General features: G+C 70.8%; 104 protein-coding genes and 4 pseudogenes (2 of these 108 cut by a window edge). 56 read left to right on the top strand and 52 right to left on the bottom strand.

The window, feature by feature from the left end:
• Both QFZ75_RS02225 and QFZ75_RS02220 read left to right on the top strand, forming a co-directional pair.
• Positions 1-1095: the 3' portion of an alpha-amylase family protein gene (locus QFZ75_RS02225; RefSeq protein ID WP_307533538.1), read on the top strand. 621 nt of this gene lie to the left of the window's left edge; the window shows 1095 of its 1716 coding nt (coding positions 622-1716); the start codon falls outside the window, past its left edge; its stop codon occupies positions 1093-1095.
• 247 nt (positions 1096-1342) lie between these two features.
• Positions 1343-2497, top strand: a complete 1155-nt coding sequence (locus QFZ75_RS02220; RefSeq protein ID WP_307533537.1) for a DUF475 domain-containing protein — start codon at positions 1343-1345, stop codon at positions 2495-2497.
• Between the two features lie 125 nt (positions 2498-2622).
• Here QFZ75_RS02220 and QFZ75_RS02215 read toward each other — a convergent pair whose 3' ends face one another.
• The 3 genes from QFZ75_RS02215 to QFZ75_RS02205 form a co-directional block, all read right to left on the bottom strand.
• Entirely contained in the window at positions 2623-2958 is a 336-nt protein-coding gene (locus QFZ75_RS02215) for a YnfA family protein (RefSeq protein WP_307533536.1), read from the bottom strand.
• Between the two features lie 147 nt (positions 2959-3105).
• A complete protein-coding gene (locus QFZ75_RS02210; protein ID WP_373465798.1) occupies positions 3106-3510 on the bottom strand; it encodes a TraR/DksA family transcriptional regulator in 405 nt (134 codons plus the stop codon).
• Positions 3511-3591: 81 nt separating this feature from the next.
• Positions 3592-3918 carry a TraR/DksA C4-type zinc finger protein gene (locus QFZ75_RS02205; protein ID WP_307533535.1) on the bottom strand — a complete coding sequence of 109 codons (327 nt, stop codon included), beginning with the start codon at positions 3916-3918 and terminating at the stop codon, positions 3592-3594.
• A 346-nt stretch (positions 3919-4264) separates the two neighbouring features.
• Between QFZ75_RS02205 and QFZ75_RS02200 the strand changes: the two genes are divergently transcribed.
• The gene (locus QFZ75_RS02200) at positions 4265-5218 is read left to right on the top strand and encodes a HAMP domain-containing sensor histidine kinase (RefSeq protein ID WP_307533534.1); all 954 of its coding nucleotides are present in this window, start codon (positions 4265-4267) and stop codon (positions 5216-5218) included.
• Positions 5215-5961 (top strand): response regulator transcription factor, encoded by a 747-nt coding sequence (locus tag QFZ75_RS02195; protein WP_307533533.1) that lies wholly within the window; start codon positions 5215-5217, stop codon positions 5959-5961. Before QFZ75_RS02200 ends, QFZ75_RS02195 begins: the two co-directional genes overlap by 4 nt.
• A gap of 301 nt (positions 5962-6262) precedes the next feature.
• On the opposite strand, the gene QFZ75_RS02190 is transcribed toward QFZ75_RS02195, so the two are convergent.
• Positions 6263-6628: an STAS domain-containing protein gene (locus QFZ75_RS02190; protein WP_307533532.1), complete on the bottom strand. Its 366-nt coding sequence runs from the start codon at positions 6626-6628 to the stop codon at positions 6263-6265.
• Between the two features lie 235 nt (positions 6629-6863).
• On the opposite strand from QFZ75_RS02190, the gene QFZ75_RS02185 reads away from it, so the two are divergent.
• Complete coding sequence (locus tag QFZ75_RS02185) at positions 6864-7277, top strand: ATP-binding protein (RefSeq protein WP_307533531.1); 414 nt, start codon at positions 6864-6866, stop codon at positions 7275-7277.
• 62 nt (positions 7278-7339) lie between these two features.
• Here the strand turns inward: QFZ75_RS02185 and QFZ75_RS02180 are convergent, their stop codons facing one another.
• Positions 7340-8017 (bottom strand): TetR/AcrR family transcriptional regulator, encoded by a 678-nt coding sequence (locus tag QFZ75_RS02180; RefSeq protein ID WP_307533530.1) that lies wholly within the window; start codon positions 8015-8017, stop codon positions 7340-7342.
• A gap of 106 nt (positions 8018-8123) precedes the next feature.
• Between QFZ75_RS02180 and QFZ75_RS02175 the strand changes: the two genes are divergently transcribed.
• Positions 8124-9143 carry a zinc-binding dehydrogenase gene (locus QFZ75_RS02175; protein WP_307533529.1) on the top strand — a complete coding sequence of 340 codons (1020 nt, stop codon included), beginning with the start codon at positions 8124-8126 and terminating at the stop codon, positions 9141-9143.
• Positions 9144-9195: 52 nt separating this feature from the next.
• Here QFZ75_RS02175 and QFZ75_RS02170 read toward each other — a convergent pair whose 3' ends face one another.
• From QFZ75_RS02170 to QFZ75_RS02140, 7 genes are all read right to left on the bottom strand, one after another.
• Positions 9196-9456: a trans-aconitate 2-methyltransferase gene (locus QFZ75_RS02170; protein WP_373465797.1), complete on the bottom strand. Its 261-nt coding sequence runs from the start codon at positions 9454-9456 to the stop codon at positions 9196-9198.
• 101 nt (positions 9457-9557) lie between these two features.
• Positions 9558-10151, bottom strand: coding sequence for an XRE family transcriptional regulator (locus QFZ75_RS02165; protein WP_307533528.1), 594 nt, complete (start codon positions 10149-10151; stop codon positions 9558-9560).
• A 229-nt stretch (positions 10152-10380) separates the two neighbouring features.
• Positions 10381-11394 carry a MerR family transcriptional regulator gene (locus QFZ75_RS02160; RefSeq protein ID WP_307533527.1) on the bottom strand — a complete coding sequence of 338 codons (1014 nt, stop codon included), beginning with the start codon at positions 11392-11394 and terminating at the stop codon, positions 10381-10383.
• A gap of 239 nt (positions 11395-11633) precedes the next feature.
• Positions 11634-12704, bottom strand: a complete 1071-nt coding sequence (locus tag QFZ75_RS02155; protein WP_307533526.1) for a DUF5914 domain-containing protein — start codon at positions 12702-12704, stop codon at positions 11634-11636.
• The gene (locus tag QFZ75_RS02150; protein ID WP_307533525.1) at positions 12701-13750 is read right to left on the bottom strand and encodes a phytoene/squalene synthase family protein; all 1050 of its coding nucleotides are present in this window, start codon (positions 13748-13750) and stop codon (positions 12701-12703) included. The genes QFZ75_RS02155 and QFZ75_RS02150 overlap by 4 nt, the downstream gene beginning before the upstream one ends.
• The gene (gene crtI / locus QFZ75_RS02145) at positions 13747-15360 is read right to left on the bottom strand and encodes a phytoene desaturase family protein (RefSeq protein WP_307533524.1); all 1614 of its coding nucleotides are present in this window, start codon (positions 15358-15360) and stop codon (positions 13747-13749) included. The genes QFZ75_RS02150 and crtI overlap by 4 nt, the downstream gene beginning before the upstream one ends.
• Complete coding sequence (locus tag QFZ75_RS02140) at positions 15357-16784, bottom strand: polyprenyl synthetase family protein (protein WP_373465796.1); 1428 nt, start codon at positions 16782-16784, stop codon at positions 15357-15359. Before QFZ75_RS02140 ends, crtI begins: the two co-directional genes overlap by 4 nt.
• 280 nt (positions 16785-17064) lie before the next feature.
• Here QFZ75_RS02140 and QFZ75_RS02135 point away from each other — a divergent pair, with 280 nt between their 5' ends.
• The 6 genes from QFZ75_RS02135 (at position 17065) to QFZ75_RS02110 (ending at position 23038) form a co-directional block, all read left to right on the top strand.
• Complete coding sequence (locus QFZ75_RS02135) at positions 17065-17688, top strand: sigma-70 family RNA polymerase sigma factor (protein WP_307533523.1); 624 nt, start codon at positions 17065-17067, stop codon at positions 17686-17688.
• A gap of 313 nt (positions 17689-18001) precedes the next feature.
• Positions 18002-18388: a hypothetical protein gene (locus tag QFZ75_RS02130; protein WP_307533522.1), complete on the top strand. Its 387-nt coding sequence runs from the start codon at positions 18002-18004 to the stop codon at positions 18386-18388.
• A 145-nt stretch (positions 18389-18533) separates the two neighbouring features.
• The gene (locus QFZ75_RS02125) at positions 18534-19727 is read left to right on the top strand and encodes a lycopene cyclase family protein (protein WP_307533521.1); all 1194 of its coding nucleotides are present in this window, start codon (positions 18534-18536) and stop codon (positions 19725-19727) included.
• 101 nt (positions 19728-19828) lie between these two features.
• On the top strand, positions 19829-20560 hold the full coding sequence (locus tag QFZ75_RS02120; protein ID WP_307533520.1) for a methyltransferase: 732 nt from the start codon (positions 19829-19831) through the stop codon (positions 20558-20560).
• A gap of 17 nt (positions 20561-20577) precedes the next feature.
• The gene (locus QFZ75_RS02115) at positions 20578-22152 is read left to right on the top strand and encodes an FAD-dependent oxidoreductase (protein ID WP_307544182.1); all 1575 of its coding nucleotides are present in this window, start codon (positions 20578-20580) and stop codon (positions 22150-22152) included.
• 91 nt (positions 22153-22243) lie between these two features.
• Positions 22244-23038 (top strand): SDR family NAD(P)-dependent oxidoreductase, encoded by a 795-nt coding sequence (locus tag QFZ75_RS02110; protein WP_307533519.1) that lies wholly within the window; start codon positions 22244-22246, stop codon positions 23036-23038.
• Positions 23039-23122: 84 nt separating this feature from the next.
• Here QFZ75_RS02110 and QFZ75_RS02105 read toward each other — a convergent pair whose 3' ends face one another.
• The 5 genes from QFZ75_RS02105 to QFZ75_RS02085 form a co-directional block, all read right to left on the bottom strand.
• Positions 23123-25690, bottom strand: coding sequence for a glycoside hydrolase family 3 protein (locus QFZ75_RS02105; protein ID WP_307533518.1), 2568 nt, complete (start codon positions 25688-25690; stop codon positions 23123-23125).
• Between the two features lie 79 nt (positions 25691-25769).
• On the bottom strand, positions 25770-28385 hold the full coding sequence (locus tag QFZ75_RS02100) for an alpha-L-rhamnosidase (protein ID WP_307533517.1): 2616 nt from the start codon (positions 28383-28385) through the stop codon (positions 25770-25772).
• Positions 28386-28461: 76 nt separating this feature from the next.
• On the bottom strand, positions 28462-29376 hold the full coding sequence (locus QFZ75_RS02095; protein ID WP_307533516.1) for a carbohydrate ABC transporter permease: 915 nt from the start codon (positions 29374-29376) through the stop codon (positions 28462-28464).
• A 4-nt stretch (positions 29377-29380) separates the two neighbouring features.
• On the bottom strand, positions 29381-30265 hold the full coding sequence (locus QFZ75_RS02090) for a carbohydrate ABC transporter permease (protein ID WP_307533515.1): 885 nt from the start codon (positions 30263-30265) through the stop codon (positions 29381-29383).
• A gap of 66 nt (positions 30266-30331) precedes the next feature.
• The gene (locus QFZ75_RS02085) at positions 30332-31648 is read right to left on the bottom strand and encodes an ABC transporter substrate-binding protein (protein WP_307533514.1); all 1317 of its coding nucleotides are present in this window, start codon (positions 31646-31648) and stop codon (positions 30332-30334) included.
• Between the two features lie 270 nt (positions 31649-31918).
• On the opposite strand from QFZ75_RS02085, the gene QFZ75_RS02080 reads away from it, so the two are divergent.
• Genes QFZ75_RS02080 through QFZ75_RS02070 form a run of 3 tightly spaced genes read left to right on the top strand, consistent with a single transcriptional unit; the run spans position 31919 to position 35086 of the window.
• On the top strand, positions 31919-32932 hold the full coding sequence (locus tag QFZ75_RS02080) for a LacI family DNA-binding transcriptional regulator (RefSeq protein ID WP_307533513.1): 1014 nt from the start codon (positions 31919-31921) through the stop codon (positions 32930-32932).
• Between the two features lie 55 nt (positions 32933-32987).
• A complete protein-coding gene (locus QFZ75_RS02075; protein WP_307533512.1) occupies positions 32988-34349 on the top strand; it encodes a sensor histidine kinase in 1362 nt (453 codons plus the stop codon).
• On the top strand, positions 34346-35086 hold the full coding sequence (locus QFZ75_RS02070) for a response regulator transcription factor (protein ID WP_307533511.1): 741 nt from the start codon (positions 34346-34348) through the stop codon (positions 35084-35086). Before QFZ75_RS02075 ends, QFZ75_RS02070 begins: the two co-directional genes overlap by 4 nt.
• 32 nt (positions 35087-35118) lie before the next feature.
• Here QFZ75_RS02070 and QFZ75_RS02065 read toward each other — a convergent pair whose 3' ends face one another.
• Entirely contained in the window at positions 35119-35742 is a 624-nt protein-coding gene (locus QFZ75_RS02065) for a flavodoxin family protein (RefSeq protein WP_307533510.1), read from the bottom strand.
• A gap of 353 nt (positions 35743-36095) precedes the next feature.
• Here QFZ75_RS02065 and QFZ75_RS02060 point away from each other — a divergent pair, with 353 nt between their 5' ends.
• On the top strand, positions 36096-37142 hold the full coding sequence (locus QFZ75_RS02060; protein ID WP_307533509.1) for an enoyl-CoA hydratase/isomerase family protein: 1047 nt from the start codon (positions 36096-36098) through the stop codon (positions 37140-37142).
• Positions 37143-37164: 22 nt separating this feature from the next.
• Here QFZ75_RS02060 and QFZ75_RS02055 read toward each other — a convergent pair whose 3' ends face one another.
• Positions 37165-37950, bottom strand: a complete 786-nt coding sequence (locus tag QFZ75_RS02055; protein ID WP_307533508.1) for an SDR family oxidoreductase — start codon at positions 37948-37950, stop codon at positions 37165-37167.
• Positions 37951-38186: 236 nt separating this feature from the next.
• Here QFZ75_RS02055 and QFZ75_RS02050 point away from each other — a divergent pair, with 236 nt between their 5' ends.
• The 10 genes from QFZ75_RS02050 to QFZ75_RS02005 all read left to right on the top strand — a co-directional run bounded on the left by QFZ75_RS02050 (position 38187) and on the right by QFZ75_RS02005 (position 47496).
• Entirely contained in the window at positions 38187-38783 is a 597-nt protein-coding gene (locus tag QFZ75_RS02050) for a TetR/AcrR family transcriptional regulator (RefSeq protein ID WP_307533507.1), read from the top strand.
• Positions 38784-38912: 129 nt separating this feature from the next.
• Positions 38913-39293 carry a MarR family transcriptional regulator gene (locus QFZ75_RS02045; protein WP_307533506.1) on the top strand — a complete coding sequence of 127 codons (381 nt, stop codon included), beginning with the start codon at positions 38913-38915 and terminating at the stop codon, positions 39291-39293.
• 441 nt (positions 39294-39734) lie between these two features.
• Positions 39735-40496, top strand: coding sequence for a GAF and ANTAR domain-containing protein (locus QFZ75_RS02040; protein ID WP_307544181.1), 762 nt, complete (start codon positions 39735-39737; stop codon positions 40494-40496).
• Positions 40489-41274, top strand: a complete 786-nt coding sequence (locus tag QFZ75_RS02035) for a GAF domain-containing protein (RefSeq protein WP_307533505.1) — start codon at positions 40489-40491, stop codon at positions 41272-41274. The genes QFZ75_RS02040 and QFZ75_RS02035 overlap by 8 nt, the downstream gene beginning before the upstream one ends.
• A 93-nt stretch (positions 41275-41367) precedes the next feature.
• Complete coding sequence (locus QFZ75_RS02030) at positions 41368-41712, top strand: ANTAR domain-containing protein (protein ID WP_307533504.1); 345 nt, start codon at positions 41368-41370, stop codon at positions 41710-41712.
• A 147-nt stretch (positions 41713-41859) separates the two neighbouring features.
• Positions 41860-42993: a LacI family DNA-binding transcriptional regulator gene (locus QFZ75_RS02025; RefSeq protein ID WP_307544180.1), complete on the top strand. Its 1134-nt coding sequence runs from the start codon at positions 41860-41862 to the stop codon at positions 42991-42993.
• Positions 42994-43059: 66 nt separating this feature from the next.
• On the top strand, positions 43060-43305 hold the full coding sequence (locus tag QFZ75_RS02020) for a VOC family protein (protein WP_307544179.1): 246 nt from the start codon (positions 43060-43062) through the stop codon (positions 43303-43305).
• 526 nt (positions 43306-43831) lie between these two features.
• On the top strand, positions 43832-45316 hold the full coding sequence (locus QFZ75_RS02015; RefSeq protein WP_307533503.1) for a carboxylesterase/lipase family protein: 1485 nt from the start codon (positions 43832-43834) through the stop codon (positions 45314-45316).
• A gap of 103 nt (positions 45317-45419) precedes the next feature.
• Positions 45420-46247 carry a helix-turn-helix transcriptional regulator gene (locus QFZ75_RS02010; RefSeq protein ID WP_307533502.1) on the top strand — a complete coding sequence of 276 codons (828 nt, stop codon included), beginning with the start codon at positions 45420-45422 and terminating at the stop codon, positions 46245-46247.
• Between the two features lie 910 nt (positions 46248-47157).
• Entirely contained in the window at positions 47158-47496 is a 339-nt protein-coding gene (locus QFZ75_RS02005; protein ID WP_307533501.1) for a MerR family transcriptional regulator, read from the top strand.
• A 224-nt stretch (positions 47497-47720) separates the two neighbouring features.
• Here the strand turns inward: QFZ75_RS02005 and QFZ75_RS02000 are convergent, their stop codons facing one another.
• The 5 genes from QFZ75_RS02000 to QFZ75_RS01980 all read right to left on the bottom strand — a co-directional run bounded on the left by QFZ75_RS02000 (position 47721) and on the right by QFZ75_RS01980 (position 53334).
• Positions 47721-48923, bottom strand: coding sequence for a PP2C family protein-serine/threonine phosphatase (locus QFZ75_RS02000; protein ID WP_307533500.1), 1203 nt, complete (start codon positions 48921-48923; stop codon positions 47721-47723).
• A 276-nt stretch (positions 48924-49199) separates the two neighbouring features.
• Positions 49200-49643, bottom strand: coding sequence for a phosphatase PAP2 family protein (locus QFZ75_RS01995; RefSeq protein ID WP_307544178.1), 444 nt, complete (start codon positions 49641-49643; stop codon positions 49200-49202).
• A gap of 285 nt (positions 49644-49928) precedes the next feature.
• Positions 49929-50285 carry an STAS domain-containing protein gene (locus QFZ75_RS01990; protein WP_307533499.1) on the bottom strand — a complete coding sequence of 119 codons (357 nt, stop codon included), beginning with the start codon at positions 50283-50285 and terminating at the stop codon, positions 49929-49931.
• A gap of 936 nt (positions 50286-51221) precedes the next feature.
• Complete coding sequence (locus tag QFZ75_RS01985) at positions 51222-52211, bottom strand: NADPH:quinone reductase (protein WP_307533498.1); 990 nt, start codon at positions 52209-52211, stop codon at positions 51222-51224.
• Between the two features lie 247 nt (positions 52212-52458).
• On the bottom strand, positions 52459-53334 hold the full coding sequence (locus QFZ75_RS01980) for an enoyl-CoA hydratase/isomerase family protein (RefSeq protein WP_307533497.1): 876 nt from the start codon (positions 53332-53334) through the stop codon (positions 52459-52461).
• A 68-nt stretch (positions 53335-53402) separates the two neighbouring features.
• Between QFZ75_RS01980 and QFZ75_RS01975 the strand changes: the two genes are divergently transcribed.
• The 3 genes from QFZ75_RS01975 to QFZ75_RS01965 all read left to right on the top strand — a co-directional run bounded on the left by QFZ75_RS01975 (position 53403) and on the right by QFZ75_RS01965 (position 57712).
• Positions 53403-53795, top strand: a complete 393-nt coding sequence (locus tag QFZ75_RS01975; protein WP_307544177.1) for a helix-turn-helix domain-containing protein — start codon at positions 53403-53405, stop codon at positions 53793-53795.
• An 888-nt stretch (positions 53796-54683) separates the two neighbouring features.
• Positions 54684-56642 carry an SMI1/KNR4 family protein gene (locus QFZ75_RS01970; RefSeq protein ID WP_307533496.1) on the top strand — a complete coding sequence of 653 codons (1959 nt, stop codon included), beginning with the start codon at positions 54684-54686 and terminating at the stop codon, positions 56640-56642.
• Between the two features lie 506 nt (positions 56643-57148).
• Positions 57149-57712, top strand: coding sequence for a cysteine hydrolase family protein (locus tag QFZ75_RS01965; RefSeq protein ID WP_307533495.1), 564 nt, complete (start codon positions 57149-57151; stop codon positions 57710-57712).
• 236 nt (positions 57713-57948) lie between these two features.
• Here the strand turns inward: QFZ75_RS01965 and QFZ75_RS01960 are convergent, their stop codons facing one another.
• Together QFZ75_RS01960 and QFZ75_RS01955 are read right to left on the bottom strand one after the other, a co-directional pair.
• Positions 57949-58617: a hypothetical protein gene (locus QFZ75_RS01960; RefSeq protein WP_307533494.1), complete on the bottom strand. Its 669-nt coding sequence runs from the start codon at positions 58615-58617 to the stop codon at positions 57949-57951.
• A 213-nt stretch (positions 58618-58830) separates the two neighbouring features.
• Positions 58831-59724 carry an acetylxylan esterase gene (locus tag QFZ75_RS01955; protein WP_307533493.1) on the bottom strand — a complete coding sequence of 298 codons (894 nt, stop codon included), beginning with the start codon at positions 59722-59724 and terminating at the stop codon, positions 58831-58833.
• A 480-nt stretch (positions 59725-60204) separates the two neighbouring features.
• Here QFZ75_RS01955 and QFZ75_RS01950 point away from each other — a divergent pair, with 480 nt between their 5' ends.
• From QFZ75_RS01950 to QFZ75_RS01925, 6 genes are all read left to right on the top strand, one after another.
• Positions 60205-61449: a sugar ABC transporter substrate-binding protein gene (locus tag QFZ75_RS01950; RefSeq protein ID WP_307533492.1), complete on the top strand. Its 1245-nt coding sequence runs from the start codon at positions 60205-60207 to the stop codon at positions 61447-61449.
• Positions 61450-61474: 25 nt separating this feature from the next.
• On the top strand, positions 61475-62452 hold the full coding sequence (locus QFZ75_RS01945; RefSeq protein ID WP_307533491.1) for a carbohydrate ABC transporter permease: 978 nt from the start codon (positions 61475-61477) through the stop codon (positions 62450-62452).
• Positions 62449-63318, top strand: a complete 870-nt coding sequence (locus QFZ75_RS01940; protein WP_307533490.1) for a carbohydrate ABC transporter permease — start codon at positions 62449-62451, stop codon at positions 63316-63318. The genes QFZ75_RS01945 and QFZ75_RS01940 overlap by 4 nt, the downstream gene beginning before the upstream one ends.
• A 142-nt stretch (positions 63319-63460) precedes the next feature.
• A complete protein-coding gene (locus QFZ75_RS01935; RefSeq protein WP_307533489.1) occupies positions 63461-64663 on the top strand; it encodes a glycoside hydrolase family 1 protein in 1203 nt (400 codons plus the stop codon).
• A gap of 200 nt (positions 64664-64863) precedes the next feature.
• Complete coding sequence (locus QFZ75_RS01930) at positions 64864-66294, top strand: glucoamylase family protein (protein ID WP_307533488.1); 1431 nt, start codon at positions 64864-64866, stop codon at positions 66292-66294.
• 65 nt (positions 66295-66359) lie between these two features.
• Positions 66360-67112 (top strand): maleylpyruvate isomerase family mycothiol-dependent enzyme, encoded by a 753-nt coding sequence (locus tag QFZ75_RS01925; protein WP_307533487.1) that lies wholly within the window; start codon positions 66360-66362, stop codon positions 67110-67112.
• Between the two features lie 65 nt (positions 67113-67177).
• Here QFZ75_RS01925 and QFZ75_RS01920 read toward each other — a convergent pair whose 3' ends face one another.
• Positions 67178-67354: a hypothetical protein gene (locus QFZ75_RS01920; RefSeq protein WP_307533486.1), complete on the bottom strand. Its 177-nt coding sequence runs from the start codon at positions 67352-67354 to the stop codon at positions 67178-67180.
• Positions 67355-68116: 762 nt separating this feature from the next.
• Here QFZ75_RS01920 and QFZ75_RS01915 point away from each other — a divergent pair.
• The gene (locus QFZ75_RS01915; RefSeq protein WP_307533485.1) at positions 68117-68566 is read left to right on the top strand and encodes a DoxX family protein; all 450 of its coding nucleotides are present in this window, start codon (positions 68117-68119) and stop codon (positions 68564-68566) included.
• A gap of 128 nt (positions 68567-68694) precedes the next feature.
• On the opposite strand, the gene QFZ75_RS01910 is transcribed toward QFZ75_RS01915, so the two are convergent.
• Positions 68695-69360 carry a TetR/AcrR family transcriptional regulator gene (locus tag QFZ75_RS01910; protein WP_307533484.1) on the bottom strand — a complete coding sequence of 222 codons (666 nt, stop codon included), beginning with the start codon at positions 69358-69360 and terminating at the stop codon, positions 68695-68697.
• A 254-nt stretch (positions 69361-69614) separates the two neighbouring features.
• On the opposite strand from QFZ75_RS01910, the gene QFZ75_RS01905 reads away from it, so the two are divergent.
• From QFZ75_RS01905 to QFZ75_RS01895, 3 genes are read left to right on the top strand one after another with little or no spacing between them, the layout of a single operon-like run.
• Entirely contained in the window at positions 69615-71141 is a 1527-nt protein-coding gene (locus tag QFZ75_RS01905; protein WP_307533483.1) for an APC family permease, read from the top strand.
• Positions 71141-72241, top strand: a complete 1101-nt coding sequence (locus QFZ75_RS01900; RefSeq protein WP_307533482.1) for an alcohol dehydrogenase catalytic domain-containing protein — start codon at positions 71141-71143, stop codon at positions 72239-72241. Before QFZ75_RS01905 ends, QFZ75_RS01900 begins: the two co-directional genes overlap by 1 nt.
• A gap of 44 nt (positions 72242-72285) precedes the next feature.
• Positions 72286-73638 (top strand): aldehyde dehydrogenase family protein, encoded by a 1353-nt coding sequence (locus tag QFZ75_RS01895; protein ID WP_307533481.1) that lies wholly within the window; start codon positions 72286-72288, stop codon positions 73636-73638.
• 123 nt (positions 73639-73761) lie between these two features.
• Here QFZ75_RS01895 and QFZ75_RS01890 read toward each other — a convergent pair whose 3' ends face one another.
• From QFZ75_RS01890 to QFZ75_RS01870, 5 genes are all read right to left on the bottom strand, one after another.
• Entirely contained in the window at positions 73762-75180 is a 1419-nt protein-coding gene (locus tag QFZ75_RS01890; protein ID WP_307533480.1) for an erythromycin esterase family protein, read from the bottom strand.
• A gap of 169 nt (positions 75181-75349) precedes the next feature.
• Entirely contained in the window at positions 75350-78349 is a 3000-nt protein-coding gene (locus QFZ75_RS01885; protein WP_307533479.1) for a family 16 glycoside hydrolase, read from the bottom strand.
• Positions 78350-78653: 304 nt separating this feature from the next.
• Entirely contained in the window at positions 78654-79070 is a 417-nt protein-coding gene (locus QFZ75_RS01880; RefSeq protein ID WP_307533478.1) for a hypothetical protein, read from the bottom strand.
• 28 nt (positions 79071-79098) lie between these two features.
• Positions 79099-79824, bottom strand: a complete 726-nt coding sequence (locus QFZ75_RS01875; protein ID WP_307533477.1) for an SDR family NAD(P)-dependent oxidoreductase — start codon at positions 79822-79824, stop codon at positions 79099-79101.
• Positions 79825-80009: 185 nt separating this feature from the next.
• Positions 80010-80930 (bottom strand): LysR family transcriptional regulator, encoded by a 921-nt coding sequence (locus QFZ75_RS01870; protein WP_307533476.1) that lies wholly within the window; start codon positions 80928-80930, stop codon positions 80010-80012.
• A 143-nt stretch (positions 80931-81073) separates the two neighbouring features.
• On the opposite strand from QFZ75_RS01870, the gene QFZ75_RS01865 reads away from it, so the two are divergent.
• Together QFZ75_RS01865 and QFZ75_RS01860 are read left to right on the top strand one after the other, a co-directional pair.
• Positions 81074-81448 carry a muconolactone Delta-isomerase family protein gene (locus QFZ75_RS01865; protein WP_307544176.1) on the top strand — a complete coding sequence of 125 codons (375 nt, stop codon included), beginning with the start codon at positions 81074-81076 and terminating at the stop codon, positions 81446-81448.
• A 175-nt stretch (positions 81449-81623) separates the two neighbouring features.
• Positions 81624-82235, top strand: a complete 612-nt coding sequence (locus tag QFZ75_RS01860; protein ID WP_307533475.1) for a GPP34 family phosphoprotein — start codon at positions 81624-81626, stop codon at positions 82233-82235.
• Positions 82236-82493: 258 nt separating this feature from the next.
• Here the strand turns inward: QFZ75_RS01860 and QFZ75_RS01855 are convergent.
• Positions 82494-82949 (bottom strand): annotated as a pseudogene (locus tag QFZ75_RS01855) (winged helix-turn-helix transcriptional regulator); the annotation flags it as partial.
• Between the two features lie 90 nt (positions 82950-83039).
• Between QFZ75_RS01855 and QFZ75_RS01850 the strand changes: the two are divergent.
• From QFZ75_RS01850 to QFZ75_RS01840, 3 genes are read left to right on the top strand one after another with little or no spacing between them, the layout of a single operon-like run.
• Positions 83040-83537 (top strand): PaaI family thioesterase, encoded by a 498-nt coding sequence (locus QFZ75_RS01850; RefSeq protein WP_307533474.1) that lies wholly within the window; start codon positions 83040-83042, stop codon positions 83535-83537.
• Positions 83538-83578: 41 nt separating this feature from the next.
• On the top strand, positions 83579-83899 hold the full coding sequence (locus tag QFZ75_RS01845; protein WP_307533473.1) for a hypothetical protein: 321 nt from the start codon (positions 83579-83581) through the stop codon (positions 83897-83899).
• A gap of 45 nt (positions 83900-83944) precedes the next feature.
• Entirely contained in the window at positions 83945-84238 is a 294-nt protein-coding gene (locus QFZ75_RS01840; RefSeq protein WP_307533472.1) for a hypothetical protein, read from the top strand.
• Positions 84239-84341: 103 nt separating this feature from the next.
• On the opposite strand, the gene QFZ75_RS01835 is transcribed toward QFZ75_RS01840, so the two are convergent.
• The 4 genes from QFZ75_RS01835 to QFZ75_RS01820 form a co-directional block, all read right to left on the bottom strand.
• Complete coding sequence (locus QFZ75_RS01835; protein WP_307533471.1) at positions 84342-84824, bottom strand: hypothetical protein; 483 nt, start codon at positions 84822-84824, stop codon at positions 84342-84344.
• 132 nt (positions 84825-84956) lie between these two features.
• On the bottom strand, positions 84957-86357 hold the full coding sequence (locus QFZ75_RS01830; RefSeq protein WP_307533470.1) for an NtaA/DmoA family FMN-dependent monooxygenase: 1401 nt from the start codon (positions 86355-86357) through the stop codon (positions 84957-84959).
• Entirely contained in the window at positions 86354-87643 is a 1290-nt protein-coding gene (locus QFZ75_RS01825) for an LLM class flavin-dependent oxidoreductase (RefSeq protein WP_307533469.1), read from the bottom strand. The genes QFZ75_RS01830 and QFZ75_RS01825 overlap by 4 nt, the downstream gene beginning before the upstream one ends.
• Before the next feature lie 641 nt (positions 87644-88284).
• Positions 88285-91038, bottom strand: a complete 2754-nt coding sequence (locus QFZ75_RS01820) for a LuxR family transcriptional regulator (protein WP_307533468.1) — start codon at positions 91036-91038, stop codon at positions 88285-88287.
• Between the two features lie 128 nt (positions 91039-91166).
• Between QFZ75_RS01820 and QFZ75_RS01815 the strand changes: the two genes are divergently transcribed.
• Genes QFZ75_RS01815 through QFZ75_RS01800 form a run of 4 tightly spaced genes read left to right on the top strand, consistent with a single transcriptional unit; the run spans position 91167 to position 94734 of the window.
• Positions 91167-92081, top strand: a complete 915-nt coding sequence (locus QFZ75_RS01815; protein WP_307544175.1) for an MBL fold metallo-hydrolase — start codon at positions 91167-91169, stop codon at positions 92079-92081.
• 21 nt (positions 92082-92102) lie between these two features.
• Positions 92103-93596, top strand: a complete 1494-nt coding sequence (locus QFZ75_RS01810) for a carboxylesterase/lipase family protein (RefSeq protein ID WP_307533467.1) — start codon at positions 92103-92105, stop codon at positions 93594-93596.
• Entirely contained in the window at positions 93545-94039 is a 495-nt protein-coding gene (locus QFZ75_RS01805; protein ID WP_307533466.1) for a RidA family protein, read from the top strand. Before QFZ75_RS01810 ends, QFZ75_RS01805 begins: the two co-directional genes overlap by 52 nt.
• Entirely contained in the window at positions 94036-94734 is a 699-nt protein-coding gene (locus QFZ75_RS01800) for an SDR family NAD(P)-dependent oxidoreductase (RefSeq protein WP_307533465.1), read from the top strand. The genes QFZ75_RS01805 and QFZ75_RS01800 overlap by 4 nt, the downstream gene beginning before the upstream one ends.
• A gap of 526 nt (positions 94735-95260) precedes the next feature.
• Here the strand turns inward: QFZ75_RS01800 and QFZ75_RS41030 are convergent.
• Positions 95261-95362 (bottom strand): annotated as a pseudogene (locus tag QFZ75_RS41030) (transposase); the annotation flags it as partial.
• A gap of 145 nt (positions 95363-95507) precedes the next feature.
• On the opposite strand from QFZ75_RS41030, the gene QFZ75_RS01790 reads away from it, so the two are divergent.
• Positions 95508-95864 (top strand): VOC family protein, encoded by a 357-nt coding sequence (locus QFZ75_RS01790; RefSeq protein WP_307533464.1) that lies wholly within the window; start codon positions 95508-95510, stop codon positions 95862-95864.
• A 22-nt stretch (positions 95865-95886) separates the two neighbouring features.
• Positions 95887-96210 (top strand): hypothetical protein, encoded by a 324-nt coding sequence (locus QFZ75_RS01785; protein WP_307533463.1) that lies wholly within the window; start codon positions 95887-95889, stop codon positions 96208-96210.
• 231 nt (positions 96211-96441) lie between these two features.
• Here the strand turns inward: QFZ75_RS01785 and QFZ75_RS01780 are convergent.
• The 6 genes and pseudogenes from QFZ75_RS01780 to QFZ75_RS01755 form a co-directional block, all read right to left on the bottom strand.
• Positions 96442-96954 (bottom strand): annotated as a pseudogene (locus QFZ75_RS01780) (IS1380 family transposase); the annotation flags it as partial.
• A complete protein-coding gene (locus tag QFZ75_RS01775) occupies positions 96900-97430 on the bottom strand; it encodes a hypothetical protein (protein WP_307533462.1) in 531 nt (176 codons plus the stop codon). The gene QFZ75_RS01775 and the pseudogene QFZ75_RS01780, both read right to left, overlap by 55 nt.
• Positions 97427-98878, bottom strand: a complete 1452-nt coding sequence (locus QFZ75_RS01770) for a HAMP domain-containing sensor histidine kinase (protein WP_307533461.1) — start codon at positions 98876-98878, stop codon at positions 97427-97429. Before QFZ75_RS01770 ends, QFZ75_RS01775 begins: the two co-directional genes overlap by 4 nt.
• Positions 98875-99573, bottom strand: a complete 699-nt coding sequence (locus QFZ75_RS01765) for a response regulator transcription factor (RefSeq protein ID WP_307533460.1) — start codon at positions 99571-99573, stop codon at positions 98875-98877. The genes QFZ75_RS01770 and QFZ75_RS01765 overlap by 4 nt, the downstream gene beginning before the upstream one ends.
• Before the next feature lie 81 nt (positions 99574-99654).
• The gene (locus QFZ75_RS01760; protein ID WP_307533459.1) at positions 99655-100833 is read right to left on the bottom strand and encodes an acyltransferase; all 1179 of its coding nucleotides are present in this window, start codon (positions 100831-100833) and stop codon (positions 99655-99657) included.
• A 16-nt stretch (positions 100834-100849) separates the two neighbouring features.
• Complete coding sequence (locus QFZ75_RS01755) at positions 100850-101689, bottom strand: SGNH/GDSL hydrolase family protein (protein WP_307533458.1); 840 nt, start codon at positions 101687-101689, stop codon at positions 100850-100852.
• A gap of 229 nt (positions 101690-101918) precedes the next feature.
• Here QFZ75_RS01755 and QFZ75_RS01750 point away from each other — a divergent pair.
• Both QFZ75_RS01750 and QFZ75_RS01745 read left to right on the top strand, forming a co-directional pair.
• Positions 101919-102208 (top strand): annotated as a pseudogene (locus tag QFZ75_RS01750) (ISAzo13 family transposase); the annotation flags it as partial.
• Positions 102139-102384: a hypothetical protein gene (locus tag QFZ75_RS01745; RefSeq protein WP_307533457.1), complete on the top strand. Its 246-nt coding sequence runs from the start codon at positions 102139-102141 to the stop codon at positions 102382-102384. The pseudogene QFZ75_RS01750 and the gene QFZ75_RS01745, both read left to right, overlap by 70 nt.
• Before the next feature lie 473 nt (positions 102385-102857).
• Here the strand turns inward: QFZ75_RS01745 and QFZ75_RS01735 are convergent, their stop codons facing one another.
• The 5 genes from QFZ75_RS01735 to QFZ75_RS01715 all read right to left on the bottom strand — a co-directional run bounded on the left by QFZ75_RS01735 (position 102858) and on the right by QFZ75_RS01715 (position 109153).
• Positions 102858-104213 (bottom strand): cytochrome P450, encoded by a 1356-nt coding sequence (locus QFZ75_RS01735; RefSeq protein ID WP_307533456.1) that lies wholly within the window; start codon positions 104211-104213, stop codon positions 102858-102860.
• The gene (locus QFZ75_RS01730) at positions 104210-105214 is read right to left on the bottom strand and encodes a pentalenene synthase (protein ID WP_307533455.1); all 1005 of its coding nucleotides are present in this window, start codon (positions 105212-105214) and stop codon (positions 104210-104212) included. Before QFZ75_RS01730 ends, QFZ75_RS01735 begins: the two co-directional genes overlap by 4 nt.
• Positions 105215-105310: 96 nt before the next feature.
• Positions 105311-106570, bottom strand: a complete 1260-nt coding sequence (locus QFZ75_RS01725) for a cytochrome P450 (RefSeq protein ID WP_307533454.1) — start codon at positions 106568-106570, stop codon at positions 105311-105313.
• A gap of 183 nt (positions 106571-106753) precedes the next feature.
• A complete protein-coding gene (locus QFZ75_RS01720; protein WP_307533453.1) occupies positions 106754-107305 on the bottom strand; it encodes an EF-hand domain-containing protein in 552 nt (183 codons plus the stop codon).
• Between the two features lie 963 nt (positions 107306-108268).
• Positions 108269-109153 (bottom strand): oxidoreductase, encoded by an 885-nt coding sequence (locus tag QFZ75_RS01715; protein ID WP_307533452.1) that lies wholly within the window; start codon positions 109151-109153, stop codon positions 108269-108271.
• A gap of 102 nt (positions 109154-109255) precedes the next feature.
• Between QFZ75_RS01715 and QFZ75_RS01710 the strand changes: the two genes are divergently transcribed.
• Positions 109256-110098, top strand: a complete 843-nt coding sequence (locus tag QFZ75_RS01710) for a helix-turn-helix transcriptional regulator (protein WP_307533451.1) — start codon at positions 109256-109258, stop codon at positions 110096-110098.
• Positions 110099-110718: 620 nt separating this feature from the next.
• Here the strand turns inward: QFZ75_RS01710 and QFZ75_RS01705 are convergent.
• On the bottom strand, positions 110719-111171 hold the full coding sequence (locus tag QFZ75_RS01705; RefSeq protein WP_307533450.1) for an ATP-binding protein: 453 nt from the start codon (positions 111169-111171) through the stop codon (positions 110719-110721).
• A gap of 289 nt (positions 111172-111460) precedes the next feature.
• Between QFZ75_RS01705 and QFZ75_RS01700 the strand changes: the two genes are divergently transcribed.
• Positions 111461-111646 (top strand): STAS domain-containing protein, encoded by a 186-nt coding sequence (locus QFZ75_RS01700; protein WP_307533449.1) that lies wholly within the window; start codon positions 111461-111463, stop codon positions 111644-111646.
• A gap of 296 nt (positions 111647-111942) precedes the next feature.
• Here QFZ75_RS01700 and QFZ75_RS01695 read toward each other — a convergent pair whose 3' ends face one another.
• Positions 111943-112404: a hypothetical protein gene (locus QFZ75_RS01695; protein ID WP_307533448.1), complete on the bottom strand. Its 462-nt coding sequence runs from the start codon at positions 112402-112404 to the stop codon at positions 111943-111945.
• A gap of 546 nt (positions 112405-112950) precedes the next feature.
• Between QFZ75_RS01695 and QFZ75_RS01690 the strand changes: the two genes are divergently transcribed.
• Positions 112951-113706 (top strand): (5-formylfuran-3-yl)methyl phosphate synthase, encoded by a 756-nt coding sequence (locus QFZ75_RS01690; protein ID WP_307533447.1) that lies wholly within the window; start codon positions 112951-112953, stop codon positions 113704-113706.
• Positions 113707-113714: 8 nt separating this feature from the next.
• A protein-coding gene (locus QFZ75_RS01685; RefSeq protein WP_307533446.1) for an aldehyde dehydrogenase family protein crosses the window boundary here: on the top strand, positions 113715-113884 show its start. It continues 1246 nt past the right edge of the window; 170 of the gene's 1416 nt are visible here — the first part of the coding sequence; its start codon is at positions 113715-113717; its stop codon lies beyond the right edge, outside the window.

Below are 113884 nucleotides of genomic sequence, written 5' to 3'. Positions count from 1 at the left end.
CCCTTCCTGCTGGAGACCGACGGCCAGGACGACGCCGGCGCACTGCCCGACCCGCACGAGTACCTCGCCGACCTGCGCGCCTTCCTCGGCCGCCGCAACGGCGAGTCGGTGCTGCTCGGCGAGGTCAACCTGCCCTACGACGGCCTCGCCCGGTTCTTCGGCGACCCCGCCTCGGACCGCGGCGACGAACTCACCCTGTGCTTCGACTTCGTCGGGATGCAGCAGATGTACCTGTCGATGGCCCGCGAGGACGCCGGGCCGCTGGCCGCCGCGCTGCGCGAGCGCCCGCCCGCCCCGCGCGACGCCCACTGGGCCACGTTCGTCCGCAACCACGACGAGCTGACCCTCGACAAGCTGAGCGACGACGAACGCGCCGAGGTGTTCGCGGCCTTCGGCCCGAAGGAGGACATGCAGCTCTACGACCGGGGGCTGCGCCGCAGGCTGCCGCCGATGGTCGACGGCGACCGGCGCCGCGTCGAACTGGCCTACAGCCTGCTGTTCACACTGCCCGGCACGCCCGTGCTCTTCTACGGCGAGGAGATCGGCATGGGGGAGAACCTGGCCGCCGAGGGACGCCAGGCCGTACGTACGCCCATGCAGTGGACCCCGGAGAGCGGTGCCGGGTTCTCCACCGCGGAGCCGGACACGTTCCCCAACCCGCTGGTGGACGGCGCGTTCGGCTGCGAGAAGGTCAACGTGTACGAGCAGAGCCGCGATCCGGGCTCGCTGCTGAGCCGCATACGGCTGTTCGCCGAGCGCTACCGGGAGGCCCCCGAACTGGCCTGGGGCGACTACCGGCTGGTGGAGACGGGGGAGCGGGCGGTCCTCGCCCATGTCGGCCGCACCACCGGGATCGGCGGCGCCGGCGGAGCGGTCCTGGCGGTGCACAACTTCGCGGGCGAGCCGGCCACCGTACGGCTGCGGCTGTCCGGGGCGGGGCCCGGCGCACGGCTGACGGACCTGCTCGACGAGGGACACGCGGGGCTCACCGTGTCGGACGACGGCAGCGTCCCCCTCGAACTGCCCGCCTACGGATACCGCTGGCTGCGCGTCGGCACCCCGGCCGACGACCCCGACCGGGTGGTCGCGCACTGACGCCGGCGGTCCGTCGGCGCGGCCGGGGAACCGGTGGGTTCCCGGGCACGATTCCCCGCGGGAGAGGTGGGAGGTCCGTGGGTACCATCGACGTGCCTGTCATCATCCGGCATCACCTTTCACTCCGGTGACCTGCCGCGGCGGACGACGACGGCATCGCCGTCCTGCCGCACACCACAGGAAAACCGCCCACCAATACGACTGCACAACGGGGGCCCGCCGCCCCCACCACACGATGGGGTAACCAGTGCTTCTCAAAACCTTCGGCTGGTCGTTCGCGGTCACCGCGCTCGCCCTGGTCGCAGCGGTCTTCTACGGGGGGTGGAAGGCCTTCGGTCTCGTGGCGATCCTCGCCGTCCTCGAAATCTCCCTGTCGTTCGACAACGCGGTGGTCAACGCCGGGATCCTGAAGAAGATGAACGCCTTCTGGCAGAAGATCTTCCTCACCGTCGGCGTGCTCATCGCCGTGTTCGGGATGCGGCTCGTCTTCCCGGTCGTCATCGTGGCGGTCAGTGCCTCCATGGGGCCGATCAAGGCCGTCGACCTGGCCCTCACCGACAAGGACCGCTACCAGCAGCTGGTCACCGACGCCCACCCGTCGATCGCCGCCTTCGGCGGCATCTTCCTGCTGATGATCTTCCTCGACTTCATTTTCGAGGACCGCGACATCAAGTGGCTGGGCTGGCTGGAGCGCCCGCTCGCCAAGCTCGGCAAGGTCGACATGCTGTCGGTCTGCATCGCCCTGATCGTGCTGCTGCTCTCCTCGCTGACCTTCGCCGCCCACGCCCACCAGCACGGCGGGGTGCACGCCGACAAGACGGAGACGGTGCTCCTCTCCGGCATCGCGGGTCTCGTCACGTACATGCTCGTCGGCGGTCTCTCCGGGCACTTCGAGAACAAGCTCGAAGAGGACGAGGAACGCGAGCAGGAGGAACAGGGCAAGGCCGAACGCACCGGCAAACCCCGCTCCGCGGTCGCCCTGGCCGGCAAGGCCGCGTTCTTCATGTTCCTCTACCTGGAAGTCCTGGACGCGTCCTTCTCCTTCGACGGCGTGATCGGCGCCTTCGCCATCACCAACGACATCGTCGTGATGGCGCTGGGCCTCGGCACCGGCGCGATGTACGTCCGTTCGCTGACCGTCTACCTGGTCCGCCAGGGCACCCTCGACGACTACGTCTACCTGGAGCACGGCGCCCACTACGCCATCGGCGCCCTCTCCGTCATCCTTCTGGTCACCATCCAGTACGAGATCAACGAGGTGATCACCGGCCTCATCGGGGTGGTCCTGATCGGCGCCTCCTTCCTGTCCTCCGTACGCCGCAACCGGGCACTCGCCAAGGAGGGTCCGGGAGAGCCGGCCGGCCCGGACCAGGAGAGGACCGGCGCCTCGACCCGGTCCTGAACCCCGGCCGGACCCGTCGCGCCGGCGTCCGGCGGGTTCGGCATCGGCCTGACCGGATTCCCCGGATTCGGTATCGGCCTGCCCGGGTTCCTGGTAGTGGGACGGCTGCCGCAGGGGGCAGGGGGTCAGCCGGAGCGGGGGGCGTACATGATCACGGCCATGCCGGCCAGGCAGACCAGGGCGCCGACGACGTCGTAGCGGTCGGGGCGGTAGCCGTCGGCGACCATGCCCCAGGCGATCGATCCCGCGACGAAGATCCCGCCGTAGGCGGCGAGAATGCGCCCGAAGTCGTCGTCGGACTGGAAAGTGGCCACCACCCCGTAGAGGCCGAGCGCGATGACGCCGGCGCCGACCCAGATCCAGCCCTTGTGTTCGCGCACGCCCTGCCACACCAGCCAGGCACCGCCGATCTCGAAGAGAGCGGCGACGGCGAACAGGGCGACGGAACGAGCGACGGTCATACCGGCCGACCTTACCCGTGGATCATCGGAGCGCCGGCTTCGTGAGTACGGGCGTGGTACAGGCGCTGCCGGAGCGCCGCCGGCACCCGGGCCAGGAGCTGTGGCGGCCGGGCAGGGTCCGTGAGGCGCGGGACATGCGTGAGGTGGTCACCGGCCGGCCTCCCTGTCCTGCTGGCAGCGTGTGCAGTGGCGGGCCTGCGGCACGATCAGCAGACGTTCGCGGGTGAGGGGCTCGTGGCACAGGTGGCAGGTGCCGTACCTGCCCCGATCCATACGGGTGAGGGCGTCCTCGACGTCTGCGAGGACCATGCGGGCGGAGGCGGCGAGCTGGACGCGGACCTCGATCTGTGCGGTGGCCCGGCGGTCGGGCAGCGCGTCGGCGCGTGTCGTGGCCGCGGCTGCGGCCGACAGTTGTCGCAACTGCTCCTGCCGGAACAGCCGTTGCTCGTGCAGGTCCGCACGCAGTGCGGCCAGCTCCACGGCCGACAGCGGCAGGCCGCGGTCCTCGGCCGGCGTACGGGTGCCGTGGTCGTCGATGATCTGGTCGTTCACCGTTTCACCCCTCGTTCGGCGCGGGACACGGGGACAGGGCGGGTGGTGGCCGGGTGCGGTCGGGGGACGGTCGGGCGGGCGTCAGGCGCCGGCGCGTCGGCAGGAGACACAGAACCGCGTATAGGGCAGGATCTCCAGACGTTCGACGGGGATGGGCCGGGAACACCCCTGGCACAGGCCGTAACCGCCCTCCTGCACGCGGGCGACAGCCTCCTCGACCTGCCCGAGGACCGACCGGACGGTGTCTTCCTGCGCGGACATCACCTGCTCGTCCGCGTCCGGTCCGGCCTCGCCGATGGCCCGTAGCTGGGTGAGACGTGCGTTGCGTTCGTGTGCGAGGCGCTGCAGGGCCTCGTGCGCCGCCATCCGCTCAGGGCGGACCTCGGGCCGGGGCGTGTCGAGGGACATGACGGGACCTCTTTCTCCACTCCCCACGGCGCCGGGCGGCGTCGTACCGTGCCGTGCGGTGTTCCGCTGTGCCGTGAGGACCTTCCGGGTACGTCCCCACCGTGGCCGATCCGCCGCGTGAAACCCATCGGGCGCGGTACCCATCCTGGGCACGGTCCGGGCCCCATCGCGGCGTGGGCAGGGCAGACCCGGAGAATGGGCACCGGTACCCATCGACGGCGGGGCGCGCGGCGGGCAGGCTGGACGCAAGGCCCGGCGACACACCGGCCGCAGTTCACACCCGGGGTGCGCGGTGACCGACGGCAGGGGGACCGGACCGTGGCACACAGAGAAAGGCGTCACCCCGTTGTCCCTGTTCTGGCGGATCTTCGCGCTCAACGCGGTCGTGCTGGGCAGCGCCACCGCGTTGCTGCTGTGGGCCCCGGTGACGGTCTCCGTGCCCGTGGTGCTGACCGAGGCGGTCGTCCTCGTGGTCGGCCTGGCCGTGATGCTGGTCGCGAACGCGGCGCTGCTGCGGATCGGCCTGGCCCCGCTGGGCCGGCTCACCCGGCTGATGACCACTGTCGACCTGCTGCGCCCCGGGCAACGGCTGCCGGAGCACGGCCGCGGTGAGACCGCCGAACTGATCCGTACCTTCAACGCGATGCTCGAACGCCTCGAACACGAACGGGCCACCAGCAGTGCCCGCGTGCTGACGGGGCAGGAGGCGGAGCGACGGCGCATCGCCCAGGAACTGCACGACGAGGTGGGCCAGAGCATGACCGCGGTCCTGCTGGCGCTGAAACGCGCGGCGGACGCGGCCGACGAGCCCCTGCGCGGGGAGCTCCAGCAGGCGCAGGAGATCACCCGGGGGAGCCTGGACGAGGTACGCCGCCTGGTGCGGCGCCTGCGCCCGGGCGTGCTGGAGGATCTCGGCCTGATCAGCGCGCTGACCTCGCTGACCACCGAGTTCGCCACCCATTCCACCCTGCGCGTGGTGCGCCGCCTGGACCCCGGCCTGCCCGCGCTGGACCAGCGGACGGAGCTGGTGCTGTACCGCGTCGCCCAGGAGGCCCTGACCAACGCGGCCCGCCACGCCGAGGCCGACCGGGTCGAGGTGAACCTGCGCCACACCGGCCGGGAGGTCGCGCTGACCGTCGTCGACGACGGCCGCGGCACCGGCGGCGCCGCTGAAGGGGCGGGCATCCGCGGCATGCGCGAGCGGGCCCTGCTGATCGGGGCCACGCTGGACGTGACCTCGCAGCCCCGCGCCGGAACGCAGGTCCGGCTGACCGTGCCCGTCCTCAGGAAGCAGCCATGACGACGCCCGACACACCCGACACACCCGGCACACGCGCCGAACCCTCCAGGTCCGCCGAGCCCACCACGTCCGCCGAGCCCACCACGTCCGCCGAGCCCGTGATCCGTATCCTCCTCGCCGACGACCACGCGCTGGTACGCCGTGGAGTCCGCCTCATCCTCGACGGGGAGCCGGACCTCACGGTCGTCGCCGAGGCCGGGGACGGCGCCGAAGCCGTCGACCTGGCCCGCACCCACGAGGTCGACCTGGTGGTCCTCGACATCGCCATGCCCCGGATGACCGGGCTGCAGGCGGCCCGCGAACTCGCCGCGCTGAAGCCGGGCGTACGGGTGCTGATGCTGACCATGCACGACAACGAGCAGTACTTCTTCCAGGCGCTCAAGGCGGGCGCCAGCGGATACGTGCTCAAGTCCGTGGCCGACCGCGACCTGGTCGCCGCCTGCCGGGCCGCCATGCGCGACGAACCCTTTCTCTACCCGGGCGCGGTCACCGCGCTGATCCGCAACTACCTCGACCGGGTCCGGCACGGCGAGGAACCGCCCGACCAGGTGCTGAGCGCCCGCGAGGAAGAGGTCCTGAAGCTGGTGGCCGAGGGCCACTCCTCCAAGGAGATCGCGGAGATCCTGTTCATCAGCATCAAGACCGTCCACCGGCACCGGGCGAACATGCTGCACAAGCTCGGTCTGCGCGACCGGCTCGAACTCACCCGCTACGCGATCCGGGTCGGCCTCATCGAGGCGTGACGGTACGGCCGGAAGAACACGCGCAGCTCCTCCGCGTAGAGCTCAGGCTCCTCGAAGGGCGCGAAGGGCCGCCGCAGTCGCTCCACGCCCGGAGCTTCCCGACGATCCGGGCGGACCGGTGAGCGTCGTCTCCCGCGTCGGCCGGTCGAACGTGCCGGCCCAGTACGCGACGAGTTCACGGCGGTGGGCGACGTCGGTCCCGAGCCCCCGCCCGGCGTCCTCGGGCGCGTCCGGCCACCGGGTCGCACGCAGCCGCACGCAGCCGCGCGCAGCTCATCGAGCGCCGCCGGGCCGGCGGCGCTCAGGCGGCCAGCGCCTGCTCGACGCTGGGATGGCAGTCGATCAGCGTGTCCATCCCGACGATCTGCAGGATCCGCAGCACGGACTCCTGCGCACCGGCGATGCGCAGCCACCCCGCACCACCGGCCGTGGCCTGGTAAGCGCCGATGAAGACGCTGATCCCGCTGGAGTCCATGAAGGTCACACCGCTGAGGTCGACCACCGTCCGCGCCGCCGCCGCACCGTCCGGGACGAGCAGGGCGTCGCTGAGCACGTCCTTGACCGTGTGGTCGATCTCGCCGCGCACGGTCACGACACGGACGCCGTCGATCGCGGAATGCTCGACGGAGAGCCGGCCGGGCTGGTCCACGCTTTGGGAAAGGGTCACCGTCTCCTCGACTGCGGTCGTGTGTCCGGGCTCGCCCCGGTCGCCTGGTTTGCCCGGTCATTGTGCCCGAACGCAGCACCCGATGCACCCGGACGACTGTGCCGCAGAGCACACTTGTACGATGCATGAATGAGGGAACCGGGGGTATCGGAGCGCTCGTGAACGGGGAATGAGGGCGATGCCGGTGGAATCCCAGGGCGACGGCGAGGCCGGTGCGGGGACAGATGAAGACTTGATGCAGACCAGCTACGCCACACAGGGGGACGGCGGGAGCATCGCCGACGCCCGCCACCACGCCACCGCCTTCCTGGAGCGGGCCCGCACCGGTCGCGGCCCGACGATCACCGCCCGCGCGATGGACCTGACCCAGCTGGTGGTCAGCGAGCTGGTGACCAACGCCGGCAAGTACGCACCCGGCCCCGTCCTGCTCCAGCTGCGCCTCACCCGCGAGACGGTGGAGGTCACCGTGTGGGACAGCGACCCCACGGTCCCCGAAGCCCGGGTCGCCGATCCCGGCAGGATCGGCCAGCACGGCCTGGAGATCGTCAAGGCCGTCGCCCGGGACCTGGAGATCCGGAGGGAGCCGGTCGGCAAGCGGATCACGGCCCGCATCGCCCTGGCGGACCCCGCCCCCGCCACCACGCCCTGAAGCCCGTCGCCATCCGCCGCCACCCGTCGGCATCGCCGAAGCCGTCGACGGGACCGGCGGTTTCAGGGCCCGGCGCCGTCCGGTACCGCGGATGCCGGCCGTGCCGGTGGCGGGAGCGGCGGCAGCGGCGTGTGCCCGGGACGGGCGGCGAACGCCTGGATCACGAACCCCGCGAACCGCCGGGAGGCCGCAATCTGGCCGGCGCTCGACGCGGTGCGGATCCCCTTGTGGGCCATCAGTACGAGGACGAGGTCGTCCATGACGAAGTCGGGGCGCAGGTGCCCCGCCTCCTGGGCCCGCCGGGCCAGTCCGGCGACGGCCCGCACCGTGTACTCACGACTCTCGGCGGCATCCTCCGTCCCCGGGAACATCGACATGAAGACCTCGGTGAAGCCGCGGTCGTGCGCGTGCAGTTCGCAGATCCGCTCGATGACCAGGCAGAAGCCCCGCCACGGATCCGGATCGGCGCACCCCTCGTCGACGATGGCCCGGCACGCGCGCACCTGGTCCGCGAAGACCGCGGTGACCAGGATCTGCTTGGTCGGGAAACGCCGGTACAAGGTGGCGGGCCCGACCCCGGCGCGCCGGGCGATCTCCCGCATCGGTACGTCGAGGCCACGGGCGGAGAACAGCGTGCGGGCCGCGTCGAGGACGCGCTCGCGGTTGTCCCGCGCGTCGGAACGCAGGTCCGGGGACCGGGAGGGCCGCGTCGGAGGGGGGTGAGGCAAAGGGTCGGTCACCTCTCTCACTTTAGCCAAGTGGACGGGGGCGTCCGTTACGGTCCGAGGCCTGGGAGCGGCTCCGCACGAGACGGGTCCGCGAAGGTACGAGCACGAGGAGACGCCGGTGAAGGCGATCGCGATCCAGAGGTACGGAGCCCCTGAAGGGCTGGCCGTCATCGACCTGCCGGTCCCCGCACCCGCTGCCGGACAGGTGCTGATCGCAACGGAGGCGGCGGGGGTGGGCGGAGTCGACACGGTGATCCGCAGCGGTGCGCTGGCCGCGTACGGCTTCAAGGAGGGGTTCGTTCCCGGCAGCGAGATCGCGGGCACCGTCACCGCCGTCGGTGACGGCGTCGATGCGTCGTGGATCGGCCGGCGGGTGTGGGCGTTCACCGGCACGGGTGGCGGCTACGTCGAACAGGTCGCCGTCCCGGTCCGGGAGGCCGTCCCGCTGCCCGCGGACCTGTCCGCCGCCGACGCCGTGACGCTCGGCACCTCCGGGGCCGTCGCCCACTTCGCGCTGGCGCACGCGCACTTCGCCCCCGGCGAGACGGTCCTCGTACGCGGAGCGGCCGGCAGCATCGGCATCATGACGGTCCAGCTCGCGGTTCGCGCGGGCGCCGCGGCGGTGGCGGTCACCACGTCGTCGGCCGAACGCGGCGACCGTCTGCGGAAGCTGGGCGCGACCCGTGTACTGGACCGGTCCGGCAGAGACGACGGTGTCCCTGGCGGTGGCGGTGGCGACGGCAGTGGCAGTGGCAGTGACGGCGGCACGGAAGATGCTCCCGCGGGCTACGACGTGATCATCGACATCGTGGCTGGCCATGACATGCCGTCGTTCTTCGACCTGCTCAACCCGAACGGCCGCCTGGTCGCCGTCGGCGTGGTCGCCGGACAGCCGCCGGCCGACTTCGGCACGAAACTGATCACCGCGTTCCAGAGGTCGCTGTCCTTCGCCACCTTCAGCGCGGACACCGTCGCCGCGGCCGACCTCCGTGCCGTACGCATCGAGCAGTTCGCCGCCGCGGGCCGCGGTGAACTGGCGACGGTGGTGCACGAACTCCTGCCCCTGGAAGAGGCCGTCCTGGCCCACCGGAAGATGGACGCGGGCGAGGTCTTCGGCCGGATCGTGCTGACGCCGTAGGCCCCGGCTCGTCGGCAACGGCGGCCTTTCCGCGCGGGAACGGGCGCGTCGCTCATCGACGGCGTGCGGCCCACACCATGCGCTCCGTGCGTACGGTCAGGTCCTCGGTCGGCAGGATTCCGGCGACACCGCCGCGTATACGGCGCAGGTGTGCGGCGGAGGTGTCGACGGCGGTCACCTGCGCGCCGGGGAGACGCTGGAGCAGCGCGAGGGTTCCGGCCCCGGTCCCGCAGCCGAGGTCCACGATGTGGCAGGGACCGCCGGCTTCGACGGGCAGCCACACCGTGACGGAGGCGAGGCGCTCGGCGAGCACCTCCGTTTTCTGCGGCGCCGGCCGAGCCCCGCCCGCGTGAGCGGGAGCAGGGGCTGGAGCAGCCGGCACGGGCGCCTCCCCCGTGCCTCTCCGGTGCTTCCTCAGCGCGGTGCGCGCTGCGCGTTCCCGCCGTCCTCGTTGCCCTGGTGGCCGCGGCGGGCGTCTCGGTCGAAGATGCCCAGGATCTCGCAGGGTCCGCCCTCGGCGCCGAGGGCGTGGGGGAGCATCGTGGGGAACTCGGCGGCCTGGTTGGTCTCCACGCGAAAGCGCCGGTTGCCCAGCAGCAGGACCGCGGTGCCCGAGAGGACGACGAGCCATTCGCGGCCCGGATGGGCGCGCAGGCGCGCGGGGTTGTCGGGCGGCGGATCCGTCATGCGCTGGCGTACGACCGTCATGCCGGGATCCGCGCGGATCGGCCAGCGCATCGACCGGTGGACCGAGTCGATCATCGGGCTGGAGACGACATCGTCCGTCGCCGTCTCCACCAGCTGGTCGAGCGAGGTGTCCAGCGCCCGGGCCAGGGTGACGAGCTGGTCCAGCGCGAGACGCCGCTGCCCGTTTTCGATGCGGCTGAGCGTGGAGGGACTGAGCCGGGCGCGGGTGGCCAGCTCGTCCAGGGACCAGCCCTGTGCCAAGCGCAGTGCACGGATCCGTTTACGTACCAGGCCGTCCAGCTCGGCATTGCCTTGCGTCATACGCAAGATCATATGCCTTGTGCGCAAAGCGTGCCTGGCGTGATCGCACCACGGGCCGCCCGTGAACCGCCGACGACCGCACCCTCCGGGACCGTCCACGATCCGCGCCGGCGACGCGCCGTCCTCGCGCCCGGCACACCGGCCCGCGCACGCGGCGGAACCCGCCGGCACCCCCGGGCGGCCGGACCGGGAAGCTGCCCGAGTGGGACCCGCGGCCCGGGGGCGGACGTCACGGCCGGGACGACGCGTCGAGCGAGACCAGCATGCGTACCGCGTCCCGCAGACCCGTCGGGCGCAGCAGTCCGTCCGGCGCGCCGCGGCCCCAGCCGGGCCCGCACAGCAGCACCGGGCTCTGTCTGCGGGCTCCGCGGATGCCCCACCGGGTCGCGGCGATGTGCTGGGCGAGCGGAAGGTTGGCGGTCGAGCGCGACTGGCTCCACAGGGCGACCGCCGCGGGGCCGACGCGCCGCACGGCGCTGTCCACGGCCTCGACCGGAACCGCCCCGCCGAGCATCAGCGTCGGCACGCCCGCCTCCGCCAGCGCGGCGTTGAGCGCCTCGAGCGGCAGCGTGTGCTGCTCGTCGGGCAGGCACGTCAGCAGGACGGGGGAGGCGTCCTGCCCGTGCCGCGACGCGACCGAGGAGACGTACACGTGCCGCAGGACGGTGGAGACGTGCCAGGACAGCAGGTGCTCGACCTCCACATAGCGGTCGCCGGAGGACTCCCACTTGCGGCCGGCCGCCCGCAGCGTGGGTGCCATGACCTCCTCCCACGCCGCCACGAGACCATGGGCCCGCACCGAGGCGGTGAGCTGTTCCTGGACGGCCGACGCGTCGAGCCGTACGGCCGCCCGGGCCAGCCCGCGGCACTCCTGACGAGCGATTCCCGCGGGCAGCGTGCCGGACGCGCCGGGGGAGTGGCCGCCGACGGCCGACGGCACGGACGGGGCCCGCGGCGCCGGCGCGTCGCGTCCGTGCGCCGCCGTGCCGCCAGGTGGCCCCGGAGCGTCGGCGCTCTCGCCCCGCGCCCGTTCGAGGACGGCCCGCGCGGCCTCGGCCGGAGGTACTCCCGTGGCGGTCAGCCTGCACATCTCGCGCAGCATGGCCACGTCCTGCGGCGACCACCGGCGCTGCCGGCCGTCCGCCCGCACGGCCGGCCCCAGTCCGTACCGGCGGTCCCAGGAACGCAGGGTCGTCGGGGACACGCCGAGCGTGCGCGCCAGGAAGCCCGTCGTGACCCCCATGTCGGCCGGTTCCGCCGGTTCCGCCGGCTCGCGGTCCCTCATGTCCATCGGGCGCCGTCCGGCATCAGCTCTGCCTCGTTTCGCACGCTGTGCGGACTCTCGGCAGTCCGCATGGCTCGCATGATCTTCTGTCGCACAGGGACGAACGGATGCGCTCAGAAAACATCGGGCTGTGGCACGTGCGGCTGTCACCCGGCCGGCCGGCCGGGGCAGGCCGGGACGGAGCGGGGCCGGGCGGCTCAGCCAGGGAAGCGTCCCGTCGAGCGCAACTGCCAGCGGCGTTCCGCGTAGGCCAGGTCGTCGCGCCACAGCCGTCCGGCGGCGGCCCGTACGAGTGGTCGCAGTACCGGTGCCATCCTGCGGGCGACGGCGAATCCGGTGCGGTCCGACGCCGCCACGACGGCCTCCACCACCGCGGTCCGCGGCCTGCCGCGGTCGTCGGAGCCGAGCGGGGTCGCATGCGTCTCGACGACCGAGCCCTGCCCCTCGCCCTCCGTGATGTGCATGACGACGGTGCGGGGCTCGGGTGCGGTGAACACCGCCCGTACCGGTACGACGAGACGCCCGGCGAGCTTGAAGGAGACATCGACGGCGAAGCCGTCCGCCGGTGCTGCCCCCGCCTCCGTGCCCCCGGTGCCCTCCGTCGCCGGGGGAGTGTCGACGACGGTCAGGTCGACGAAGGAGTACGGATGGAACCAGGCCCCGTGCCAGGGGTCCAGCCGGTTGGCCACGATGTCCTGCGGCTCGCACGTGCCGAAGCCCACGTACACGGCCGACACCGCGTCCGCCGGGGCGGGCCGCGCCGGCACCACCGGTGCGTCCAGGGGCGGTTCGCCGCCGATGTCGTCCAGGCGCACCCAGACCAGGATGCCGTCGTCGTGCACGGGCAGGGGCTCCCAGCCCGCGAACGCCGTGCCGCGCAGGGCGAGTCCGTGCCAGTGGCAGACCAGGGTGCCGCAGCGCACCGGGCTGTCCCGGAGCGGGGCGCCCAGGTGCGGGCAGACGCCGGGGCCGGCGACCAGTCGGCCGCTGTCGTCGCGCCAGACGACGACCTCCCGTCCGCCGACGGTCCGGGCCAGCGGCCGGTCGTCGCGGACGCTCCGGCTGGAGCCGACGACGAACCAGTTGCCCGAGGGCCGCGCCTGCGCCCGTTTCAGGGCCTCGGAGATCACCGCCGGGCGGGCCTCGCGCCAGGTCGGGCGCTGCCGTTCCCAGGCCACCGGGTTCTTGCGCAGCGACAGGGGGAACCGCCCGCGACGGACGGCGCGGTCGGCACGGCCGGGACGCCCGCGATCACGGTCGGGGCTCACGCGATCTCCTCCTGCAGCGACGTGGGAGCGGGGGAGGCCCCGGCGGCAGCGGGCCTCCCCAGGGTCGCCGGGGGCGGCAGTTGAGGGGGCACGGGCCGCACGGTGTGCCGCTCGCGCGTCCCGGCCCGGGCGGCCAGCAGGCGGACGAGCCCGTCGACGGCCACCGCGGCGCGCCGGCGCCGGGGGACCACGGCCCGGCGGTGCAGTACCGAGTGGCCGTCGTCGGCGACGGCGTCCAGGATGCCGCCGTACAGCACGAAGGCCGTGCGGATGCAGGGACGTGCCACCGGGTCGAGCATCGCGAGCCCGGGTGCCGCCTCGCGGTAGACACCGCGGGTGAGGTCCTCGGCGGCCTTCAGCGCCCCGGTGATGCGCGGGTCGCGGCGGCCGGTGGAGCGGCTCCACGTCAGCAGTTCCCGGTCGACGCCGTGCGCGCCGAGCAGGTCGGCGGGCAGGTAGACGCGTCCGCGGTCGAGGTCCTCGCCGACGTCGCGCAGGAAGTTGGTCAGCTGGAAGGCGACGCCCAGGGCGGCCGCGTGCGGGGCGGCCTCCTCGCGCGGGACCACGGTGCCGAGGATCGGCAGCATCTGCAGCCCGATGACCGCCGCGGAACCGTGCATGTACGCGCGCAGGTCGTCGTACGTCGGGTAGTCGGTGACCTCCAGGTCGCTGCGCATCGACGCCATGAAATCACTGAAGTGCCGGTGGTCGATGTCGTACCGCCGGGCCGTGTCGGCGAGTGCGAGGACCACGGGTTCGGTGCTGTCCCCGTCCCTGAGGCCCCGCTCCAGGTCCTCGTGCAGACGGGCGAGGTCCGCCGCGCGGCGCCGGGCCGGGATGTCCTGGTCCAGGTCGTCGACGATGTCGTCCGCCCAGCGGGCGAAGCCGTAGAGGGCGTGGACGGCGGGACGCCGCTCCACGGGCAGCAGCCGGGTGGCGAGGAAGTAGGTCCTGCCGTGCCGGGCGTTGAGCCGGCGGCACCGGGTGTAGGCGTCGCGCAGGACGGGCTCGGTGATGCCTGCCGCGTCGAGTTCGCGGACGGTCATCGGCGGTTTCCTTCCGGTGCTGTGGGTGCTGTGGGTGCTGTGGATGTCGGCGCTGTCGGTGTGGTCGGCACGGTGAGCGCGGCCGGTGCCGCCGGTGCGGCGCGTCCGCGCCTCGGGGCGGGAGCCGTGTGCCGCCCGGTGATCCGGGCCGCGGCGAGCTTGCCGGACAGCAGTACGGTCGGGACGCCGACGCCCGGCGTGGTGCCGCAGCCGGCGAGTACGGCGTTCTCGGTGCCGCGGACGAGGTTGCGCGGCCGGAACGGACCGGTCTGCGCGAAGGTGTGGGCGGCGGAGAAGGGCGTGCCCGCCGCGTGTCCCTGGGCGTGCCAGTCGGCCGGTGTGACCAGGGTTTCCTCCTCGATCGCGTCGGCGAAGCCGTCGAACCCGCGCTGCTCCAGCTCCCGCAGGACGCTGTCGCGGTAGCGCGGGGCGAGGTCGCCCCAGGCGGCGGCGTCCGGTCCGATGTCGGTGTTGGGGCAGGGGGCCAGGACGTAGTGGAGGTGGCGGCCGGGCGGGGCGAGGGCGGGGTCGGTGGCGGTCGGACGGGTGATGAGCAGCGAGGGGTCGCTCATCAGGTCGCCGGTGCGGGTGAGTTCGTCGAAGGTGCCGTGCCAGGCGGCGCCGAAGGACAGCGTGTGGTGGGCGAGTCCGGGCCAGGTCCGGTCGGTGCCGGCGTGCAGGACGACGGCCGACGGCGCGTGCCTGATCCGCAGGGGCCGGCGCGGTGTGTGGCCGAGGAGGCGGTAGGCGACCGGCAGGTCCGGGGTGAGGACCACGGCGTCGCACGCGATGCGTCCCTGGTCGGTGACGACGGCGGTGACGCGGTCGCCCGAGCGCTCCAGCCGGGTGACGTCCTGCCCGAAGCGCAGGTCGGCGCCCGCCTGAGCGGCGGCGTCCGCCATGGCCTGCGGCAGGGCGTGCATGCCGCCGCGCGGGAAGTACACGCCGGCGACGGTGTCCATGTAGGCGATCATGGCGTACGCGGCGAGGGCCTGCTTCGGCGGGACCCCGGCGTACAGCGACTGGAAGGAGAAGACCCGGCGCAGTCGCTCGTCGCGCAGGTACCGCCCGATCCGCGCGTCCAGCCGCCCGAAACCGCCGAGCGCCGCCAGCCGCGCCAGGTCGGGAGTCAGCAGCTGGAAGGGCGAGTCGAAGTTCGTGTCGATGAAGTGCCGCATCTGCGCCCGGTACAGCTGTTCCAGCCACCGGCGCAGCCGCCGGTAGCCCGCGGCCTCCGAGGCCCCCGCGAACCGCTCGACCTCGGCCTCCATCGCCTCCGCTCCGGTGTGTACGTCGATGCCGCTGCCGTCGGCGAAGAGCGCCCGGTAGGCCGGGTGCAGGGGGATCAGGTCGACGCGGTCGCGCAGGTTCCCGCCCACCGCGGCGAAGGCCTCGTCGGCCAGGTCGGGCATGGTCAGCACGGTGGGGCCGGTGTCCATGCGGTAGCCGCCGCGCTCCAGGCGTCCGGCGCGGCCCCCGGGCAGGTCGTCGCGTTCCACGACGGTGACCCGGCGGCCCGCGCCGAGCAGGTGCAGGGCGGCGGCGAGACCGGAGAGCCCGGCGCCGACCACCACGACATGGTCCGTACGTCCGGGGATGTTCCTGGTCATCGGACAGCCCCCTCGGCACCCGCGGCGAGCAGGAACGAGGTGTGCGTGCCGTCGTCCTGCGTCCCGGGCGGTGGGGCCTCGCCCGGTGGGGCCCCGGCGGGTGCCACCGGTGCGGCCGCCGCGGACGACGGGGTGGCGGGGGTCGTGCCGGCCGTGGCGTGCAGCAGGTCGCGCAGCCGCTGCCGGCCCTCCGGCTCCAGCGGGACGGACTGCAGGTGGCGCATGCCCTGGGTGACCAGCCGTTCGATCCTTGCTTCGACGACGGCGCGGGCGCCGGTCGTGACCAGCACGTCACGGACCTCCTCCAGACGGCTGTCGGACAGGTCGGCGCGGCCGAGCGACCGCCGCAGCACGGCCAGGCCGTGCCGGTCCCCGGTCGCCTCGGCCCGGGCCTGCGCCAGGGCGACCAGATAGGTGGGCTTGCCCGCGCGGATGTCGCCGCCCACGGGTTTGCCGGTGCGCCGGGGGTCGCCGAAGACGTCGGCCAGGTCGTCGCGCAGCTGGAAGGCGATGCCGACGCGCCGGCCCGCCGCGCACAGCGCCTCGCCGCGCGCGGGGTCCGCTCCGGCGAGCGCGGCGCCGAGCGCCAGCGGACGCTCCACGGAGTACAGGGCGCTCTTGAGGCAGGCGGCACGGATCGCGCGGGCCAGGGAGCGGGAGGCGGTGGCCTGGCCGTGCAGGTCCAGGTACTGCCCGGCCACCATCTCGGTGCGCATGGCGCTCCACAGGTCGCGTACGGCCACCTGCGCCGTGCCGACGGTCGCCACGAGGTCGTCCGCCCAGGCCAGGGACAGGTCACCGGCGAGGATCGCCGCGGCCTCGCCGAACCGCGGACCGAGCGCCTGCGGCACGGTGTCGGCGTACTGGGCGGCGACGTCCACGTGCAGGGCGGGCCGTCCCCGGCGCAGCCGCGCGTCGTCCATCACGTCGTCGTGGACCAGGGCGCCGGTCTGGATCAGTTCGAGGGCCGCGCCGACGCGCAGGGCGGCCTCCGCCTCGCGCGGGCCGCCACCGCAGGCGCGCAGGGCCCACCACACGAACCGGGAACGCATGCGCTTGCCGCCGTCCAGGGTGAACCGCGCGACGCGTTCGGCCAGATCGCGGCCGAACACCGGGTCGAGGGCACAGGCCCGCTCCACCCGTTCGGCCAGATGGTCCTCCAGGACACGCCCCACGGCCGCGGACACATCACTGTCGATGACGTGCAGATCGTCCATGTCCGGCGGGGACTGCGGGAAGCGGGGATCCTCCATGAGCCTGCCCGGACCGGGGCGGCCGCCCCCGGGGCGCGCGGTGCCGCCCGCGCAGCCGCGTACGCCGCCCGCGGAGCCGCGCGTGTGCTCGGAATGCGGGGGCGGGGGCTCCGGATGAGGGCCGGAGGCTGCCCCGGCCACCGAGTGGTCCTTCGCCTCGCTGGAGCGCATCCCGGGTCCTCTCGTCGCGATCGCATATGTGTCTGACTGAACGCTTTCCTCGGCAGAGGCACTCATGGATGCGCCGGACGGGCGACAACGTGCGATCAGTTCTCGGCCGGCGGGAAGTGATGCAGAGACGATGCAAGTTGTTGCACCGCTTTCGGTTCTCGCAGGGTGAGGGGGCAGGAGCCGCCCCGGCGGCCGACGACCGACCGACACCCGTGGGGTGGGCGAAGAGGGGTACCCCCGCGGAATGCACCGAGCTCAGCCCACACGAGGAGCAGACATCATGTCCGCACAGCAGGTCACGGAGCAGGCCCTGGACGACATCCCGCTGTGGGCTCCGGCGGAGGAGCACCTGGCCGACGAGGAGCTCGCCACGCGGTTCGCGGAGGGTGACGAGGAGTGCCTGGCCGCCCTCTACCGCCGGTGGGGCGCCCTGGTGTACACCCTGGCGCAGCGCTCCCTCGGGGACGTCCGGGAGGCGGAGGACGTCACGCAGACGGTGTTCCTGGCCGCGTGGCGCGGACGTGCGGGATTCGCCCCGGACCGGGGCGCCCTGGGTGCCTGGCTCGTCGGCATCACCCGCCGGAAGGTCGCCGACGCGCTGTCGGCGCGCACCCGGCGGGCGCACCTCGTCGCGGCGGCCGGGGCCAGGATGTCCGTCGCGCCCACGGACCACGACGCCCAGGCCGCCGTGCTCGACCGGGTCCTCCTTGGCCACGAACTCGCCAAGCTGCCGGACGCCCAGCGCCGCGTGCTCACCCTCGCCTTCTACGACGACCTGACGCACACGCAGATCGCCGAACTCACGGGCTGGCCGCTGGGCACCGTCAAGAGCCACGCCAGACGCGGCCTCCACCGGCTCGGCAACTGCCTCCAGGACGACGGCGTACGAGGTCACGTGGAGTGACCGCCGCACCGGGGTGCCGAGCCGATCCGCTGCAGAAACGATGCGGCGAAACAGCGGGCCGATTTCCCGCCGACCGGTCCGGCGGCACCGGCCGGACACGCACCCACCGCCGGACACACCCACCGCCCGGCCCTGTCGCCCCGCACGACCCCTGCCACCCCTCCCGGTCCGCGCATCGGCCGCCGGCTCCTGCATCCGGGGGCGGGGCCCGGCCCGTAAAGGGGCTGACACCGACCGGCCCTCAGCTCCCTCGAACGCGGGCACGGTGACAGGGTCCCTAGGCCTGCGCGTCAGGCCGTGAGGAGGTGACGGTGTGGCCGACCAACGGGCGCCGTGCCACATTCCGAACGCGGAACTCGCCGTCCACGCCCTCGACGGCGGCCGGACCGCGTGGAGCGCTCCCGCCGCCCGTCACCTGAGCGTGTGCCCTCTGTGCCGCGAGCGGCTCACCGCCTACGAACGCGTCGTGGAGGCCGGCCGTCTGACCTACCCGGGCGACGTACTGCAGGCGCCGTCCCCGAGGGTGTGGGACCAGGTGCGGGCGCATGTGGCCGCCGACCGCGCACGTACCCCGCCGGGTCCGTGCCCGGCCGTCCGGAACCTGCTGCTGCGTGCCGGGCGCCAGGTCCTGCGGGGCGCGTCCGCCGTGCTGCGGGTCCTCTTCCGCCGGCTCGTCCGCCCCCGCCGTCCGCGGACCTGAGCCGAGGACCGAGGCCGCCCGCACTCCACCCCGTGCGACAACCTGGCCGTACCTGCATCCGCGCGGGCCCCGCGGAGGGAAGGCTTTCGACAGGTCACCGGCCGGCCGCGCACCGCCGGTGGGACGCGCAGGGAGGGAGCGGTTCGTGCTGGACGCCGAGGTGGCCATCGTGGGCGCGGGAGCCGCGGGTCTGTCCCTGGCCCACCGGCTCGCCCGCCCCGCCCCCGGGGCGCGACGGGTGCCGACGGTCCTGGTGGACGCCCCGCCCGGCCCGCTCCGCCCGCCCGGCCGGACGTGGTGCTTCTGGGAGGAGGGCCCCGGACCGTACGACGCCGCCCTGACCGCCTCCTGGCGGCGGCTGCGGGTCCACACCCCCGCGGGCCGGCCCGCGCAGGACGACATCGCGCCCCTCACCTACAAGATGCTCCGCTCCGACGACTTCGAGCGCCTCGTGGCCCGCGATCTGGCGCGCGGCGGCGACGTCCGCCGGATCGAGGCGACCGTCGAGACCGTGGACGGCATCACCGACGGGGCCGAGATCCGCGCCCGCGACGACCGGGGCCGCCCCGTGACGGTGCGCGCCCGCTGGGTCTTCGACTCCCGGCCGCTGGGCAGCCTGCCGACCGCCCGTACGACCCTGCTGCAGCACTTCCAGGGCTGGTTCGTCCGCACCGGCGAGCCGGTGTTCGACCCCGGCACGGTGGAACTGATGGACTTCCGGGTCCCGCAGCCCGAGCGCGGACTCGCCTTCGGGTACGTCCTGCCCACCGGCCCGCGGGAAGCCCTGGTGGAGTACACCGAGTTCTCCGGTGCCGTGCTGTCCCGGTCGGCCTACGACCTCGCCCTGCGCCGTTACGCCGACGACGTGCTGCGGCTCGGCGACTTCGAGATCACCTCGACCGAGACCGGCGTGATCCCCATGACCGACGCGCGCTTCGCCCGGCGGTCGGCGCCCTCGGTCTTCCGCATCGGCGCCGCGGGGGGCGCCACCCGGCCGTCCACCGGCTACACCTTCTCCGCCGTGCAGCGCCAGACGCGAGCCGTCGCGGACGCCCTGAGGGCGGGCCGCCACCCGATGCCCCCGCCCGCCCACTCGGCCCGCTCGCGCGCCATGGACGCGGTGATGCTGCGGGCCCTGGACAGCGGACGGGTCGACGGTGCCGCGTTCTTCGCACGCCTGTTCACCAGGGTGCCGATGGAGCGGCTGCTGCGCTTCCTCGACGGCGGCACCCGCCTCCACGAGGACCTCTCCCTCGGCCTCCGTACGCCCGTCCTGCCCATGCTCCGCTCCGCAGCGGAGCTGTCCTGGCTCCCCCGCAGACCCTTCCCCGGGCCCTGACCACCGGCCCGCCCCGGCCCCGCCCAGGCACGAAGGAAACCCGTGCACCCGACCCCGACCTCGAACCCGAACCCGAACCCGAACCCGACCGAGGAGACCGTATGACCCTGCTGCGCGACGAGGATCTGGCCGCCGCGTTCGACCACGCCTCTCGCAGCTACGACACGCTGGTGGCCGCCAACCCCGGCTACCACGCCCACCTGCGCCGCTCGGTGCGCCGGCTGGGCCTCGCCGACGGCGGCACCGGCCTGCGCGTGCTGGACCTGGGATGCGGCACCGGTGCCTCGACGGCCGCGCTGGCCGCGGTCCTGCCCGGTGCCGAGATCACCGCGGTCGACGCCTCCGCGGGCATGCTGGAGCGCGCGGCGGCCAAACCGTGGCGGGACGGGGTGAGCTTCGTACGGGCCCCCGCCGAACGGCTGGCGGAAGCGGGCGTACGCGGACCGTTCGACGCGGTGTTCGCCGCCTACCTCTTCCGGAACGTCGCCGACCCCGACGCGGTGCTCTCCTCCGTGCGCGAGGCACTGGCCCCGGCGGGCCGGCTGGCGGTGCACGAGTACACCCTCAGCGGCCGGTCCTCCCACCGCGCGGTGTGGACGGGCGTGTGCCGGGGCCTCGTCCTGCCCGTCGCCACCGCGCTGGGCGACGGCACCCTCTACCGCCATCTGTGGCGCAGCGTCGTGGAGTTCGACACCGCGGGCGACTTCGCCGCCCGGGTCCGCGCGGCCGGCTTCCAGGACGTCCGGGTGCTGCCCCTGCCCGGCTGGCAGACCGGCATCACCCACACGTTCGTCGCCCGCCGCCCGGGCACCGCGGCGGAGGCCGACCGATGAGCGTGCCGCGCGGGCCGATGACCGTCTCCCGGCGTCCGGTCGCCGAGCCCCGGCGGCCGGACGCCGCCCGGCGCGGCAGGGACCGGCGCGCCCGCACGATCCTCCCCGCGCCGGGCGCGCCGCGCTTCACCGGCGACCGCCCCATGACGACCGCCGTCGTGGGCGGCGGCATCGCCGGGCTGGCGGCAGCCACGGCCCTGGCCGAACGAGGCGTACGGGTCACGCTGTACGAACGGGAACCCACCCTCGGCGGACGTCTGGCCGGCTGGCGGACCGGTCTCTCCGACGGCAGCACCGTGACCATGAGCCGCGGTTTCCACGCCTTCTTCCGCCAGTACTACAACCTGCGCGGACTGCTGCGGCGTACCGATCCGGGACTCGACCGTCTGCGCGGACTGCCCGACTATCCGTTGCGGCACGGCAGCGGCCTGCACGACAGCTTCCGGCACGTGCCGCGCACCCCGCCGTTCAGCGCCCTCGGATTCGTCGCCCTGAGCCCCACCTTCGGGCTGCGGGACCTCGTACGGATGAACCCGGTCGCCGCACTGCCCCTCCTCGACGTCCGCGTCCCCGAGGTGTACGAGCGGCTCGACGGCGTCAGCGCCCACGACTTCCTCGAGTCGATCCGCTTCCCCGAGGCCGCCCACCACCTCGCGTTCGAGGTGTTCTCCCGGAGCTTCTTCGCCGACCCCCGCCGGCTGTCCGCGGCGGAGATGGTGCTGATGTTCCACATCTACTTCCTCGGCTCCTCCGAGGGCCTGCTCTTCGACGTACCCGACGAGCCCTTCCCCACCGCCCTGTGGGAACCGCTCGCCGGCTACCTGGACGGCCACGGCGTCGACCTGCGCACCGGCACCTCCGTCGAGACGGTCGACCCCACTGCGGACGGCGGCTTCCACGTCGCCACGGGCACGGACGAACGGCGCCACGACACGGTCGTCCTGGCCCTGGACGCGGGAGGTCTCGGCGGCCTCGTCGCACGCTCCCCGCTCCTGGGCGACGCCGCGTGGCGCGGGCGGACGGCCCGGCTGCGCACCGCGCCGCCGTTCCTCGTCTCCCGCCTGTGGCTGGACCGCCCCGTCGCGGCCGACCGGCCCGGCTTCCTCGGCACCAGCGGGTACGGGTCCCTCGACAACGTCAGTGTGCTGGAGCGCTGGGAGGGGGAGGCGGCCCGCTGGGCCTCCCGCACCGGCGGCTCCGTCGTGGAACTGCACGCCTACGCCCTGTCCGACGACGCGGTCCGCGACGTGGAGCAGAAGCGCCTGCTGGAACGGCTGCACCAGGTGTACCCGGAGACGCGTACCGCGAAGGTGGTCGACGAACGCCACGAGTGGCGGGCCGACTGCCCGCTGTTCCCCGTCGGCGGATACGCCGACCGTCCCACCGTCCGCACCCCCGACCCCGGACTGGTGGTGGCCGGCGACCTGGTCCGCACCGAACTGCCCGTGGCGCTCATGGAACGCGCGGCCACCAGCGGTTTCCTCGCGGCCAACGCACTGCTGGAGCGCTGGGGGGTCACGGGCCAGACCCTGTGGACCGTCCCCGACCGCGGACGCAGCGCCGTACTGCGCCGTCTCGCGCGGTTCGGGTGACGCCGGGCCCGAAGGGGTACCCGACCGGCCCATGCCGACTGCCGACGGACGCAGTCGACTGCCGATGGACGCATACGGAAAGGGCGCTGGGATGCGTATCGATCTGACGGGCCGCACGGCGTTGGTCACCGGCTCCACCCAGGGCATCGGGGCGGCGATCGCCGCCGGTCTGGCCGGGGCCGGCGCCCGTGTCGCCGTCAACGGCCGGAACGCCCGGCGTACCGAGGAGAGCGCGGCCGGGCTCGCCGAGCAGGTGCCCGGCGCGGACGTGGTGCCCGTGGCGGCGGACGTGACCACGGAGGAGGGCGCCGCGCAGGTCGTGGACGCCCTGCCGCGGGTGGACATCCTCGTCAACAACTTCGGCATCTTCGGGTCCGCGGACCCGCTGGAGATCACCGACGACGAATGGCGGCGCTACTTCGAGGTCAACGTCCTGGCCGCCGTGCGGCTGATCCGTTCGTACCTGCCGGGGATGACGGAACGAGGCTGGGGGCGGGTCCAGAACATCGCCAGTGACTCGGCCGTCGTCATTCCCGCGGAGATGATCCACTACGGCATGTCGAAGACCGCCCTGCTCGCGGTCGGCCGGGGATTCGCGAAGCAGGCGGCGGGCACGGGCGTCACGGTGAACTCGGTGATCGCGGGCCCCACCCACACCGGCGGCGTCGAGGACTTCGTGTACGGGCTCGTCGACCGGGACCTGCCGTGGGACGAGGCCCAGCGCGTGTTCATGCGGGAGCACCGGCCGCAGTCACTGCTGCAGCGGCTGATCGAACCGGAGGAGATCGCCAACATGGTCGTCTACCTCAGCTCCGACCAGGCGTCCGCCACCACCGGGGGCGCGCTGCGCGTCGACGGCGGATACGTCGACTCCATCCTGCCGTGACACGCGCCCGGCCGTACGGGTCCGCCCCCGCCGCCCCCGCCCGGCGGCGGTGAGGGCGGAAGGCGGCGACGGCGACGCGGCGGGCTACCTCACGGTGATGCTGCCCACGAGGTCGAGGTCGGCGACCGAACGCCCCGCGTAGACCGGGACCCGGCCCGCGGGAGTCACCCAGCGGGCCCTGTCCTCGTTCCAGTAGGAGAGCGCCCGCCGGCTCACGGTGACACCGGCGGTCCCGCGCTCGCCCGGCCCCAGGTCGACGCGGGCGAAGCCGACGAGCGTCCTGGCCGGGGTGTCCGTCCTGGTCGGCAGGTGGCCGATGTAGACCTGGACGACGTCGGACCCGCTGCGGCGGCCGGTGTTGCGGACCCCGACCGTGACCTCGGCGGCCGCGTCCCCGCGGCCCAGGCCGCGCACGCGTGCCCCCTCGTACCGGAAGGAGGTGTACGACAGGCCGTGGCCGAAGGGGAAGAGGGGCTCGGCGCGGTGCTTGACGTACCACTTGTAGCCGACGTGGATGCCTTCGTCGTACGTGATGCCGTTGGCGTCGTCGTCGTTCTTGGCGCCGGTGTAGGTGGTGGGTCCCTGGTGCTCGTCGGCGGGGAAGGTGACCGGGAGACGGCCGCCGGGCTCCGCGTCGCCGTAGAGCACGTTGGCGATACTCGTGCCGGTCGCCGCGCCCTGGTACCAGGCCTGCAGCACGCCCTTCACCTTGCCGAGCCACGGCATGAGCACGGGGCCCGAGGTGTTGAGGACGACGATCGTGCGCGGGTTGACCGCGGCGACGGCTTCGACGAGCCGGTCCTGGTCGCCGGGCAGGGAGAGGTTGTCGCGGTCGAAGGCCTCACCGGTGCAGTTGTTGACGAACACCACCGCCGCGTCGGCCTTCCCCGCCGCCGCGACGGCGGCCGGTATGAGCGACTCGGGCTGCCAGCCCAGTGTCATACCGGGACCCCGGAAGCCGGCGTCCCTGGTGCTGTACTCGACCGTGATGTCGACGGCCCTGCCGCCGGTGAGATCGACGACACCACCGATCGCGCTCTCCTTGGGGCCGAAGAAGGAGTCCCAGAGGAAGCGGGACTCGTCGAGGAGGGTGACGCCGTCCACGACGATCTTCGCGGCGCCCGCCAGCAGGGTGGAGATGCGGACCGGGCCGGTGGCGGGCGGGGTGATGCGGCCGGTCCAGCGGGCCGACCACCTGGCGGGCAGACCGCCGACCGGATTGCCGCCGCGGAAGTCGATGTTCGCCGTCGTGGTGGTGGTGAGCGGGCTGCCGGAGAGGTCCTCGCCCGCGTGGAAAACGGCGCGCAGGCCGGGCCCGCCGTCGGGTGTGGTGAAGACGGAACCGGGGATCGTGGGCAGGGCGACGTCACCGAGGCTGCCCTGGGAGAACAGGATCCGGGAGGGCCCGGCCTTGGCGGTGACGGCGTCCAGTGCCGTGGTGAAGTCGCCCGGATCGACGTACGAGGAGCCCTCCACGCCGGTCGTGGTGTCCTTGCCCGCCGGGCCGATCACGGCGACGGTCGTCTGCTTCGACAGGGGCAGCAGCCCGCCCTCGTGCTTCAGCAGGACGGTGGCCCGCTCACCGGTGATGCGGGCCAGGGTCTGGTGCGCCGCGGTGGTCACCACGTCGGCGGGCCCGTCCGGCAGCGGGTTGTCGTAGGCCCCGGAGGCGAACAGCGCGTACAGGATGCGCCACGCGGCGTCTTGGGTGCGCTCCCGCGGGATCCGGCCGTCGGTGAAGGCGGCCTTCGGGGTGTCGGGGATGAGGGCGGCGGAGTCGACGCCGGCGTTGATCTCCGCTACGCGGTCCCCGGACGGGTGGTAGTCGGTGCCGAGATAGCCCTTGAGCCCCAGGTCGGTCTTCAGGGCGCCGATCAGGTGCGGGTTCTCGCAGGCGTACACCCCGTTGACCCTCGGGTAGGAGCCCATGACCGACAGGGCCCCGCCGTCCCGGAGGGTGTGCTCGAAGGCCGGGTAGTGGACCTCGCGCAGGGCCCGCTCGGAGACCTTCACGTCGAGGGTGTTGCGGCCCTCCTCCTGGTTGTAGACGGTGAAGTGCTTGATCTGCGCGATGACGTCGTTGCTCTGGAAACCGCGGGTGACCGCCGCCCCGATCAGACCGTTGACCAGGGGGTCCTCGCCGTACGACTCGGCCTCGCGGCCGTTGCGGGGATTGCGGTCGATGTCGACGGTGGGGCCGAGCAGCACGTTCCAGCCCTTGCCACGCGCCTCGGCGCCGATGGCGGCGCCGTAGCGCTCGGCCAGGTCGGTGTCGAACGTCGCCGCCAGCGCGTTGGGGGCGGGGAAGGCCGTCACGCCGGTGTCGCCGCGCAGGCCGTCGGAGGCGTCCACGCGGGTCATGGCCGGGATGCCGAGGTGTGCCAGGGGCTCGAAGTCGGCCACCTCGACGGCCGTGACGAGCGTGATCCGCTCCTGGAGCGTCATGGCACCGAGAAGGGCGTCGGCCCTGCGGGCGGCGGACTTCTTCCGGTCGCGCCACGGACGGCCGGCCGCGGCCGGACCGGCCGGGGTGGCCGGCGGTGCGGCGGCGGCCGTGGTGGGGAGGCCGGCGGTCAGCGCCGCGGCTCCTCCCAGGGCGGCTACGGACACGGCCACGGCTTCGCGCCGGGACATACCTCTGGGACGGGTCACTTCACACTCTCCTTCGATCCTTCGAGCGGTGGCGGATGCTCTGTCGCGAGGCGGTGCGTGGTGGACGGAACGAGCGGCGTCAGGCGGCGGTGTGTTCGAGGTCGCGGGTGTCGAGGTGGTGCAGACCGGGGCCCACGGACAGCGGGGCGTGCCCCGGCAGTTCGACCACGCCCCGGCAGCCGTCGGGGACCGTGACCTGCGCGGTCATGCCCGAGTCCGTCATGCCCGGGTCGGTCAGCTCCCAGGAGACGGCGGCGCGGCCGTACGGCGTCTCGTGCTCTGCCCGGGCCCAGGTGATGCCGCCGCCCGGCCGGGGCCGGAACCGCAGGGTGCGGTAGCCGGGGGAGGCGAGGTCGAGGCCGGCGACGACGCGGTGCATCCAGTCGGCGACGGCACCCAGCGCGTAGTGGTTGAACGACGTCATCCCGCCGGAGTTGAGCGTGCCGTCGGGAAGGAGGCTGTCCCAGCGCTCCCAGATGGTGGTCGCGCCCATCGAGACGGTGTAGAGCCATGACGGGCACCCGGTCTGGGTCAGCAGCCGGTAGGCCACGTCCAGGTGCCCGGTGTCGGTCAGCGCGTCGCAGATCAGCGGGGTGCCTACGAAGCCGGTGGCGATGCGGGCGTCGTCCTGGAGCACCAGCTCCGCGAGGCGGTCGCCCGCCTGCCGGCGCTGCCGGTCGTCGTCCAGGAGACCGAAGACCAGAGCCACCGAGTACGCGGTCGGGGCGTCGCTGGTCATCCGGCCGCCGGGCAGCACATGGCGGGCCCGGAAGGCGCGGGTGACGTCGTCCGCGAGACGCCCGTACCGCTCGGCGAGTTCCGTGTACCCGAGTTCCCGGGCCGACCACTGCAGGTGGCGGGCGGAGTGCGCGAAGTAGGCGGTGGCCACCAGGTAGCGGTCGGTGCGGCCGCCCGCCGGGTCCTCCGGCGGGGCGATGGGGTCCAGCCAGTCCCCGAGCTGGTGCCCGGTGTCCCACAGCCGGCTCTCCCCGGCCAGCCGGTCCATCAGGTCCACCCACGCCCGTCCCATGGGGAAGTGACGGCGCAGCAGTTCCAGGTCGCCGAACCGCTGGTACAGCACCCACGGGGTGAGGGTGGCGACGTCGCCCCAGGCGGCACCGGGCTGGATCGGCGTCCACTGCGGGCCGCCGGGGATGACCGGCACGTACCAGGGGACCGTTCCGTCGGGGAGCTGCTCGACGGCGACGTCGTCCAGCCAGGAGTCGAGCATGCCGGCGCAGTCGTACAGGAAGGACGCGGTGGGGGCGAAGACCTGGATGTCGCCGGTCCAGCCCAGGCGTTCGTCGCGCTGCGGGCAGTCGGTCGGGATGTCGACGAAGTTGCCGCGCATGCTCCACACGACGTTCTCGTGCAGCCGGTTGACCATCGGGTCGCTGCACTCGAACCGGCCGGTGCGGGTCATGTCGGTGTGGTAGACCCGGGCCGTCACGTCGTCCGGGGTCAACCCGCCGGGCCAGCCGCTGACTTCGGCGTAGCGGAAGCCGTGGATCGTGAAGCGCGGTTCCCAGGTCTGCGCGCCGGAGCCGTCGAGGACGTAGGTGTCGGTGGACGTCGCCCCGCGCAGGGGCCGGGTGGCGAGTTCGCCGTCCTGGAGCACCTCCGCGTGGCGCAGGACGACCGTGGTGCCGGCGGGTCCGTCGACGGTGATGCGCAGCCGGCCGACGAGGTTCTGGCCGAAGTCCAGGAGGTACCGGCCGTCCGCCTTGCGGGTGACGGTCGTGGGCGCGATCTCCTGGGTGCAGCGGACGGGGGCGCCCTTGGGCGCGATCAGGGTACGGGGATCGCGGGTCCGGGTCGCGACCGCGGTCCACGCCCCGGCCTCGTCGGCCCCGCCTCGCGGGGTGGACCAGGCGGTGTCGTGCAGGCGTGCGTCGAAGGTCTCGCCCTCGTAGAGGCCACTGGACAGGACGGGCCCGGGCGCGGCCTGCCAGGAGCCGTCGGTGGCGACGACCGTCGTGGTGCCGTCGGTGTGGGTGACCTCGAGCTGGGCGAGGAGGGACTGGTCGCTGCCGTAGAGGTCGCGGTGGCCGCCGTCGAAGCCGATGTGGCCGCGGTACCAGCCGTCCCCGAGCCAGGCACCGATGGTGTTGGCGCCCGGCACGAGGTGCTCGGTGACGTCGTAGGTGTAGTACCGCAGGCGCTCGCCGTACACGGTCCACCCGGGCGAGAGGATGTCGTCGCCGACCCGGCGGCCGTTGATCTCGGCCTCGTACACACCGTGGGCGGTGACGTACAGCCGGGCCCGGCGCACCGGGGCGGCCAGGGTGAAGTTCCGGCGGACGCGGGCCGGGCGCCGGTCGGTGCCGGGGTCCTCGGCCCAGGCCGCGCCGACCGGGACGGCGCTCCAGTCGGCCGCGTCCAGGAGCCCGGCCTCGACCGTGCTCGGCTCGCTCCAGCCGGACGGGTCCGCGGCCCCGTCCACCCACACCCGTACACGTACGCCGACCCGTTCACGCGAGTCGAGGGGCTCCCCGGGCCAGGGCACGAGGACCTGGTCCGCCCGGGCCGTCCGGCCGGTGCGGTGCGGGACGCCGCCCCGGTCGAGTTCGATCTCGTAGGCGTCCTGGACGGCTGCTCCCCGGGGGAGACGCCAGCTCAGGCGTGGTCGGGCGACACCGGTACCGAGCCCGTCGGGCAGGTGCTCGAAGGTGACCGGGGCAGGCTGAGAGGACATGGGTGGGGGACCTTCCATGGATGCGGGTGCGGACGGCCGGCGCCGGGCCGGGGCTGGAACCCCCGGGGCGCGGCCGTCACCCCTTGACGGCTCCCGAGGTGAGGCCCTTCATCACCTTCTGGTTGAGGAAGAGGTAGATCACCAGGGTGCCGAAGACGTTGATGCAGATGGCGGCGAACAGCGGGCCGTACCGGGTGGCGCCGAAGTCGCCGGTGAAGTTGAGCAGACCGACCTGGACGGTGCGCAGGTCCTGGCTGTTGGTGAAGGTCAGCGCGATCAGCAGGTCGTTCCAGATGAAGAAGAACTGCACCAGGCCGACGGTCAGGATCGCGTTGCGGACCATGGGCAGGCTGATGGTCCAGAAGGCGCGCAGGATGCCCGCGCCGTCGATGGTGGCCGCCTCGAACAGCTCGCGCGGGACGGTCTTGTAGTAGGTGGCCATCATGAACACCGTCAGGGGCAGACCGGTGCCCGTGTAGGTGAGGATCAGCGGCCACAGGGTGCCGGACAGGCCCGCCTGGAAGTACACCGTGAACAGGGGCAGCAGGATCATCTGCGCGGGCACCATCATGCCGGTGAGGAAGACCAGCAGGGTCAGGCTGCGGCCCTTCCACACCATGATCTGCAGGGCGAACCCGGCCGCCGTGCCCAGGAGCAGGATCAGCGCGAGCGCCGGCAGCACGGCCAGTAGGCTGTTCTGCACGTACAGGCCGATGTGCCCGGTGGTCCAGGCGTCGGTGTAGTTGCCCCACTCCCACGTCGTGGGCAGCGACCACGTGGAGTTGTTCAGGTAGTCGTCGTTGGACTTCAGCGAGGTCAGGAACATCCAGATCAGCGGATAGACCTCGACGACCAGCAGCAGCGCGACGACGGTCCTGACCCACGGGCGGCGGCCCGGACGCCGGCGCCGGGAGGCCGACGCCGGACCCGCGTGCGGCCCGCGGCCGTCACCGCGGCCCGCCGACGTCTTGAAGGGCGTGTCGATGGCCATGGGTTCAGCCCTCCATGGGGTCGCGCCGCGAGACGCGGAAGACGACCAGGGTCACCAGCAGACAGACGACGGTCAGCAGCAGGGCGATCGTGCTGCCGTAGCCGTAGTCGCCGTAGGTGAACGACGTCTGGAACATGTACAGGGTCAGGGGTGTCGTCCCGTTGCCGGGGCCGCCGCCCGTCAGCGCGACGATGCAGTCGAACACCTTGAGCGTGCCGTTGACGCTGAAGACGACCGACGACATCAGCACCGGGAACGACATCGGCAGCACGATGTGACGTACGAGTCGCAGGCCGGAGGCGCCGTCGAGGCGCGCGGACTCCAGCACCTCCTCGGGGATGTCCACCAGCCCGGCGAAGAGCAGCACGGCGTAGAAGCCCATGGAACGCCAGATGTCCATGACGATCAGGACCCAGAAGGCGTGTCCCGCGCTGCCGAACCAGTCGACCGACTCCAGACCGACGGCGTTGAGCAGGGAGTTGACCGGGCCGGTCTGCGGGGCCACCTGGAAGAACTTCTGGAAGAGCAGCCCGACGGCCACCGTGGGCAGTACGACCGGGAAGAACACCAGGGTGCGGACGAGCGCGGAGGCCCGCTTGAGGAAGAACACGTACAGCAGGGCGAGCAGGTAGCCGGCGACGACCTGGCCGACGGTCACGACGACCGCGTACTTCGCGGTGAACCACAGGGCGTCGCGCACGGCGGGGTCGGAGAACAGCCGCTGGAAGTTGTCCAGGCCGTTGCCGGTGAACCCCTCGATGGTGTTGCCCTCGGTGAACGAGTACCCGAAGGACCACACCATGGGGACCAGCATGATCAAGGAGTAGACGAGCAGGGCGGGACCCAGCAGGATCAGGACCGCCTTGCGGTCACCGAGTACGCGATGCATGGAGGGGTGTCCAGTTCGTGGGAGTGGGACTGTCGTGGGCGGGGCCCGTCGCCGGGCCCGCCCGCTTCACTTCTCGGACAGCGCGTCCTGCACGGTCGCCATGAACTTCTCGGGGCTCAGGCTGCCGCCGACCAGGCCGGCCGCGTTGGTCTGGCTGACCGTGGTCGCCTTGGTGGAGAACAGCGCCTCGAACCAGAGCACGTTCTGCTTGGACGCGCTGATGGTCTTCCGGACCTGTCCGGTGACCTCGTTGGCGTCCTCGACCGGGGTGTTGACCTTGAAGCCGGAGATGGCCCCCTGGTCCTTCAGGGCGGTGCTGCCGTAGTTCTTCGCGATGCAGGACACCCAGGCGCCGGTCTTCTTGTCGAAGGACTTCGCGCCGAGCGTGATGCCCAGTCCGACGTTGGAGGGGTACTGCTCGACCGAGCCCCTGCCGCCCTCGACGGCCGGGAAGGGCATGAAGCCGATGTTGTCGGCGCCCACCTTGTTCTGCTTCTCGTCGGCGATGTTCGCCAGCGCCCAGCTGCCCATGTAGAACATGCCGGCCTTGCCGCCGAGGAACTCGTTCATCGCGGTGTCGTAGTCGATGGAACCGACGCCCTTGCCGAAGTAGCCCTTCCTGCCGAGGTCGGCGACCTGCCGCGCGGCCTTCACGTACGCGGGGTCCGTGAGCTTCGCCCTGCCGTCGGCCACGTCCTGCAGCGCGTCCGGTCCCAGGCTGCGGTAGAGATACCCGCTGATGAGGCGGGTCAGCGGCCAGCCCTGCTGCCCGGAGGCCGCGAACGGCTGGACGCCCTTGGCCTCCAGCTTCCCCGCCGCCGCCACGAGTTCGGTCCAGGTGCCGGGCACGGTCAGTCCGTTGTCGTCGAAGACCTTCTTGTTGTAGAAGATCCCCTCGATGTTGTACTCGTAGGGCAGGACCTCCACCTTGCCGCCGTACAGCGCCTTGACGGTGGAGACGGCGGCGGGCTCCAACTGGTCGTAGACACCGAGCGACTTCAGCTCGGCCTCCAGATCGGCGACCTTGCCCGAGGTGTACAACTGCCGCGTCAGCGCCGGGGCGTTGCCCGCCGCGAACTGGACCGGCAGCGCGTCCTGGCCGGCCAGCAGCTGCAGCTTCTGGTCCAGGCTCGCCTGGGGGACCGTCTCCACCTTGAGCGGCAGGGCGTCCTGGGCGGTCCTGCACTCACCCTTGGACAGGGTGGTCAGTGCCGTCTTGACGGTGGTGTTCTCCGTGACGCTCAGGTAGCTGAAGTTCCCGGGCGCCGAGCCGGAGCCGCCGCCCGATCCCCCGCAGGCGGACGCGAGGACGACCATGGCGGCGGTGCTCGCGGTCAGACCGGCGAGGCGGGCCCTTCTGGCGGAGGTCGAGGAGGTGGTCACAGCATGGCTCCCTGTCATCATTGAACGGAGGCGCACGGCGCAGGCCTGCGGAAAGTGTGGTGGGCGAGAGTTTGTATAACGTTCTCTACACCGAAGTGCGCACTACAGTGCATGCAGTCCGGGCGGTCGTCAAGACATCGTGCCGCAACATCGTCGAAAACTCGGCCACATCTAGCGGCCGGGCCAGTTCATCCTGTAGAACGTTGCATTCAGAAGGACAGGACCCAGGGGGCACCGGGCATGCAGCAGGGATCAGAGCGGAAGAAACGCGTGACGATCACGGACGTCGCGCGGCACGCGGGAGTGTCCACCGCGGCGGTCTCCAAAGTCATGCGCAACGCCTACGGGGTCAGCGCGGCCATGCGGGAGAAGGTCCGGGCCGCCATGGCGGAGCTGGACTACCGGCCCCATGCCGCGGCGCGCGGGATGCGCGGGCGGACGTACACGATCGGCATCCTGCTGGACAACATCCGCAACACCTTCTTCGCCGACATCCTCGACGGCATCCGCGACGAACTGCGGGACAGCGAGTACACCGTGCTGATCGGCGACGCGGGCTTCGGGGCCGAGGCGCAGGGCAAGACCGTCCAGGCCATGGTCGACCGCCAGATGGACGGCCTCATCCTGATCGCCCCCAGCACCCGGCGCTCCGAAGTGCTGTCCACCGCCCAGTCGACGCCCACCGTCGTCATCGGCCACCACGACACCTCCGAGCTGCACGACTCCGTCGTCGACGCAGACGGAGCGGGAGCCGCGCTGGTCGTGGACCATCTGGTGTCCCTCGGTCACCGCAACATCGCGCTGGTCTCCTCTCCCGGGACGCGTTCCAGCAAGTGGGCACGCACCCCGGAGATCGTCCTGAGCAACGGGTACGCGGAGGCGATGGGCCGCAACGAACTGGCGGAGCACACCCGGATCTGCCGTACGGCGTACTCCGACGAAGGCGGCTACAAGGCGGGCATGAGCCTGCTGACCGCGGACGACCGGCCCACCGCCATCATGACGGGCGCCGACGTGGCCGCGCTCGGCGTCTGGCGGGCCGCCCACGAACTGGGCCTGCGGGTACCGCAGGACGTGTCCCTCGTGGGCTACAACAACACCGCCATCGCGGACCTCGCCACCGTCCAGCTCACCAGCGTCGACCAGGCCGGGCACGACATGGGGGCCACCGCCGCCCGGCTGCTCATCGAACGGGTAGAGGGCCACCGCGCGCACGCGGTCCAGACCACCATGACCCCTCGCCTCGTCGTCCGCGACAGCACCTCGGCGCCGTCCGCGCCCTGATCGCGCCCTGATCGCGTCCCGATCGCCTCTGATCGCGAGGCGTTAGTCTCTGCCTGTGCTCGGTTCGGCGGGATCCATACTCAAGACGAACGCGCCTGCTCTCGCGGCGCGTTGGGGCACGCTGGACGTGCTCCGGCGGGACGCGGTGGTCACCGTGCTGCTCGCCCCGGTGGTGTTCGCCCCGGTGACGGCTCCGCTCGGCGCGCAGTTCGGCGACCTGGCGGAACGCCCGTCGGGTCTGCCGGGAGCGCTGGTGACGGCGGCCCTGTGGCTTCCGCTGGTGATGCGGCGGCGACTTCCCGCGGTGTGCCTCGCGCTGGTGGCGGGCGCGTTCGCGGTGCATGAACTGGTCGGTTACCCGCAGACCTGCGCGAGCATGGGCCTGTACGTCGCGCTCTACAGCGTCGGCGCCCACAGCAGGCGGACCGACAGGACGCACCGGGCCCTGGGTGTGGCCGCCGCGACCGCGTCCTACGCCCTGTTCGCGCTCGGGCTGCACGGCAGGGGGTCGCCCCAGCGCGTGCCCGACTTCGCCATCATCTGCACCGTGCTGGTGGGATGCTGGGCCGTGGGCACGGTCGTACGGGCCCGCCAGGACGGGGAGGCGGAGCGGCGGCGGCTCAGTGTGGAGGCCGCGACGGCGCGCGAACGGGCCCGTATCGCCCGGGAGCTGCACGACGTGGTGACCCACCACGTCACCGCCATGGTCATCCAGGCGGACGCCGCCGGGTTCCTGCTCGCCGACGCACCCGAGCGGGTGGAGGCCGGCCTCGGCGCGATCAGCGACTCCGGACGGCACGCCCTGACGGATCTGCAGCACCTGCTGGGTGTCCTGAAGGCGTCCGGAAGCACGTCCGACGACATGGCGTCCGACGGGACGACGTCCGGCGGCACGACGTCCGGCGGACCGTGGACCGGGCCGTCCGCCGCGGACCGTACGCCGGGGCCGGGCGAGGTGGGTGACCTGGTCGAACAGACGCGGGCGGCCGGCCAGCCCGTGGAACTCACGGAACGGGGGGAGGGGCCGCCGGCGGCCTCGGCGGTACGGCTGGCCGCGTACCGCGTGGTGCAGGAGACGCTGACCAACGCGCTCAAGCACGCGCCGGGCCACCGCACCCGCGTCGACGTCCACTACGGCCGCCACGAGGTGGAGGTCGAGGTGACCACCGAAGGGCCACCCGTCACCGCGGGCGTCCCCAGGTCCGGCCCGCTGGGCCGGGGCGGTGGGCACGGCCTGACCGGACTGCGCGAGCGGGTGGGTGTGCTCGGCGGTGAACTGTCCGCCGGGAAGCTGCCGGACGGCGGCTTCGGCGTCCGCGCCCGCATACCTTCCGGGACGGGGACGGGGACGGCGGCAGCGGTGGCCGGGAGAGCCGAAGCGGCCGGGACGGCCGGAGCAGCCGGGGGGCGGGAATGACCGGCACCGACCACGGCACCGGTTCCGGCGCCGGCCTCGGCTTCGGCACGGACACCTGGACGCCGATCCCGATCCGCGTCCTGGTCTGCGACGACCAGGAACTCGTACGGGCCGGATACGTCACCATTTTCAACGCCCAGCCGGACATCGACGTCGTGGGAGAGGCCGGGGACGGCCGCACGGCGGTGGAGGCCGCCCGGCGACTGCGCCCGGACGTGGTGGTGATGGACATCCGCATGCCCCTGCTGGACGGCATCGAGGCGACCCGGCTGCTGGCCGGACCCGACGTCGTCGCACCCATGAAGGTGCTGGTGGTCACCACCTTCAACCTCGACGAGTACGTGTACGAGGCACTGCGCGCCGGGGCGAGCGGCTTCCTGCTCAAGGACTCCAGGCCGCGTGACCTGGTGGACGGCGTCCGGACGGTCGACGCGGGGGAGTCCCTGCTGTCGCCCGCGGTCACCCGGCAGCTCGTCGGCAGGTTCGCCGACCGGATCCGGCGCCCTCGCCGGCATGCCGCGGCACAGGCACTGTCCGCCCTGGCGCCCCGCGAGACCGAGGTACTGGAACTCATCGCCGAGGGGCTGTCGAACAGCGAGATCGCGGAGCGGATGGTCATCAGCCGCGAGACGGTCAAGACGTACGTGTCACGCGTCCTGACCAAGCTCGACCTGCGCGACCGCGTCCAGGCCGTCGTGCTGGCCCACCGGATGGGGCTGGTGGGTACGCGGGACTGAGGACGCGGGTGGACGACGGGGCGGGCCGCCGGTCAGCTGGGCGGGTAGGGGGCGCCCCTGAGCGTGCGGGCGAGGTGGGCCGTGTTGGCCGCCAGGGTGGCCGTCGTCGCCGAGGTGGCCTCGGGGGTCTTGTCGAGGTCCTGGTAGTCGACGCCCTTCATGGCTTCCCCGACCCAGTAGGTGACCGCGTTCGGGGCGAGCGAGAAGCCCACGTCATTCAGCCCCTGGAAGAGGTCCGAGCTGACCTTGTGGGCGCCGTCCTCGTTACCGACGACACACACCGCGGCGACCTTCCCGAAGGTGAGCATCCGCCCTTCGTCGTCCGTCTCGGAGATCTCGGCGTCGAGGCGCTCCAGGACCCGCTGGGCGGTGCTGCACGGATGGCCCAGCCAGATCGGTGTGGAGAGGATCAGGATGTCGGAGTCCATGACCTTGTTCCGGATGGCCGGCCACTCGTCGCCGTCGCCCATGTCCTTCTCCACCCCGGGCCTGACGTCGTGGTCCGCGATACGGATCACCTCACCGGTGACGCCGTGCTCGCCGAGTGCGGCCATGGTCTGCTCGGCCAGCAGCTGCGAGCTGGACGCGGCGGGCGAGGGCGACAGGGTGCAGACGAGTGCGACAGCCCGGAGGGGGGCGGTTTCTGTGATGGTCATGGCCCCGGAGTACCCCGCAGCCCGCCTTCTACCCGGGAGCGGCAGCCGGTGTGTACGGACGCGGGACACCAGGGCAGGCGGTGGTCCGGACGAGGCCGGTGACACCTGTCCGGCGATCGGCACCCGGGCCGGGCCGCGCAGGGGCGGGCCCGGGTGCCGACCCGCGTCCTCCGGCCGCGGGTGGCGTTGAGAAGATCGTCCGTGACATCACGAGGACACACGGGTCCGCCCTCACCGGAACCCGGCAGTCAGGACTCGGCAGTCAGAACCCGGCAGTCAGAACCCGGCGACCTGGAAGGAACCGACGAGATCATGCGTGTCGACGCGCCCCGCGGTACGGCGGGGGCTTCGGGATGACCGGCAGCGAGGCACCCGTCCTGCTGCGCACCACCGGCCGGGCCGCCCACCTCGTCCTCAACCGCCCGAGGGCCATCAACGCCCTCAACCACGCCATGGTGCGGAGCATCGACGCGGCGCTGAGCGCGTGGGAGCACGACCCGGCCGTCGAGACCGTCGTCCTCACCGGCGCGGGGGAGCGCGGCCTGTGCGCGGGCGGCGACATCCGGGCTGTGCACGACGACGCCCGCGACGGTGACGGCACGGCCGCGGCCGCGTTCTGGCGCGACGAATACCACCTCAACGCGCGCATCGCCCACTATCCCAAGCCCTACGTCGCCGTCATGGACGGCATCGTCATGGGCGGCGGGGTCGGTGTCTCCGCGCACGGCGGCGTCCGGGTCGTCACCGAACGGTCGAGGATCGCCATGCCCGAGACCGGCATCGGCTTCGTGCCGGACGTCGGCGGCACCCACCTGCTGGCCGCCGCGCCGGGCGAACTGGGCACCCACCTCGCCCTGACGGGCGCACACATCGGTGCCGGGGACGCCCTGCTGTGCGGGCTCGCCGACCACTTCGTACCGTCCGCGTCGCTTCCGCGCTTCGTGGCCGACCTCGCCGACCTGCCCGTACGGGACGCGCTGGACCGCCACACGGGGCCCCCGCCGGACGGTGACCTGGCCGGGCGGCGGGAGTGGATCGACTCCTGCTTCGCCGCCGGCACGGTGGAGGAGATCGTCCGGCGGCTGGTCGCGCACGGCGACCCGGCCGCGAAGGAGACGGCGGAGACCCTGCTCGCCAAGTCGCCCACCGCACTGAAGGTGACGCTCGCCGCCGTGCGACGCGCACGGCGGCTCGGCTCACTGGAGCGGGTGCTGGAGCAGGAGTACCGCGTCTCGTGCGCGGCCCTGACCACGCACGACCTGGTCGAGGGCATCCGGGCCCAGGTCGTCGACAAGGACCGCACCCCGCGCTGGTCACCGGCCACCCTCGCCGAGGTCACCGATGCCGACGTGGAACGGTTCTTCGCGCCGCTCGGCGAGCGGGAACTCGGGCTGGTCTGACGCCGGGAGCGGGCGCCCTGCCTCAGTACTGCTCGGACTGGCCGCCGTCGATGGCGATCGTCGTGGCGTTGATGAACGAGGCCTGGTCCGACAGGAGGAAGGCCACGAGGTACGCCACCTCTTCGGGCCGGCCGAAGCGGCGTGCGGGGTTGCCGCTGACGAACTGACGGCCGGCCTCCTCCCAGTCGACCGGGTCCAGCTGCTTCAGGGAGCCCTCGACCATGGGCGTCATGATGGCACCCGGGGCGATGGCCTTGACGGTGATGCCGTACTGGCCGTACTCCACACCCGAGTTGCGCGTCAGGCCGACGACACCGTGCTTGGCGGCGGCGTACCCGGACTGGTTGCCGACACCGCGGATGCCGCCCACGGAGGCGGTGTTGACGACATGGCCGCTGCCCTGGGCGCGCATCACGGCCAGGACGTGCTTGAGGCCGAGGAAGACACCCTGCAGGTTGATCGCGACGACCTTCTGGAACTCCTCGGTGCCGAAGTCCTCGGTGAGGTTCTGCTTGCCCTCGATGCCGGCGTTGTTGAAGAAGCCGTCGATACGGCCGAAGGCGCTCCGCGTCCGCTCGACGTAACCCCGGACCTCGTCATCCTTGCTCACGTCGGCGACGATCTGCACGACCTCGGTGCCGGGGGAGGCCTTCTCGACCTGGGCCGCGGTCTCCGCGAGACCCTGCTCGCTCACGTCGACGAGGGCCAGCTTCGCGCCCTCGGCGGCCAGCTGCAGCGCGGTGGCCCGGCCCAGTCCGGAGCCGCCACCGGTGATCAGTACGACCTTGTCCTCGAACCTGCCGTTCATGGTCCGGCCTCCCACTCATGTCGTGCCTGCGGCGGGGGCTCGCCCGTATCGGTGGACTCCGGCCGCGGTCCGTCCGGACTGGATGAACCTCTCATTTCGAGTAGACAATACATACTGTCTAGTTATTCCGGCGCTCACCGGCCGCTGGACGCCCGCGCGGCGTCCAGCGGCCCGTGACCACTGGTCGATGGGTGCTGGTCGACGGTCGGTGCCGAGCGTCCGAAGGAGGCCATGTCGTGCCGGAGGCCCAGCCCCGTCCCGCCCCCGAGCCGCGTCGACGGCGCGGCCGTCACCGCGACCCGCAGGCGCACGCGGCCGTACTGGAGGCGACACGCGAGCTGGTGAACGAACTGGGCTACCACCGGGTGACCATGGAGCGCATCTCCGAGCGCGCCGGCGTGGCCCGTATGACCCTGTACCGCTGGTGGCCCAACAAGGCGGCCGTCATCACGGAGGCGGTCGCCGACCGGCTGGCCCCGGAGCCGCTGCCCGACACCGGCAGTACCAGGACGGACGCGCTGGCCTTCCTGGGCGGCCTGGTCCGGACCCTCACCCTGCTCGGCGATCCGAGTGTCGTGGCCGCCGCCCTGACCGAACGGGGCGAGGCCGGTCGCACCGACCTGCGCGACCTCCTGGCGGCCCGTCTGACCCCCGGGACCCACCTGCTGGAACGTGGCATCACGCGCGGAGAACTGCCTCCCGGCCTGCCCGTCGCCACGGTGATCGACAGTTGGCTCGGCTTCGTCCTCTACCGCGTCGTCTTCGCCGAACGGGCGCCGGAGGACGAGGAGATCGCCGTTCTGGTGGACTTCCTGCCGTTTTCGGACAACTGATTCGGAGGCGACCGGTGGGGATGCCGGACCCCACTCTCCTGTCGTCCTCGCCGTCGAACTTCACGTCAATTGATGCGCGAATGAAAATGCGCCTATTAAAATACGTGAACGGAATCGTATCGTGAGGGGATGGACCGAGCGCCGGAACCGCATGCAGGCTGGACATTCCTGACCAACCACTCCCGGGTGCTGGCCGCCATCGCAGCGGACCGTGCCACCCGTGTCCGTGACATCGCCGTCCGCTGCCGGCTCACCGAGCGAGCCGTACAGAAGATCATTGGCGACCTGGAGGACAGCGGCTACCTCACCCACACCAGGGAAGGACGTTCGAACCTCTACCGCATCAGCTCCGACACGTTCCTGCGCCACCCCGCGGATGCCGCCGCCACCGTCGCGGACCTGATGGCGCTCCTGTCCGCGCACGATGCCGCGCGCCCGGTCGCGCCCGCCGCCGGCAGGGACGAAGGACGCCGGTCTCCGGTGCCGGATGCCCCACCGGCTTCTCCGTGAAGGGTTCGTACGAGTTGTGCCGCGGCACCCCGGAGAGGGATCTGCGGGCGCATCGCAGATCATGAACTCCGGTTGCCGAACCTGTGAAGGTCGTTTCTCTTCGACCCACAGGGGGACTTGACAGCGGCGGGCGGACCCGAGACGTACTGATCCGGCTGATCCAGCCGATCCGGTCTCCGCGACGGAGCGGGAAACGACGAGACGAGGCTGGTGACGTATGCGACAGCCCCGCCGGTCATGGCGGAGGGCGGCCGAGGTCCGGCGCGCCCGGCAGGACCGCGGTCGGCGGAATCGCGGTCGACGCGACCGGACGACGCCGTCGATACCGGTCGCCCGCGCGCGTACCGCCGCGAAGGGGCGAACGGAGCGTGCCGCCCGGGGTTCCACCGATGAGGCAAGATCGTGTACGTCGACCGGTTGCCGTGCGGGGAGGTGAAGACGATGTCCTGGTGGGAGCCGGGCGCCGAGGACGCGGAGCAGGAGACCCAGCTCCTGCGGACCCGCATCACACGCAGGCTGATCGGTGCGGTCCAGGACGTCCCTTCCGCGTCCGTGCCCCAGGCCCTCTGCCGGGCATGCGTGTCCCTCCTGCCGGACATCTCGGGACTGTCCCTGTCGGTCCTCGGACGGAAGGCGGGCATGGGTGTCGTGCTGTTCGCCTCCGACGAGGTGGCCGGTCAGCTCGCGGAGATCCAGTACACCCTGGGCGAAGGCCCGTGCACGGAGGCCGTCCGGCTGCGGGCCCCGGTGTTCGCACCCGATCTGGCCCGGGCCCCGGACGCCCGCCGCTGGCCCTTGTTCTGCGTCCAGGCCGCCAAGGTGGGCGCCGGAGCCGCCTTCTCGATGCCGTTGACCGCCGGCGCGAAGGTCTTGGGAACCCTGGACCTGTACCAGGAGACGGCCGGCCCGCTCGACGGCGACCGGCTGCGTACGGCGCTGCTGGTCGCCGATGCGCTCAGTCTGGCCGTCACGGCCTTCGACCGCGCTGCGGCCGACTCCGACGGAGTCGTAACGTGGCTGCAGGGAGCGGAATCCGACCGGGTGGAAATCCATCAGGCCACCGGCGTGATCATGGTGCACTTGGGAGTGAGCGCCGAGGATGCCCTGCTGAGGCTGCGGGCCCGGGCTTTTACACAAGGCAGCACGGCACTTGATGTCGCGCGGGCCATCATCGACGGCAGCACGGACATCCGCCATGAGTGACAACCTGAGCAGGCACGACGATGACACCGCCGGGGAGGCGAGCATGAACCGCGAGCGAGAGCTGGCGAAGGCGTTCGTCGACCTGACGGACACCTACGCACCGGACTTCGACCCGTTGCGTCTGTTCGACCGGCTGGTGCACGCCTGCCGCGGACTGCTGGACGTCGATGCGGCGGCAGTGATGATCGCCGACGCCCGGGGAACCCTGAGGACGATGGCCTCCACCGAGGACGGGGCCGCGTTCGTCGAGCTGATGCAGATGCAGACGGGGCGCGGTCCCTGCATGGACTGCTACCGCACCGGCGAGAGCGCCAGCGTGCCCGACATCCGCACCGGAGCGGAACGCTGGCCCAAGCTCATCAGCGCCATGGCGGATGCCGGGTACCGGTCCCTGCACACCGTGCCGGTACGCCTCCACGACCGCGTACTGGGCGCGCTGACCCTGCTCAACGCACGCACCGGGGACCTTCCGAGCGGTGACCTGTACCTCGCACAGGCCCTGGCGGACTCCGCCGCCCTGGGGCTGATGCACTGGTCCGCCGAGCCCCGGCGCGACGACGTCGTCACGCGCGTCCAGAGCGCCATGGCCGCCAAAACCCTCCTGGAGATCGCGAAAGGCGTGATCGCCGCGTACCACCAGGTGCCGCTGAGCGTGGCGGGGCGCCTCCTGTCCGGCTATGCGGACCGTCACCAGGTCAGTCTCAGCGCGACCGCCCAGGCCCTGGTCAACCGTGAGATGCAGCCCGCCGACATCCACGAGAGGGCGGTGGGAATCTGACGGACCGCTACTGCCGCGTGGACGCTCCTCCCGCGAGCAGTACGCCTCCCTCTGTTCGTTGCTCAAAGAAATTGTTTCCTGGAGTGATGTCCGATGGGTCTCCCGCACGACGGCCGTCCCGAACCGACTGGAGCGCACCGGCCGCGGCAGCCGGACGATCTCGCCGCCAAGATCGTCGAACTGCAACGGGACAACGACCATCTGCAGAGGGCCATCACCTCGCATGCCGTGATCGATCAGGCGATCGGCGTGGTCATCGCCCTCGGCGGACTGCACCCCCACCAGGGTTTCGACGTCCTGAAGGACGTCTCCCAGCACACCAACATCAAGTTGGGCGAGATCGCTCTCCTCGTCGTCGACTGGGTGATCACGGAGCGGCTGCCCGACGATGTGCAGGCGGCTCTGGACGCGGCACTGAAGAGGGCACGGTCCGCGTGACGCGTGGACGGAAGGCGTCCGGCCCGGGACTCGGAGGGCTGTACGCGGCGTCCGGCCGCGCGGCAGGGCCGGTCGGTCGCCGCGTGGCCGGTTGCCTCGGCGGCCTGCCCACCCCTAGGGTGAATGCGCTTTCATCCACATGTGCGCATCGGAAGAGACGGGGCCCCGACCCATGAACGGCACCGCGTCGTGAACGCGAACGCGAACCCCACGGTGTACGACGTGGCCGAACGTTCCGGAGTGTCCATCGCCACGGTGTCCAGGGTGTACCGCAGCCCCGACTCCGTACGCGTCACCACCCGTGAACGGGTACTGGCGGCGGCGAGCGAGCTCGGATACGTGCCGAGTGGCAGCGCCCGCGGTCTCGCCAGCCGTTCGACCGGCGTCCTGGGCCTGTGCTTCCCGGACTACTCCGACCCGGACACGGTCGGCGCCGAGGACGACGACGCCGCGATGCTGTACTCGGACCAGATCATCCGGGGCATGGAACGCGCGGCCCGCCGGCACGGGTACGCGCTGCTGATCGCGGCCTCTCTCGAAGGGGGTCCCGAGAGCCTCGTGGCCCAGGTGGCCGGCCGGGTGGACGGCTTCGCCGTGATGGCCCGTACGGTGCCGACCGAGGAACTCGAGGCGATCTCCCGGCGCCGGCCGGTGGTGATGCTGGCCGGCCCCCGCGCGCAGGACCCCTCGCTCGACCACCTGGACCACGTCGAGGTCGCCAACGAGGACGGCCAGTACGAGTTGACCCGGCACCTTGTGCACGACCACGGACTGCGCCGCCTCGCCTACGTGGGACTCCTGGACGACTCCCCGGACGTCGAGGCGCGTTTCCGCGGCTTCCGCCGGGCCTGCCGGGAGGCCGGGCTCGGAGCCGCGGCCGAACCCGCACTGCGCATGCCGATGATGACCCAGGCCGAGGGTGCCCGCGCCGCGCGTCTGCTGTGCGGGGACGGCGGTGACCGGCCCGAGGCGTTCGTGTTCGCCAACGACCAGATGGCGGTCGGCGCGCTGCAGGCCCTCGAACAGCTGGGCCTGCGGGTGCCCGACGACGTCGTGGTGACCGGCTTCGACGGCATCCCGCTGAGCCGCCTGGTGCGTCCCGCCCTCACCACCGTGCGCCAGCCGATGGTGCGCATGGGCGAGGAGGCCGTCGACCTGCTCGTACGACGGCTCGGCGGACGGCCTCCGCAGGAGCCCGTCTCCCTGGTGCTCCCGGTCGGCGTGGTCCGCCGGGCGAGCTGCGGCTGCGACGAGACGCCGCCCCCGCCGACGACGAACTGAACGCCCGCGCCGGGGTTCGGCCGGCGGCCGCACTACAGTTGGCCCACCACGCCCGAACTCTTCGGAATCAACCATCTGACTCTGTCCACGACCGATCTCGACCGGCTGGTCACGTACTGCACGGAGCTGCTCGGAGCGGTGCTCGCGTTCGAGCGCGCCGCAACCCTTTCCGACCCTCGGATCGCAGGCGTCGATGTCGGCGGTGACGACCACCTGATGATCGTCGAAACCGCTCCACCCCACCACCGATCTCGACCCCCTCAGCGGGGCGGGATGGGGACTGCGCGTGGGAACGTACGCGCGGCTGTGTGAGGTTCGCGAGCAGATCCTGGGCGCCGGGTGGCCGGTCGGACAGGTCGAGACACTGCCCACGCAGTGGACGATGACAGCTCGCGATTCCGATGGACACCCTGTGGACGGCGGACCTGCCTGTCGTCCTGGTCGGACGGCCGCGGGCGAGGACGCCACCGTTCGGCACGGTGGCGTCCTCACCTGCGCGAAGCCCGAAAGCTGGAAAGCTGGCACCAGCCCGAAGTCACCACGCTCACGGACGCCACCCGCTACGGCACTGCGGACAGGCGGACAGGCGGACAGGCAGGCAGGCGGACAGGCAGGCAGGCGGGCAGGCAGCCAGGCAGGCGGGACGGTGGGCCTTGCGGACGAGCTGTCCTGCCTCCCCGAGGGTCGCCCTGCTGGACCGGGTCTCCGGAGGACGCTGGAACCTTCCCGGCACCGGGCCACCATGGCGGTGGCGGGCAGCTCCTGTCCTCCGAGGGCTGCCTTCGCGCCCCGCACCTGTTCAGCACCCAGCACCCCGAACCACCGGAAGTAGGGCCTCATGGTCACCGTCGCAACGCGAGACGGCAGCCTGCTCGGCGCGGTCAACGGCGACATCGCCGTGTTCAAGGGCATCCCGTACGCCGCTCCGCCCGTCGGGCCGAACCGTTTCCGGCCGCCCCGGCCCGTCGAGCCCTGGGACGGCGTGCGGGACGCCCTCGCCTACGGGCCCACCGTGCCGAAGGGCCCGTACCCCTCTCCTTTCGACGAAATAATCCCTGATGTGGACATCGCCGGCGAGGACTGCCTCAACCTCAACGTCTGGACGCCGGAGCGGTCCGGACGGCTGCCGGTGATGGTGTGGGTGCACGGCGGCTCGTTCACCAACGGTTCGGGCGCGGTGCCGCTCTACGACGGCAGCCGGTTCGCCCGCGACGGGATCGTCTGTGTGACCGTCAACTACCGCCTGGGAGTGGACGGTTTTCTCCATCTCGGCGATGGGGACACCGCCAACCTCGGCCTGCTCGACCAGCTCGCCGCACTGCGCTGGGTGCAGGAGAACATCGCGGCGTTCGGCGGTGACCCCGACAACGTCACCGTGTTCGGGGAGTCCGCCGGCGCCATGAGTATCGGTGCCCTACTGGCCGCGCCCCGCGCAGCCGGACTCTTTCGCCGTGCCGTCCTGCAGAGTGGCGCCGCGCACCACACTTTCAGCCCGGCCACCGCCCGCAGGATCGGCCATCACATGGCGGGGCTGCTCCGTATCCCCCCTACCCGTGAGGCCTTCGCGGCCGTTCCGCCCGACCGGTTGCTTCCGGCCGCGGAGGAACTGCGCCTCGCGGTCGCGGCGAATCCCGACCCCGCCCTGTGGGGTGGGGCCGCGGTCAACTCGATGCCCTTCGAACCCGTCGTCGACGGCGACCTGCTGCCGCTCCCGCCGATCGAGGCGATCGCTGCCGGCGCCGGAAGCGACGTCGATGTCCTGGTCGGCACCAACAGCGACGAGTTCCGGCTCTTCCTCGTTCCGACCCATATGCTCGATGTCCTGGGTGACCCTCATCTGCGGGGCGCGGCGGCGGGCTACGGCCTCTATCCCGACGAGGCCGTAGCCGCCTACCTCCTGGACGACCCGGACGCCTCGCCCGGCGAACTACTGTCCGCGCTGACCACCGACTGGTTCTTCCGCATCCCGGCGATCCGCCTCGCCGAGGCACGGGCCGGGCAGCGCGGCGCCACGTACCTGTACGAGTTCGGCTGGCGGCCGACCACCTTCGACGGCCGGGCCGGTGCCTGCCACACGGCCGAAATCCCCTTCGTCTTCGACAACTTGGATGATCCGGCCCTGCTTCCCCTGCTCGGCACCGACCTCCCGCAGGGGCTCGCCGACACCATGCACGGTGCCTGGGTCTCCTTCGCGACCGACGGCAAGCCGGGCTGGGCCGAGTACGACCCCAGGGACCGCGCCACCATGCATTTCGACACCGCTTCGGAGACCCGCCTGGATCCCCGTGCGGTGCGCAGGTCCCTGTGGGAGGGCCACCGGTAACCACCACCCGGGTGAGCCTGTGCGCTCCGTCGAAGCGAGAATGGCGGCAAACGGTGAAATTCCCTGCCGTCGACGCCGGGCACAAGCTTGCGAGGAGTCTCTGGTGGACCATGCCGAACTGGGACGCTTCCTGCGGACCCGACGTGAGGCACTGCTGCCTTCGGATGTCGGGCTGACTCCCGGCGATCGCCGTCGTACGCCAGGACTGCGGCGTGCCGAGGTGGCGCTGCTCGCGGATGTCTCCGTGGACTACTACGAACGGCTGGAACAGAGCCGGGGGGCGAACCCCTCGGAAGTGATGCTCGCCGGCCTCGCGAGGGCACTACGGCTCACGTCCGACGAACGGGACTACCTGTACCGGCTGGCGGGACACGCGCCGCCGGCCGGACCCGTGGCGGGACCCTGTGTCGAGCCCGGTCTGAGATTCCTGCTCGACTCGCTCACCACCGTGCCCGCGCACATCGTGGACGACCTCGCCGGCCTGGTCGCGCAGAACGAGCTGAGCACCGCGCTGTTCGGGCCCTGGACACAGCGACCTGGCCGGCAGGCCAACGCGGTCTGGCGGTGGTTCACCGAACCGGATACGCGGATGCGTGACTTCGGTGAGACCGACGAGGCGACCGGACGGGCGTACGTCGCCGGCCTGCGAGCGGCGGCGGCCGCCCGCGGCCACGACGTTGTCGTCAGGGGGCTCATCACCGACCTGTCGGCCCGCAGTGCGGAGTTCGCGGCGTACTGGGAGAAGATGGAGGTCGAGCCCAACAGGTCGACGACCAAAACCCTCCACCACCCGCAGGCCGGTGCTCTCGACGTGCACTGCGAGGTCGTCGTCAGCGCGACGAACAGTCACCGCCTGATCGTCCTGCGGCCGGAGCCCGGATCGGGAACCGCGGAACGTTTCGAGGCCCTGCGGGTACAAGCCGTGCGGTAGACGTCCTGGGACAGGTCCCGGTCAAGCCACCGAGCGGGAAGAAGGACGTCAAGCCACCGAGCGGGAAGAAGGACGTCAAGCCACCGAGTGGAATGAAGGCCGATCTCCGGACCTCTCGTGCAGGTGAGGACATCGCCCACTCCGTGGAGGCAGTGCGACGGCAGGCCAGGTACGGCCTCGCCGGCCTCTCGTACGCGACTTTGCGCAGTTGCGGCGGGTTGGCGGTGCGCAGGGTGGCGAAGAGGGTGCCCTTGGTGAAGTCGGTGGTGGCACCGAGAGGATCACCTCACCGCCGAGCACGAAAATCTATGCTGGCAAGAGTAGACATTGGGTAGTGGCTGTGGGTATGGTTTCTCTTGTAGCCGAGATCGAGAAGGGCCCGGCAGAGACGAACTGCCGGGCAGTTTTACGCAGTTGCAGTACGCAGGATCCAGCAGCGCGACAGGAGAGCAGTACCTCGGTAAAGGCGCCGGCTGCGGGCGCGCGTACCGGGAGGTTCGGCAGTGGGGTTCCAAGCCGGAGCAGACGCATGACGGGCGACGGGGCCGGCTGCCGAAGGTGTGGCGCTTTTCCGGGCCACCAGCAGTACGCGGTAGAGCAGTACCGGTTCGGCAAGTGATTCATACAGAGGGAAAGAACAGAGGGAAAGAACGGAGGAGTGAAGCACCATCGGGATCGCCCGGACGGAACACGGAAGTCCGGGTACCGCAGGACATCGACAGTGAGGTGGTCTCCGGTCACGCATCCGCGATCCCCGCACCTGCCCACATCCCCCCTGGTCCAGTGCGGAAAAAGCAGGCCGGCGCAGCACCGAGGCCGGCAGATGGTGTAGCAGTTCCTTCGGGGCCCTGGTGCCGCACGGCGCCGGGGCCCCTCAAGCGTGTTCCCCGAACAGTGCAGAGAGGTGCAAGTGACAGCAGACGACGCGTACACGCGTCTCGATGACGACGACTATCCCGCCTACACGATGGGCCGGGCCGCCGAGATGCTCGGCACCACGCAGGGCTTTCTGCGTGCCATCGGTGAAGCCCGCCTGATCACCCCGCTGCGCTCCGCCGGCGGACACCGCCGCTACTCCCGCTACCAGCTGCGCATCGCCGCCCGCGCCCGCGAACTCGTCGACCACGGCACCCCCGTCGAGGCCGCCTGCCGCATCATCATCCTCGAGGACCAGCTCGAAGAAGCCCAGCGCATCAACGCCGCCTACCGCCGCGCCACCGAATCGGCGAACCAGACAGCCGCTGCCTGAAACGGTTGTCCATGGCGTGAGGGGGCAACGCTGTCGGCCCGCTCGGCGACCGGCCGGCGCAGGCGCTGCGGGAGCGCAGCGTCGTGTCCGGCCTGTCGTGCGGGCCCAGGCCGCGGACTGCGCGCTGCGCCGTGCGTCACGTGGTCCCGGCCCGGAGACGGGCGCGGGCTTCAATGATTCGGGCAGTTCTGCGTGCCTGGCCTGTCCACCGGACGACGCGGTTCTCAGGCTCCGTGCGCGCCGGTGTCGCCGTGCCATTCGCAGAACAGGACGGTGGCGTCGTCCTCCAGTCGTCCCTGGTGGTAGTCCAGGACGGCGTGCATGAGGCGGCGCAGGGTTTCGTCGACGGGCAGGTTGTCGGCGTGGTGGCGGATGATGAAGTCGGTGAAGCGCTCCACACCGAATTCACGGCCGTCCCTGTCGCGGGCTTCGGTGATGCCGTCGGTGAACAGCAGGAGCCGGTCGCCGGGTTCCAGCTGTTCGGTGCACTGTCTGATGGGCAGGTTGAACCCGCTGCCCATCGGTCCGGCCGGCGGGCAGCGCAGCGTGTTCGCCCAGCGGCCACCGCGGATCAGCACCGGCGGCAGATGGCCGCGGTTGACCCAGCTGAACATACCGGTGTCCAGTTCCAGGTCGGCGAGGATACCGGTGGCATAGCGGCTGTGCCCGAACTGCTCGACGAGGGTGTCCTCGATGGCTCTGCTGGCCTCGGGGATGGTGGCGCCGGCGCGGCGGTTGCTGCGGCAGGCGGCCATCGCCAGGGCCGCGGTCAGGCCGGCGGAGGTGTCGTGGCCCATGGCATCGAAAACCGCCAGATGCAGGATGTCATCGGCCACCGCGTACTCGAAGGCGTCCCCGGCCACCTGGTAGGCCGGTTCCATGAAGGCGCTGACGGTGGCCCGCCGGTCGGCGAAGGTCCGCGGCGGCATCATGCTCCACTGCAGTTCCGCCGGCACGCCCATCTGCCGGGTGCGGGTGAGCCGGGCGTGGGAGTCGCTGTTGGCCCGCTTGGAGACCAGCAGCAGCCCGGCCATCGAGGCCAGCGCCCGCATCGCCTCCTCGTCGGGCCTGTCCCCGTCACCGGAGCCGGGCTCGACGTGCAGGACTCCCAGGCGTTCAGCGCCGTCCAGCACCGGCACCCAGCACGCCCCGCCGCGGGCCGGCGCGGTGACCTCCGTGAGCTGGTAGGCGCGGCCCGGCAGCGTGCCCTCGATCCGGTACTCCTCGCCGCCCTTGCCGGCGTCCAGACCGACACCGGTCACCTCGCGCAGCACCTCTTCCTGAAGATCCGCCACGAACAGCCGGGCGCCGCCCGTACCGGCCTTCTTCGCCGCGGTGTCGAGCAGGCGGGGCAACTGCTCGAAGGGCGCTGTGTGGCTGGCGTCCAACAGCCCGGTCAGCGCCCGCGCCAGATCCTGCGCCGTCATATCCGCCGCCGCAGCCCAAGGCCGCTGTCCAACTCGTCCGTCATGACCTATCCCTTGCAAGGGCAAGCCCTCAAGGGGCCCGCGAATCAATTCGTGTGCCACCGGGGACCACAGGACTCAGCCCGAAGGAACGACACCAGCGCGACCGGCGCATCCGGTCCCTGGGCGGGACCGTCAGGACGATCTCCACAAGTTTCTCACCGCGGTGCATCCCCAACAAGCGACCCCGCCCCGAAGGAGACCGGCACGGGTGACTCCGTGAGCTGCGCCGGGCGGTTACAGCAGCCGGCGCAGTATCAGGCGTGGGGCGTGACGGGTGAGCCAGGCACTGGCGAAGCCGATGGCGGCGCCGACGGCGACGTCGCTGGGGTAGTGGGCGCCGGACTGTACGCGCTCGACGGCCACCACGGTCGCCGGTACCGCACACAGCGCACCGGCCAACGGCCACGACGGGACGACCGCAGCGGTGAAGGCGACAGCGGCGGCGGTGTGTCCGGAAGGGAAGGACGAGGAGTCCGGCCGGTCCTCCACCTCGTCGTGCGGGATCCACTCCTTGGGCGGTCGCCGCCGCTCGACGAGCTGCTTGCACACGCCGTTGGAGATCAGCTGAGCCGCCGCCAAGGACGCCAGGCCCGCCACAGCCGCCGTTCGGCCGCGACGACCGCCCGTGCAGGCCATCACCACAGCCGCCGCGCACCACAGCTTGGAGCTCTCCGCCATCTCCTCCACGATCGACAGTGTCCGGTGAAGACCGGGCGGCGCACCGGCAGCGATCCGCTTGGTCACATTCCGGTCCGCTCGACGCACTCCTGACAGCAACTCCATGACCTGCCTTTATCCCCCGGAACACCGATGTATGCCCTATCCGTCCGCGGGTCCGTGCGCTCACGCTCCGTCCATGCGGCGCGGCGCCGGCCCTTCTTCGTCCTGCTTCGTGGCGTCGGGCGTGGAAGCGGATTCCGTCCGGCAGGGGCGAGCCGTGCGCCGAGAAGTCGCAGTCGTGGGTCAGGCGGCGTCCTGTGCGGTGAGGGCCTGGTCCAGGGTGGGGTAGATGGGGATGAGGTCGTCGAGGCCGACGATGTGCAGGACAGTGTGTACGGGTGCGGGGACGCGGGTCAGGTAGAGCCGGCCGCCTTGGGCGTGAGCCGCCTGGTGTGCGGCGATGAGCACGTTGATGCCGCTGGAGTCCATGAAGGTGACGTGGCGCAGGTCGATGACCGTATTCGGCGCAGGGCCGTCGTGGGCGGTGAGCGCATGGCGGAAGGTGTCGGCCGTGGTGTGGTCGATCTCTCCGGCCAGTGCGAGGACACGCACACCCTCGGGTGCCGTGTCCTGGGTGATGGTCAGGCGGGCCTGGGTCACGTAGGGCTCCTGCCTGCGTGGGGGGTTCCGCTGCCGAGAACCGTTGTCTTCAGGCAAGCTTATGGTGCGGCACGGTGTCAACCGCGCTCAGGAGCGCGGATGAATACCCGGTGCGCCGGACGGGTGCCAGAGGCTGCCGGGTGATGCCCGGCACCTGGCCCGGAGCTTTCCGGCCGAGGCGCAGGCCGAGCACGGTCCGGAGCTCACGACGGGGAGGCCGCCGACCGCACGGGCCCGTAGGCGGCAAGCAGTGAGCATGTAAAGCCCGATCCGGGGGATATGGATGAGATGTCCTCACCAGTGTCTGTGCTCGTTCCTCCGGTGCGGCAGGTTCTTCGCGGGGCGGGTTTTCACCTGGTCGCGGAGACGGATGTGGACACCTCGGGTCTGCGGGTGAGCGAGGTGTCCGAAGGCGTGCTGATCAGGTGGGTTGCGTCGGAAGGGTTCCGGGTGCTGTCGGCTGACGGGCCCGATCGTGCACCGCACGGCGGTATACGGGCAGTGGTGCGGGCCGCGGTGGCGGGCGTTTTGATGCAGCGCAAACATGCCGTCACGGAGGCGGAGGACGGCGTCCTCGTACTGCCACCGGAGGTGGCACCTTCCCCGCAGTCCTGAGAGGGCCTGGCAGATGCCGAGCAGGGGACAGAGGCCGGCGCTGTCGCGGTAGGTGACGCCTGTCGGGCCCAGACAGAGGCGAACGGGGCGGGCTGGGCTGTGCCGCGAGGAGTGCGACCGTCTCGCGAGGGCGAAGGCGAGGGCCGGCGGAGGTGGAGGCGTCCAGCTCCACCGTGGCCCGGGCCCTCCGATGCCGTCAGCGAACATCTGCAGCGACTCCCGCACTCCGGGGCAGTACCGACGCTCCACGCCACCAGAAGCCATGCCGCCCAGGGTCACGACCGCAAGACGCCACGACCGAAGATGCCGGACAGGCACTGATCAGCGCAGGTCGAGTACGGCCTTCCCGATGAGGCCGTTCTCGACGGCCTCGTGTGCGAGCGCGACGTCGTCGAGGCTGAAGGAGCGCACGGGCAGTGGCGTGAGAGCGTCCTCGCGCAGGGCTGAGGTGATCTCTTCGGCGGCACGCAGCAGCGCGTCCCGCGGTTCGGTGAGGAACAGCGCGAACCGCAGCACCAGGTTGGCCCACATGAGCCGGAAGACCGGCAGGGTCGGGTCCTCGGGCTGTGCTGCGTAGGTCACGATGGTTGCTCCCGGGCCGGTGACGGCCAGGTCCAGTTCGAGGTTGTGGGTCAGCGAGACCTCGATGATCCGGTCGACGGGCCCGGCCCCGTCGAGGATCTGCCGGGCGGCGTCGGCGTCGCGGTAGTTCACGACGAGGTCCGCACCCGCGGCCTTGGCCGACGCGGCCTTTTCCGGACCACTGACCGTCGTCACGATCCGTGCGCCCGCAATCCGGCCGAGTTCGATCGCATAGTGCCCGACGGCGCCCGCACCGGCCGCGACGAGTACGGTGCGGTCGCGGGGCGAACCGTCGGCGTGCAGGCACCAGTGCGCGGTCATCGCCGGGATGCCGAGGCAGGCGCCGAGCTCGTCGGAGACCCCGTCCGGCAGCGCAACGGCCTGCTCGGACGGCACTACGGTCCACTCCGCCGCGGTCCCCCACGGATGGCCTGCGCCGGCCATCCAGATCCACACGCGTTCACCGATCCGGCTCGGATCGACACCCTCGCCGACCGCGTCGACCGTGCCGGTGCCGTCCTGGTGCGGAATGCGGCCGGTGTGTTCGCCGACGCGCTGAAAGTCCTGCGGGGTGGAGTTCAGCCGCATGAACATGTCGCCCGGGTTGATCGCGGAGAGTACGATACGAACGCGAACCTGGCCGGGGCCGGGCTCGGGGCGTTCGACGTCGAGCACCCGCAGCACGCTCCTGGCGGGACCGGGGGTGTCGTAGAAAGCTGCCCTCATCATTGATTCATCTCTTCTCCGGATGTGGCGCGGTCCACGGCACCGGCCGGGGAACGCGCACGTCACCACGGTGGGGTCCTTCACCACGTCGTGTGTGATTCGTCGGCGGCGAGACTGCCGCCTTTCGAACGGTCGGCTGAGACGGCGAACGTGCCGCGGACCATCGGCAGGTCCCACCGCGTTCGTCCCGCTCGGTGACATGGGCGCGGACGAATTCCGTCCGGAGCCCTCCCGGCCCGTGACTCTCGCTCTACAGGCCGGCGGCGACGCTTCGCATGACCGATTCCAGATCGCGTTCACCCGCAGGGGTCTGCGCACCCTGCTCCAGGGCCCCTGTCATGAGTCGTGCCGGCAGAGCCCCGCCCACAAGTTCGGCCCATGCGTCGTTCTCCGCTCGCAGCCCGTCGGTCAGGTCCGCCGGAGGGACCAATCGCTTGGCGGCGGCGATGAGTTCCGGGGAAAGCGCGGCGATCTTTTCCGCCATCCCGTCGACGAACGCGTCCAGCTCGACCGCGGGTACCGCACGGTTGATCCACCCGTAGGCGGCTGCGGTGTCTGCATCCACCAGATCACCGGTGAGCAGCAGCTCCAGCGCCCGGTTGCGCCCGGCCCGCTCGCGCAGGTACTGCGTTCCTCCGCCGCCCGGCACGATGCCCATCAGCACCTCGCTCTGCCCGATACCCGCGGTCTCCCGCGCGGCGAAGGCCATGTCGGCCGCCGCGACGAACTCGGCGCCGCCGGCCCGCGCCTTGCCCGCCAGCTTGACGATCGTCACCTGCGGCTGGTGGCGCAGCAGCTCGCCCACCCCCTGGAAGAGATTGGCGTCCGGGTTGCGGTCCGCGATCTCCTGCAGCTCGTCCATCTCGTTGAGGATGTGGATGTCGACGTGGGCGATGAAGAACTCGGGATCGGCGCTGGAGAACACAATGACGCGGACCGAGCGGTCGTCCCGCAGTATCCCGAGGACGTCGTGCAGTTCACGGATCAGGGTTCCGCCGAGCACGTTGACCGGGGGGTTGTCCAGGGTGATCCACGCGACTCCGGCATCGATGGCGACGCGGAGCGTCTTGTACGGATCCAGGTTCATGACTGTTCCAAGGTTTGCGGTGAGCCAGTAGGTTTGCAACGCATACCTACCCTGGGCTCTGCGCCGAGGACGGTCAATAACGCACTTTCCGACAACCAAGGATCATGATGGATACCAGCTCCACGTCCCTGCCGCCCCGCAGCATGCCGCGGTTCAGTGCCGAGTGCCCGAGCCGCCCCATCCTCGACCAGATCGCCGACAAGTGGTCCATGATGGTCCTGGCGGTCCTGGAGCAACCGACGCGGTTCAACGAGATCAAGCGACAGCTGGAGGGCGTCACGCAGCGGGTACTGACCCAGACGCTGCGCAGGCTCGAGCGCAACGGCCTGATCCGGCGCCGGGTACTCGAGACCTCCCCCCTCGGCGTGGAGTACTCCCTCACACACCTCGGCGAGTCCTTCCGGGAACCCTTCACCCGTCTGTACGACTGGACGGTCGAGCACAGCAACGAGGTCCTGGCGGCGCAGCACGAATACGAAGCGCGGTCGTCGGGACAGTAAATAGCCGCCCGGTCAGCCTCTCGACGGTGTCGGACACCAGGCAGCGACGGCGGGTGATCGACAGGGCACCGATCTCGTCGTCACGGATGCGGATGCGGATGCCGGTGGGGTACTGGTCGCTGTCGAGTTCGGCAAGGACGATGAGGCCGGTGCGGCCGGTGTCCGCGCCCACGCCGGCGGGAATCTCCGCGGCAAGCCCCGACCGGTCGGCCCCTGCCCGCCATCGGCCCGCGCCGACACTCTGCCTGAATGCGACCGGATTCACCTCAAGGCGGTCTTGGCCAACTGCCCTGAACCGACCGTGCTCGCCGAGTACGTGCGTTGCTTCGCCTACATGCTCACCGTGCTGACTCTCGCTTCGCTGCGCTGGAGTTCCTCACGAGACGTCCGTCAGTCGTCTCCCTTGCTCGACGAGCGAACTGCTCTCGGACGGTGCCGGTTGCACGACCGCCTGGGCGAGCGAGAACGACGAGTGAAGTACGGCCTGCGTCACCACCGCGACCGAGCCGACCAGGACCGGCCCGCGCTGCCGGCCGGCAGCCAGGCCGCACCGCCAGCCGTCAAGGCCCCCGCGGCCATGGCCCACCAGGGCACCGCGGACCCCGACATCATGATGTGCCCCAGGGAGGCGAGCAGCACGCAGACGGCCGCGAAGACAGCGGCCCTGAGCGCGCGAGAACACCCCCCCAGCAGTCATGGCGGCATCATCCTCGCAGTCCGGAGTCACGCGTCGCGAGGGGGTACGGAATTGCTCCCGGTACCCAACTCGAGCCACGTGTTGTGATCCATGCCACACAGGTGGTCCGGGTGCGCGGTGGTCGCCGTCGTGGTACGCCACCCCTTTTCGGCAGCGGCGCGTTGTCAGTGGTGGGTGGCAGCATCGGACGCATGACGAACACCATGGGATTCGACTGGCGGCCCTTCCTGCTCAGTTGGAGCGGGGAGTGGGCCGATTCCCTGTCGGACGGCGACACGCGGGACCAGGACGACGAGGCCGCGCGGCAGGCGCGGTGGCTGGGGTTCTCCCCCGCGTCCGAGGAGCGGATCGTGGCCATGGAAAAGCATCTGGGCCGGCAAGTGCCCCCTTCGTACCGGGAGTTCCTCAAGGTCAGCGACGGGTGGCGGCGCGCGGGCGGGTTCGTGAGGCTGCTGGCGGGGACCGCGGACGCGCGCTGGCACAACAACGAGTCGGGACTCGCCGACATGTTCGAGGAGTACCTGGACGAGGACGCCGGTCCCGAGGAGCAGCGGGAGGTCGATATCTGGCGGCGCGGCCTGCAGCTCGACGTCGAGTCCGACATGACCTACGTGCTCATGGATCCCGAGGACGTGGACGAGAACGGCGAGTGGGCCGTGTACACGTGGGCGAGCTGGCTGGCGGCGTCACCCGAGCGGCACGCCAACTTCATCGAGTTCATGCGGGACAGGCACCGGGAGTTCCACAGTCTGGAGGCTCGCCGGAACGACGGGGAGCCGGTGTTCACCAACGACACGACACGGAAGCTGGACGCCCAGCTGGAGGAGGCCCGGCTGGAGGCGCTGAGCGGCGGCTGGGAGCGGGCCATGAAGGCACTGGACGAGGCCAAGGAGTACGGCAGGCCGAGGGCCACCGGGCTGGGCGACCAGATACGCCGTCTGCTGGGACAGACCTCCTCGGTGTACTTCGAGGGACTGGTGACGGACCCGCAGTACGCTCCCGAGCTGCTGCCCTCCCTGGTCGCCAAGCACGCCGCGCACTCGTACAGGGACGACTCCACGCTGATGTTCCACCTGCGGGGCGCCGACGACGAGCTGGTGTCGCGGGCTTACGCGACGCTGGATCAGGTGCGGAACGGCACGTACCGGTACACGGTGGCCGGACCGTTCGGGGATGCGGTCGAGCGGGCTCGGGAACTGGCGCGGTGGGGAGACACCGACGGGGCATGGCGGACGCTGAGGGACGCTCTGCCCCTGTGGGAACCGCTGGGACCGGACCATCTGGCGCCGCTGGGGTGGGTGGCCGACCCCGTGCTCGGGCAGCTGCTGACCCATGAGCGGGGCCGCGAGCTCCTGTCCACGCCGAGGGGCGAGCAGGACGGCGAGGCGATGACACCGACGGCCCGGCTCGACCCGGGCGGCCTGGCGTGGCTCGCGGAGCCGGACCCGGGCAACAACCGCACGTCCTACCGGTTCGCCCTGGTGGAAGGTACGGAGCCGGAAGAGTTGCCCGGACGGCTCGCGGACCAGGCGGGGGACGAGCAGGGGGACGGGGACGGACATGGGGGCGGGGATGGGCAGGGGCGCGGGGATGGAGGCGGCACCGTGCTGAACGAACCCATGACGCTCTGGGAGGCGCGCTCCGAGCTGGTGCACAGCCGCAGGAGGTCCTCGTCCTATGACGACAGGGCTCTCGTGGCGGTCGGCCGGGCTGGCGCCGGCTGGAGCTTCGCCTTCGACGGTGATCCCGCCCCGTTCAACCGGACCCGCTTCGTCTCCCCCGCCGCGGCCGCCAGCGTGGGCACCCGCGCGGTGGTTGTGTGGAGCGGCCTGAAGGCACCGCACGGGGAGCCGTCCTTCCACCTTTCGGTTGCGCGGGACGGTGTCGAGCAGTACGCCTTCACCTACGCGGACGGCGAGGTCACATCGAGCGGCGAGATACCGGAGGCGCTCGACCCGAGCCGCTTCTTCGGTGAGGCACAGGGCAGCGCAGAGGCGGAACGGTCGCTGTTGGAGGCGGTGACCGGGGAGTTCGGCGTCCATCTCCCCCGTCACGCACTCGTGCATGGGCGGCTGCACACCTTCACCACCCGCTCCTGGACACGGCCGCCGAGGGACGGTGAGACCTACATGGTGATCAGCATCAGCTGAGAAGCCGCGCCTCCGGCAGGTGGCGCCCGGCAGTTGACGGATGCCGCCCGGTGATGACGCCCGGCGGATGGCCTACCACGCCTACCGTTTCGGCTCGAAGGGCGCCGTGCCGAGCAGCCCCTCGACGTCGGTGAGAGTCGCGGCCGAGGCACCTCTCAGGCACACATGGACGCCGACGACGACGTCGGCCGGATGACTGTCCGGGACCGGGTACTCGAACGAAGACTGAGCATCTTCACCGCGACGGCCACCGGCAGCGCGGTGCTGACTCTCGCGCTTCGCTGCGCTGGAGTTTCTCACGAGACGTCCGTCAGTCGTCTCCCTATGTGCCGAGGAGGGAACGCGCCGAGCCCGTATCCGGGTACACCGGAGCGAGAAGGCTCTCAGGCGCGGAAGTGAGAGTCAGCACCAGAGCGGCGACACCTTCCAGGACCTTCACCATGTCATCCGGGTCCATTCGCTCGTCCTCGCATCCTTTGTTTCCCGACCGAGAAGGGACGGCAAGCATGGCGAACAGCGCACTTCTTGTGATGGACGTCCAACGGGACATCGTGGCCATCGCCGATGACGGTTCCGGATATCTGCTGCGTCTGCGCAGGGCGATCGACGGTGCCCGGGCTGCCGGCCTCCCCGTGATCTACGTGGTGATCGCGTTACGGCCGGGCGATCCAGAGGTCAGCCCTCGCAACAGGGTGATGACGAATGCCGTACGGGCCGGCCTGTTCGTTGAGGGGGCTCCGGGCACCGAGATCCATGACGACGTCGCGCCCCAGCAGGGCGACGTCGTGGTCACCAAGAGGCGGGGAAGCGCGTTCTCGGGCAGCGACCTCGACCTGGTACTCAGGACTCGCGACATCGACAGCCTTGTTCTCACCGGCATCGCCACCAGCGCCGTAGTGCTGTCCACCCTGTGGCACGCCATCGACCTGGACTTCGGCCTCACCGTCCTGGCGGATGCCTGCCTCGACACCGACTCCGAGGTGCACCGGATGCTCACCGAGAAGCTGTTCCCGCAGTGGGCAGATGTCGTGGCCGTCGAGGACTGGCTCAAAGCCATCGCACCGCAATAGTGGGAGACCGTTCGGACCCTCGCGTACGAGGGCAAGACGGTGCCGCCTCCCGTCGGCCGGGTGAGCTTGTTCCTTGACCTTCGGCATTACGGATCGCAGCCGCATCCTGTTCGCCGGAGCGATTGTTCTGCCGCGTCCATGGCCGTTCTCGTGAGGTCGCGCAGATCATTCCAGAATGGCCGTACTCGTCCGTCTCCTCGATCACCCTGGGTCGTACGTGACCGTCTGGAGCGCGCTCAGGCACGATTGATCTTGGGGAAGGCCTTGTCCGTCTCGACGTAGTACTTGCGGACCAGCGGGCCGAATCCGTCCTGCGAGTCGCCGAGGATCATGGCCTTGAGGACCTGAATGCTCCTCGCGTCATCGAACTCCTGCGCCTTTGCCTCGGTGTCACCGGCGACCAGTGAGTGCCACTTCGCCCGAGACTCCGTAGTGGCACTGACGTCCGGGTCGAAGCCCAGATGGTAGCGGCGCCCAGAGAGCTCCTGCCCGACGGCCAAGAAGACGATCACATGAAAACCGGTGTTGCGCTCGTTGTTGAACTGGCTCTGGCTCCCGCCCACGTGTCCGGTGGAACCGTTGATGATTACGGCACGCTCAGCCTTCACGGCTTTGTCGACAGCGACCCATTTGCCTTCGATCTGCAGCGGCACCGACAAATCCGAGGACTTGTACAGCCCCCCTGCTCCAGGGCTCAACCGAGCGCCGACCTCTTGAGCGCGCACCTGGCAGTCGTTGTCCATCATTTTCGTGAACGTGGAATCAGCCGGCATCTGCAACCAGCACTTGAGACGAGCGAGGACCGGGCCGTCCGTCGCATCCACCGCCTGCGAGATCCGAGCCCTGATGGCCTGGATCGTCGGTGTGGCCTGGTCGCCGACTTGAACGTACGCCTGCTCGATCATGAAAGATCCCCCCGGTTCGACTTCCTTGTCCCACTATGGCGTACAAAACGTGCCTTCGATAGAGCGGGGGAGCGGGGGAGCGGAGAGCGATCGTGTACTGCTACGACGACCACAACAGCCCGGACCGCAGAGCGAAATGCTGGGTCTGGGATGTCCGGCCGCAAGTCTGTTCCGTAAGTCTGTCCTGCGGGCATGCGACGTCCACGCCGCCCTTCACTCCAGCCACCGGCCGAAGAACTCCTCCGTGGCCCGCCCCAGACGTCGGCGCTCCGCCGCCTCACCCGGGTACGGGATGTGCCCGGCCTCCAGGACCTCCAGCCGGCGCGGACCGGCGAGCGAGTTGTACACCGCGAACTGACCGGGCGGCGGTACCGCCGGGTCGGACAGGGCGCAGGCTGTCAGTACCGGGATGCGCAGGCGTGCGGCCGCCGTCGCCGCGTCGAAGTACGCGAGGACCTCCACGGCCTCGGGATGCCGGCGGACATGGGTACGTACGGACTCACCGCTGCCGGTGCAGGGCAGGGTGAGCCGCAGCGGATGGTTCCCGAAGGTCGGCACCGTGAGCCGGGCCGCGGCGAACCGGTCGTCCCAGGGCAGCGCCAGCGCGCCGATCCCGCCGCCGAAGCTCTCGCCGAGGTAGCCCAGCCGATCGCCGTCCAGCGAGGGGGCCAGTTCCAGCAGGGCCGAGGCGGCGCCCCACAGCCCCGCGACGCAGTCGCCGATGAGGTAGGTGTCCCGCGACGCGATGCCGTGCAGCACATGCCCGTCGGGATCGGAGGGCACGCCCGGCCGGTTGCCGAAGGCGGGGAGTCCGGGCGCGCACGGCAGGATCGCGGCCGACCCGGGCAGCGGAAGCGGCAGGTCGGCGCCGGCTTCGTGCCGTCCGCCGTACCCGTGCCCGACCACGAAGCCGCGTCGGGCGACTCCCTCGGACGGTAGCGCGAGCAAAGCACCGCATCTGCCGCCGGGCGTGGCGTAGGAGACCTCGTGGATACGGAAACCGTCGCGCTCCTCCACGACACCGCCCACCCGCGGACACGGATCCACGAGCGCGGCGGTGGCCCGGCGCCCACGCCAGAAGGCGTCGAAGTCCCCGGGCCCGGACACCCCCTGGACCCCCAACAACCCGGAGAGCCCATAGCCGGCCCCGGACCCGTAAGCAGTTCCAGTTCCAGGTTCAGTTCCAGTTCCAGGTTCAGTTCCAGACTCAGACCCAGACTCAGACCCAGGTCCAGGTCCAGGTCCAGGTCCAGGCTCAGGGTCAAAGCCGAACGAATCACCAGGCCGCACGATCGATCACCCCTACCTGTACAGCCGCCTCCACCGTCGTGGCGCACCCCATCCTTGCCCCGCCCCCGCCCCCGCCCCGTCCCGCCCCGGGCAAACCACCACCATCCACCCTCCCCATGCAAAGATTGCTTCCGCACAGCCCCACCAGGAACCCCGCCCACCCCCACCCCCGCCAGATGTCCCGCCCGTTACGGGAGTGTGACCAAGTCCCCTCTTGTCAGGCGCGGAACCGCTGTCACAGAGTTATGTATGCGCTTACAGGCAGCGCATACATCGTAGAGCTCAAGGAGGAGCCCCATGAACCGCGCCGTCCGCACGGGCTCGATCGCGTTCACCCTGGCGTCCGCCCTCACCCTCACCGCCTGCGGCGGTTCGGACGGCGCGGGCGTGGCAGCCGATGCCGAGCAGACCCTGACCGTCTGGGCGATGGGCACGGAGGGGGAGAAGCTCGGTGACGTCGTCCAGGAGTACGAGAAGTCCCACTCCAACATCACGGTCAAGGTCACCCCGATCGGCTGGGACGTGGCCCACCAGAAGCTGGTCGCCGCGGCCGCCGCGGGCAAGCTGCCCGACGTGGTCCAGATGGGCGGGAGCTATCTGGGCGAGTTCGCCGACATGGGCGTCCTGGAGCCGGTCAACACGGGGACCTTCAAGGAGGACGACTTCTTCCCCGCGGCCTGGCAGCAGGGTTCCTACGACGGCAAGACCTACGGCGTCCCCTGGTACGTCGACACGCGCGTGCTCTTCTACCGCACCGACCTCGCCGAGAAGGTGGGCATCGAGGCGGCCCCGGACACCATGGCCGGTCTCCGGAGCACGGCCGAGGCGTACCAGAAGAAGGCCGGCACCAAGTGGGGCCTGTCCATCCAGCCGGGCGGCCTCGACACCGTGCAGAGCTTCTACCAGTTCCTGTACTCCGCCGGCGGGGCCGTCATCGACGACGACGGCAAGGCCGTCGTGAACTCCGCCGCAGCCGTCAAGGCGCTCGAGAACTACGGCAGCTACTTCGAGAAAGGCCTCAGCGAGAAGTCCGTACGCCCCGGCTACGACGTCACCAAGGACTTCAACACCGGCGCCGTCCCCATGTTCTTCGGCGGCCCCTGGATCACCAACCTCCTCGACGAGAACTCCCCGGACCTCAAGGGCAAGTGGGCCGTCGCCCCCGTACCCGCCGACGAGGCGTCCGTGTCCATGGCCGGCGGCTCCAGCCTGGCCGTCTCCGCGGACAGCGACCACAAGGCCGCCGCCAAGGAGCTCGTCTCCTACCTCACCGGCGCCAAGGGCCAGGCCGACTGGTTCGAGCGGACCAACGACCTGCCCGCCAACACGGCCGCCTGGAAGACCGGCGACCTCGCCACCGACCCCACCCTGCAGGTGTGGCGCAAGCAGATGGACACCGCCCGCGCCACTCCCTCCCAGCCCAGGCTGACCGAGATCACCTCCAAGGTGGACACCGCCATCGAGTCGGTCACCCAGGGCAAGTCCTCCGCGAAGGAAGCGCTGGACAAGGCCCAGTCCGAGATCGAAGGCCTCGTGCAGTAGGAGGCGGTAGGAGAGCGTTCCCCTCATGTCCCTCACCACAGGCCCGGCCGCCCCGCAGGCCGCCGTCGGCAAGAGTCCCGACGGCGGCAGGGAAGCCGGCCGTACCCGACGCGACCGCCGCTCGCTCGGCAAGCACAACCTGACCGGATGGCTGTTCTCCACGCCGTTCCTGGTGCTGTTCGGCGTCTTCATGCTGTTCCCGATCGTCGCCACGCTCCTGATGAGCTTCACCGACTTCGGCGCCCGCGACGTCACCCGCCCGCTGGAGGCGGAGTTCGTCGGCCTGGACAACTACACACAGCTGTTCCAGGACGACAAGTTCCTCAAGGCCCTCTTCAACACCGGCTACTTCGTGGTCGTCGGCGTACCCGCGACCATCGTCCTCGGACTGCTCGCGGCGATCCTGCTGAACAACGGCATCGACCGGGCCCGCACGCTCTTCCGCGTCGGTTTCTACGCCCCGGTGGTGACGACCATCGTCGCCGTGGCCGTCGTCTGGCGCTTCGTGCTCGACCCCTCCGACGGGCTGATCGCCTCCCTCGCCTCCGAAGTCGGCCTGAGCGCACCGGACTTCCTCGGCTCGGAGACCTGGGCGATGCCGTCCCTGATCGCCATGGCCGTGTGGCGCAACCTCGGCACGGTCATGGTGCTGTGCATCGCCGGACTGCAGGCCATCCCGTCCGAGGTGCGCGAAGCGGCCCGCCTCGACGGCGCCGGAGCCTGGCAGGAACTGCGCGGCATCACCGTGCCACTGCTGCGGCCCACCCTGCTGTACGCCACGGTCATCACCACGATCGGCTACCTCAACGTCTTCGAGGAACCCTTCGTGATGACGCAGGGCGGCCCCTCCGACTCCACGCTGACCGTGTCGCTCGACATGTACCGCGAGGGCTTCAACTTCTTCCACATGGGCTACGCCAGCGCCATGGCGTACGTCCTGTTCGTCGTGATCATGGGCATCACGGTGCTCCAGCTCCGACTGCTGAAGGACAACACCCGATGACCGCCGACACGGCCGCCAAGGCCCGGACCCGCCGCCGCACCGGACGGGTGCGCACCCCGCTGCTCTACACGGTCGCCTCGGCCGCACTGCTGCTGATGGCCGCACCGTTCCTGTGGATGGCGCTGTCCGCGTTCAAGACGAAGCAGGACCTCACGGCGAGCCAGCCCGTGTGGATCCCCTCGCAGTGGACGCTGGACAACTTCACGGCCCTGCTCGACCAGCTCGACATGCCGCGGTACTTCCTCAACTCGCTGATCGTGGCCGTCCTGGTGACCGTCAGCAACCTGCTGTTCTGCTCCATGCTCGGCTACGCGCTGGCCAAGCTCGACTTCACCGGGCGCTCCAAGGTCTTCGCGCTCGTGCTGGCCGCCCTGATGGTGCCGGGCAACCTCATGATCCTGCCGCTGTACGTGCTGATGAACGGCCTCGGCCTGATCGACACGTACGCCGGGCTGGTACTGCCCTTCGCGGCCGGCGCGTTCGGGGTGTTCCTGATGCGGCAGTTCATGCTGTCGGTGCCCGACGAACTGCTGGAGGCGGCGCGCCTCGACGGCGCGGGGGAGTGGTACATCTTCTGGCGGATCGTGATCCCCCTGGTCGGGCCCGCCCTCGCGACGCTGACGATCTTCACCTTCCTCGGCTCGTGGAACAACTTCATCTGGCCGCTGATCGCCACCAACGACCCGGACAAGTACACCCTGCCGGTGGCGCTCGCGACCTTCGCCAACGATCCCAACCGCACGGTCGGCGGCGGCAACGGCATGCTGATGGCCGGCTCGCTCCTCGTCGTACTGCCGGTCCTGGCCGTCTTCGCCGTCCTGCAACGGCACTTCACCCAGGGCATCGCCACGGCGGGCCTGAAGTAGCCCACCGGGTTCACCTCCCCGGTCCTCCCGCCTCTCCCCGGTCTCCCGCACCCGCCGGTCTCCCGCACCCGCCGGTCGCTCCGCCGACCCCGGGCCGGGCAGCCGCGCCACCACCCCCGCACCAGAAAGACAGAGACGGACGATGACGCACACCACCACCCGCTTCCCCGACGGCTTCCTGTGGGGCGCCTCCACCGCCGCCCACCAGATCGAGGGCAACAACGTCAACAGCGACTGGTGGCGCAAGGAGCACGACCCCGCGGCCGGTATCGCCGAACCCAGCCTCGACGCCTGCGACAGCTACCACCGCTGGGAGCAGGACATGGACCTGCTCGCCGAACTGGGCTTCACCGACTACCGGTTCAGCGTCGAGTGGGCCCGCATCGAGCCGGTCCGCGGCACCTTCTCCCGCGCCGAGATCGCCCACTACCGCCGGATGGTCGAAGGCGCCCTGGCCCGCGGTCTGCGCCCGATGGTCACCCTCCACCACTTCACCGTCCCGCAGTGGTTCGAGGACCTCGGCGGCTGGACCGCCGACGGCGCGGTCGAGCTCTTCGCGCGTTACGTCGAGGAGTGCGGGCCCGTCATCGCCGACGGCGTCCGGCACGTGTGCACCATCAACGAGCCGAACATGATCGCCGTGATGGCGGGTGCCGCGAAGGCGGGCGACCAGGGCTTCCCGCCCGCCGGCCTGCCCACCCCCGACGAGGAGACCACCCGCGCGGTCATCGCCGCCCATCACGCGGCCGTCAAGGTCGTCCGCGACCGGCACCCCGGCATCCTGGTCGGCTGGACCGTCGCCAACCAGGTCTACCAGGCACTGCCCGGCGCCGAGCAGGTCACCGCCGACTACCGGTACCCCCGCGAGGACGTCTTCATCGAGGCGGCCCGCGGCGACGACTGGATCGGCGTGCAGTCCTACACCCGTACCAAGATCGCTGAGACCGGTCCCGTGCCGGCGCCCGACGACGTCGAACGCACCCTCACGCAGTGGGAGTACTACCCGGCCGCCGTCGGGTACGCCCTGCGCCACACCGCCGACGTCATCGGCGACGGCACGCCCCTGATCGTCACCGAGAACGGCATCGCCGCCTCCGACGACAGCCGCCGCGTCGACTACTACACCGGTGCCCTCGGCGAGGTCGCCGCCGCCGTCGAGGACGGCCTGAACGTGCAGGGCTACCTTGCGTGGAGCGCCCTGGACAACTACGAATGGGGCTCGTTCGAGCCGACGTTCGGGCTGATCGCCGTGGACCCGGTCACCTTCGAGCGCACCGCGAAGCCGTCCGCCGTCTGGCTCGGCGGCCTCGGCCGCGACCGCGTCCTGCCGCGCACCGCGGTCTGACCGCACCCGGAGACCGGGAGCCGGTCGGCACCTGACACCGGCCGGCTCCCGCCCCACCCTCGGCCCCGACACCCCACCCCGCCCGCCTCGACACCCCGCCCCCTCCGCCCATGGCCCCGCACCACGGACACGTATACGGACACGCAGCAAGGACACGCCCCCTTCCGCCTGCCTGCTCACCGCAGAGGAGCCAGAGCCGCATGAACCGTCGTAGCTTTCTGACCGTCGCCGCGTCCACCGCGGCGGCGACCTGCGCCACATCCCTCGCCGCCGCGACCACGGCAGATGCCGCCGCCCCGGCCGTACGAACCGACACGCAACGCCGCCTGCTGCGCGACTGGTTCGCCGCGACCCACCGTTCGATGGAGGCCATGACCACCGAACTCGGTCTGGCCGCGGACAAGATCGACGTCAGCGGGAGCGGCACGCCGGTGCCGTCCGCGCAGACCTCACCGACCAACATCGGCTGCGGTCTGTGGTCCACCGTGGCGGCCGCCGGGCTCGGCGTCATCTCCGCCTCCGCCATGCACCGCCGGCTGGCCCGTACGGTCGCCGCCGTGGAGCGCCTGGAACGGGCCCACGGCTTCTGGTTCAACTGGTACGACGCGCACGACGGTTCACTGCTGACATCCTGGCCGGAGACCGGCGACCCGGTGCGCCCGTTCCTGTCCACGGTCGACAACGCGTGGCTGGTGACCGGTCTGCGGATCGCCGCGGACGCCGACCCGGAGCTGCGCCCCCGCGTCGCGGCGCTTCTCGCCGACGCCGACTGGTCGTACTACTACACCCCTTACGACCCGGCCGACCCCGTCGCCGGTCCGGGGCAGCTGCGCGGCGGCTTCTGGCCCGACGGGCCCGGCAAGGGCGAGCCCACCGGCCACCACTACGGCGCCCTCAACACCGAGCCCCGTATGGCCAGTTACCTCGGCATCGCGGACGGTTCACTGCCCGCCGAGCACTACTGGCACCTGATGCGCACCATGCTCCCGGGCATGGGCCAGGAACAGGAGCCGGGGGGCGGGTACGTCGACATCGACGGCGTACGCGTCTGGGAGGGCCACTACACCCACCGTGGCCGCAAGCTCGTTCCCACCTGGGGCGGGTCCATGTTCGAGGCGCTGATGGTCCCGTTGTTCGTGCCCGAGCCGCAGTGGTCGCCCCGTTCCTGGGGCACGACCCACCGGCGCTTCGTCCGCAGCCAGATCGAACACGGCCTGATCGAGGAGGAGTACGGCTACTGGGGCTTCTCCCCGGCCTCCGTACCGGCCGGCGGCTACCGTGAGTACGGCGTCGACGCGATCGGCATGCAGGAGGACGGCTACCATTCCCTGGGCGTCGTCACCCCGCACGCCTCGTTCCTCGCCCTGCCCCAGGCCCCGGCCGAGGCACTCGCCAACCTCCGCGCGCTCGACCGCGCCTTCGGGGCCTACGACGACCGCTACGGCTTCCGCGACTCGGTGGACGTCACCACCGGCCGTGTCAGCGACGTCGTCCTCGCCCTCGACCAGGGCATGATCGCCGCGGCCGTCGCCCAGCACCTGCGTCCCGGCCTCCTCCAGCAGCCGTTCCGCAGTGGGGGTTTCCGTTCCCGGGTCCGCCCGCTGCTGGCCAAGGAGCGGTTCTCCATCTGACGTGTGCCGCGGCACGGAACTCCTGTTCAGGGGGCGATGTCGGAGCCGGCTGCTAGAACATGACGGTGACCCAGACGCTCTCCTTCGAGGAATCCCTGTCCCTGGTGGAGGACCGCTCCACCGCGCTGCACGAGGCCGCCGGCATGGCCTCGGGGCTCGGTGCGCGCGTTCCCAGCTGCCCGGACTGGTCGCTGCGGGACCTGATCGCGCACCTCACCCGGGTGCAGCACTTCTGGGCCGCCGCCGTGGCGGCCGGGCCGAGTGAGGAGCCACCGGCCGTGGGCGAGCCCCCGGCCGAGTTGCCGGCGGCGACCGGGGCACTGGTCACCGCGTTGCGCGAGGCCGGGCCCGGGTCGGGGTGCTGGACCTGGTGGGGCGCGTCCGGGGAGCCCATGACGGCCGGCGCGGTGGCGCGCCACCAGGTGCACGAGGCGGCCGTCCACGCCTTCGACGCGCAGCTGTCCGCGGGTGTTCCGCAGCCGGTCACCGCCGCCGTCGCCCTGGACGGCATCGACGAGTTCATCGGCGTGGCACACGGGACCAGCGGCGCCTGGCCGCACGACCCCGTCCGGATCGGCCTGCACACCAGCGAGGGACCGGCCTGGCTGGTCGGCCTCACCTCCGAGGGCGCCCGCCTGCTCGGCCGTTCCGGCGACGGGAGCGGTCCAGAAGTGGCGGCGTCGGCGGACGGACGCCTGCACGGCTCGGCGAGCGACCTGCTCCTCACCCTCCACGGCCGCCTCCCACTGGACGGCCTGCGGACGGACGGCGCCCACACGGTCCTGCGGCGGTTCCTCGACTGGCCGTCCCTGGGCTGAGCGGGGCTGGGTCGAGTGGGGCCGGACCGGGCCGGACCGGGCCGAGCGGGGCCGAGCGGACGGGGCTACTCCCCGCCGGGACGGCGCTCCGACCGCTCCGCCCACACCCGCGCCGCCAGCGCGTCCGCGTCCTCCTGCGACGTGCCCGCCTTCACCAGGATGATCCCGCTCGACCCGTCCGGGAACGTCACCTTCCGCATCGCTGTGCCCAACGGGCCCCCCGGCGTCGGTTCCTCCGGCATGGCGGCTCCTCTCGATGGCGTAAACCCCCAGGCTAGCGGGGGCACCGCGACGAGCGGGGCGCCTCGCCCCGTCAGGACCGCCCCGGCCGCCGCCGGGATCCACCAGATGCGTCCTGGGCCCTGTCGCCCGAGGGCTTCCAGAGAGCTTCCCCGAGGACAGGACCAGGCCGGACCGGGAGGACAGGACCAGGCCGGACCGGATCAGGCTGTCCACGATGGACAGGACCGGATCAGGCTGTCCACGGTGGACACGATCGTCTCGGTGACGTCCCGGGACCGCCGTCCCAGGACCGAACGCGGCCGAGCGCAGGCAGGGCAGCGCCCTGACGCGCTCCGCGGTCGCGGGCCCGTATCGCGGCGGTGGCCACTGGACTCGTCGCGGGCGATCCGGCCCAGCGGGCCGGCCTTCTCGTGGTGGCGGAGCGTGGACCGGGTGAAACCCGAGTGCCGGGCCGTCTCCCGGACGGTCAGGTCCGCGGCCTGCTGTCCGGGCGCTGACCTGTGAGTCGCTGACCTGTGAGCAGCCTCCGGCACTTGAAGCGCCACAAGTCGAACCGGCACCGGAACGGCGTATCCGGTCCGCCGCCGACGGCGCGTGCCCACCGGCCCGGGACAGGTCCTGCGCGGCTGTTTGAACCCGGAGCGCTCCGCGCACGTACGGTCGGCTGAGGGTCGCGACCCGGACTCCGTGGTCCATTTCGCCCTCGTCCCGCCGACCGCGTGGTGATCCCTGAACCACGTGGTGACCCTTGAGGAGTTCCCATGACCACTTCGCGCCTCGACGACTGGCTGATGACGCGCCGGCCCCTCGTGCTGGGCCTCTTCCGTATCGTCCTCGGCCTGTTGTTCGCCAGCGAGGGCGCCGCCACGGTCTTCGGGGTGCTGGACCGTGAGGCGAGCCCGGCGGGAGACTGGCCCTTCTGGTACGCCGGGGTGATCGAGCTGGTGTGCGGCGCGCTCGTCCTCCTGGGGCTCGCGCCCCGCGCTGCCGCGTTCCTCTGCTCGGGCATCATGGCGTTCGCGTACTTCACGGAACACCAGCAGGACGGCCTCTTTCCCCTGCAGAACGGCGGACTCGCGCCGGTGCTCTTCTGCTGGGGATTCCTGCTCGTCGTGTTCTTCGGTCCCGGAGCCTTCGCCCTGGAGCGCCTCGTCGGCCGCGAGCGCGGCACGCGCACCGTCACCGCTCCGGTGGCCGAACGGTCCCGGTGACCGTCCCGCGACTCTGAGGACGCTCTCGTCTTCAGGCGGCTCCGGTCTGCAAGTGGCTCTCGTCTTCGAGAGGGCCGAGCAGGAACCCGTGACAGCACCGCGGCGGTGCTGTCACGGCTCGAAACGGATCACGAAGGCTCGGGTGACGGCTCCAACGCCCCTGCCGCAAGGCCCAGTTCGGCCTCCGCCACCGTCCTGGCCAGATGTACGACGCAATCCCCGCGCCGGTCGATGCTGGTGTTGATGTAGGCGCTCGCCCCGTCGATCGTCACCAGGATGCGCAACGCCGCCGCCCACGGGTCGGCGCAGGTGAAGTCCCCCGATTCCGTACCGGCGATGATGACCTTCTCGACGCGTCGGCACCAGAGCATCTCCTGGGCCACGACGTGCTCGCGCAGTCCGGGCCGGTAGCGCGACAGGTGCCGCGCGTTGAGCCAGAGCCTGCTGACGTCGTCGAACTCGGTGCTGGACGTCAGGGTGAAGAACCGCCTCAGGACCGCCCGCGGTCTGTCGTCACCGGGCCCGTCCGGCCGCTCGGGCAGCAGCGTGTCCAGGTCCGCCATCGTGGCGGCGGTGAACGCCTCGGCCACCAGGGTGTCGGCCGCGGGGAAGTAGTGGCCGACGAGCCCCGGCCGCACCCCGAGTTCGTCGGCGACCCGGCGCAGGGTGACGCACTCCAGTCCCTCGGTGAGGCCCACCCGCGCGGCGGCGGCGACGATCTCGTGGCGGCGCTCGGCCGGGGCCTTGCGGACCCGCTTGCCCGGCCCACTCGTGCCGGAACCCCTTGACGTCATGCCGCGAATGCTATTGAGTATGCGACCAATAAGCAATTGGTCATGCGCCCAATAAGCGTTGCCGTCCGAAAACGGCCCGTCCCGGTCCGAGAACCGTCCCTCGCCCTCGTCGAGCCCGTCGTCGGCGAGGCGGCGGACCGGCGCACCGGACGACAGGCACCCCGGGCCCGCGTACGTACGGACCCGCGCCCACCCTCGGGCCCGTACGTACGCGGGCCCGGCGGCAGCCCGCGCATCACTGTCAGGAGACGAACGTGGACGACACCCCCACCGATGCCGGTGAACTCGCCGAGTACGGCTATCAGCAGGAGCTGAGACGGACGCTGTCCGCCTGGGCCGTCTTCGCGATCGGGTTCGCGACGATCTCGCCCGTGGTCGGCATCTACGCCGTCGTCCAGCTCGGCTTCCTCTTCGCCGGGCCCACCTGGATCTGGGCCGTCGTCGTGGCCTTCCTCGGCCAGCTGCTGGTCGTCGTGGTCTACGCCGAGCTGTCCTCCCAGTTCCCGATCACGGGCGGCGTCTACCAGTGGGTGCGCCGGCTGGGCGGCCCGCGCCTGGGCTGGCTGGTGGGCTGGATCTACCTCGCCTCGGCCGTCGCCTCACTGACCACGGTGGCGTACCTGGGCGCGACCTGGCTGTACATGCTGGCCGGTGACGGGGTCCCCTCGACCGCCGTCCACGTGCTCCTCGGCGTGGTCTTCGTCGCCGTCGCGCTCGGCATCAACCTGCTCGGGGTGAACCCCGTGAAGCACTTCCTGAACGCGGGCATCATCGCCGAGGGCGTCGCCTCCATCGCGGTGAGCCTGATCCTCCTCCTCTTCGTGCGGAACAACGGCTTCGGCATCCTCTTCGAGACCCTCGGCGCGCAGGACGTCTCCGGCGGCTCCGTGACGGCCGGCCTGCTGACCTGTCTCGCGGTGGCGGGCTGGGCGTTCCTCGGCTTCGACGCGACCACGCAGGTGGCCGAGGAGACCGAGCAGCCCCGGCGCAGCGTCCCGCGCGCCCTGCTGCGCGCCTATCTCTTCGTCGCCTTCACCGTCCTGCTGACCGGCCTGGCCGTGACCCTCGCGCTGCGCCGGCCCGAGGACGCCGTCTCCGGCGCGATCGTCGACCCCGTCTTCGAGGCGGTGACCCAGGGACTCGGCGGCTGGAGCGAGAAGCCGTTCGTCGTCGTCGTCCTCATCGCGTTCTTCGCGTGTGCCGTCTCCATCCAGACCTACATCGGCCGCGCCGTCTACGCCTTCGCCCGCGACCGCCAGCTGCCCTTCTCCGCGACGCTCGCGACCGTCGGCCCGCGGCAGATCCCGTACGTCTCCCTCATCGCGACCGCCGTCCTCGCCGGGCTCGGCCTGCTGCTGGGGCTGAACGGCAACGCCGCGGCCACCCTGATCGCGTTCGGCTCCGGCGGGTTCTACTTCGTCTTCCTGGCGGTCGCCGTCGTGGCCCTGGTCGCCCGGCTGAGCGGGCGCTGGAACCCGGCCGCAGGTCAGCTGAGGCTCGGCCGCACCGGGCTCGTCGTCAACGTGCTCGCCGTGCTGTGGCTCCTGTTCGAGGCGGTCAACATCGCCTGGCCGCGCGCCGAACTCGCCCCCGTCGACGGCAGCTGGGCGCAGATCTGGGCCGTGGTCCTGGTCTTCTCCGCGCTCTTCGTCATCGGCCTCGTGTACGTCGTGACGGCCAAGCCGCACACCAAACTCGCCCCGAGCACGGCCACCCCGGGCACGGCCACCACGAACCCGACCGCAACAGACCCGACCGCGAAAGAAGTGAAGGCGTCCTGATGTCGTCGAAACTCTCCCCAGCCATCGTCTTCGACCCCGAGGCGGGCCTCGGCACGCGCGAGGTGGCCCTGCGCCCCGCCGGTCCGGGCGAGGTCGAGATCGAGGTCCGCGCCGCCGGCGTGTGCCACTCCGACCTGCACATCGTGTCCGGCGACTGGCCCACCGACCGTCCCCTCGTCCTCGGCCACGAGGCGGCGGGCGTGGTCACCGGAGCCGGTCCCGGCGTCACCTCCGTCCAGCCCGGCGACCACGTGGTGCTGTCCTGGTTCGCGCCCTGCCGGCGCTGTCGCAAGTGCGTGGCGGGCAAGGGCTGGCTGTGCACCGGCACCCAGGCCGTCGCCAACACCCTCCCCGACGGCACGACCCCCTTCACCGGCGCCGACGGCGAGGCGGTCTGGCCCTACCTCGGCCTCGGTGCCTTCACCGACCGGCTGGTCGTCCCGGAGACGGCAGCGGTGAAGGTCCCCGAGGAACTCCCCTTCGGTATCGGCGCGCTGCTCGGCTGCTCCATCACCACCGGTATCGGCGCGGTCGTGAACACCGCCGGGGTACGGCCCGGCGAGTCCGCGGTCGTCATCGGCACCGGCGGCGTCGGGCTCTCCGTGGTGATGGGCCTGTCCCTGGTCGGCGCCGACCCCATCGTGGCCGTCGACCTGTCGCCCGAACGCCTCGCCGCGGCGAAGGAGTTCGGCGCCACCCACATCCTCGACGGGGCGCGCGACGACGTGGCCGCCTGGTGCCAGGACGAACTCGGTGGCGCGGACTACGCGTTCGAGGCCATCGGCAGCCCGAAGGTCGTCGAGACCCTCCCCGCCATGCTCACCTCCGGCGGCGCCGCCGTCCTCGTCGGCATGGCGGCCACCGACGCCACCGGCGCGTTCAACCTCTTCGACCTGGCCGACCAGGGCAAGCGGATCCTCGGCTGCAACTACGGCTCCAGCGTCGGCGAACTCGACATCCCGAAGCTGGCCCGCCTCTACCTGGCGGGGAAGCTGCCCCTGGACGACCTGGTCGGAAAGGTCCGCCCGCTGGCGGAGGCGTCCCTCGCCTTCGACGACCTCCGGTCGAACACCGGGGTGCGGACGATCCTCGAACCGTGACCGCCACTGTGCCCGCGCCTGTCACCGTGCCTGTGCCTGTGCCCATGACCCCTGGAGTTCGTATGTACGCCGTCACCGACCCGGCGACCGCAGAGGTCGTCGAGACCTACCCGACCGCCACCGACGCCGAGGTCACCGCCGCCGTCGACGCGGCCCATTCCGCGGCCGCCTGGGGGCGCTCCAGCTCCGTGGCCGAACGGGCCGCGTTGCTGCGCAGGCTCGGTGACCTGCACGCCGAGCACCAGGACGAACTCGCCGCGAGCATCGTCCGTGAGATGGGCAAACCGCTCGCGGAGGCGGCGGGCGAGGTCGGCTTCTGCACCGAGATCTACCACTACTACGCCGACCACGCCGGGCAGTTCCTCGCCGACGAACCGCTCGACGTCACCTCCGGACCGGGCAGCGCGGTCGTCCGGCGCAGCCCGGTGGGCGTCCTGCTCGGCATCATGCCGTGGAACTTCCCCGCCTACCAGGTCGCCCGCTTCGCCGCCCCGAACCTCGCTATCGGGAACACCGTCGTCCTCAAGCACGCCCCGCAGTGTCCCGCCACCGCCGCGCTGCTGGAGAAGCTGTTCGCCGAGGCGGGCTTCCCGGCCGGTGCGTACGTCAACGTGTACGCCACCGACGAGCAGATCGCCGACGTGATCGCCGACCCGCGCGTCCAGGGTGTGTCCCTCACGGGCTCGGAGCGGGCGGGCGCCGCCGTCGCCGAGACCGCCGGACGCCACCTCAAGAAGGTCGTCCTCGAACTCGGCGGCTCCGACCCGTTCCTCGTACTGTCCACCGACGACCTGGACGCGGTCGTCGACGCCGCCGTCGCCGCGCGGCTCGACAACACCGGCCAGGCGTGCAACGCGGCCAAGCGTTTCGTGGTCGTCGGGGACCTGTACGAGCCGTTCGTCGAGAAGTTCACGGCTCGCCTCCTCGCCGGGGAGACCGGCGCGCCCCTGTCGTCCGTGGCCGCCGCCGAGAACCTCGGCCGCCAGGTCGACGCGGCCGTCGCCGAGGGGGCGACCCTGCACAGCACCGGCCGCCGGCACGGCGCCCACTTCCCGGCCGGAGTCCTCACCGGGCTCACCACCGGGCACACCGCCGCCCGGCAGGAGCTGTTCGGGCCGGTCGCCATGGTCTTCGCGGCCGCCGACGAGGACGACGCCGTCCGCATCGCCAACGACACCCCGTACGGACTCGGCTCCTACGTCTTCACCACCGACCCGGCCCAGGCCGAGCGGGTCGCCGACCGGATCGAGGCCGGCATGGTCTTCGTCAACGGCGTCGGCGCGGAGGGCGCGGAGCTGCCCTTCGGCGGCGTCAAGCGCTCGGGCTTCGGACGTGAACTCGGCCGCCCGGGCATCGAGGAGTTCGTCAACAAGAAGCTGATCCGCACCGTGGTGTGAGCGGGCGGGAGGGGGCGGGAGGAGAGGGGAGGGACGGGAGCAGGCCGGGTGTCACTGTCCGTGCCCGTGCCTGCTCCCGTTCGCCCGTGCCCCGCCCGTGCCCCGCCCGTGTCCACGAAGCGATCAGGGGGTGCCCAGGTACTCGGTGGCCTCCACCTCGTCCAGGTGGACGAGGATGTCGTGCGCCTTGCCGAGAGCGATCCTGTACGTCACCGGGTCGGGCCACCCCGCGCCGATGTTGTAGGTGACACGCGGCTCGGCCAGCCAGGCGCGCGCGGAGTTCGGCGCCGTGCGCATGTCGAGGAAGTAGTCCTCCTGGCGGACCTCGTCCAGGATGTCCTCGTTGGAACCCGCCTGCGCGGCACCCACACGGTAGGTCCGCATCACGTTGTCGTCGGTGCCGAACGCCTTGAAGGCACCCTTGTGGAAACTGAAGCCGATACTGACGTAGTCCTTGCCCAACGCGTCGTGCAGGAAGGCCCCTTGGGTCTTGGGGTACCGCGCGTCGAAGGAGTCGTACGACACATGCGTGTTGTGCGCCGACAGCAGGATCTTGTCGCCGGTGTGCCTGTTCCACCACGCCACGTTCTCGGCCATCACCTCGTCGCGCATCCTCATCATCTTCGTGACCTCGGCCTCGTCGGTGACGTCGAGCGAGAGGCCCTCGGCCATCTGGTCGATGGCCCTCGCGTCCTGCACGGCCCACAGGTGCGCCTGCTCGTCGCCGCGGCGCGGCCGCTGGTCCCGCAGCAGCTCGAACACCTTCCGGGTCCGCTCCGCCCGCTCCGCGCGCTCGGCGAGCGGCAGCTTGATGTACCGGTCGCTGTACGTGCCGGCGTCGGTGGTCGGGGCCAGCCCGCGGTAGAGCTCGGTGACGCGCTTCAGCAACCGCGGGTGTTCGCGGGCCACATGAGCCGTCACGCGCCTGTACGACTCCGGCCCCGCGTAGCCCATGTCGTTGCCCATGAACCGCACCGGGTCCTTCGGGTGGCTGCGGTTGCGGTCGCGCATCCACTCGATGAGGTCGATGTAGTCCTGGTTGTTCCAGATCCGGTACGCGCCCTGGAACTCTTCACGCGCTATGTCCCGCAGGTCGCCCCTGCCGTACAGGACGTACTCGTTGATCCGCACACCGCTGCTCCAGGGCAGCTCCAGGGAGAAGGTCCGGAAGCCCTTCTTCTCGACGAGGTGGCGCAGGAGACGGTGCTTCATCCGGAAGAAGTCCCGCGAACCGTGGGTGGCTTCGCCCAGACCCACCACCTCGGCATTTCCGACCATGCGGCCCAGTGCGTCGAGGTCCCGCAGGCTGCCTCCGGGATCGGTGCTGTCGAGCGGGCGGGCGACGCGCTCGATCGCGTCCACCACGCTCTTCAGATCCTGGCTCCGGGCCGGGACCGGGGCCGGGGATGCGGTGGCCGATGCCGGAGCCCGGACCGCGGCCGGTGAATCCTTCACCGCGTCCGCGAGGGCCGGAGTGGCGACCGCCATGGCGCCGAGGGAGAGGAGGACCGAGGGAATGACTACTGCCTTGCTTCGCGTCATGGCTACAGATTCCCGTGCGCACGGGGGCGTCGCGAACCCCTGCGCTGCCCACTCCGAGGTACCGCAGGCACTACCGCCGGACCCCTGCCACCCCCCCCGCCACCACCTGTACGGGTGCCGGGCCCGGCGTCCACCGGGCCCGGCTGCAGGTCACTTCGGTCCCTTCACGTCACTTCAGGGGTTCCAGCCTGATGTTGCGGAACCGGACCTTGTTCCCGTGGTCCTGCAGGCGGATCGGTCCCGCCGCCGGTGTCTCGGACCTGCCCGACGCGGTGGGGCCGTCGAGCGTGATGTCGTCGTGCACCTTCTCGCCGTTCCACACCACGGTCAGCCGGGCGTCCGCGGTCTTCTTGCCCGTGTCGTCGTAACGGGCGGCCCGGAAGACGATGTCGTACGTCTGCCAGGTCTCGGGCGCCTTGGCCGCGTTCACGTCCGGCGCCTTCTTCAGGTAGATGGCTCCTGCCTCGTTGGTGTCCAGGGTGGTGTCGCCGTAGGAGTCCAGGATCTGCAGTTCGTAGCGGTCCTGGATGAAGATGCCGCTGTTGCCGCGGTTCTGGCCGGTGACGTCGTCGGGCAGCAGCGGGACACGGAACTCGACGTGCAGCTTGAAGTCCTGGTACGCGTCGAGGGTCCGGATGTCGCCGCAGCACACCTCCATCGACTTCTCGGCGGCGAGCGGCCACTCCAGGCGCCGGCCGTCCGTGTGCTGCCACTGCGCCTGCGAGGCGGCGGTGCCGTCGAAGAGGGCGAGCCGCTCACCGTGCGGACGGACCGTGATGAGGTCGAGGTTCACATGGCCGGTGTCGCCGGCTTCGAAGCGGTAGGAGAGGGTGTTCTTGCCCGCGCGCAGAGCCACCGGTTCGGTCTGGGTGGACCAGGTGTCCCAGTCACCGGTGGAGGCGAGCTTCACCTGCCGCAGTTTCTTCTCGTTGGCGTACAGGGAGAGCGACTTGGTGCCCTGGAACGGGTTGGGGCCGTTGGAGTAGCGCAGGTTGACGTCGTAGGTGCCCGACTTCTTGACCGTGACGTCGAAGGCGGTGCCGGCCTTGCCCTCCGTGTTGTACCGGGCGACGAATCCGCTGCCGGAGTAGCCGGTGTGGTCCGTCGCGATGCCGGCCACACCCGTCAGACGCGCCTCCTCGGCCTCGTACCGGGTGGCGGCGGGCGGCTGCTTGCCCGGCATGGCGTTGAGCGTGTACCAGGCCTCGGTGTTCCACAGCGACTCACCGGACTCGGAGGTGAAGGGCCGCGGGGAGCGCAGGTGCACGACCCGTCCGGGCTTCAGTTCGTCCAGCCGCAGCTTCACGGTGCGCTTGTCCTTCGACAGCTCGGCCGACCGCACGGGGAGTACCTCTTCGGCGATCTTCGGGCCGCCGTAGTCGCTGGTCGGCGTGTAGCGCCACTGCTCGGCCTTGTAGTGCTTGGCCAGTTCCTCCGCCGTCTTCGCGGACACGGGCTGCGTGTAGGTCAGGTCGAAACCGCCCGGCACGGCACGCATCGTCTTGATGTCGAAGGTGTTGCCGCCGTTCGGGGTGAGCTTCTGCAGGCCGAACTTGAGCTTGCCCTCCTGGCCCCAGTTGCCGTCGGCGCCCAGACCACCGGCGTAGATCGAGCCGTCGGGACCGTAGCTGAGGCGGTTGACGCCGGCCTCGAGGCCCTGCGTGTAGCGGAAGACGGCGCCCTGGTACTGCCCCTTGACCTTCTCCAGGTACGCGCGCTGCAGACCGCCGTAGGTCACGTCGCCGATCAGCATCTGCCCCTTGAACTGGCCCTTCTTCACATACAGCGGTGTGGAGGGCGAGTTGGCTATCTCGTTCTGCGGCAGCCACAGCACCGGCGCGGTCGGGGTGGCCGCGTCGAAGCGGCCGGACGGCTCGGTGTAGTGGTTGAAGAAGCGGTCCTGCTTGACGTGGACGAGCTTCGACGAAGGCAGCCAGCCGCCCTGGTTGTCCGTGGCGAAGAGCTCGCCCTCAGGACCCCAGCCGATACCGTTCGGCGTGCGCAGGCCTCCTGCGATCGGGCTGATCCTGCCGGTCTTCTTGCTGACCTTGTACGTGGTCCCGCGGCCCGGAGCCGGCTGCGGAACCGTGGTCGCGCCGCCGAGGTCGATGGCGACGGACAGGTTCACGTAGAAGTAGCCGTCACGGTAGAGGAGGCCGAAGGCGAACTCGTGGAAGTTGCCGCCGTACGGCCAGGTCGCGACCTGGCGGTACTCGTCGGTGACGTCGTCGTGGTTCTTGTCGACGAGCCGGGTCAGCTGGTGCTTCTGCGAGACGTACAGCGAACCGTCGACGTACTTGATGCCCATGGGCTCGCGCAGTCCGCTCGCCACCTTCTTGACGGTGACCTCGTCCCGGCTGGTCTCGCCGGTGACGTTGTCCAGCAGGTACACCTCACCGGCAACGTTGTCGGAACCGCCCCAGGTGCTGATGGCCAGCCGTCCGTCGGGCAGCCAGTCCATGCCGGTGACCTGCGGTTCGAAACCGTCGGGGCGCAGGTCGGTGAGCGTCAGGTCGGGGCGTACCTCCGTCAGCGGGAGGCCGTCGCCGGGGGTGTCGCCGCTCTCCTCGCACTCCTTGCGCCCGGGGGCCGTGACCCGGACGACACCGGCGTCCGTGCTCAGCGCCTCGCGCGGCACGGTCGTGAAACCGCTCGCGCCCGGCGGCTGCCAGGCCAGCCGCAGTTCCTGCCCGCCGTCCCGCTCGAAGTGTTCGATGCGCAGGGGGTGCGAGCCCGCGGTGAGCTGGACGGAGGCGTCCTTCGGCTCCGCGCCGTGGAGTCCGTCGTGATCGATGACGGTGGCGCCGTCGATGCTCAGCCGGGAACCGTCGTCACTGGTGAGACGCAGGCCGTAGGTGCCGTCGCTCGGCACGACCAGATAGCCGGTCACCTCCGAGACGAAGCGGTCGGAGAAGCCGCCGAAGTCATCGGTCGTGGACCAGTCCACCGTCGACTTGAGCGCGTCGTGGTTGGGCGTCTGACCGGGTTTGAGGGTGCACAGCTTGCTCAGCGGCGTCTGCACGTCGAACACGCGCAGCGTGACGCCGGGCTCCTGCGGCGGGAGGGCCGCCGCGGCGTCCGCGGCGGCCGAGACCGCGGGGGTGGCGAGAAGGCCGCCGGCCAGGACGGCTCCGGTCAGCAGAGAGGTGAGGAGTCTTCGGGCACGCACGAACTGATGCTGGGACAACGGTCCTCCATGTGGCGGGACCGGACCGTGCCGGACTGCGTTCCGGTCTGCTGTGGCGGGGCTGAGTTGCGCCGCCAACCTAAGGGGCTTTCACTTGGCATGTCCATACTTTGTACTGCGAGTGTTCAAAGTCCTCGGTGTGAACGGGGGACCGAAGTCCCGTTCACACCGGGGACCTTGACCGGGTCTTGTCGGCGGCGAGCGGCCGGGCCGGCTCCGGGTCCGTCGTCGGTGCGACGGCGGCCGCCGGGCCGCTGCCGGGCGAGGGAGGCCGTCGGCCGGTGCGTCATCCCGGCCGGGACACCTGGTAGTACCCGATGTGCCAGTCCTGCGCCGACCGCCGCAGCAGTACGCCGAGGTTGACGGTGAGAGTGGGGCGGTCGGTGAACGAGAAGTCGACGCTCAGATAGCCGAGCACGAGGTCGTCGGCGGGACGCCGGGTCTCGAGGATCCGGTACTCGGCCGTCAGTCCGATGGGCTGGGAGTCGTAGTACGCGGCGATGCCCGGCCTTCCGACACTGTGCGGGCGCAGCCCCTGGAAGATGGCATCCTCGGTGAACTGGGCGGCGGCGAGCTGCGGCCGGTGCGCGTCGACCGCCGCCTTCCACCGGTCGAGAACCCCGCGCAGGATCACTTCGCCGTCCGTCGCTTCACCGTCCGCCGTGTCGCTGTCTGTCGTGTCACCGTCTGTCGTGCTGTCCATCGGAGGTCTCCTGTCGTTGTCCGGCGGGTCAGTGGCCCGCGCTCATACCGCCGTCCACGTGCAGGATCTCGCCGGTCACGAACGGCGCGTTCTCCAGGTACATCACCGCATCGACGATGTCGCTCTCCTCGCCGAGACGGCCGACCGGGTGCAGGGCGGCGAGTGCCGCGTGCGTCTCCACGGGGTGCATGGGGGTCTTGATGGTGCCCGGTGAGACGGCGTTGGCACGGATGCCGCGTGTGGCGTACTCGATGGCGAGGGACTTGGTCGCGGACTGCAGGCCGCCCTTGGTCAGCGAGGCGAGCACGGAGGGCACGTCGGAGTTCGCGTTGTCGACCAGGCTGGTGGTGATGTTGACGAGGTGGCCGCCGCCCTGGACGAGCATGCGCTCGACGGCCAGTTGGGTGATGCGGAAGAAGCCGGCCAGGTTGACGCCGGTCACCGCGGCGTAGTCGTCCGCCGTGTACTGGGTGAAGGGCTTGGCGACGAAGAGGCCCGCGTTGTTGACCAGGGTGTCGATGCGCCCGAACTGCTCGATGCCGGCGGCGATGACGCGCTCGGCGGTGGCGGGGTCGGCGATGTCGCCCCGGACGGTCAGGACGCCCGCGTCGTCGGAGGGGGCGATCGTGCGCGAGGTGGCGACGACGGCGTGACCGAGCTTGCGGTAGGCCTCGACGAGACCGGCGCCGATGCCCTGCGAAGCACCGGTCACGACGGCGACCTTCTGGTGCTGGTGCTGGTGCTGAGAACTCATGGTGAACGACCTGCTTCCGGATGGGACGGGGTTTCCGTTTCCCGGCCGATCGACTACTAGCCGACCGGTCGAATATCTGGAATGTAGGTCCGTGGCGGAAGCGAGTCAAAGGATTGAAGGGCCCGGGCCGGGACCGGCTTCCTCCCTGTTGGTAGGCGTGGCCTCCCAGCGCAGGCCGGAGCCTTCTAGCGGTGCGGGTCGCCCGCCGGGAGCCAGGCGTCCGGGGCGTGGATGCCGAGATCGCCCACGCCGTCGCAGAGGGCGTCCACGAGGGCGAGGACCGCCGGACGGTCCTCGTCCTCGCGGCGGACCAGGGACCAGGTCCAGTGGATCTCCGGCGTGACGACCGGGCGTCGGACCAGGTCGGGCGGCAGCGGAGTGGTCTGCCCCTTGGGGGAGTTGACGACCGGCCGGCCGCCGCGGCGGACATGGTCGAAGAACGCGGGTCCGGTGATGCCTCCGTCGGCGATGCGCACCGCACGCGCCCCGGTGTCCCGGGCCAGCAGTTCGGCGTAGGCGTTCCAGGACGACCACGAGGTGGTGTCGCCGTCGAGGAGGACGTCCGTGTCCCGGGCGGCGACGTCGCTGGTGTCGTCACCCCTCGCCACGGCGTAGAGCCGGTCGGCGCCGATGAGACGGGCGTGCAGACCGCGCTGTCGCAGGTCCTCGTCGCGCACCCAGCACACGGCGAGGTCCAGGCTGCCGTCGGCGACCCGGGCGGCCTGGGTGTGCGAGGGCGCGATCCACGCGTCGATGTGCAGTTGGGCCACCGCGGCGGTGCGGGCGGTCAGGTCGGGCGGCAGCCAGTTGACGTAGCCGAGCCGTACCGGTTCCGATCCGGACAGCCGGCCGGCGCGGCGCCGGAGGTCGGCGGCGCGTTCCAGCAGGTCGCGGGTGTGCGGGAGCAGGGCCGAACCGGCCGGGGTGAGCAATACCGAGCGCCGGTCGCGGTCGAAGAGCCGTACGCCCAGGTCGCGTTCGAGTGCCTTGATCTGCTGGGACAGGGAGGGGCCCGCGATCAGCAGACGCTCGGCCGCCCGGCCGAAGTTCAGTTCCTCGGCGACCGCGACGAAGTACCGCAGTTGGCGCAGCTCCATGCCGGTCATGCTACGTCGGTGAGAGGCCACGCCTCCCAGCGGTGAACACGCGGGTAGTGGCGTGCCCCGTGGCTCGGGCGGACGACGGGGACACCCCCGACCACCGCGGTGTTCCGGTCCCCGCCGGGCACCCCACCGGGTGGAGCAGGACCGTGCGCGAGTTCCTGGTGGAGATCGCCACCACCGTTCCCGAGGGCGCCGGCCAGGACGAGGTCGACCGTCGGCACGCCGCCGAAGCGGTTCGCGTCCGGGAACTGGCCGCGTCCGGGAACTGGCCGCGCCCGGAAGCTGGCCGCGCCCGGGAACTGGCCAGTTCCCGGGAGTTGGCCGCGTCCAGCCACCTGACACGGTTGTGGCGCCCGGTCGGCGAGCTGCGCGGCATCGGTGTCCGGCGTGCCCGCGACGAGGGCGAGCCGCGCGGGAAGGCGCTCGGCACGCTGCCGCTGAGTCCCTGGATGACCTTCACTGTCACCCCGCTCCGGTCCCACCCCGACGGCCCGGGCCGATCCGACGACGCCGTGGCGTAGCCCCGGCTGCCCGGCCGAGCCAGGTCGTAGCGGTGGAAACGGCTTCGGTATCGGGCAGACTCGGTACCCGAAGAACCCGAGACCCGAAGAACCCGGGCCGCGGTCGGCCGACCGTTCGCGACTTCGGCTCCGGACCCCGGTCGAGGGCCCGGCATTGACAGACATGGAGCTCGTCATGACCACACCGCGCGACCTTTTGATCAGCACCATGGATGTCGAGTCCGACCGTCCCACCGGGCAGGGCGATCTGTCGCTGGCCCTCGCCGGAGCCGAGCTGATCGATCTCCGCAAGGCCGGAGCCCTCTCCCTGGACGGCGACCGCATCGTGCCCGCCGACCACTGGCAGGGAGACCTGGGGGACGGCCTGTTGGGCGAGGCGGCGTCGGCGCTCAACCGGCAGGAGCCGTACGAGTCCGTCGAGGACTGGCTGTGGCGCCGGGGCCGGGACCTGTCCGCCACCTACCTCGACGCTCTGCGGGCGGAGGGGCAGATCGCGTCGCCACGCCACCGGTGGAACCCCTTCGGCAGCGGCGTGACGGCACTGACCGACACCCCGGCCCGACGCCACGCGGCCGACCGCTGGACGTCGGGCGAGCCCGTCCTCGCGTTCCTGGCGGCCGCCGTGGGCCTCCACGACGAGCCGAAGGAGGACGTGGCGGGCCTCGTGGACGACGCGGTCGTGACCGTACTGGCCGCCGTCAACGACGCGGTGCGGGAACTGGAAGCCGTACGGCAACGGCGCAGCATCGAGAATGCGGCCTTCGACAACATCTGGCGCGGCCAGTGACGAAGGCGCGCCCCGACGGCGCACCCGCTCCCGCCCCTGCCCTCCGGTAGCGCAAGGAAGTTGGGCCACCGGAACCCGAGGCGGGACGAGGCGGGGCGGGGGCAGGTCGAGCCACCACCGACCGGTCGCCTATCCCTTGCCGGACCGTCGCCCGGTGGCGGTGGCGGTGGCGGTGGCGGTAGCCGCGGCTGTGGTTGCGGCGGTGGGCCGGCCGGAATCGTCCGTACCGCTCCCGCCGCGGTCGACCTGGGCCAGCGGCCGGGCGGCGGGACCCGGCCGCGTACCCGCCTCCCTCGGCCGGAGCGGGCCGTGACCGTCGGCGCAGGTGACCACCGTGCGGAGGGGTTCGCCGCAGTCCGAGTGGTACACGTCGAGCGGCGGTCCCGCCGGGTCGGCGGTGTAGTGGTCCCCCCACTCCTTGAGGGCCAGCATCACGGGCCACAGGTCCCAGCCCTTGCTCGTGAGCCGGTACTCGTTGCGGGTCCGTCGGCCCGACTCCTGGTAGGGGACGGTGTCCAGGATCCCGGCCCCGACCAGCTTGCGCAGCCGGTCCGCGAGCACCGCGTCGGAGAGTCCGATGTGCCGCCGGAAGTCGTCGAAGCGCCGTACTCCGTTCATGGCGTCCCGGAGCACCAGCAGGGACCACTTCTCGCCGACCACATCCAGCGTGCGCCGGACGGTGCAGTTCTCGGTACTGACCTCAAGCCACTCCATGCGACGAGCCTAGGCCCGCTCCGCCATTGACAGCCAGAAGCCGGAGTGTCTAACTTCGATAAACAAAGTCAGGCGGTCGGAGGAGCAGCCATGGACAGGTCGCGCACATTCACGTGGGAGGACCCGTCCGTCTCGGCGGGGGCGGTCGGCGGAGCCACCGGCCTGGACTTCCTGCGTGACATCATCGCCGGCCGCCTCCCCGGACCGCCCATCGCGAGCACCCTGGGCTTCGGCCTGGAGGAGGTCGAGTACGGGCGGGCCGTCTTCACCCTGGCTCCGGGCGAGGAGCACTACAACCCCATCGGCAGCGTGCACGGCGGTGTCTACGCCACGCTCCTCGACTCGGCCGCGGGCTGCGCCGTCCAGTCGGTGCTGCCGCAGGGCATGGCGTACACCTCGCTCGACCTGACCTTGAAGTTCCTGCGCCCGATCACGGTGGACACGGGCAAGGTGCGTGCCGTCGGCACCGTCCTGAACAGCGGCCGCCGCACGGCGCTCGCCCAGGCCGAGCTCCTCGACTCCACCGACCGCCTGCTCGCCCACGCCACCAGCAGCTGCCTGCTCTTCCCCGCCCCGGCGGGGAGCTGACCGGGATCGCCCGCGGGATCCCTTTCCCGAGCCGAGGAATCATGCCCGGCCTCAAGGGAACCCGGCATCTGTACGGCGTACGGCGCACGGCGCACGGCGCGGTGTACCGCGCACAGCGCGATGCCGCGGTGCGCAGCGTCACGAACGGCGCGATCGAGATGCGAGTGGGAGACGGCATGACGCAGAACAGCGAGGACCGGACGACGACGCGGCGCGTCTGCAAGGCATGCGGCAGCAGACCGGCCGAGGGGGCGACGGTGTGTGAGCACTGCAGGACCGTGCTGCACCTTCCGGACCGGTCCGGGCTGGTCGAGGACGAAGGCGCGGCGGTGCGACGGGATTTCGAGGGCCGCGACGCCTGATGAATGCCCTGTGAATCATCGGTCATCAGGGGTACACGGGTCGGCATGGCACCGAAAAAAGACCACACCACGTCCCTGCGGGCCGTACGGCAGCTGCACCGCATGCGCACCTTCTACACGGCGGCCGTGCTGCTGTGGGCGGCATCGGCCGCCTGGATCGGGTACGAGCATCCCGGGAGCCGGCAGATGTGGGTGTCCGCGCTCTTCCTGCTGGTCTTCGCCGGTCTCCTGACCGTGACGTCCCTGTGGCTGCGACGTCTGCAGAACGCGGGCGCGAACACACCGGCGCACCACGCCGCACCGCGCAGGACACCGGTCCGCCGCCATGTGAACGCGTGAACCCCGGCACCTACCGCCCCCGAACGCACCTGTCGTGTCCTCACGCGACGGGTGCGTTCTCGTATGACGCCGGCCCCGCAGCCGGTTCAGAAGGACCGCCGGCTCAGAAGGACCGGTAGATGCGCTCGGGGTCGGCGGCGGCGACTTCCGCGAACTCCGCGAAGTCCATGTTGGCGATCGCCAGGTTCGCGTGTATGTCGTGGACACCTATGGGGAGGGTACGGAACTCGCGGGGCGACGGCTGGTCGACGAGTTCCTGGTAGTGCTCCGGGTCGAGGTCTTCCTCCTCGAAGATGTCCAGAGCCAGCAGAGCGCGGTGGGCTGATCGCATCGTCACCCGGTCGGCGAGGAACACCACGGACAGGTTCTCGTCCCTTCGCACCTCGTCGAGGATCTCGTCGGGCATCGAGCCGGCCCAGGCGGGATCGTCGACGAGGTGGACGGACGACTCGAACTCGCCTTCGTCCCCCCATGGTCGGGCCAGGTCCGCCGTCACCGCCTGCCATGCGGTCTCGTTGTCGTAGTCGGTCCTGATGACCAAGGCGTCGAACTCGTCGCGACCGACGATCTCACGCAGCGCCTTCACGCGTTTCCTCCCACAATGCCCATTGCCATGCTCAGCTTCCGTGACCTTCTCATGGGCCACTGACAGTGGACATGTGAGCCCGGGACACGCAGTGCCTGCGGATCCATCGCGGTGATCAGGAGCCGCCGCGGTTCAGCCGGCCCGTCGTCGGTCGGCCGTGGTGCGGTGGGTCAAGGGCTCTCTCAGACCCAGGTGCTCGCGCAGGGTCGCTCCCGTGTACTCGGTGCGGTAGACGCCCCGTTCCTGGAGGGCGGGGACGAGCAGGTCGACGATGTCGTCCAGGCCGTCGGGGATCAGGTACGGCGTGACGTTGAAACCGTCGACGGCACCGTGCCGGACGTAGTGGGCGAACTTGTCGGCGAGACCGGCCGGCGTACCGACGTGACCGCGCTGCGGACCGAGCGCGATGACGGTCTCCCGCAGTGACCAGCCATGTGCCTCCGCCTTTCCACGCCACTCGGCGACCACCTCGCGCGGATCGTTGACCCGTCTGGAGCCGAAGGAGCCGTCGTTCTCCGCGACGACCGGCTCCTCCGCGGGCAGCGGCCCGTCGGCGTCACGGTCGGACAGGTCCAGGCCCCACAGGAGTCCGGCGATACCCAACGCGGTGGCCGGAGTGACCTGTTGGAGACGGATCCACCGCTTCTTCTCCAGCGCCTCCTCCTCGGTGGCGCCGATGATGATCTCCGTACCCGGCAGGATGCGCAGATCGTCGTCGGGTCGGCCGACGGCGCGCAGACGGCGCCGGAGGTCGTCGGCGAAGGCGAGTGCGTCGTCGAAGTCGTTGCCGTGCGCGGAGAAGACGACGTCGGCGTTGCGTGCGGCGAAGTCACGTCCCTCGCCGGAGTCCCCGGCCTGGAAGATCACCGGGTGGCCCTGGGCGCTCCTCGGCAGCGTGGGAGCGAGGTCCACGTCGAACTGCGCCCCCTGGTGCCGGACATGGCGTACGCCGCCGGGTGCCGCCCAGGCCGGAGCGCCGGGGGAGCCGGAGACCGCGCCGTCCTTCCAGCCGTCCCAGATGGCGCGGGCCACGGTGAGGAACTCCTCGGCACGCCGGTAGCGGTCGGCGTGGTCGAGGTACCCGCCACGGCGGAAGTTGGCACCGGTCCAGGCGTTGTCGGTGGTCACCACGTTCCAGCCGGCGCGGCCCCCGGAGAGCAGGTCGAGACCGGAGAGGCGGCGGGCGAGATCAGAGGGCTCGTTGAAGGTGGTGTTGGACGTGCTGACCAGGCCGATCCTGTCGGTGACGGCGGCCAGCGCGGCCAGCTGGGTGAGGGCGTCCGGGCGTCCGGCGATGTCCAGGTCGTGGATGCGGCCGTCGACCTCGCGCAGCCTCAGCCCCTCACCCAGGAAGAAGGCGTCGAACAGGCCGCGTTCGGCGGTCTGGGCGACACGCCGGTAGCCGGCGGGGTCGATCTGGCTGGCACTGGCCGGGTCCGACCAGATCGTCCAGTGGTTGACTCCCTGGAAGAAGACTCCGAAGTGGAGCTGTGCGTCGGGTCGGGGGACGTCGAAAGGATCGGTACGGGTCATCGGGTCTCCTCCGAGTCCGACGCAGAACCGGAACCGGAACCGGAACCGGAACGAGAACCGGAAGCTGATGCTGATGCCGGGACTTGGCCCTGGGCTCGGCCCTGGCCCTGGGCTTGGATTTGGACTTGGGCCGAGACCGAGAGCCCGGTCCCTGTCCCGACCCCGGTCCTGACATCGGTCCCAACCCCGGTCCCGGCATCGGCCGCGTACCGATTGGCCGGCCGTTCCAGACCCAGCCGACCCCGCAGAGTCGTGCCGGGCAGCGGGCGAACGGCGTGGCGCTGCTCGAAGAGATACGGCAGGACCAGCCGGGACAGAACCTCCAGGTCCTCGTCGACGACCAGCGGATGCAGCCGTACACCGTCCACGACACCCCTCAACCGCCCCAGCAGCGCAGCGAGTCCGGTGGCGGAGCCGACATGCCGCAGGCGTCCGCGGTCGGCCCAGGGCGCATGCCGTTCGAGATCCGCGACGCGCTCCCCGGCGCTGGCGTCCGAGGTGTCCAGGGCGACCTCGATCTCGGCGAACGTCCGCGCCGTCCCCGCGGCGGCCGCAGCCGTCGCGACTTCCGCGAGACCGCGGCCGGCGACGAGACCCACGTCGAGCAGGCCGGCCGGTACGAGGTCCGGGCTGCCGAGGACGACGAGCTGCCCCTGCGGCGGACGCGGCACGATCGCCGGTCCCTTCACCGTGAAGGTGTCACCCGTGAAGTCGACGTAGTGCAGCCGGTCCCGGTCCAGGTAGCGGCTGGTGGCCACCGAGCGGATGACCGCGTCGTCCTCCCAGGAGTCCCACAGGGCACGGACCACCTCGACGCCGTCGCGGGACTCACGGGCCCGGGCGGCGGCGCCGTCGACGAGCGGACGGTCCCAGGCGCGGGCCGCCGCGGGACGTGTCTCCTCGCTCACCACCCAGCCTGCCCGCCCGGTCGACACGTGGTCCAGGGACGCCAACTGGCTGGACACGTGGAAGGGTTCGGCATATGTCACCGGGACGACCGGCGCGACGCCGATGACGCTCGTCGACGCCGCGATGAACGCCGCACGCTCCACCGCGCCGATACGGCCCGCCACCCCGGACGGGTTGTCGGGTGAACCACCGGGCGGCAGCGCGCTGTCCTCCAGGGTGATCAGGGTGAATCCGGCGTTCTCCGCGGCGGCGGCGACGCGGGACACCCGGCGCGAAGTCAGCAGGTGGTCGGGGGAGTGGGCGGCACGGCGCCAGGCCGCGGGGTGAGCGCCTTCGCCGTCCAGTTCGACGGCGAGCCGCAGGGCGGGGCCGGACATGGTGTTCCTTCCGGGCACGAGGAGACCGCCGGCCGACGGGCCGACAGGGGTCAGAGGCGTGCGGAAGGACAGACGGCGGAGGCGGTGCGGCAGTAGTCCACATGCCGGCGGGTGATCAGCCGCGTCCCCGTGGGGGCACCGCGCAGGGCCGTACGACGTACGCGCATCACGGCCTCCACCTGTTCGGGACCGGTCGCTGCCAGTCGTCGCCACCGGTCGCGTCAACTTATGCCGTGGGCTCCAGAGGGTGTCAAGAACATCCGTCGTACGCGGGAGCGGCGGCGGTCCGCCTCGCCCGTGGGGGCAGTCGGTCCCAGGAAGTGGGACAGCTCTTGGTGAAGAGCCGTGGCTGCGGTAGAAATGGGCCCCATGAATCACGAACCGCTGGTGCGACGCCTGGTCATCGACCTGTGCCGCCGCCCTCAGCCGTTCGTCTTCCGGCGCACATGAGCAACGCTGTCGTGTCAGCCACCATGGATGTCCGTTCCCTCGACGCGGTGGGCCGTGCCCGTCCGTGCGGGAGGAAGGCGGGGCCGTGTGAAGGCGAGGGGTTGCTGCCTCGTTCGCCTCGTGGCCAGTCCGGCTCGGTGATCTGCCGGTCGGTATGCGTCAGGTGACTGCATCCGTGGCCGGGCGTGCCGTCAGTCCCGGTGGTCGGCTGTCGCCAGGGGGCCCTCGATGAGGTCGCGCAGTTGGGCGCGGGCGGTGACGCCGAGCTTGGGGAAGCTGCGGTAGAGGTGCGAGCCGACCGTGCGCGGCGAGAGGAAGAGCTTCTCGCCGATCTCTCGGTTGGTCAGTCCGCGGGCGGCGAGCCCGATGATCTGCTGCTGTTGCGGGGAGAGTTCGGCGAGCGCGTCGGGGGCGGCGTCGGTGACGTCGAGGCCGGCGGCGCGCGATTCGGCCCGGGCCCGCTCGATCCACGGGCGCGCGCCCAGGCGCCGGAAGGTCTCCAGGGCCTCGGTCAGCGGCACTCGCGCCTCCGCGATGCGCCGACGGCGCCGTAGCCACTCGGCGAGGTCCAGCAGGGTCTGGGCGCGTTCGAAGGGCCAGTGTTCCAGCACAGGGTCGCCCAGGGCCGCCCGGAAGTGCGGCTCGGCGTCCTCGGGGTCGGCCAGCAGGCCACGGGCACGGTTGATCAGTGCGCGCAGGCGGGGTGAGGCGTTGTCGGCGAGGGTGCGTGCGGCACGTTCGACGATCGCGTCGGCCTCCGCGTGCTGGTCGGCGCGCACCGCGGCGGCGGCCAGATCCGCGAGGGCCGGGTAGGCGGCGTGGTAGTGCACGGGGCCGCCATCTGCCGTGAAGACCGTGCGGAGTTGGCCGTACGCCGTCTCGTAGGCGCCCTCCGCGAGGGCCGCGGCGCCGAGTGCGCGACGGGCGAAGACGTACACCGAGCGGCTCTCCAGCGGATCGATCAGGGCAAGTGCCTCGTAGGCCCGGGCACGGGCTGCCGTCGGGTCCCCCTGGTAGGCCAGCACGGTGGCGTCCACCGCGGCCGCGCACGCCACCGCGTGGTCCAGGCCGGCCGTCGAACCGACCGCGCTGCTGCGGGCGCAGGCCTCCCGGGCCCGTCCCCACCTGCCTCGTTCCACATAGCTCCAGGCGGCCGCGCCGCCCAGGCCCTCCGGCAGCGCTCCGCGCAACCCCCAGCGGTCGAAGGCCTCGTCGAAGGCGCGGACGGCCTGCGGGGTCTCGTCCAGCAGCCAGGCCATGACCGCGTAGGCGGTGAGCCGGTCGGGGCGGCGTCGCGCCTCGGCGGCGACCTGTGGGAGCAGGGCGAGGAGTTCGGCCCGGTCGCCGAAGGGGTCGGACACGGCCCGCACCCAGGTGCGCAGCCATGTGTGTGAGGCGTCCTCGTGCAGGCCGCGCAGGGCGGCCTCGATGCGGTACTGCTGGGCGTCCTGTCCGCAGTAGTAGCGGACCACGGCGGCGCCGGCCAGGACGTCCAGCGCGGTGGACGGCCGGGCCGGCGCCAACTCCTCGGCCACGTCCGCCAGCTGGGGGAAGACCACGCTGTGGCGCACGGTCAGTACCGCCAGCCGTCCGACCTGGGCTGCGACTTCGGCGAGGAGGGACGCGTCGTCGGTGCGCGCTCGTACCGCGGTCGCCAGTTCCTCGACCCAGGCGAGATCACCGGTGAGCGCGGCCTCCGCGGCGGCTTCGACGAGCAGCCGGGCGGTGTCCTCGGGTCGCGGCGCGAGGTCGGCGGCGCGTTGCAGGGCCTGGGCCGCGGCCGCGTGGCCGCCACGGCGACGGGCCCGGTCGGCGGTCCGCTCCAGCTCCGCCGACACGTCCCCGTCCGGGCGCGTGGCCGCGGCGGCGAGGTGCCAGGCACGCCGGTCGGGCTCGTCCCGCAGCAGCTCGGCGAGCATCAGGTGGGCCTCGCGCCGGGCGTCGAGGGACGCGGCGTGGTACACGGCGGAGCGGACGAGAGGATGGCCGAACCGCAGGTCGCGGCCGGTGCGCCGGATCAGCCCGGCCCGCTCGGCAGGCGGCCATGCCTCGTTCTCGGCGTTCGGCACTGCGGTGGGGACGGCGATCGCGGAGTCGACGGTGTCCATGGCTGCCAGGAGCAGCAGGGCCCGCGTGGTGGAGGCCGGCAGGTCGTCCAGGCGGGCGGCGAAGATCCGCTCCAGGTGGGCGGTGAGCGGGAGCGGACCCGCGGACGGCGACCTCGCGGCCGGCCCGGGTGCGGCGGCCGCCCTCGCCAGTTCGGTCAGCGCGAGGGGGTTGCCCTCGGCCTGGTCGAGGATCTGCGTCCTGGTCCGGCCGGTGGGGCTGTGGGGCTGCAGGTCCAGCAGCCGCCCGGCCCCGGCGTCGTCGAGCGGTCCCAGGGCGAGCGTCGGCACGTGTCGGTCGAAGCCCGGCAGGTGATCGCCGACGCGGGCTGCGACCAGCATCGTGACCGGTTCGCCTGCCAGGCGTCTGGCGGCGAAGGAGAGGACGTCCACGGACGCGCGGTCGATCCACTGCGCGTCGTCGAGCACCACGAGCACGGGCCCGCGTTCCCCCAGGGCCGAGAGCACGCTCAGGACGGCGACACCGATCATCAGCATGAGGTCGCCGTCCGCCGGGACCGGCCCCGCGCCGAAGGCGCCGTGCAGCGCCGCACGCTGCCGCTCCGGCAGATCGTCCACGTCGGCCGACACCGGCCGCAGCAACTGGTGCAGGGCGGAGAACGCCAGGCTCGACTCCGACTCGCTGCCCTCGGCACGCAGGACACGGGTGCCGCCCGCTTCGCCCCGCCGCACCACGCGGTCGAGCAGCGCGCTCTTTCCCATGCCCACGTCGCCGAGAAGCAGCAGAACCGGGTCGGCCGTCGCCGAATCCACGGCACGGAAAAGGCGTGCCAGTTCCGCGTCCCGGCCGACGATCGGCTCTCTCTCGTGCGCTTCCATGAGGTCAGGCTACAAGCGGCGGGACGCGGCGTGCGGCGGGTGCGCGTAGGTGCAGTCACGTGACGGATACCGCCGTATCGGGGCTGCTCTTACCGTTCCTGGAAAGCTCCGAATTTCGAGGAATTCACATGGAACAGATCAAGCTCGGCAATGTCACCATTACCCGCGTCTGGGAATACTATGGCTCCGTCGAAATGACGCCCGAAACCTTTATCCCGGAAAGCCCGAAGAAGGTCTGGGAAGACGGCACGCCCTGGCTGGCACCGCATTTCCTGGATTCCGAGACCAATATCGTGAATTCCGCGATCCAGACCTGGCTGCTGCGCAGCGAGGGCAAGACCATCCTCGTCGACACGGGCGTGGGCAATCACAAGGAGCGCCCGTACGCACCGGTCTGGAGCCATCTCAAGACCGGCTTCCTGGACAACCTCGCCCGGGCCGGCGTCAAGCCCGAGGACGTGGACATCGTGATCAACACACATCTCCACGTCGACCATGTCGGCTGGAACACCTACCTGGACGGGCGGCAGTGGGTGCCGACCTTCCCCAACGCCACCTATCTGATGCCGAAGGACGACTTCGACTTCTGGAACCCGGCCAACGGCCACAAGCCGCTGCTCGGCCGCGGCAACCAGAACGTGTTCGAGGACAGTGTGGCCCCGGTGCACCAGGCCGGCCAGACACTGCTGTGGGAGAACAGCCACCGGATCGACGGCGACCTGCGCCTGGACGCGGCTCCCGGACACACCCCCGGCTCCTCCGTGCTGACCCTCGCCTCCGGAACGGACCGCGCGGTGTTCGTCGGCGACATGCTGCACAACCCGGTGCAGATCCTTGAACCGGACGCCAACAGCTGCTTCTGCGAGGACCCCGCCGGCGCCCGCGCCACCCGCCGCAAGGTGCTGGGCTGGGCGGCCGACAACGACGCCCTCGTCATCCCCGCGCACCTGGGCGGCCACGGCGCCGCCGAGATCGAGCGTGCCGGAAGCAAGTTCGCCATCAAGGGCTGGGCGCCCTTCGACCCGTACACCGAGCAGGCCTGAGTCCCGCGGAAAGGCATCACCGTGAACCACCATCCCGACCCCGTCGTGACCACCGCGCAGGGAGCCGTCCGCGGCCTGCGCCAGGACGACGGCACCGCCGCTTACCTGAACATCCCCTACGCCGCCCCGCCCCGCGCCGCCGGCCGATTCGCCCCGCCGCAGCCGCACCAGCCCTGGGACGGTGTACGGGACGCCAGCGCGCCCGGACCCAACGCGCCGCAGTCCGAGCGCAAGCTCGGCAGCGTGGACATGTCCCCCTACTTCGGCGCCGGTTGGAGCCGCGGGGCCGACTACCTCACCGTCAACGTGTGGACGCCCGCAGGCGCGAGCGGCGACCTGCCCGTCATGGTGTTCGTCCACGGCGGCGGATTCGTCGCCGGCTCGACGCGCTCCGCGCTGTACGACGGCTCCGCCTTCGCCCGCGACGGTGTCGTCCTGGTCACCCTCAACTACCGGCTGGGCATCACCGGGTTCCTCGACATCCCCGGGGCACCCGCCAACCGCGGCCTGCTCGACGTCGTCGCCGCGCTGCGCTGGGTGCGGGAGAACGTCGCCGCCTTCGGGGGCGACCCCGCCAACGTCACCCTCTTCGGCCAGTCGGCCGGGGCGACCATCGTCGGCGGCGTCCTCGCCACCTCCGACGCCGCGGGTCTCTTCCGCCGGACGATCGTGCAGAGCGGCAGCGGCCTGGGTGCGTTCACCACCGAGCAGGCCGCCCGCGTCACCGAGGCGGCGGCCGCGAACCTGGGCGTCGAGCCGCACGCGGACGCGTTCGCGGACGTCTCCGACGAGCGTCTGGTCGAGGCCGCCTCCCGTCTCGCCGGGCTCGACCTGCAGACCGCCACCCACCACGACCCGCTGATCGGTCTCAGTCCCTTCAGCCTGGTCCTCGACACCCAGCCCGCCGAGGCCGTTGGCGCCGGACTCGGCGCCGACGTCGACCTGCTCGTCGGGACCAACACCGAGGAGGGAAACCTCTACCTGGTGCCCGTGGACAAGTACGACACCTCGACCGCCGAGGACGTCGACGACACGGCCGCGCGCTCGCACCCGGACCCGGCGCGGCTCGTCGAGACGTACCGCAAGGCGCGCCCCGAGGCGTCCTACGGCGAGCTGCGGTCCGCCATCATGGGCGACGCGCTGTTCGGCGCGGGCAGCCGGGCCCTGGTCGGCGCACACGCCGCCCACCCCGAATCCGCCACCTACGCCTACGAGTTCGCCTGGCGCTCCCAGGCCCTGAACGGACAGCTCGGCGCCACCCACACGGTGGAGCTCCCGTTCGTCTTTGATCTCGCGCAACTGCCCCGGTTGCGGGGTGCGGACGCCCTGCTAGGCCCCGACAAGCCCCCCGCGGAACTCGCCTCCCGCATGCACGAGACCTGGATCCGCTTCGCCACGACCGGCAACCCCGGCTGGGACCCGTACGACACCGAGCACCGGGCCACGATGCGCGTCGACGCCGAGTGGAACCAGGTCAACGACCCGCGCAGCCAGGAACGACAGGCCTGGACCTGACTACCACCCCTTCGGACCTCCCTCAAGGACACACTGCGACCAGAACCGTTGTCACCACCGAGAACGCACCCGCCCTGCCGGCTCCGCCGTCCCGGGGCATCCGCAAGGACCCCGTCCTGCAGGTCTCCGGGCGGCTCCCGCTCGCCGAGCAGATCGCACAGACCCTGCGCAACGTCACAGCCGTGCTCAAGGCGGGCGGCGCGGGGCCGGAGGACGTCGTGATGCTGCGCGTCCACCTCACCGATCCCGCACACCTGGCCGAGATGAACGAGGCGTACACAGCGACCGTCCGCGACGAGCCGCGATTCCGGGGGTCGCCGACACGATCTCCCTCCTCCGGCATCCCCGGATCGTGTGTGCGGGCGCGAGGGTGGTACTGGTCTTCCTACCGTCCAAGCGTCCCTGGCCCGCCTCCGTCGGCGGGGGCAGTATCGAACGCATGACGATCACTTTCATCACCGGAGCAAACAAGGGTCTCGGCCGCGAGACCGCCCGCCGCCTGATCGAGCAGGGCCACACCGTGCTCGTCGGAGCCCGCAACCGCGAGCAGGGCGAGGAGGCCGCCGCCGCGCTCGGCGCCCGCTACGTCCCCATCGACGTGACCGACGACGCGTCCGTGGCCGCCGCGGCTGCGAACGTCGCCGAACACGAAGGCAGGATCGACGTCCTGATCAACAACGCCGGGGTGCCCGGTCCGCTCGGCGATCCCAGCGACCTCACCGGCGCCGACGCCTTGGCCGTCCTCGACGTCAACGTCATCGGTGTCGTCCGCACCATCACCGCGTTCCTGCCGCTGCTGCGCCGCTCGGCTGACCCCGTCATCGTCAACGTCAGCAGCGGCATGGGCTCCCTCGCTCTCACCCACGACCCCGACCGGCCCGAGTCGCACGCCTTGGCGCCGCTGTACACGTCCTCGAAGGCGGCGCTGACGATGCTGACCACGCAGTACGCCAAGGGGCTCAAGGACATCCGCGTCAACGCGGCCGACCCCGGCTACACCGCGACCGACTTCAACGCTCACAGCGGCTTCCAGACCGTCACCGAGGGCACGGACGCGATCATCGCCCTCGCCACCGAGGAACCCGGTGCCGGCACCGGACGCTTCGTCTCCCGCCATGGCGAGATCGCCTGGTCCTGACACCGGCCGTACCGGATCAGCCATTTCAGGTGCCGAGGAACCCATGAAGTCGTTGCAGTGTTTCGGAGTGGCTCCAGGGCGCAGATCACATCGTGATCAATCTGCGCGGGTCGCCCTCCCGGCTGGCCCGGACCGGTAGATGTCCTTGCGTGACACGCGTGCAACTGACGGACGAGGAGCAGGAGTTCATCGGACCGTACCTGCCGATCGGCGCGTACGGCCCGTACCCTGAGCGGCTGCGGGAGGGCTGAAGCCGAGCCGGTGCTCGGCCTCGTCGCGCCCGAGACGCTGTAAGACCCGAGACGCTGTGAGAGACGTGAAACTTCCTGCCGATCAGCGTGGCCACCCTCGCCGCGGTCCACACCTGGTCCTCCGTCCAGCCGTGCGCGGCCGGACCCTGCTCAAGATGCCTGGCGAGCTTTTCCCCACAGCGTGGCGACAGGAGACAGGAGACAGGAGACAGGCGACACCGGCCCCCGCTCGGTCCTCGCGAAAGCAGCTCGTCGGTACCGCCTTGGCGCCACAACTGCTGCCACGAGTGAGCCGACTTCAGACTCACGCGCAGCTGCCGGGCCACCTCGGGCGGTTTGACCTGCTGCGCGAACAGCTCCGCCCCCTGTATCCGCACCGCTTCCCGACGCCGCCGTGCTGCAGGCGTCACCCCGCCCCCATCCGCGTATCTCACACGCCATGGACTACCGACAACACCGCACCCGCATCGGCAAGTTCAGCAGACATCACCCTGACGAGCCGAGATCAGTAACGTGGCCGGCATGGCTATCGCTCGCTTACCCCTCGTCGTCATCGACTGTCCGGACCCTGGCACACTCGCCAGGTTCTACGGCGCGATGCTGGACTGGAAGATCGACGTCTCTACCGACCGGGCTGCGGCCTGTGCTGGAGACGGCCGGTGTATTTCCTTTCATAAGGTGGCTGGTTACACCCCGCCGACGTGGCCCGGTCAGGACCGGCCCCAGCAGATGCACCTCGATGTGATCGTCGATGACCTTGATGCCGCCGAGGCGGCAGTAACTGATCTTGGTGCGACCAAACACCAGGAGCAGCCCGGTACGTCCTACCGAGTCTTCCTGGACCCGGCAGGTCACCCTTTCTGTCTCTGCCTGAACTGAGGAGGCCGGCCTTCTGACGTACGTGACCTTGCGCTCTTGCGGTAGCAGCTCGATCCCGGTGCTCCGGCACGACCTGGCGGCACAGGGCCGCGAGCACTTCGTCGGCCGGTCCTTGCACCGGCGTCGGGCATCGAAGCTGCGCCGGGCGCAGACGCGTGCGGAGCGGTTGGTTGCTGAGGGCGGTCGTAGTGCGGAGCCGGTGCGCGAGGTGGTGGAGCGGACCGTGATCCGCCACGTCCCGGCCGTGAGCCCGGCGGTGCCGCGTCCTGCGCGGCGGTTGGGCGGTCGGCCCTGCACGCTGCCCGAGGGCGCGGAGGAGCGGATCGAGGCACTGGCTGCGCTGTAGCGGGAAGCACAGACCAACCCCCGGGTCCCCCTTTCCTCGAGTGCATCGCCCGCGCCTGCGAGCGGACCGCCCACGCCCTGCGCGATAGCGCCGGACCCCCGGCGCCTGAAGCGGACCCGGCCGGGAAGTGATCACACCGGCTGGGGCTGTGAGTGATCACACCGGCGGGGGCTGTGGTCGCCCCGGCCGTCTGGGCTCCAGCGGTCGTTGCAACCCAAGGCGTATCCGCCGATCAACGCACCCGTCGACGGGCCGACTGGACCCTCGCGCCATCTGCGCGAAGCAGACCGTTTCCACCTTGTCCGAGTGCGCGACGACCAGGACCCCGACCAGGACCCCGTCCAGGTCCGCGGTCGCCTGCCCGGCGGCATCCGGGGCCCGCCCGCCGGCCAACTCCCATACTCTTTTGCGGACGTCAGAACGTACGGCGCGGATCGCGGGCAGCGCCTTCTCGCCGGAGGCGGCGAGGGTGCCGATCGAACGGGAGACCGCCGGATCCGAGGCGACCGGGCCGAACACACCTGGCTCGGCCCGCAGTATGGCGACGTCGGCCAGGCAGTCGCCGCCGAGTGCGACCGCCGGTGCCAGGTCCACGAGCATCCTGCCGGGGTCGTGGACGGCTCGCGGTCTCCGCCACGGGGGCGGGGCTGCGGATAGCTTCACCTGGGAAGTGCGCACCTGCTCCCGTATCAACGGCCCGGCAGGGGAACGACTGTGCCCGCCGTGTTGCACCGCACGGTCCATTCCGTCGCGTAGCCCGTCTCATGCACCCGTACGTCCACGGCGGAGGGCTGCTCGGCGCCGGGTACTTCGGCGTTGGCCGCCGTGCAGATGATCTGGCTGAGGCCGAGGCCGCCGCCGGTCATGTTCGCCACAGGCACCGGGAGGTACACGTCCACGGCGCCGTCGGTGGCGCGCGCCGTCAGCCGTCCTTGGAGCGGAGGCACCTCGGTGATCAGCCCACGGGCCCGTTCGGCCTTGTCGGGGCCTTTGCGGAGGAGGTCGAGTGCCTGCTGCGGGGTCACGGGGGCGTCCCGTTCGCGGGACACGGCCTGGACACCGTACGGGCCGACGAAGTACAGGTGGGCGTAGTGAGCTCCGGAGTCCGCCTGCAGTCCGGAGGCCGGGGCGCCGGCCGGGACCGGGCCGGTGGAACCGACCCCACAGCCCGTCGGCAGAACCGCCGACAGAGCCGCGATCAGGATGATTCGACGCTTCATGACGGATCTTCCTTTGAGGGCCGGTACGAGAGGGTCACGGTGAACACCGCTCCCTCGCCGGGAAGGTTGGTGGCAGTGAGGGTGCCGTGGTGCAGACGTACGTTCTCCATCGCGATGGCGAGTCCGAGGCCGCTGCCTGCGGAGCGGGCCCGCGAGGCGTCCGCCTTGTAGAAGCGGTCGAAGACATGTGGCAGGACGTCGTCCGGGATGCCGGGGCCGCAGTCGGCGACCCTGATCACGACGGCCCCCTTCGTGGCAGTTGCCCGGACGGTGACGGGCGGGGTGCCGTGCCGCAGCGCGTTGCCGATCAGGTTGGCGAGGACGACGTCGATGCGGCGTGCGTCGACTCGGATGCGCGCATCGTCCTCGGGCAGCTCGGTGATCACCTCGTCCGGTTCCCGCCAGCCGCGCAACTGGAGCGTCTTGCGGATGACGGTGCGCAGGCTCACGTCGTCCAGGTGCAGGACCACCGCGCCCGCATCGAAGCGGGAGATCTCCATCAGGTCCTCCACCATGCCCGCCAGCTTGCGGGTCTCGTCGCTGATGAGAAGGACCGCGTCGGCGGTGTCCGGAGGCAGCGTGCCGGAGCGGGCGTCCTCGTCGAGGGCATCGGTGACGGCGACCATCGCGGCGAGCGGGGTGCGCAACTCGTGTGAGACATCGGCGGCGAACCGGCGGGCGTTCGCCTCCATACGTCGCAGTTCGGCGGCGTCCCGCTCCAACGCGGCTGCCATGGTGTTGAACGTGCCGCTCAGCGCAGCCAGTTCGTCCCTGCCGACGACGGCCAGGCGTGTGTCCAGGGCACCCGACGTGATCTTCTCGGCCGCCGTACGCAACTGCCGCACCGGACGCAGGACTCGGCGGGCCGCGAACAGGGCGGGAACGACGCCGAGGACAAGTGCGGGGACGGCGCCTGCCCAGGCCGCGGTGATCAGCGCGGAGATGTCGGCCCGTTCACCGTCCAGCGAGAGAACCGCGTAGACGACGAGCCCTGATGGCTTCCCCGCGTCTTCACCGCGGCCCGTGTAGTTGACCGGCATGCCGATGAGCAGTTGGGGTCCACCGGTGTGCTCCACGCGCTCGTAGAAGGTGGTGTCGCCACTCTTTGCCGCGCTGCGCAGGGCGCTGCTGCCGATGCGCGCGGTGCCGATGAGGGGGCCGCCGTCGTGGGAGACGGCTGTGCGCCAGTCGCGCGAGCCCGAGGCACGGTCCAGTTGGCGCGCGAAGACGCGCAGATCCGTGGCCATGGGATCGGGCGGCAAGTCGGGGACGAGCGAGTCGACCTGTAGACGCAGATCGTCGACGGCGCTGTGCTGGGTACGGGCCAGGATCGCGCCTCGAGCTTGGCGGAAGGTGAGCGCGGCGGTGATGAGCGCGCTGAGCGCGGCGACGAGGAGGAAGACGACGACCAGGCGCGGGCGCAGGCCGCGGGGGAACACGTGGCTCATGCCGGCAGCGGGCCGAAGCGGTAACCGAAGCCGCGTACGGTCTGGACGTACACCGGGCGGCGCGGGTCCTCCTCGATCTTGGCGCGCAGCCGCATCACGCAGGCGTCCACCAGACGGGCGTCCCCGTAGTAGCTGTGCTCCCAGACGTCCTCGAGCAACTGCTGGCGGGCGAAGGTCCGTTCCGGTGCGGCACTGAGAAACAGCAGCAGCTTCAACTCGGAAGGGGCGAGTTGCAGTTCATCGCCACGCCTGCGGACGATGAGCGCGCTGCGGTCGATCTCCAGATCGCCCACAGTGATGGGCCCGGTATCCGTGCCGGTGTCGGCCTGGGCGGGTGCGACGCGGCGCAGCACCGCACGCATACGGGCCTCGATGAGCGCGGCGCTCGCGGGCTTGACGACGTAGTCGTCGGCGCCCGTCTCCAGACCGATCACGACGTCGATGTCGTCACCGCGCGCGGACAGAATCACGATCGGCAGGCGACTGGTCTCACGGATGCGGCGGCACACCTCCAGGCCGCTCATGCCCGGCAACATCAGATCGAGGAGTACGAGGTCGGGTTTGCCGGCGGCCAGTGCCTCCAGACCGTCCTCACCGGTACCGACCGCTTCGGTCTCGTGTCCGTTGCGGGACAGGCCCAGGACGACACCGCGGCGCACGGCCGGATCGTCCTCGATCAGCAGGACGCGAGGCATGAACAGGGTCCCTTCGGCGGAGGATGCAGGTTTCGTGAAGTATCAGGCACCGGACGGCCACGCGGCCGTCCGGTGCGTGGCTCACCGCAACTGGCTGATGTCGACGGTCCCCGCACCCGGCACAGGCGCGGGGACCGTTACGCACAGCGTGACCCCGGTAAGGGCCAGTGCCGCCACCGCGACCGGGCCGCGTCGGCCGCGCGCCCAACCCGAACGGAATCGTACGGGGTCCTCGACCAGCCGCTTCGTCACCGCAGCGGCCACCAGCGACACCCCGATGGCGACGGCGGCGCCGCCCCGGTCACCGAGCCCGGTGAGCCGAGGCAACAGCAGCAGATACACCGGCCAGTGCCACAGATACAGGCTGTAGGAGACGTCACCCAGACGCCGTGGCAGGCGGGTTCCGGTGATCCGGGCCGCGCGGGTGTCCGGCACCTCGGCCAACAGGACGACCAGTGCTGCCGCAGCCAGGGAGTGCAGGAAGAGACCGCCCTCGAAAAGCAGCGGCGCTCTCTCGCCCTCGGTCACGGCCCAGGCCACCGCGAGCCCGCCCGCCAGCAGGAGACACACCGGGTCGGCCGCACCGCGCGGGAGCCGGCGCGCCAGACGGCGTACGGGCATGGTGGCCGCGAGCGCTCCGAGCAGCAGTGCGGTCGCGCGGGTGTCGGTGCCCTCGTAGGCGCGGGTGGTGTCCACCGCAGCACCGAACGCAACGGTCAGGGCGAGGGAGAGCAGAGCACCCGAACCGGCGAGCAGGGCCACGATCCGCTCGCCGTGGCGACCAGGAGCTGTCACGGCCACCACCAACGGCCAGGCCAGATAGAACTGCCACTCCACGCCGATGCTCCACAGGTGGGCGAAGACCCGGGTGTCGGAGGCGTTCCAGTATCCGATCTGTCCGGCGATGTAATGCCAGTTGACCGCCTGGGCCCCGACCCATGGCATGTCGTCGAGCGCGAACCGCAGTTGGGCAGGCGTGCCCCAGGCCCATGTCGCCGCCGTGCTCACGACCACGACACAAGTCAGCGCGGGCAGCAGACGACGGGCCCGGCGGCGCCAGAAGGAAGCCAGGCCGATACGGCCGCGTTCCACCGCCTCGCCGAGCAACAGCCCGGTGATCAGGAACCCGGACAGCACGAAGAACAGGTCGACACCGAGGAATCCGCCGCGTAGCTGCCCAGCGTGATAAAGGAGCACGGCAGCGACCGCGAGTCCACGCAGTCCATCGAGCGCGGCGATATGCACACGACGCCCAGTCATGAGACGTACCGCTCCCTCAGCTGTCGCACTTGAGGTTGGCGTACCGCTCGTCACTGGTCCACGAGCCTTTGGCCCAGATGTCGACGGCCGCGGGCGTGAAGTCCTCCTTCTCGCCGAGTTCCTTGCTGAACCAGGCAGCAAAGGCGGCTGCCCCCTGCTGGCAGTTGTGGATTCCGTCGCCAGCACGCTGAGCCTTCTGCGCCGCGGCATCGGTGCCCCACAGCCGTGAGGCGTCGAGAAACACCGCTGCACCGCCACTGTTCTCGGCGACCTCCCTGGCGACCCGTGGAGCGGTACGCATCTGCGGCGTGTGCTGCTTGTAGAAGTCGTCCACCTTGACGGGCGGGGCCGGAACGAACACCGCCCTGGCCCCGACTTTCTGGGCGGTCCTGACAAGCTTTTCGTAAGCCATGCGCTGTTGGTCCCGGCTTCCCCAGTCGTACGTCGTGATCTGGTAAGCGACGACAGTGGGCCGCAACGACCCGACGCCCTTGGCCAGTCGCTTCCAGGTGTCGGCAGCGATCATCTTCGTGATCTTCTCGCTGCCGGCGACGACCGTGCCCCCGCCGTCGGACGATGCGTCCTCGAACTCCACGCCACCCGCTTCGAGGGCTGCATTCACAGCAGGGGCCTCCGCTCCTGCGATGGAGTCGCCGATCCACAGCACCTTCGTACCGGTGCTCCGCACCTCGTTCGTCGTCCCGCTCGTTCCCTCCGCCCGCGTGCCGGTGCCCTGATCAGCGCATCCGGCCAGAGCGGCACAGAGTGTGACGCCGGCCAGCGTCGGCAGGGCATAGCGGGAGGGCCGGCAGAACATCTGCCGGTGGGGGAAAGCGGACCTGTGGTTGTTGTTCATGCGTCCAGCAGAGCAGCTCGGACGCCGCCTGCTGCCCGCCGTCATCATCTGCTCACACAGCGGGAACCGAGTGCTCATGAAGAAGTGGAGCCGACGCATCCGCAGGTGAATCCGTCAAACGAACGACTCTGCTACGCAAGGGCTTGCCGGAAAACGAGTCGTGGCTTCCAGTTGTCGGGCTCGTTGGTCTGGTACGGGGAGACCGGAGTGGGCCTCGATCCGGGGCTGCGCCGACACGGTCGCCGGCCTGCTGCGGGAGGAAGGCTTCAGTCTCCAGGCCAACGCCAAGACCATCGAGGGTGCTCAGCACCCGGACCGGGACACCCAGTTCCGCTACCTCAACGAACAGGCACGCGACCACAGGGATGCCGGTGACCCGGTGACCCGGTGATCAGCGTGGACAGCGAGAAGAAGGAGCTGATCGGCGACTGCAAGAACGCCGGGCACGAATGGCGGCCCGCAGGGCAACCTGTGAGGGTCGAGACCCACGACTTCCCCGGCCGGGCCGGGAAGGCGATCACAGACTGTTCTCCCACATCACCATGAACTGGCGCGGCGGACCCCTGACCAGCCATGAAGTCATGTTCCAGACCATCGCCGCGACCGCCGGCAGCACACCGGATGAGGCCCTGGCGGATCGACTGACTCTCGCTTCACGCGGCGTTCGCTCCAGGACCCGGAACCGACCGGGATGACCCGTCGGCAGCTCAGCGAACTCATCGACTCGTTGCCTCCAGCGATGGAGGTCCAACGCGAGGAAGTGCTCCGCACGTGTCGAGGCCACGAACGCCCGGTGACCCCTGGTGCAGGAGCCAAAGCCAAGCTCACCTCAGCCGACCGGGTCCTGGTTACCGTGCTCCACCTGCGGAAACTCGCGACCATGGACCTCCTGGGCCAGCTCTTCAACACCACCGGCATGACCATCAGCCGCGCAGCGAAAGACGTCCGCCCGCTCCTGGAAGCCCACAGCATCCGCCGCAGTATGGGACACGTCTGGAGGTGTTCCGCTGGCTGGCCTACCGCAACCGGCGTTGCCGGCACTCCGCCCCCGGCCACCTCACACCAGTTGAGTTCGAACGACAACTGATCTCGTCCCGTAAGTTGTCACTTGTCGCATGAGACCCGGTGTCCACTCCCGAGGTTGAACCTCAGTGTGCTCAGCCGCAGCTCAAAGGACCGGGTCTGATTGCTGAAAACTTGGGCGTCGGTCTCTCCTCGTGACGCGCATGGATAGGTCTTTGGGACGCAGGGTGGCGGCGGCTGCTGCTTGGGGGCGTTGTGCTGGAGCAGTGAAGTCCCAGGCGTCGGTGAGGGTAGCCAGGGTGAGGACTGCTTCGGTGACGGCGAAGTCGGCGGCCATGCATTTGCGGGCGCCCGCCATGAACGGGATGAAGGCATCCAGCGGTCTGCTGGGATCGGGGTCGGTCCACCGGCCGGGGTCGAAGCGGTCGGGATCCGGATAGATCTCGGGACGGTGCTGCAGCAGGTAGGGGCTGATGAGCAGGTGGGACCCGCTCGGGATGAGGTGTTCGCCCAGTTTCGTGTCCGCGGTGGCGACCCGGGTGGTGACCCACAGCCCGGGATACATGCGCAGGGTCTCGCTGATGATCGAGGTGGTCAGTTTCAGATCCGGCAGGTGTTCCCACTGCGCCGGCGCCCCGGCGAGGACTTCGGCAGTCTCGGCGCGCAGCCGTGCCATGACCTCGGGGTGCTGTACTGCCAGGCACAGCGCCCAGGCCATGGCTTCGGCCGTCGTCTCCATACCGGCCAGAAGGAACGATGTCGCCTGGTCGAGGATGTCGGCGTCGGACAGGGGCCCGTCGGCCCAGTCGTCGGCTGTCAGGATGCCGAGCAGGGTCTCGGAGCCGGAGGCGCCGGTGGGCCGGCTGCGGTCCTCGTCGATGAGCCGTTGGACGATTTCCCGGATGGTGGAGTTAGCCCGGTGGTATCGGACGTTGCGGGGTGTGGGCAGCTTGTCCAGCGGAGCCGGCAGGAACATGCGGGCATGCATGCCCGCGGTGAGGTCGTCGATGCCGTGGCTGATCTGCTCGATCTCCCGATCGGACAGGTCGGTCCCGAAGATCGACCTGGTCAGGACCCGGACCGTGATCTTCTTGGTCTCCGCCATGACGTCGATGCTCTGGCCGTCGCGCCAGGTGCGGGTGACCACACCGATCTGATCGGTCATCGTCCGCGTGTACTGCGGGAGTTTCGTGGCATGGAACGCGGGCTGCAGACGTCGACGCTGCTGGCGGTGCCGGCTGTGCGGGCAGGTCGAGAGGCTGTCGCCCAGGAACTCGCGCGCCCGCTCGTAGGTGGGCCCGCCCTTGTCGAACAGCCGGTCGTTGAGCAGGACCTGCCGGACCAGCGCGGGGTCGCAGAGCACCAGGGCCGTGATCGGTCCGAGCCGGACCCTGACGATGTCTCCGTACGGTGCCAGGGTGCGGAGGAAACCGAGGGGGTTACGGATGATGGAGTGGGCGTGGCCTGCCAGGGGCAGCGCTCCGGGTGCCAGGGGGATCATGCGCCCAGTTCCTCCAGGTAGCCGAGGCGTCCGGCCGCAATCGCGTACTCGGACGAGTAGCGTCCGGAGCGCCGGTGCCAGTCGTAGGCTCCGCGGATGAGCGCGCGGATCCCGTCGTTGAGATATGTGTCCGCAATGACGCGTTCGGCGGCGGGCAGGCCGTAGGAGTCGTAGACCTTCGGCAGGCAGTCCTCCAGCATCAAGAACTGTTCGAGGCGGGTGCGCACCTCGTCCTGCAGGTGGGCGATGCAGCGCGAAACGGGCCAGCCTCTCTCTCGCTGGACGACCAGGACGATGTTGTTCCGCTCCCCACGGGCCTCTTCCTTCTCCAGCGAGGCGATGTCGTTGTCGATCAGGTTGGTGTCGATGGCGATCCGCAGCATCGCGGCGATGACGGCGCTGTCGAAGAGGCCCTGGTGCACTTCGTAATGGCCTACTCGTTCGGCGAGGTCGACGGTCGGCTGCGCCCCGATGGTGTGGCGGCGCACGGCCAGGTATTCGGCCATCGAGGCACAGGGCGCATGGCGGTGGCGGCTTGCGGCTTCGTCCACGTAGCCCGCAAGGTATCCGTGCCACGTCAGGGCGGCCCTCGCACACCACGCCGGTGACATTCCCTGGCGGGTCCGCCTCCAGACGTCGGAGAATCCGTGCGCGATGGCCGGGGCCTCGGCGGGCAGTGGCCCGTCGAGTGCGGCGGCCACGGCGTCGGTGAGGGCGCGTGCTGCCGTGGGATCTTCACCGCGCGGGCCGTCGAACAGGTCGTCGAACAGGAAGAAGAACGTCATCAGGTCAACGCCCAGATCCGCGTCCGGTCCGGTGGCGGATGGGTAGAAGCGGGCAGCCAGGTCGGCGTAGTCGGCCTGGAGGTGACGTTGCTCGGCAGCTTCGGAGTTGATGAGGCCAAGCGTCCGGGGCCAGGACAGGTGGTGAGCTTGGGTTCGTTCGTAATCCCGGCTGCGGCGGGACGGGATCGGCATGAAGAACTCGATGTCTTGAGGCACGCCTTGCTCCCTTCCTGGATGGGTCCGACGGCATGTGCCCGTCGCTCGGGCCATGGCCCGAGGTGAGTGCGGTCCAGCACAGTCGTGCCGGGTCGATCACGCGAGGCCGGCCGAAGCGGTCCTTTGGCGGACGGCCGTGCCCGCATCGGGCGGTGCGGGTGTGAAGGCGATCGGGAGCCTCGTGAGATTGCGGGTGAAGATGCCCTTCTCGTCCAGGACGGCGCCTTCGGCGAGACGGAGGTCAGCGAGCGCGTCGAGCAGTTGGGTGACGGCGGTGGAGACGGTGATCCGGGCGATGTGTGCGCCCAGGCAGTAATGCCGCCCCTTGCCGAAGTGCACGATGGAGCCGCCCGGCGTGAAGTCCCGGACCGGATCGATCTCCGCACGGTAGGGGTTGAAGACGTCGGGCTCGTGGAACCGGGCGGGGTCCCGTTGGGCAGCAGCCACGACACAGGCGACGGTCGCCCCGGCGGGGATGTGCCCACCGGGCAGGTCCACGTCCTGGGCGGCGAACCGCAGAAGCATGTGGACCGGCGGATTCAGCCGGGTCGCCTCCAGGTGCATCCGATCGATCAGGCTTCTGTCGTGCAGTGCGGCCTGGAGGTGCTCAGGATGCAGGAGCAGCTCTTTCAGCGTGTAGATGATCGTGGCGCTCGTCCCGTCCCCGTTCGCCGCGATGAGGGTCGAACAGTGCGCCTGGATCTGCTCCTCGTTGAGGGGGATGCCGTCGATCTCCGCATGGCAGAAGGCCGACAGGAGGTCGTCGCGGGGACGTGCCCGCCGGTCCTTGACGAGGGGGCGCAGGTACTCGGTCATCTCCGTCCTGGCGGCCAGCCCGGCTGCGGTAACGGCGGGGTCCTTCCCGAAGTTGGACATGAACGCGTTGATGTTGATGAACCAGCGCCGGAACGTCGATCGGTCCTCCGCGGGCAGGCCGAGCAGAGTGGACACCACGTCACAGGGCAGCAAGTCCGTATAGTCCGCACGCAGGTCTGCCCAGCCACGCTCCCGGAACGCCTCGATGAGCCCGGCCGACATGCGCTCGATCTCGGGGACGATCCACTCACGGAAGTTCGATCCGCGCAGTGGCGCGCTCATCAGCCGCCGATAGTAGGCGTGTTCCTCCCCGTCCATCTGCACGATGGTCTGCCCGCCTGCCACCGGTTCGAGCTGCCAGGTGTAGATCTCGTTGGTGAACGGCGCCTTCTGTAAGACCCGGGTCACCTCGGCATGACGGCTGACCAGGTAGAACCCGGTCTCCGGATGACGGTAGAGAGGGAAGGAGGTGAGCATCTGCCGGTAGTGCGGATAGGGATCAGCCGCGTACTTCGCGGAGAGGATGTCGGGGCCGGTCATCTGCGTCACCTCGGGTACTCGGCATGGACGACTGCCGCCGGCCACCTAGGCTTCCGGCGGAATGCGGTTTCCGCTGTTTGTTTCCGCACTGCCGCCGGCACCGTCATGCACTGCGGTGGCAGCGCGTGCCGGAACCGCACGGCGGCCCGACGCCCACCCTGCCCGAACCTCAGAGACACCAGCTCACTCGAAGGGACCGAACAGCCAGTTGCCACGGGCCTCAGGATCGTTGCTCGTCCAGTATTCGAGCGACGCGGCGCGGATCTCCTCATGGCTGATCACACCGTTTCCGTCGCGGTCCATCTTCGCGAAACCGGTGGCGAGTTCCTCCGCAGTGAGAAGAGGGAACAGCGATCCGTACATCTTGGTGTACTCGTCCCGCTGGATGACGTGATCGCCGTTGGTGTCGGCCATGGCGTACCAGCACCGGGAGACGTTGCCGATGTCGGCCAGGAACGCCTCCCGGTCAGTATCGAGGGCGGAGGCGATCGCGGACGAGAACCCCTCGCCGGTGAGCGTTCCGTCAGCGGCCGACCGCTGCGCGAGATAGCGATCCCAGAACGTGGTGAACGAATCCTCCAGATCCTCGATTTTCGAGGCGGGAGCGCCCGGGAAAGTGCCCGCCTGATGGTGGGCGAGGCCGGCGAAGTAACTCCGGCCGATCGGAGTGGACTTGTCTTCCCCCTGGAAAAGGGTGAAAGCCTTCTTCAATTTGCGGTCCAGGACGTCGGGCATACGGTTCCTCCTTCTTCGCGGATACTTGGTGCTACTGGCTCCGGATGCCCCAGCGTCTGTGGAACCCTGAAGGATCCTGAGCTGTCACGTGATTCCAAGAGGCGAAAGCGGTAGCGAGCGCGGGCGAGTCCGGGCCCCCCGGGCGGAGCCTATGAGCGTCACCAATGGTGTTGACACGTCGCCAACGCTCACGCTGCACCTCGCGCTCCTCACGGTTGTCCCGCGTCTTGGGGCGCGGGGTGCCGAGATGCGGAGACAGACGCCCGCCGCACCACGAACCGGCACGTGCACCGTCACACCCCGGGGACACAACACGCCAGCAAGTGGCTCAATGATCACCAATGCGGGTGATATCGGCACTTCCCGTGCATGAACGGGGTCAGCTCACCACAGGGGAAATCCGGCACAGCCGTGCTGGGCTGCCAGTCGGGCGATCTGCTCAGCCGTCATCCAAGCGACGGCTGACGAGCAGCAAAGAGAGCCGGAGGTACCAGGTCTTCACCCGTGGTGATGTACTCCAGCCGAAACGGGATATCCCGGCCACCTGGCGTCTCTGGCGTTCCCGCGAGACGCTGCGCCCCCGTACGGCGGGCGGCCCGTGATTTCTTCGCGTCCCAGCGGGGAGGGTCACCGGTGGTGAAGGTGCGGGGCTTCGGCGTAGTCGCGTGACGCCCCGTTCGTGGTGGCCTGCCGGCTTGATGAGGGCTGGAAGCAGTCCAGGCACGGGCTTCCAAGATCATGGAGTTCTCTACGTCCCGTGATCCGAGTGGAAGACCGTGCCTGCCGACGCGTCTTCGCTGATCCCGCCTGCCCTTGACCAGCTCCGGGAGCATCCCGAGGTCGCATCGCAGGAGGTCCCAGGCCTGTTGAACGCCGTCGCCGCCCGGCCGGAACTGTGGTGACCAGCGACGCGATGCACACACAGCGCTTGCCAGGTCCCGAGGCTGATGCGTTGTCGTGTGATCACCTCTGTCCGCGGGGGTGTTCCGGCATGGTCAGGGGAAATGCGGTGCGGGTCAATTCTTCGGAGAGGGTCCAGAGGCGGCGGGCGAGTTCGGGGTCCTGGGCGGCCTTGGAGCGGCCGGCGGTCTCGGGGAGGCCGCGGGCCTCCAGGAAGCCGCTCGGGGAGATGTAGCTGTTGCCCGGGATGTCGGCGGTGGCCGCGTGGAGCGTGGTCTGTGCGCCGCCGTCCTCGTCCTGCGACAGGGGACGCAGAAGGGCGTTCATGATGCGGATACGTGTGCTGCTGGCGTGGCTGATCAGGTTCGTGGCGGCCAGGCCGGGGTTGGCGACGGTGGCGATGACATCGGAGTCGGCCGCGGTGAGGCGGCGCTGGAGTTCGGCGGTGAAGAGCATGTTGGCTAGCTTTGATTGCGCATAGCCGGCGAACGGCTTGTACGGCCGGTGCTCCCAGTTGGGGTCGTCCAGGTCCAGCGTTCCGGCCCGGTGGCCGCCGGCTGCGACGGTGACGACTCGCCCCCTGATCTGTGGCAGGAGCAGGTTGGTGAGCGCGAAGTGCCCCAGGTGGTTGATACCGAAATGGAGTTCGAAGCCGTCGGCCGTACGCCCCAGCGGCTGCATCATGACGCCCGCGTTGTTGATCAGCAGGTCGACAGGAGCGGTGAATGTTTCGGCGAAGTCTCGCACCGAGGACAGGTCGGCGAGGTCGAGTCGGCGCACCTCGGTCGGGCCGTGCATCTGCGCTGCGGCGGCGCGGCCCTTGTCGAGGTCGCGGACCGCGAGGATGACGCGGACACCCTGCTCGGCGAGGGAGCGGGCGGTGGCACGGCCGATTCCGCTGTTGGATCCGGTGATGACGGCGGTGTGGCCGGCAAGAGGGTTCGTCATACGACAAGGTTCGTCAGGCCGGAGCAGGGTAGCCAGTACCCGCCGATACCGTAGGAATGGCGTTACCAGGTAAACCGGCGGTGCCGCGCCCATCATGGATGCATGTCGTCTGCGGAGAATGATCTGGGTGGCCTGCTGCGTGCCTGGCGTGACCGGTGCTCACCCACCGACGTCGGCCTGACCGCACACGGCAGGCGACGGGCCCGTGGACTGCGTCGTGAGGAACTGGCGGGCCTGGCCGGGGTCAGCGCCGACTATCTCGTACGCCTGGAGCAGGGCCGGTCCCGGCGTCCCAGTCCGGCGGTCACGGCCGCGCTGGCCAGAGCCCTGCAACTCGACGAGCAGGAAACCGCCGTCCTCCACCAGGCTGCCGGGCTCCCCGTGCCGTCCGGCCGCGCCGTACCGTTGCATGTTCCCCCTGGTGTCCAGCGCCTCGTCACCCGCATGGTCGACTACCCGGTGGCCGTCTTCGCGGCGGACTGGACCCTCATCACGTGGAATGCGCTCTGGAGCGCCCTGAACGGCGACCCGGCGGGACGGCCGGCGACCGACCTCAACGTGATCCGGGCCACCTTCTGCCAGGCACCGGCATGGGCGACCATGCATGGCACCGACGAGGGCAACGAGCGCGCCCTCGTCGCCGACCTGCGCCAGGCCGTGACCGCCTATCCGGAGGACGAGAACCTTCGCTCCCTCATCGCGGAGGTCGGCGACGCCAGCCCGCGGTTTCGCGACCTGTGGAATTCAGGAGCAGCAGGGCGGCACGTCACCTCTCGCAAGGTGATGCACCACCGACTCGTCGGTGAACTCACCCTGGACTGCGACGTCCTGACCGTTCCCGGCTCCGACTTGAAGATCACCGTGTATACCGCCGCGGCAGGCAGCCCCGACGCCGAACGCCTGGAGTTCCTGCGGGTCAGCGCCGTCCACACGGTCACCCCATGACGTCCGGCACTCGTCGGTGCCGTCCGCGTGAGCGGCGTCGCGCCTGGATGCATGAACACTCTGACTCTCAACAACGGCGTTGTGAAAGAGGTTTCCAGCTCCGCAAAGAGGTTTCCAGCTCTGCCCCCGCCCCCGCCGTACTCCTTCCGCGCCCTGGGCCGGTGGCTTCTCCCATCCGTAACAGGCCACGGGCCTGTGCATTCGCCTCGCTGCTCCACTGCTCCACTGCTCGCGAGATGTTCGATCTCCCGCGTCCGCTCGGGCAGTCGGTGCTGTCCCGGCCGGCTTTGTTCACCTGCCTCCGGCCGTACTCGTCCAGCATGTCGGAAGGCGCCCGCACCGCGGCATGTTCGATGTTCACGACGAGCGACAACACAAGACGAGCCCGGCCGGCGTCGGCGCACGGCACCGCGAGCGGTGAGGAAACCGTTGTCGTGACATCGCTGCAGGCCGCATGTTCCAGAGCGTGACCGCTGAGGACGAGCTCATCGGCGCCACCGATGGGGTGCCTGTCCGCGTGTGTGATCTGCTGCCCCGGGATCTGCCGGTGTGTACCGGGCCCGGCCCTGCTGTCCGCCTGCGCCACGTGGGGCGGGAGCTGGTAGGCGCTGCGTCGGATGTCAGTCGGTCAGGGCGATGTGGGCGGTGACGCGTTTGCCGCAGGGCTCGAGACGGACTTGGAATGCCTTGGCGACCGCTTTGACGATCTCCAGGCCGTGCTGACCTACCCGCTCAGGGTCGACCGGGTGGGAGGCAGGCTGCGCCCGGATGCTGTCCTGCACACTGACCTCCACCGTGGCGTCCGCGCCGATGCGCAGTTCCAGCCTCAGGGGGCCGGGGGCATGCTTGACGGCATTGGTGACCAGTTCGCTGACCACCAGCTGGGTGAGGTCCAGCGCGCGTGCGGACACGGCCACGCCCCGGGTGCGGGCGCGGGTGAGGAAGTCGGCTGCGTGGTGACGTGCCCGGCCGATGCAGGAGCTGTCACCACTCAGCGGCATCGCGGTCGACAGGGCAGGAGCATCCGGCCTGCCTGCACCGGCACGGCCGTCAAACTCCACAGTTTTGTCCACCTCCGTACTTGCTTGCCTGCTCGGGTACCCGGTGCGGTGGGGCTCATGTGATTCTTATCCGATGGGTCCGATTTTTCGGGCATGCCCTCCGGCGTTTTCGGGGCATGCTTTCGTACGTGCTCGGGCCCGAGCCGCATCGGCGAACGCAGTCGAGGACACGGTGACCGAGCCTCGTCCAGAACCGAGCCTCATCCAGAACAGTCCGGCTTTTTGTCGGCCGGCTGCAGCACGGCGGACGGCGTGTACGTCGTGACCCTGGCCGACGAGCTGGACGACGGTGCGCGCCCACATGGGGACGGTCCTGGTTCCGCCGGCCGTTGACGGGCCGTCCTGGACGGTGGCCGACCTCACGGGCGTGACCTTCATGGACTCCAGCGGCGTCAACATGCTCATCGCCGCCTGTAAGGCTGCCACCGTCACCGACGGCTGGGTCCGCGTGGCTGGCGCGCAGGCGCCCGTACGGCGCGTGATGTAGCTGGTCGGTCTCCATGCGGTCATCGCCTGCTGTCCCACCGTGGACCAGGCCCTGGAAAAGCACTGACGCCGCTCAGCTGTGGGCCGCGGGGCATCTCTTTCCACTGCCGGCCATGGGCAGCCGTGCCTTCCCGCGTCCGCTCCATCCCGCGCCTGCTGTCCGCGGGTCGGTGCTCAGGTGCAGATGTCCTGCTTGCGGGTCGGCTGAAGCGCTCAGTCACAATCCCCTGTCGAGCCGAAGCGCGATAAGTGTCACAAAGGCAGATTTGTTGTCACCGAGGTCGGCGGCTATGTCCTCTACCGAGGGTCTTGTCCGCCGACCCCGGAGTCGTACCCCTCGACGGGCCGATGTGGTCGGCGCTCCGGAAGCCGTGTGATCGTGGCACTCACTGCCGACCCGAGCGTGACACCGACAGCGGCGGCGACGCTCTGCGCCCAGGCATCGTCGAGGGAGGCGGGCAGGACGGCGCTGGTGAGCCGGCTGGCGCCCCACAGGACTGCTACCGCGGCCAGTGCGGCCGGCCAGCGGTGCGGTACCCCCTCGCTGATGTCGTCGACGATATAGAAGAAGAGCAGCAGCGCCATGAGGAAGCTGCCGTCGAAATCATCCCAACCGAGCGCGGTGAACCCGGCCCCGAAGGCAAGCACGAACAGCCAGAACCCCACCAGGCGCCGGACGGACGTGGGCGGCTGTCGCCTCTCATCAGGCGGGGGCCAGAGGAACCGTGCGATGTGCTGGACGATCGCGTACTTCTGCATGACTCGCGCCCCGATCCCTCGAGGTAGCCGACTCGTGCCGGCGCTCAGTAGTAGGACGCACAGGAGCAGGACGCGGTTGTGGTGAAGTGCCGCCGCACGCAATCGCCTCCGGGAGCCAGAAGCTGTCGATCTTCGCTCCTGGCGACAGAAGGGCTGCCGAATGAACATGTGCGACAAGCCGCATGCCTCGTATGTGACAACCAGATCGCTTCGACCGGTCCTGTACACCGGTTCTTCTGGCTCCCTTGGTGACACCCTTCATGCGTCGACTCGCCTGCCGAGCCGAAGCAGAATATTTGCCAGAAAGGCATACTAGTTATATCTAGTATTACAATAAGTTCATTAGATTAATAAAATATTGCCATTGTGCATGTTTTGCTGCCTTATATACGGCGCATTGTATGTGGGTATGAGCGCCGATAGACACTCTGCGCGCCCTACCAGTTCCCGTGGGTGACGGGAATGATGAGCACACCGCCCATGAACCAGATAATCCGCGGTCCCCTGTCCCTTGGCCGGGCGGACTGGCGGCGGAAGGAGTTCACGGTGTTGCTTCTCATCTCCCCGGACGGTGTGGAGGAGGCTCTCGACTGTGCGAAGGCGGCGGAGCATCTCGACATCGTCGACGTCAAGAAGCCTGACGAGGGCTCTCTCGGTGCGAACTTCCCCTGGGTGATCCGGGAGATCCGCGACGCGGTGCCGGCGGACAAGCCGGTGTCCGCGACCGTGGGGGATGTCCCGTACAAGCCCGGCACGGTGGCGCAGGCCGCGCTCGGCGCGGTCGTTTCCGGCGCCACGTACATCAAGGTCGGCCTTTACGGATGCACGACGCCCGACCAGGGCATCGAGGTCATGCGCGCGGTCGTCCGCGCGGTGAAGGACCACCGCTCCGACGCGCTCGTCGTCGCCTCCGGCTACGCCGACGCCCACCGGATCGGCTGCGTCAACCCGCTCGCCCTGCCCGACATCGCCGCCCGCTCCGGCGCCGACGCCGCCATGCTCGACACCGCGATCAAGGACGGGACGCGGTTGTTCGACCACGTTCCGCCGGACGCCTGCGCCGAGTTCGTCCGCCTGGCCCACGCCGCCGGCCTGCTTGCCGCCCTCGCGGGCAGTGTCAAGCAAGCCGACCTCGGCCCGCTGACCCGCATCGGCACGGACATCGTCGGGGTGCGCGGAGCGGTCTGCGAGGGCGGCGACCGCAATGCCGGACGGATCCGACCGCGCCTGGTGGCCGCCTTCCGGACGGAGATGGACCGGCAGGCCCGGGAGCACGCGGTCGGCGTCACCGCCGTGAGCTGACCGCGGGCATGCCGACCTCCGAGCCCGACCACGTCCCCGGGCACCGGGCCTCGCCTCTGGCCGTCGTCGATCCGGCCACCGAGGAGATCTTCGACGAGATCCCCGACCAGCAGCCGGACGCACTGGACGCCGTCGTCGACCGGTCCCGCCGGGCCTGGCACGGCTGGCGCGCCGATCC

The sequence above is a fragment of the Streptomyces sp. V3I8 genome, assembly GCF_030817535.1.
GTDB lineage: Bacteria > Actinomycetota > Actinomycetes > Streptomycetales > Streptomycetaceae > Streptomyces.
This window is presented reverse-complemented; position numbering and strand designations above follow the sequence as displayed.

Bases quoted from the DNA above. Each gene is read 5' to 3' on its own strand.
- QFZ75_RS01825 (WP_307533469.1), bottom strand. From the start codon at position 87,643: ATGTCCGGCCCCGCCCTGCGGCTCGCCGTCGAACTGGACGGCGAAGGC.
- QFZ75_RS01760 (WP_307533459.1), bottom strand. From the start codon at position 100,833: ATGACTGGGCGTCGTGTGCATATCGCCGCGCTCGATGGACTGCGTGGA.
- QFZ75_RS01975 (WP_307544177.1), top strand. From the start codon at position 53,403: ATGGATACCAGCTCCACGTCCCTGCCGCCCCGCAGCATGCCGCGGTTC.
- QFZ75_RS01870 (WP_307533476.1), bottom strand. From the start codon at position 80,930: ATGACCGGCATGGAGCTGCGCCAACTGCGGTACTTCGTCGCGGTCGCC.
- QFZ75_RS01790 (WP_307533464.1), top strand. From the start codon at position 95,508: ATGGCTATCGCTCGCTTACCCCTCGTCGTCATCGACTGTCCGGACCCT.
- QFZ75_RS01940 (WP_307533490.1), top strand. From the start codon at position 62,449: ATGACCGCCGACACGGCCGCCAAGGCCCGGACCCGCCGCCGCACCGGA.
- QFZ75_RS02040 (WP_307544181.1), top strand. From the start codon at position 39,735: ATGTCCTGGTGGGAGCCGGGCGCCGAGGACGCGGAGCAGGAGACCCAG.
- QFZ75_RS01995 (WP_307544178.1), bottom strand. From the start codon at position 49,643: ATGGCGGAGAGCTCCAAGCTGTGGTGCGCGGCGGCTGTGGTGATGGCC.
- QFZ75_RS02045 (WP_307533506.1), top strand. From the start codon at position 38,913: ATGGACCGAGCGCCGGAACCGCATGCAGGCTGGACATTCCTGACCAAC.
- QFZ75_RS02015 (WP_307533503.1), top strand. From the start codon at position 43,832: ATGGTCACCGTCGCAACGCGAGACGGCAGCCTGCTCGGCGCGGTCAAC.
- QFZ75_RS01695 (WP_307533448.1), bottom strand. From the start codon at position 112,404: ATGCAGAAGTACGCGATCGTCCAGCACATCGCACGGTTCCTCTGGCCC.
- QFZ75_RS02195 (WP_307533533.1), top strand. From the start codon at position 5,215: ATGACGACGCCCGACACACCCGACACACCCGGCACACGCGCCGAACCC.
- QFZ75_RS01880 (WP_307533478.1), bottom strand. From the start codon at position 79,070: ATGGACAGCACGACAGACGGTGACACGACAGACAGCGACACGGCGGAC.
- QFZ75_RS02140 (WP_373465796.1), bottom strand. From the start codon at position 16,784: ATGCGCTCCAGCGAGGCGAAGGACCACTCGGTGGCCGGGGCAGCCTCC.
- QFZ75_RS01830 (WP_307533470.1), bottom strand. From the start codon at position 86,357: ATGACCCGTACCGATCCTTTCGACGTCCCCCGACCCGACGCACAGCTC.
- QFZ75_RS01755 (WP_307533458.1), bottom strand. From the start codon at position 101,689: ATGAACAACAACCACAGGTCCGCTTTCCCCCACCGGCAGATGTTCTGC.
- QFZ75_RS02185 (WP_307533531.1), top strand. From the start codon at position 6,864: ATGCAGACCAGCTACGCCACACAGGGGGACGGCGGGAGCATCGCCGAC.
- QFZ75_RS01850 (WP_307533474.1), top strand. From the start codon at position 83,040: ATGGACAGGTCGCGCACATTCACGTGGGAGGACCCGTCCGTCTCGGCG.
- QFZ75_RS01735 (WP_307533456.1), bottom strand. From the start codon at position 104,213: ATGATCCCCCTGGCACCCGGAGCGCTGCCCCTGGCAGGCCACGCCCAC.
- QFZ75_RS01915 (WP_307533485.1), top strand. From the start codon at position 68,117: ATGACCACTTCGCGCCTCGACGACTGGCTGATGACGCGCCGGCCCCTC.
- QFZ75_RS01985 (WP_307533498.1), bottom strand. From the start codon at position 52,211: ATGATGAGGGCAGCTTTCTACGACACCCCCGGTCCCGCCAGGAGCGTG.
- QFZ75_RS01700 (WP_307533449.1), top strand. From the start codon at position 111,461: ATGGGGACGGTCCTGGTTCCGCCGGCCGTTGACGGGCCGTCCTGGACG.
- QFZ75_RS01910 (WP_307533484.1), bottom strand. From the start codon at position 69,360: ATGACGTCAAGGGGTTCCGGCACGAGTGGGCCGGGCAAGCGGGTCCGC.
- QFZ75_RS01860 (WP_307533475.1), top strand. From the start codon at position 81,624: ATGACCACACCGCGCGACCTTTTGATCAGCACCATGGATGTCGAGTCC.
- QFZ75_RS01875 (WP_307533477.1), bottom strand. From the start codon at position 79,824: ATGAGTTCTCAGCACCAGCACCAGCACCAGAAGGTCGCCGTCGTGACC.
- QFZ75_RS01715 (WP_307533452.1), bottom strand. From the start codon at position 109,153: ATGACGAACCCTCTTGCCGGCCACACCGCCGTCATCACCGGATCCAAC.
- QFZ75_RS02060 (WP_307533509.1), top strand. From the start codon at position 36,096: ATGACCGGCAGCGAGGCACCCGTCCTGCTGCGCACCACCGGCCGGGCC.
- QFZ75_RS01800 (WP_307533465.1), top strand. From the start codon at position 94,036: ATGACGATCACTTTCATCACCGGAGCAAACAAGGGTCTCGGCCGCGAG.
- QFZ75_RS01895 (WP_307533481.1), top strand. From the start codon at position 72,286: ATGACCCCTGGAGTTCGTATGTACGCCGTCACCGACCCGGCGACCGCA.
- QFZ75_RS02120 (WP_307533520.1), top strand. From the start codon at position 19,829: ATGACCCTGCTGCGCGACGAGGATCTGGCCGCCGCGTTCGACCACGCC.
- QFZ75_RS01725 (WP_307533454.1), bottom strand. From the start codon at position 106,570: ATGACCGGCCCCGACATCCTCTCCGCGAAGTACGCGGCTGATCCCTAT.
- QFZ75_RS01815 (WP_307544175.1), top strand. From the start codon at position 91,167: ATGGAACAGATCAAGCTCGGCAATGTCACCATTACCCGCGTCTGGGAA.
- QFZ75_RS01890 (WP_307533480.1), bottom strand. From the start codon at position 75,180: ATGACGCGAAGCAAGGCAGTAGTCATTCCCTCGGTCCTCCTCTCCCTC.
- QFZ75_RS01840 (WP_307533472.1), top strand. From the start codon at position 83,945: ATGGCACCGAAAAAAGACCACACCACGTCCCTGCGGGCCGTACGGCAG.
- QFZ75_RS02090 (WP_307533515.1), bottom strand. From the start codon at position 30,265: ATGCATCGCGTACTCGGTGACCGCAAGGCGGTCCTGATCCTGCTGGGT.
- QFZ75_RS02115 (WP_307544182.1), top strand. From the start codon at position 20,578: ATGACCGTCTCCCGGCGTCCGGTCGCCGAGCCCCGGCGGCCGGACGCC.
- QFZ75_RS01965 (WP_307533495.1), top strand. From the start codon at position 57,149: ATGGCGAACAGCGCACTTCTTGTGATGGACGTCCAACGGGACATCGTG.
- QFZ75_RS01710 (WP_307533451.1), top strand. From the start codon at position 109,256: ATGTCGTCTGCGGAGAATGATCTGGGTGGCCTGCTGCGTGCCTGGCGT.
- QFZ75_RS02215 (WP_307533536.1), bottom strand. From the start codon at position 2,958: ATGACCGTCGCTCGTTCCGTCGCCCTGTTCGCCGTCGCCGCTCTCTTC.
- QFZ75_RS01720 (WP_307533453.1), bottom strand. From the start codon at position 107,305: ATGCCCGACGTCCTGGACCGCAAATTGAAGAAGGCTTTCACCCTTTTC.
- QFZ75_RS02160 (WP_307533527.1), bottom strand. From the start codon at position 11,394: ATGGGGGTCACGACGGGCTTCCTGGCGCGCACGCTCGGCGTGTCCCCG.
- QFZ75_RS02070 (WP_307533511.1), top strand. From the start codon at position 34,346: ATGACCGGCACCGACCACGGCACCGGTTCCGGCGCCGGCCTCGGCTTC.
- QFZ75_RS02165 (WP_307533528.1), bottom strand. From the start codon at position 10,151: ATGACGCAAGGCAATGCCGAGCTGGACGGCCTGGTACGTAAACGGATC.
- QFZ75_RS01950 (WP_307533492.1), top strand. From the start codon at position 60,205: ATGAACCGCGCCGTCCGCACGGGCTCGATCGCGTTCACCCTGGCGTCC.
- QFZ75_RS02095 (WP_307533516.1), bottom strand. From the start codon at position 29,376: ATGGCCATCGACACGCCCTTCAAGACGTCGGCGGGCCGCGGTGACGGC.
- QFZ75_RS01945 (WP_307533491.1), top strand. From the start codon at position 61,475: ATGTCCCTCACCACAGGCCCGGCCGCCCCGCAGGCCGCCGTCGGCAAG.
- QFZ75_RS02035 (WP_307533505.1), top strand. From the start codon at position 40,489: ATGAGTGACAACCTGAGCAGGCACGACGATGACACCGCCGGGGAGGCG.
- QFZ75_RS01745 (WP_307533457.1), top strand. From the start codon at position 102,139: ATGGCGGCCCGCAGGGCAACCTGTGAGGGTCGAGACCCACGACTTCCC.
- QFZ75_RS02135 (WP_307533523.1), top strand. From the start codon at position 17,065: ATGTCCGCACAGCAGGTCACGGAGCAGGCCCTGGACGACATCCCGCTG.
- QFZ75_RS01970 (WP_307533496.1), top strand. From the start codon at position 54,684: ATGACGAACACCATGGGATTCGACTGGCGGCCCTTCCTGCTCAGTTGG.
- QFZ75_RS02100 (WP_307533517.1), bottom strand. From the start codon at position 28,385: ATGTCCTCTCAGCCTGCCCCGGTCACCTTCGAGCACCTGCCCGACGGG.
- QFZ75_RS01935 (WP_307533489.1), top strand. From the start codon at position 63,461: ATGACGCACACCACCACCCGCTTCCCCGACGGCTTCCTGTGGGGCGCC.
- QFZ75_RS01820 (WP_307533468.1), bottom strand. From the start codon at position 91,038: ATGGAAGCGCACGAGAGAGAGCCGATCGTCGGCCGGGACGCGGAACTG.
- QFZ75_RS02205 (WP_307533535.1), bottom strand. From the start codon at position 3,918: ATGTCCCTCGACACGCCCCGGCCCGAGGTCCGCCCTGAGCGGATGGCG.
- QFZ75_RS01930 (WP_307533488.1), top strand. From the start codon at position 64,864: ATGAACCGTCGTAGCTTTCTGACCGTCGCCGCGTCCACCGCGGCGGCG.
- QFZ75_RS01770 (WP_307533461.1), bottom strand. From the start codon at position 98,878: ATGAGCCACGTGTTCCCCCGCGGCCTGCGCCCGCGCCTGGTCGTCGTC.
- QFZ75_RS01920 (WP_307533486.1), bottom strand. From the start codon at position 67,354: ATGCCGGAGGAACCGACGCCGGGGGGCCCGTTGGGCACAGCGATGCGG.
- QFZ75_RS02110 (WP_307533519.1), top strand. From the start codon at position 22,244: ATGCGTATCGATCTGACGGGCCGCACGGCGTTGGTCACCGGCTCCACC.
- QFZ75_RS01775 (WP_307533462.1), bottom strand. From the start codon at position 97,430: ATGAAGCGTCGAATCATCCTGATCGCGGCTCTGTCGGCGGTTCTGCCG.
- QFZ75_RS02150 (WP_307533525.1), bottom strand. From the start codon at position 13,750: ATGACCGTCCGCGAACTCGACGCGGCAGGCATCACCGAGCCCGTCCTG.
- QFZ75_RS02055 (WP_307533508.1), bottom strand. From the start codon at position 37,950: ATGAACGGCAGGTTCGAGGACAAGGTCGTACTGATCACCGGTGGCGGC.
- QFZ75_RS01900 (WP_307533482.1), top strand. From the start codon at position 71,141: ATGTCGTCGAAACTCTCCCCAGCCATCGTCTTCGACCCCGAGGCGGGC.
- crtI (WP_307533524.1), bottom strand. From the start codon at position 15,360: ATGACCAGGAACATCCCCGGACGTACGGACCATGTCGTGGTGGTCGGC.
- QFZ75_RS01765 (WP_307533460.1), bottom strand. From the start codon at position 99,573: ATGCCTCGCGTCCTGCTGATCGAGGACGATCCGGCCGTGCGCCGCGGT.
- QFZ75_RS02000 (WP_307533500.1), bottom strand. From the start codon at position 48,923: ATGACGGCGCAGGATCTGGCGCGGGCGCTGACCGGGCTGTTGGACGCC.
- QFZ75_RS02065 (WP_307533510.1), bottom strand. From the start codon at position 35,742: ATGACCATCACAGAAACCGCCCCCCTCCGGGCTGTCGCACTCGTCTGC.
- QFZ75_RS02030 (WP_307533504.1), top strand. From the start codon at position 41,368: ATGGGTCTCCCGCACGACGGCCGTCCCGAACCGACTGGAGCGCACCGG.
- QFZ75_RS01960 (WP_307533494.1), bottom strand. From the start codon at position 58,617: ATGATCGAGCAGGCGTACGTTCAAGTCGGCGACCAGGCCACACCGACG.
- QFZ75_RS01845 (WP_307533473.1), top strand. From the start codon at position 83,579: ATGCCCGGCCTCAAGGGAACCCGGCATCTGTACGGCGTACGGCGCACG.